Source organism: Conyzicola lurida, from assembly GCF_014204935.1.
In the GTDB taxonomy this organism is placed as follows: Bacteria; Actinomycetota; Actinomycetes; order Actinomycetales; family Microbacteriaceae; genus Conyzicola; species Conyzicola lurida.
The window spans coordinates 1942934-2053433 of record NZ_JACHMJ010000001.1; the positions used below are offsets into that span (position 1 = coordinate 1942934).

Sequence of the window (110500 nt, forward strand, 5' to 3'; positions counted from 1 at the left end):
GCGAGCGGCAGGCGCACGCGGCGGCTCTTGGCTTTGCGCAACGACAGGCCGGCGGAGGCGATGGCGCGCACGCGGTCCATCGCGGTGACGAGCGCGTTGTCGGCCGGGAAGGCCTCGGCGTCGGGCCAGTCTTCGAGGTGGACGCTACGGCCGGCGGTGAGGCCCTGCCAGATCTCGTCGCCGACGAGCGGGATGAGCGGGGCGGCGAGACGGGTGAGCGTCTCGAGCACCGTGAACAGGGTGTCGAAGCTCTCGGTGTCGTCGCCGGTCCAGAAGCGGTCGCGGCTGCGGCGCACGTACCAGTTGGTGAGCACGTCGCCGAAGTCGCGGAGCTTCGCGGCCGCCATCGGGCTGTCGAGCGCCTCGAGCTCGTCGGTCACGTCGAGCACGAGCTGCCGGGTCTTGGCCAGCAGGTAGCGGTCGAGCACGTTGGTGGAGTCGGTGCGCCACTTCGCCTCGTACCCGCTGCTCGACGCGGCATTGGCGTACAGCGTGAAGAAGTAGTAGGTGCTCCACAACGGCAGCAGGAACTGCCGGGTCGACTCGCGGATCGCCTCTTCGGTGACGACGAGGTTTCCGCCGCGGATCACCGACGACGACATGAGGAACCAGCGCATCGCGTCGGCGCCGTCGCGGTCGAACACCTCGGAGACGTCGGGGTAGTTGCGCAGGCTCTTCGACATCTTCTGGCCGTCGGAGCCGAGCACGATGCCGTGGCTGATGACGTTCTTGAACGCGGGACGGTCGAACAGCGCGGTCGACAGCGTGTGCAGCGTGTAGAACCAGCCGCGGGTCTGTCCGATGTACTCGACGATGAAGTCGGCGGGGTTGTGCGCCTCGAAGAACTCGCGGTTCTCGAAGGGGTAGTGCACCTGGGCGAACGGCATCGACCCGGAGTCGAACCACACGTCGAGCACGTCTTCGATGCGGCGCATCGTCGACTGGCCGGTGGGGTCGTCGGGGTTCGGGCGGGTCAGCTCGTCGATGAACGGGCGGTGCAGGTCGGTCGGGCGCACACCGAAGTCGGCCTCGAGCTCGTCGAGCGAGCCGTAGACGTCGATGCGCGGGTACTCGGGGTTGTCGCTCTTCCACACCGGGATCGGGCTGCCCCAGTACCGGTTGCGCGAGATCGACCAGTCGCGGGCGTTGCCGATCCACTTGCCGAACTGGCCGTCCTTGACGTTGTCGGGGACCCAGTTGATCTCCTGGTTGAGCTCGCCCATGCGGTCGCGGAACTCGGGCACGCGCACGAACCAGCTCGAGACGGCCTTGTAGATCAGCGGGTTGCGGCAGCGCCAGCAGTGCGGGTAGCTGTGCTCGTAGCTCGCGACGCGCAGCAGGCGGCCCTCGGCACGCAGCTGCTGGGTGAGCGGCTTGTTCGCGTCGAAGACCTGCAGGCCGGCGACACCCTCGATGTTGGAGAGGAACTTCCCGCCGTCGTCGACGGAGATGATGACCGGGATGCCGGCGGCGGCGCAGACCAATTGGTCGTCCTCACCGTAGGCGGGCGCCTGGTGCACGATACCGGTGCCCTCGCCCGTGGCGACGTAGTCGGCGACCAGCAGCTGCCAGGCGTTCTCGGTGCCGTACTCGTCGGCGTCCGCGTAGTAGTCCCAGAGGCGGTCGTACGTCACTCCCGCGAGCTCGGCTCCGAGCACGGTGCGCGAGACGGCCGCCTTTGCGGCATCCGCACTCTCGTACCCGAGGTCTTTGAAGTAGGCGCCGACGGTGTCGGTGGCCAGCAGGTAGTCGGCGACGCCCTCTGCGGCACCGTCGCCGGCTCCGAGGGGCCCGGATGCCACGACCGCGTACTCGATCGCCGGCCCGACCGCGAGGGCCAGGTTCGTCGGCAGGGTCCAGGGGGTGGTCGTCCAGGCGAGGGCGCGCACGCCGGTCAGCCCGAGTGCTTCGGCCTTCGCGCCGTCGAGCGGGAACGTCACGGTGACCGTCTGGTCCTGTCGCATCTTGTAGACGTCGTCGTCCATGCGCAGTTCGTGATTGGAGAGCGGGGTCTCGTCGTGCCAGCAGTAGGGCAGCACGCGGAAGCCCTCGTAGGCGAGGTTCTTCGTGTGAAGCTGCTTGAACGCCCAGATGACGCTCTCCATAAAGCTGATGTCGAGCGTCTTGTAGTCGTTCTCGAAGTCGACCCAGCGCGCCTGGCGGGTGACGTACTCCTGCCACTCGCCGGTGTACTTGAGCACGGACTCGCGGGCCTTCGCGTTGAAGGCGGCGATGCCCATGTCTTCGATTTCGTGCTTCTCGGTGATGCCGAGCTGCCGCATCGCCTCGAGCTCGGCGGGAAGGCCGTGGGTGTCCCAGCCGAAGCGGCGGTGCACCTGCTTGCCGCGCATCGTCTGGAAACGCGGGAACAGGTCCTTCGCGTAGCCGGTGAGCAGGTGGCCGTAGTGCGGAAGACCGTTGGCGAAGGGAGGTCCGTCGTAGAAGACCCACTCGTCGGCACCCTCGCGGTTCTCGATGGAGGCGAGGAAGGTCTGGTCACTCGCCCAGTAGGCGAGCACGCCCTCTTCGATCGAGGGGAAGTTCGGGGAGGCGGGAACGCCGGTGGCGGCGTCGCGGGGGCCAGTGGTCTTACGGGGGTACGGCATCTCACTCCAGATCGGTCGGTCTGAACGAGGACGCCTTCCTTCGCAGGAACGCGCGGTACCACCCCGCTTGCCGGTCGCTCACTTCGACAGGCTCAGTGACCGATCGACCGCTTGTTCTTTGGCTGTGACGGGCCAGTACCGGTCGGTTCTACTGGGGCCGAGGCCCGTTCTTCCGACGACTCCCCGGTGATGGCCGGATCGATGTCTGTGCGCCCATACTACCGGCCGGAGCGCATCGCCGCCGCGGGCCGCGTCGGGATAAATGAGAGAACTCTCATCACCCGCGCTCCCCCGGGCCGCCAGGAGGACACTGGATACATGCGCAGCGCCGTTATCACCGCCGCGACGGGGATTCTGCTGGCCGTCTCGCTTGCCGCCGGCGCGATCGGCGTCGCCCGGTCGATCACCCCAGTGGAGGACGGACGCGCGCTCGGCGGGGTCGAACCGATCGTCCTGGAGCCCACGCCCGTCGTGACCGCGGAGCCGTCGACGGCGGCCGCTGCCACCCCCTCGCCCCTGCCACCACCCGTGCCGGAGCCCGCTCCCGCGCCCGGTCCCGAGGCGGTTCCCGAGCCGGACCCCGCGCCCGCGCCCGTGCCCGTGCCCGCTGCTCCGGTGGATCCCGTGGTCGCCGTACCGTCGCCCGTCGTGCCGGCGCCCGTAGTTCCTGCTCCTGTATCGCCGGCCGCACAACCGCTGGCTCCCGACCCTGTGGTGGTCGAACCGCAGTCGCCGGAAGGGGTCGGCGATGAGTGGTCCGACGATTCGCGCGACGACCGGAAGTGGGACGACGACGGTGGCTGGAACGGGCACGACGGCGAGCGGGCGTGGCACGAGGACACTGGCGACGGCGACTGGCACGAGGGCGGTGGCGACGGCGGCTGGCACGACGAATCCGCCGCCGAGTGGGACGACGATTCGTCCGACGACGGGACGTGGGACGACGGCTCGTGGGACGAGGGAGAACACGGAGCGGCCTGGTCGGACGACGGCCATTAGATCTGTCTCATAACCCCGCGGAGTCCTTCCCCCGGCGATCGAGGCCGTTTCACAATGGCTGGAGTCACCCGAGAACCGGCTCCGGCCGAGTTGGGAGAGCCCCCGATGAACGTGGGCAAGAAGTGGGCGGCGGTCGTCACCGGAATCGTCGGTGTCGGGCTGATCGCCGGGGCGTCCATCGCCTCGATCAACTCGCACCAGCGAGAACCGCGCACCCAGAACGTCGGGGCGGCTGCGCACCCCGAGACCTGGCAGCGCATCAGCGGGCTCGCCACCGCTGCGGTCGCGGTGCCCCGGCAGATCGTCGAAGCCGAGCAGGCGGCTGCGGCGCAGGCGGCCGCGGCCGCACAGGCCCAGCGCGATGCCGAGGCCGCGGCGGCTGCGGCGGCCGCCGCCGCAGATCCCCCGCCGGTTCCGACGGCGCGATCGAACGCCGGCCGCGCTCCGGCCGCGGCGGCACCAGCGCCTGCCGCACCCGCACCAGCACCAGCACCAGCAGCACCCGCCCCGGCTCCCGCCCCGGCTCCCGCTCCGGCTGCCCCGGCTCCCGCTCCTGCACCAGTCGCACCTGCGGCGCCGAAGCCCGTGCCCGCACCCGCACCCGCACCGGCCCCCGCCCCCGCGCCTCCCGATGACGGCAACGACGACAACTGGGGCGACCACGACGGACACGGCGGCCACGACGGAGGATGGGACGGCGACGACGACGGGTCGCACGGTCGAGATGGCGACGGCGGTCGCCACCACTGACGGCGCGGCCCGTACCGGGCTGACGGTCCCCTCTATCGCAACCGGTAGCCCATCCCCCGCACGGTCTCGATTCGTTCCGCGCCGAACTTGGCGCGCAGGTAGCGCACGTAGACGTCCACGACGTTGGATCCGGGGTCGAAGTCGAGGCCCCAGACACGGCTGAGCAGCTGTTCGCGGCTCAAGACCTGGTCGGGATGCGAGAGGAATTCCTCGGCGAGCGAGAATTCGCGCGCCGACAGGTCGATGACCACGCCGTTCACCGTGGCCCGTCGGGTCAGCGCGTCGAGGGTGAGGTCGCCACGGCTGAGCGTCGTCGTGACCTGAGCCGTGGCATCCCGCAGTCTGAGGCGCACGCGTGCGAGCAGTTCGTCGAACCGGAACGGCTTCGGAATGTAGTCGTTCGCGCCACCCTCGAGCCCGGCCACGGTGTCCTCGACCGAGGTGCGCGCCGTCAGCATGATGACCGGCAGCGTGAGCTTCTCGCCGCGGATGCGCCGCAACACCTCGAAACCGTCGAGGCCGCGAAGACCCACGTCGAGCAGTACGAGGTCGTGGTTGCCCGAGCGCACCTGCTGGAGCGCGTCGTTTCCGTCGACGACGACGGTAGTCGTGAATCCGGCGGCGCGCAGGCCCTTGTCGACGAACAGCGAGATCCGCTCTTCATCCTCGGCGATCAAGATGTTGCTCACGGCTCCTCAGTATCCTCGGTTTCGACGGCGACGCCGAGGGGTACCACCGGCAGGACGATGCCGAATCGCGACCCCCGGGGCGACGTCGACAGGCTGACCCGGCCGCCGTGCGCCTCGGCGATCGCACGCACGATCGGCAGACCCAGTCCGGACCCCCGGATGCCGCGGCCGGCGTCGGCGCGCCCGAACCGCTCGAAGATGCGGTCCTGCGCCTCGACGGGGATGCCCGACCCGCGGTCGGCGACCCAGAACTCCACCGTCGCGTCTCCCCCGGTGCTGCCGACGTCGATGCGTGATCCGGCCGGCGAGTACTTGGCCGCGTTGTCGACGAGCTGCAGCCAGGCCTGGGTGACGCGGCCGGGGTCCAGAGCCATGCTCAGGTGCGCCGACCCCGTGAGCACCCACTCGTGGTCGGGCACGACGCTCGCCTTCGCGAAGACCTCGGCGGTCAGGTCGGCGACGTCGGTCGGGGTCCTGGCAAGGGTCATCCGCTGGGAGTCGGTGAGCGACTCGATGTCGTCGACCAGCCGGGCCATGCGGTCGAGTTCGTCGATCGCTAGCGCCTTGGTGGCTTCCACCTCGGCGGTGTCGCTCGGGTCGAGCAGCTCGAGGTGGCCGCGCACGATCGTGATCGGCGTCGCGAGCTCGTGCCGCACGTCGTCGAGCAGCTGGCGTTGGCCGGTCATCGACGCGTCGAGCCGGTCTAGCATGCCGTTGACCGTCGCGGTGAGAGAGGAGATGTCGTCGCGCCCGACCACCGGGATGCGCTCTTTGCGGTCGCTCGCGGTGATCCGCGAGGCCGCGTCGCCGAGCTGCCGCAACGGGCGCAGCAGCCGTCCGGCGACGAACCAGCCGACGAGCCCGATCGCGACGAGGGTGATGGCCGCGACGAGGGCGTAGGTACTGAAGGCGTCGCGCAGTTCCTCGAGTTCGGCGTCGACGTCGACCGCGGCCACGTAGATCGCGCGGGCCGGGTCGTCCTCGACGCCGATCGGCGCCGCGACGTACCGCACCGTGCCGCCGGGCCGTACGTCCGTGCCGATGAAGACCGCGCCATCCTCGGTCTCTGCCACGACCCTGTCGACGAATCCGTCGTCGTCTTCGAGGTGGAACGAGGTATCGACACCCGGCACGAGCGTGGCGACGCCGTCGATGATGCCGAGGGCGCTCTCGTTGCGCCCGGGGATGATGCGGGCGAGCACCGCCTCGAGTGCCTCGCCGGTCGACGCGAACCCGGGGGTGTCGTCGGCGTCGGCGGGGTCCGGCTGGGTCGTGACGGCGTCGGATTCGCCGGTGACGATGAAGCGGGCCGACTCGACGTGGGCGAGCAGCAGGTCGTCGATGTCGCTGTGGATGCGGTCGCGCTGCACGAGGAACGACGTCGCCCCCGCGACCGCCATGCCGATCGACGCCACGAGCAGGATCGAGGCCAGGATGCGCGAGCGCACCGACCACCGCGGCACGCGGATGCGACGCGATCTCGTCGATCTCATCGCCCCAGTATGGAGCGTGGCAGACTCGACAAATGGCTGCCAGCAAAACAAATGAGAGCACTCTCACCGTGCTGGTCGCCTTCGGGGCGAACCTGCTGATCGCGATCGCGAAATCGGTCGCGGCGCTGCTCACCGGGTCGGCGTCGATCGCCGCCGAGGTCGCGCACTCCTGGGCCGACACCGGCAACGAGATCTTCCTCTACGTGGCCGAGCGCAAGTCCGCCCGGGGCGCCGACGCCACGCACCCGCTCGGCTACGGACGCGAGGCGTACGTCTGGTCGATGTACGCGGCGTTCGGGCTGTTCGCCGCCGGCGCCGCCGTGTCGGTCTACCACGGGGTGCAGAGCCTGCTCGATCCGGAACCCGCCAGCGACTGGGCGATCGCCTACGTCGTGCTCGGCGTCGCGTTCGTACTCGAGGGGGTGTCGTTCTTGCGCGCGTACAAACAGGCGCGCGAGACCGCGCGCGAGCAGCACACCGGCACCCTCAACGTCGTGCTCGAGAGCTCGAACCCGACCCTGCGCGCGGTCTTCGCCGAGGACGCCGCCGCCCTGATCGGCCTCGTCATCGCCTTCCTCGGCGTTCTGCTGCACCAGCTCACCGGGTCGCCCGTCTACGACGCGGTCGGCTCGATCCTCGTCGGCGTGCTGCTCGCGATCGTCGCTCTCGTGCTGATCAACCGCAACCGCCGCTTCCTCGTCGGGCAGGAGACCGACCCCGCCGTGTCCGCGAGCATGGTCGACTTCCTGAACGCCCGCACCGAGATCGAGCGCGTCACCTACCTGCACCTCGAGTTCGTCGGACCGAGCCGGGTCTTCCTCGTCGCGGCCGTCGACCTCGTCGGCAACGACACCGAGACGCACGTGGCGGTCGCGATGCGCGCGGTCGAGGCGGCGCTCGAGACCAATCCGCACATCGTCAAGGCCGTGCTCACCCTGTCGGCACCGGCCGACGCGTCGCTGTAGCCCCGCCCTCCTGCAGAAGCGTCACACGTGGTCGCATAGTCGGGTCGGTTGGCGCCACTGGTGACACTTGTGGGCGCGAATACGGCGGGGCGGATGCCGCTGCCGTCCTAGCGCGCGGCCGCGGCCCTGCCGCGCAGGCCGTTGACGAGCGCGGCCGCGGTCGCGGCATCCGCCACCGTCACGACTAGCGACCGGCCGTTCGTCCGCTCGATCTCGAGCGCCTCGCCCGACCGCACGATGATGCCGAAGCGGCGTCGCGACCCGCGGAGTCCCCAGCCTCCGAAGTCGCCGAGAGGCGAGATCTGCACGGCCCGGGCCGCCTCGACCTGGTCGAGCGGCACCGAGAATTTCGGGAACCCCAGCGCCGAACGCACCGAGACCCCCGCGGCGGTCACCCTCACCCGCCACACCATCGTCGCGCCGACGACCGCGACCGCCACCGCGAGGATGCCGAACGCCGGCCACGGCCCGCCGTCACTGGCGGTGGAGGCGAGCGCGACGATCCCGGCGGCGAATGCGACGGCGGCGAGGACGAAGATCAGGATGCCGCGGCTCGGCGTCACCCCGCGCGACCACACGGCGCGCTCCCCGTCGGCGAGCTCGAGCGGGGGTTCCCCGTCGTCGACGGCCACCGGCAGCGGCGCCCGCGGAGTGAGGAGTCCGGCGGGGACAGCCAGCAGGAGCCCGGCGACGATTCCGACCGGCATCCACGGAAGCACGGATCCCGCGTCGGCCGCGTCGGCGAGACCGCGCTGCATCCACACGCTGCCGCCGATGGCCGTGGTCAGGAACACCGCCAACCACACGACGGTGCCGACCAGGAACCGGGTCTGGGTGCCCGCCCGCTGCACCAGCGCCGCGACCGTGAGCGAGACCGAGAAGAGCGCGACGAATCCGGCGACCGGCAGCACGAGCCCGAGGAGCGGACCGAACCCGTCCGCCTCGCCGGAGGCGCTCCAGTGGATCGCGATCGGGTCGGGCAGATCGGCCGACCAGAACAGCACGACGACGATGCCCACGATGGAGAACAGAATTGGCAGTACGGCTCCCAGCGCGACGATGCGTCGGCGTTCGTTCCGGGTGTATCCGGTCATCAGTAGGCCTCTCTGATCATGGCGGCGAGCGCCGCGGGGGAAAGATCGAGCCGCTTCGCCTCGACGACGAGCGCGGGCAGCAGCGCGGCGAGGTCGCCGTACTCGCGGGCCCGGTCGGTGACGACGGCACCGCGTCCGCGTCGCAGGTCGATGAGGCCCTCGTCGCGGAGCGCCTGGTAGGCGTGCAGCACGGTGTGCACGTTGAGATCGAGTGATTCGGCGAGCTCGCGGGCGGAGGGCAGGCGCTCCCCCGCGGCGAGCGCCCCGCGCACGACTTCGGAACGCACGGCGGCGGCGAGCTGGTCGAATAGCGGGATGGGCGACGCGGGGTCGACACGGATGAGCATGTCTTCAGTCTATTGTTCTAGTTGTATTAGAACAAGTGCAACTACTCGCTTTGGCGCTAGAAGGTGTTGCCCCGATCCACGCCGGCGAACGCGGCGACGATGCCCGGGAACACCACGTCCACGCTCTCCGCGACGTACCCGGTGAGCGGCGAGCGCCCGATGCCGGCGCGTGCCCAGGTGATCCACCCGGCAGCGACGGCCCCGGCGAGCGCGTTCGCCGCCGTGCGCACCAACAGGTCCGACCGGTGCCGGGCCCCGCGCGCGGCGAAGAAGTCCACGTACACGTCGGCCTGCGCGGCGACCCGGAGCAGGCCGGAGTTCGCGACATCCTCGCCCGCCCCCATCACGTCGGACTGGGTCAGTGCGAGCGGCACCCGGTTCTCGTCGAACTCCCCCGCGACGGCGAGCACCACCTCGCGGACCGATTCGAGAGAACCGCTGGCGGATGCCGCGGCGCAGGCCTCCCGCAGGGAGTCGATCGCGCGGTCGACCTCGAACCACAGCAGGTCGCTCTTGGCACCGAAGTAGTTGAAGAAGGTGGCCCGGCTCACTCCGGAGCGCCGGGTGATCTGGTCGATGGTCGTGCCCGCGTAGGTGTTCTCGACGAAGAGTTCCGCCGCGGCATCCTCGATCAACTGGCGCGAGGAGACCTTGGGTCGCCCCACGCCGGGGCTGTGATCTGCAGTCGTCGGCACAATGGTTCCCGTCGTGGTTAGATACTGTACTGCGTCCAAAAATAGCGCCCATCGCCCTCGAGCACACCGAGAAAGACAGCCGTGAACCGCACTTTACCCTCCCTCGTCGCCGCAGCATCCGTCATCCTGCTGATCGCGGGGTGCTCCCCTGCCGCCCCGGCGAACACCGAGCCGGTGACCGGCGGCACGCTCGTGTACGCGTCGGGCGACGCGGAACCCACCTGCCTCGACCCGCACGTGGGTGGCAACTACCCGCAGGCGCTCGTCGCCACCCAGTACCTCGAGTCGCTCGTGTCGATCGACGACGACGGCGAGATCATCCCGTGGCTCGCCACCGAGTGGTCGGTCGCCGACGACGGCCTCAGCTGGGACTTCACCCTGCGCGACGACGTCACCTTCACCGACGGCACCCCGTTCACCGCCGAGGCGGTCGCGGTCAACGTCGCGCACCTGCAGGACCCGGCGACGGGCTCGTCCACCGGCTACCTCGCTCTGCAGAAGGTCGAGTCGGTGGAGGTCGTCGACGACAGCACGGCGCGCTTCGTGCTCAGCGAGCCCGACAGCGCGCTGCTCGAGTCGCTGTCGCAGCCGTGGCTCGCCATCGAATCCCCCACCGCTCTCGCCCGCCCGCAGGCCGAGAACTGCGAGTCGCCCGTCGGCACCGGCCCGTTCGTCGTCACGGCGTGGGACCGTCAGGAATCGATCACCCTCGAGCGCAACGACGACTACACCTCGCCGCCCGCCGACGCGGCCCACGAGGGCCCCGCCTACCTCGACGGGATCGAATGGCGCTTCCTGCCCGACTCCGCCTCCCGCTACGCGGCACTGCAGGCCGGCACCGTCGACGTGATCGACAACGTGCAGCCCGACACCATCGTCGCGGCCGAGTCGGTCGACAGCGTCGAAGAACTCAACGCTCCGCGTCCCGGCGCGTCCAACCGCATCGAACTCAACTCGAGCAAGGCGCCGTTCGACGACGTGCTCGTGCGCGAGGCGTTCATCCGTTCGGCCAACGTCGACGACGCCATCACGAGCCTGTTCTTCGACACCGCCGAGCGCTCCTACTCCCCGCTCTCCAGCGTGGAGAAGCTCGGCTACTCCGCCGACCCCGAGCTGTTCGAGTACGACCAGGATGCCGCGGCCGACCTGCTCGACGAGGCGGGGTGGACCGAGACCGACGCCGACGGCTACCGGGCAAAGGACGGCGTCACCCTCGAGCTCGACTTCCCGGTGAGCACCAACCAGTCGATCCCCGCCGAGCAGTCGCTGTTCGAGCAGCTGCAGGCGACCGCCAAGGAGGCCGGTTTCAAGGTCAACCTCGAGCCGCTCGACCTGTCGAGCTGGTACGGCGCGCTCGGCGAGAACGACTACGACCTCGTCAGCGCCCCGTACACCAAGGTCGGGCCCGACGTGCTGCGTATCCTGTTCGACTCGGCGGGCACCATCCCCGCCCCGAGCGGGTACTTCGCCAACCACTCCCAGGTGAAGGATGACGCACTCGACGCCCTGCTCCAGTCGGCGGGCGCGACCTCCAACGAGGCAGAGCGCGCCGACGACTACGCCGCCGCCCAGCAGATCGTGCTCGAGGGGTACTACATCCTGCCGCTCTACGACCAGCAGAACCACTTCCTGCTCCGCGCCGACGTGGAGGGATTGCGCGCGATGCCGACGGTATCGACCCCGACGCTCTACGACACGTGGCTGGATCGCTGAGCGTCGACCTCGTCGCCGGTCTGCGGACCGGCACGCGCGGCCGCCTCGCCCGGTGGGCGCTGCTGCGCCTCGGCGGCGTGGTCTTCGTGCTCTGGGCGGTCGCGACCGTCACCTTCTTCGCCCTCCGTCTGATCCCCGGCGATCCCGCCGAGGCCGTGCTCGGCGGGCCGGGATCGCAGGCGAGTGCCGAAGCGCTGGCGCAGGCCCGCGCCGACTACGGGCTCGACCAGCCCCTGGTCACGCAGTACGCCGTGTACCTCGGCCGGCTGGCCACGGGCGACCTCGGCTCATCGTATGCGCTGCGCGAGGACGTGGCATCCGTGGTTCTCACCAATCTCGGGCCCACGCTGCTGCTGGCCGCACTCTCGCTGCTGGTGGCCGCCGCGCTCGCGCTCGGCCTCGCCGTCTGGTCGACGAGGGGCGGGCGGATCAGCGCGGCGATCGGGTCCCTGCTCGAGATCGTCGCGGCCGCCGTGCCGCACTTCTGGCTGGCGATCTCGATGATCCTGCTGTTCTCGACGCTGCTCGGCTGGCTGCCGCCGGTGAGCGTGCCCGGACCGCTCGGGCTCGTGCTGCCCGTTCTCACGCTCGCCATCCCGCTCGCCGGCTTCCTGGGGCAGGTGATGCGCGAGGCGCTGCTCGACGCCATGCAGTCGCCCTTCGTGCTCGCCGCCCGCACGCGCGGCGAGGGCGACGGCGGGGTGTTCTGGCGGCACGCGCTGCGCCACGCGGCCATCCCGGCGATCGGGCTCGTCGGCTGGGCGTTCGGCTCGCTGGTCAGCGGAGCCGTGGTGGTCGAGACGATCTTCGCCCGGCAGGGTCTCGGGCGCAGCCTGCTCTCGGCCGTGCAGTCCCGCGACGTGCCGATGGTGATCGGCGTCGTGCTCGTCGTCGCCCTCGCCTACATGCTCGTCACCACGCTCACCGACCTGGCCGACCGGCTGGTCGACCCTCGGCTGCGGCGGGTGTCCCGGTGAAGCGCCCGCGTCCCGTCGAGATCGCCTCGGTCGCCGTCATCCTCTTCCTCGCCGTCGCGGCCCTCGCCCCGGCCCTGCTCGCCCCCGGCGACCCGCTCGCGATCGCGCCGCTCGACAGTTTCCAGCCGCCGTCCCTCGCGCACATCTTCGGCACCGACGAATCCGGGCGGGACATCTACACGCGCGTCGTCCACGGCACCGGCGCCTCGCTGCTGATCGGCATCGCGGCCACCGCGATCGGCCTCGGGCTCGCGCTCGTGTTCGGCCTGCTCGCCGGGTTCGGCCCGCGCTGGGTCGACTTCGGCACGACGCGCTTCCTCGAGGTGCTGTTCGCGTTCCCGGGGCTGCTCTTCGCGCTGCTGTTCATCGTCGTCTACGGGCCGGGCGTCGTGACCTCCACGATCGCGGTCGGCCTCTCGACCGCTCCCGGCTACGCGCGCATCATCCGGAGCCGCGTCATCCAGGTGCGCACCTCGCCGTATCTCGAGGCAGCGACCGTGCTCGGCCGCGGGCGCACCCGGCGTATCGTGCGGCACGTCCTGCCCAACGTGGCCGGCGCGCTCTTCGTGCTCGCCACCCTCGGCGTCGGCCAGTCGATCGTCTGGGCCGCGTCGCTCAGCTACCTCGGGCTCGGCGCCGTGCCGCCGGCGGCCGAGTGGGGCGCGATGCTCAGCGCCGGCCGCACCTACATCGCGTCGTTCTGGTGGATGACGTTCTTCCCCGGGCTGTTCATCGTGTTGAGCGCCGCGGCGACGACACTGCTCGGTCGCGCCATCCAGCAGAGGGGTCGTGAGTCGTGAGCCTGCTCGGCGTGCGCAATCTGACGGTGTCGTTCGGCGCCCCGGTGGTCTCCGGCGTCTCGTTCGAGATGGAGCCCGGCGAGTGCATCGGCATCGTCGGCGAATCCGGATCGGGCAAGAGCGTCACCGCGCGCGCCCTGCTCGGCCTCGCCGGCCGCGGGTCGCGGGTGTCCGCCGACGAGCTCTCCTTCGACGGGATGCCGCTGCTGGACGCACCGGAGCGCCGTCTCCGGGCGCTCCGCGGCAAGGAGATCGGGTACGTGTCGCAGGGCGCCCTCGTCGCGCTCGACCCGCTGCGGCTCGTCGGGCGCGAGATCGCGGACGCGCTGCGCCTGCACACCGCGCTGTCGCCGGCGCAGCGGCAGGCGCGCGTGCTCGAGCTGCTGGCCGAGGTCGGCATCCCCGACCCCGCGCTGCGGGCCGGCCAGCGCTCCGACGAGCTCTCGGGCGGGCTGCGGCAGCGGGCGGTCATCGCGTCCGCGATCGCGCTGCGCCCCCGCCTGCTGATCGCGGACGAACCGACCACCGCGCTCGACTCCACCGTGCAGGCGGGCATTCTCGACCTGCTCGAGCGGCTGCGCGACCAGGGCACGGCGCTCGTCCTGATCAGCCACGACCTCGCCGTCGTCTCGCGGCTCGCGTCGCGCGTGCTCGTGATGCACCGCGGCGCCGTCGTGGAAAGCGGGCCGACCGCCGAGGTGCTCGGTGCGCCGCGGCATCCCTACACCCGGCAGCTGATCGCGGCCGTGCCCACCGACCGCCCGCGGGGCACGCGGCTGACCGCGGCTGCCGCCGCACCCACTGTCGGAAATTCAGGAAGTCTCCGCGCGAACCACGGCATATCGCCCGATATCGCCCCCGCACCCGCGACTCTTCCTGAATTTCCGAAACTTAGTGGCGGCGGGGACCCTGCCGCGGGGGCGCCCGTCGTGCTCGGGTCCCACCTCAGCCGGCGGTTCGGCGCCCGGGTCGCGGTCGACGACGTCAGCTTCGAGCTGGCCCGCGGCACGACGCTCGGGGTGGTCGGCGAGTCGGGGTCGGGAAAGACGACGCTCGCGCGGCTCGTCCTCGCACTCGACGCCCCCGACGCCGGCGAGGTGCGCGTCCTCGGCCGCGCCTGGAGCACCGCGCGCGAGCGCGACCGCCGCGACCTGCGTCCGCGCATCGGTGCCATCTACCAGGACGCGCTCAGCTCGTTCGACCCGCGTCTCACGGTCGGCCACATCATCGCCGACGCGCTCAGCCACGGCCGCACCCAACGCGCGGGCGCCGAGGTCACGGCGCTGCTCGAGCAGGTCGGGCTCGACGGGTCCGTGGCGTCCCGACGCCCGCGCCTCCTTTCGGGCGGGCAGCAGCAGCGGGTCGCGATCGCGCGGGCCATCGCGCCGCGTCCCGACGTGATCGTCTGCGACGAACCGGTCTCGAGCCTCGATGTCTCGGTGCAGGCACAGGTGCTCGACCTGCTCGACGACCTGCAGCGCGACCTCGGCCTGAGCTACCTGTTCATCACCCACGACCTCGGCGTCGTGCGCCACATCAGCGACGAGGTGCTCGTGATGCGCGACGGCCGCGTGGTCGAACGGGGTGCGACCGAGAGCGTCTTCCTCGCCCCGGAACACGAGTACACGCGGGCGTTGCTCGCCTCGGCACCGCGGATCGGCTCGCGTCCTGCGACATCCTGACCCTCTGGTGCCTGCCGAGCGGGCGGTTTTAGACTCGACGCGACCGGTCCATCGTGAGGGGCAATCATGAGCGACGACACTCCCACCGAGCGTTTCGATCCCAAGTCGAACGGTGTCACCCCGCCCGATCCGCTGGGCGCGACGCCGCAGGAGTACCCGCCGACACGCAAACTGCCGACGACACCCGCGCAGCCCACCGTGCAGCCGGTCGCCGGCGCGACGCCGCCGCCCGCCCCGCCCGCTCCGCCGGCCAAGAAAAGCCGCACGGCGCTGCGGTGGCTCATCGGCATCGGCGCCGCCCTGTTGGTCGCCGTGATCGTGCTGCTCGTCATCCTGTTCGGCGGCGACCCGGAACCCGAACCCACCGCCACGGCCACCCCGACCGCCACCGCCCAGCCGACGCCCACACCCTCGCCCAGCCCGACCGAGGAACCCGAACCCACCCCCACCGTCGAACCCGTCGCCAGCCCCACCTTCGACAGCTTCGAAGCGCCGACGACCGCCGACTGCGAGGAGGGCGACGACGACGCCCCGCTCACGTTCTCGTGGTCGAGCAGCAACGCCGAGCGCGCGTTCATCGGCGTGCAGACCACCGATGCGAAGCTCGCCCCCTACGCGAGCGACCTCCCACCGGTCTTCACCTATACCGATCTGGCCTACCAGTGCGACCAAGAGTCCCAGATCTACACCGTGACCCTCGAGGATGCCGCTGGCTCGACGAAGAGCGAAACCGTCACGATCACGCGGTAGCCGGTAGATTAGAGCGCAGAACCCCATCAGGCACCTCACCAACGACACGGTGCCGCCCATAGAACCGGAGCGCCGCCATGCCGAACCCCATGCCCGAAAAGCCCGCCCTCGAAGGACTCGAGGACAAGTGGGGAACCAGCTGGGAGGACCGCGGCACGTACCGGTTCGACCGCGACTCCGCGACCAAAGAGAACGTCTTCTCGATCGACACTCCCCCGCCCACGGCGTCGGGATCGCTGCACATCGGCCACGTTTTCAGCTACACCCACATGGACCTCATCGCGCGCTACCAGCGCATGCAGGGCAAGGACATCTTCTACCCGATGGGGTGGGACGACAACGGCCTTCCCACCGAGCGCCGCGTGCAGAACTACTACGGCGTGCGCTGCGACCCGTCGCTGCCGTACATCGAGGGCTACGTGCCGCCGCTCGAGGGCGGAGAGAACGCGTCGAGCAAGGCCGCCGACCAGGTGCCCGTCTCGCGTCGCAACTTCATCGAGCTGTGTGAGAAGCTCACCGCCGAAGACGAGAAGCAGTTCGAACTGCTCTGGCGCCAGCTCGGCTTGAGCGTCGACTGGAACCAGTCGTACCGCACCATCGGCGACGAGGCGCAGACCGCCGCGCAGCGCGCGTTCCTGCGTAACATCGAGCGCGGCGAGGCCTACCAGGCCGACGCTCCCACGCTCTGGGACGTGACCTTCCGCACCGCCGTCGCGCAGGCCGAGCTCGAAGACAAAGAGATGCCGGCCGCGTACCACCGTCTCGCCTTCCACCGGGACGGCGCCGACGACGTCTTCATCGAGACCACCCGCCCCGAACTGCTCGCGGCCTGCGTCGCCCTCGTCGCGCACCCCGACGACGACCGCTACAAGCACCTCTTCGGTACCAACGTCACCACCCCCGTCTTCGGCGTCGAGGTGCCCGTGGTCGCCCACCACCTCGCCCAGATCGACAAGGGTTCGGGTATCGCCATGATCTGTACCTTCGGCGACGTGACCGACGTCATCTGGTGGCGCGAACTCGACCTGCCGAACCGCACCATCATCGGCGCCGACGGCCGCATCGTCGCCGACGCCCCCGAAGCGATCGCGACCGACGAGGCGAAAGCCGCCTACGCCGAGATCGCCGGAAAGACCGTGTTCAGCGCCAAGGCCAAGATGGTCGAGCTGCTCAAGGCGTCGGGCGAGATGGTCGGCGACGCCCGGCCGATCACCCACTCGGTGAAGTTCTTCGAGAAGGGCGACAAGCCGCTCGAGATCATCTCCACCCACCAGTGGTACATCGCCAACGGCGCCCGCGACGCCGACCTGCGCGCACGCCTGCTGCAGCGCGGCAAGGACGTCAACTTCGTGCCCGACTTCATGCGCGTGCGCTACGAGAACTGGGTCGGCGGCCTCACCGGCGACTGGCTCATCTCGCGCCAGCGCTTCTTCGGCGTGCCGATCCCCGTCTGGTACGAGCTCGACGAGAACGGCGACAAGGGTGCGGTCATCGTGCCGACCGAGGACATGCTGCCCGTCGACCCCGCGTCGCACACCGCCCCCGGCTTCATCGAGAGCCAGCGCGGCGAGCCCGGCGGATTCGCCGGCGAGGTCGACATCATGGACACCTGGGCCACCTCCTCCCTCACCCCGCAGATCGCCGGCGGCTGGGAGACCGACCCCGAGCTCTTCGACCTCGTGTTCCCGTACTCGCTGCGCAGCCAGGGCCAGGACATCATCCGCACCTGGCTCTTCTCCACCGTGCTCCGCGCCGAGCAGGAGTCGGGCGTCGCCCCGTGGAAGAACGCGGGCATCTCCGGCTTCATCGTCGACCCCGACCGCAAGAAGATGTCGAAGTCGAAGGGCAACGTCGTCACGCCCAAGGGCATGCTCGACGACCACGGCTCCGACGCGGTGCGCTACTGGGCCGCCTCGTCGCGACTCGGCACCGACGCCGCCTTCGACCCGCAGAACCCGAAGCAGATCAAGATCGGGCGCCGACTCGCCATCAAGGTGCTCAATGCGGCGAAGTTCGTCTACTCGTTCCCCGAACCCGTCGAGGGCGCCGGGGTGACCGAGGCACTCGACCTCGACCTGCTCGCCGAACTGGACCGCGTCGTCGCTGTCGCCACCAAGGCGTTCGACGAGTTCGACCACGCCCGCGCGCTCGAGACGACGGAGCATTTCTTCTGGGTCTTCTGCGACGACTACCTCGAACTGGTCAAGGAGCGCGCCTACGGTTCGTCGACGCCCGAGGGCCAGGCGAGCGCCGCGCTCACGCTGCGCACCGCGGTCGACGTGCTGCTGCGCCTGTTCGCGCCGTTCATCCCGTTCGCCACCGAAGAGGTGTGGAGCTGGACCCACGACGACTCGGTGCACACCGCGCCGTGGCCCGTCGCCGGCGACTCGGAGGAGCCCACCGGGCTCCTGCCGCTCGTCTCCGAAGCGCTCATCAGCATCCGCCGCGCCAAGACCGACGCGAAGGCGTCGCAGAAGACCGAGGTCACCTCGGCCACGATCTCCGGGCCCGCGTTGCTCGAGCTGGGCCTCGAAGACCTCAAAGGCGTCGGCCGTATCGCGACCGTCACCTTCGTCGAGTCCGACACCGTCGCGGTGAGCGACATCGTGCTGGCGGAGCAGCCCGCGTGACCGTCGTCGTCCGGCCGATCGAGGCGGGTGACCGCGCGGACTGGGAGCGTCTCTTCGGCGAGTACGGCGTCTTCTACAAGACGGCGTTCACGCCCGAGATTTTGGAACGCGTCTGGTCCCACCTGCAGACGGAGGGGTCGGGGCTCGACGCCCTCGTCGCCGAACTCGACGGGTCCCTCGTCGGCATCGCCATGTACCGCTCGCACCCCGACAGCTTCACCGGGTACATCGACTGGTACCTCGACGACCTGTACACGGCCCCCGAGGCGCGTGGGCACGGCGTCGCGACGGCCCTGATCGAGGAGATCACCCGCCTTGCCCGCGCCACGGCGCCCCTGGGAACGCTCCGCTGGATCACCGCCGACGATAACGAGCGGGCCCAGCGGGTCTACGACCGTCTGGCCACCAAGACGAACTACCTGACCTACGAAGTGAGGCTCTGATGCAGCTCGGAACACGCTGGACCGTCGGCGGCGCGACCCCCGACCGGCTCTCGCCCGGATTTGTGCTCGCGATCCGCGACGTGGAGGCGCAACTCGCCGAGGTGGACACCAGCCAGTGGCGCTGGACCCTGACCTGGCTCGAGGGGCGGCCCGTCGCCGAGCTCGACGACGGCACCGTCATCCGGGTCGACCATGCCGGCCTGGTCTCGACGACTTTCGACGGGTCGAACCCGCTCGACGAAGACTGAGTCGGTCGAACCCGCTCGACGAAGACTGAGACCGTCTAGAAGATGCGGTACAGCGGGTAGTTCGCGCCCGCGTCACGCATGCTGAGCGCGGTCTCCGCCTCGCGCGCGGCGGCGACGCGCAGCGCGTGTTCCTCGCGGTCGGCGATGGTGACGACCCGTGCTCGCGACTTGCGTTCGCCCCAGGCGACGAGGGCGTTGCCGACGGAGAGTGCTACCCGGTCGAGAGCCGTCGGGTGCACCTCACGCCGCTGGATTGTGCTTGCGGCATTCATTCTCTTCCCTTCCCGTTAGTGCTGAATTTAGACCGTGCCACCGACATCGTCGGGGGTCTGTGGTACCTCGTCGGCGTCCATGACGGGGAACGCGTTGAGCTGGATCTGCACGGGCCTGGTGCCCGGCACACCCTCCTTTTTGTAGAGCGCCGCATAGCGCTCGGTGACTGTCTCGAGCTCGGCGACGAGCTCTAGCATCTGCTGCGACGTGAGCCGCAAGTTGACGGTGTTGACGGTGGACGCCGCCATCCAGTCGCGGCTCAGTTTGTCGGTGCCGTGGGCGATGAAGTCGTGCAGCAGCGCGTCACGATTGACCTGCCACTCCCTGGTCAGCAGATCGCTCGCCGAGCGCTCTGCCGCACCCGGCGGATACTCGATCGGGTTCACGGTGATGCCCTCGGGAGAGCGTTCCCACCAGCGCTCGCGGGCCGATCCGCGCGCGGTGTCCTCGCGCACGAAGCCGTGCTTTTCGAGTTGGCGCAGGTGGTAGCTGGTGGCGCCGCTCGACTCCCCCAGTCGCGCGGCGAGGCCGCTCGCGGTGTGGGAGCCGTAGGTGCTGAGCGTGTCGACGATCTTGACCCGCAGCGGGTGGGCGAGCGCTTTCAAGCTCGTCATATCCAGGGTGCGGATTCCCTCGGTGGGCCGTTGCGGATTCGTCATGGTGCAAAGATACCTTTGCAGACAATCCTTTGCAAGACTTTCTTTGCATTAATTTCTTTGGATGTCGCCACGCGACTCCCGCTCCCGGAGACCGAGCGGGCGCGACCGTAATGTTGCAGCATGACGAACCCGTTCTTCTCCCCCAGCGACCTGCCCTTCGGCCTGCCGCCCTTCGCCGAGATCACCGACGATCACTACCGTCCGGCGTTCGACCGGGGCTTCACCGAACAGCTCGCCGAGGTGGAACGCATCATCGCCGACCCCGAGGCGCCGACCTTCGAGAACACGCTCCTGCCGCTCGAACGCAGCGGACAGGTGCTCCACCGTGTCTCGGCCGTGTTCTACAACAAGAGTTCCTCCGACAGCACCGATTTCACCAACGACCTCGAAGAAGAGATCGCCCCGCTCTACGCCGCCCACAGCGACGCGATCCGGCTCGACGCGGCGCTCTACGCCCGCATCGCCGCCGTGCACGCCGACCGCGAGGCGCTCGACCCCGAGTCCCGCTATCTCGTCGAGCGCTACTTCGCCGAGTTCACGATCGCCGGCGCGGGCCTCAGCGACGACGACAAAGAGACGCTGCGCGAGTACAACAAGCAGCTCTCCACCCTCACCACGAAGTTCGAGAAAAATCTGCTCGCCGACACGAACGACCTCGCGGTCGTGCTCGACGACGTGGCCGAGCTCGACGGCCTCGACGCGGGGGCGATCTCCGCCGCCGCCGAAGCCGCCCGCGAGCGTGGCCTCGAGGGCAAATACGTCGTGACGCTCGTGCTGCCGACCGGACACCCGTATCTCTCGTCCCTCACCGACCGCTCCGTGCGCGAGCGCATCATGACCGCCTCCCGGGCGCGCGGCAGCCGGGACAACGAGTTCGACAACCGGCAGCTCGTGCTCGACATCACCCGCCTCCGGGCGGAGCGTGCGCAGCTGCTCGGCTTCGACAGCCACGCCGCCTACGTCACCGCCGACGAGACGGCGAAGACGCCCGAGGCGGTTCTCGGCATCCTCGGTGCCCTCGCCCCGATCGCCGCCCGCAACGCCCGCGACGAGCAGGCGGCGCTGCAGGAGCTCGCCGACGTCGAGATCGCGGCCTGGGACTGGGACTTCTACACCGAGAAGGTACGGCAGGCGACGTACGACGTCGATACCGCGTCGATGCGGCCGTACTTCGAGGCCGAGCGCGTGCTGCACGACGGCGTGTTCTTCGCCGCGGCCAGCCTGTACGGCGTGCGGTTCACCGAGCGCGACGATCTCGTCGCCTACCACCCCGACGCCCGCGTCTTCGAGGTGAGCGACGCCGACGGCACCCCGGTCGGCCTCTACATCTACGACCTGTACACGCGCGACTCGAAGCGCGGCGGAGCCTGGATGAACTCGCTCATCTCGCAGAACACGCTGCTCGACCAGCCCACCGTGGTCGTCAACAACCTGAACGTGCCGAAGCCCGCCGCGGGCTCCCCCACGCTGCTGACCTACGACGAGGTCACGACGCTGTTCCACGAGTTCGGGCACGCGCTGCACGGCCTGTTCGCCCGCGTCACCTACCCGAAGTTCTCCGGCACGAACGTCTTCCGCGACTTCGTCGAGTTCCCGAGCCAAGTGAACGAGATGTGGATCCTCTGGCCCGAGGTGCTCGCGAACTTCGCCGTGCACCACGAGACCGGGGCGCCGATGCCGCAGGACATCGTCGACAAACTACATGCCTCGTCGTCGTTCAACGAGGGCTTCGCGACGAGCACCTATCTGGCCGCGGCCCTGCTCGACCAGGCCTGGCACGCGATCTCCGCCGAGACCGAAGTGGTGGATGTCGCAGAGTTCGAAGCCTCGGCGCTGGCCGCGGTCGGGCTCGACAATACCGCGGTGCCCACCCGCTACTCGAGCACCTACTTCGCGCACACGTTCTCGGGCGGGTACGACGCCGGCTACTACTCCTACATCTGGAGCGAGGTACTCGACGCCGACACCGTCGACTGGTTCACCCAGAACGGCGGCCTCACGCGCGAGAACGGCGCCCGGTTCCGTGAGCTGCTGCTCGGCGTCGGCGGGTCGAAGGACCCCCTGCAGGCGTTCCGCGAATTCCGTGGCCGCGACGCCGACATCGGCCCGCTGCTGAAGCGTCGCGGGCTCGAGGAGTAAACCGCTAGCCGACCGCCGATCCGCTCTGCCACAGTGGGCGGATGACGACGGACCTCCCTCCCGTATCGCTGCGCCCCCGGCTGTCGCGGATGGTCGGGCGCGACCCGGCACAGCGCGGACGACTGGCGACCCCGCTCGAGCTGCTGTTCGACCTCACCTTCGTCGTCGCGTTCGGGGTGACCGCCGACCAGACCGCGCACGTCCTCGCCGAGGGGCACGTCGGCGCGGCACTGGGCGGCTTCGGTTTCGCCATGCTCTGCGTGGTCTGGGCGTGGGTGAACTTCACCTGGTTCGCGTCCGCCTTCGACACCGACGACTGGTTCTACCGCCTCACCACGATGGTGCAGATGATGGGCGTCGTCGTCCTCGCGCTGGGCATCCCGCAGATGTTCGCCTCGATCGACCACGGCACCCTGTTCGACAACTCGGTCATGGTTGCGGGCTATGTGGTGATGCGGCTCGCGATGATCGCGCAGTGGCTGCGCGCGGCGGCGCAGGATCCCGCCCACCGCGCCAGCGCGCTGCTATACGCCGGCATCGTGGGCGTCTCGCAGCTCGGCTGGGTGACGCTGCTGCTCGTCCGAGGAGCGTCGGCCGCCGTTTTCGTGCCGATCCTGCTCCTCACGGCGGCGGCCGACATCGGCGGTCCTGTGCTCGCCGAACGGTTGCGCGGCGGCACCCCGTGGCACGCCCACCACCTCGCCGAACGCTACTCGCTGCTCACGATCGTGGCGCTCGGCGAGGGCGTCTTCGGCACCGTCGCCTCGGTCGCCGCCCTCGTGGAGACCGCGGGCTGGAGCATCGAGGCCGCCCTGCTCGTCTTCGCGGGCACCGGGCTCACGTTCACGCTCTGGTGGATCTACTTCCTGCTTCCCTCCGGCGCGGTGTTGACGCGCCACCGGGAGCGCGGGCAGCTCTGGAGCTATCAGCACGTTCTCATCTTCCCCGCGATCACGGGCATGGGCGCGGGGCTGCACCTCGCCGCCTACGTCGTCGCGCACGAGTCCCACCTCGGTGTGACCGCGGCGGTAGCGAGCGTGGCGATCCCCGTGCTCGCCTATCTCCTCGTGGTGTTCGGCATGTACGCGTTCCTCATGCGGGTCGCCGACTGGACGCACGGGGCCATGGTGCTCGCCGCGGCGGGTCTGCTGGCGCTCGGCGTGGCGCTGGCGGCATCCGGGGTGCCCGTCGGGATCTGTCTCGTCGTGGTGCTCGCCGCCCCGGTCGTCACGGTGGTCAGCTACCTGGTGTTCGGCTGGCGCCACGAGGAGGAGGCGCTGCGGCGCGCACTCGCCTAGGCGCGCACCCGCCTATGCATGCACGGGCCGCGGCGTCAGGCGGCCTCGGCCAGCGATGTGAGCCGGTCGAGGGCGCGGGGCCACATCTCCTCGAACATCGGCACCCAGTCGTCGTCGACGTCGATGTCGACGGTCAGGGATGTCGCCGCGCCGGCGGGCGCGAAGGTGTAGTTCTCGTGCGTACCGATGATGGTGCGCGCCTCGTCGCTCGTCGTGTCGTCGACGGCGCCGTCGACCATCCCGGTGTACTTGATCGAGACGAACTCGTGCTCGCGGTTCTCGACGATGACCCCGATCATGCCGCCGAGCGAACCGTCGTCGTTCGGGCCGAGGAACCGGATCTCCTCGCCCTTCTGCCACCCGCCCGTGTAGTGCGATCCCTCGTGGAAGACTCCCGCCCAGTCGCGGTAGGTGGCGTCGTCGAGCATGGTGTTCCACACGGTCTCGACGGGCGCGTCGATGCTGGTTTCGAAGTGAAGTGTCTGCATGGGCACCACGGTAGACCAGGGGCGCAGCCCCGCGGAACCCCGGCCTACAGGGTGCTGAGCGCGAGCGAGTACAGCTGCGGGTCGCGCCGGGTGGCGGCAGACACGACGATCGTCTCGCGGCTCAGGCGCCGCACGTAGTAGCCGGCGAACGGCAGTTCGACGATCGTCGTCACCCCCGACCGCCACACCGGCACGAGCCACTCGACCGCGTCGTGTTCGGGGCTGCCGTGGTGTTCCGTGAGCCGGCTCTGCCACGCCCAGCACGCCTCGTCGTCGAGGCCCTCGCGCCAGAACGACTCGACCGACGCGACCCAGTCGAAGTAGCCCTCGGAATCGGCCTCGAGCATCAGCAGCGTGAGCGCGTCGGGTTCGCGGCTGATCCACTCGGGCCGCGGCACGATCGCGTCGAACGCGCGGGCCCAGTCGTCGATCCACCGCGCGTTCGCCGCCTCCATGTCGAGGCCAGCGGGCGCCCGGGTCGACCCCGGGTCGGGCTCGGCCTCGACGGGCGCGACCCCGTTGGCATCGAGGCCCCATGCGCTGCGCACGAACAGGAGGAGCGTGAGCGTGGACGGCTGGTCGATCGAGATCACCATGTCCCGGGGCCAGGCACCCTCGTGCGACGGATCCATGGTCTGCATGCGGGCACCTCCCTCGACGCGCCCACCGTACTCCGCCGTGCACCACCACCGCGAGCGTCATCGCCCGTTCCGTCCGCGCCGCAGTGCCCGGTCGAGATGGCTGTGCAGACTCTTCAGGGCGTCGGAGATGTCCTTCGTGGCCGGGAGCGGGGTCGCCTCGACGGCGGCGAGCAGGTGGTCGACGAAGCTCCACTGCGCGATCTGCACGAGCGGGTCGGAGCGCAGCCACGGCTGGTGGATGAAGTGCACGAGCACGATGACGAGGCACTCGAGCCGCATCACCCGCGCGCACGCGCCCGCCGGGTCGAACACCCGCTCGAGCTCGAGCAGGGTGCGGCAGTCGGAGCAGAGCAGGCTCGGCCCCGTCTCCTCGACGCAGCGACGCAACAGCGCGTCGAGGTAGGCGGTGCGGGCGAGTTCGGGCGCGGGTCTGCCACGGGCGTAGGCACTGACGAAGGCGGCGAGGAACGGGTCGATGGCGACGGGTCGGCTGGTCATGCGGAGAGTGTCGTGTCACCCTCCGACATCCCGACCTCGCCTGTGCAGACGACTGAATCGCCGCCGTCTGGGGAGGAGGAGGCCTACGCGGCGACGTCGCGCAGCGTGCGTAGCTTCGACTCGAGGTCGGGCCCCTGCGGCACCACGATGACCTCGTCGGCCTTGGTGATCTCGACGAGGTCGGCGATGCGCTGGTTGACGTACGCGAGATCTCCGACGGCCTGCTGCGCGTTACGCTCGGCGACGAAAGCCTTCTCGGCGAGTGTCCAGTCGTGCGCCAGAGCCTCGGCCATGGTCGGAATGCGCGAGGGACGGCCGCCCTGGCGCATGCGCGCGAACATCAGCCCGTTGGGCATCGCGAGACGCTCGGCGTCGGCCGCGTCATCCCCCACGATCGTCGACACCGCCACCATGGCGTGCGGGCGCTGCAGGATCGCCGACGGCTCGAAGTGCTTGCGGTAGATCTCGAAGGCGATCGGAGTGTTGTCGCCGCCCGCGAAGTGGTGGGCGAACGCGAACGGCAGGCCGAGCATGCCGGCGAGCTGGGCGCTGTAGCCGCTCGACCCGAGCAACCACATCTCGGGCGAGTCGCCGAGGCCCGGCACGGCCGTAATGGCCGAACCGATGCCGTTCTCGAGGGGCGCGATGGTGCCGAACCAGGCCAGCAGTTCGATCACCTGGTTGGGGAAGTCGTCGACGGTTTCGGCGCCGACATTGCGGCGAAGCACGGAGGCCGTGAGCTGGTCGGTGCCGGGAGCGCGGCCGAGTCCGAGGTCGATGCGGTCGCCGTGCAGCGCGACGAGCGTGCCGAACTGCTCGGCGATCACGAGCGACGAGTGGTTGGGCAGCATCACTCCGCCCGAGCCGACGCGGATCCTGGACGTCGCCGCGGCGATCGCACCGATGAGCACGGCCGGCGCCGAGCTGGCGATCGCGGGCATGCCGTGGTGCTCGGCGACCCAGAAGCGGCCGTAACCGAGCTTCTCCGCCTCCACCGCCGTCGCGATGGTCTGGGCGAGGGCCTCGCCGTGGCTCATCCCGTCGAAGACGGAGGCCAGGTCGAGCACGGACAGGGGAACAGGCGCTGAGGTAGACATCCCTCTAGACAACCCCGGCGCCCGCGACGCCATTCCCGCCGACGCTAGGTCAGCAGCACGATCTTGCCGCGGGCCTCGCCGGTCTCGACGCGGCGCTGTGCCTCGGCGGCCTCGGCGAGCGGGAAGGTTTCGGCGACCTCGATGTCGAACAGCCCGATCGAGGCGAGTTCGGCGGCCGCGCCGACGCCCTCGCGCCGGAGTCGCAGCTCCTCGTCGCTGAGCGGCACGGGGCTTCCGCCCGACCAGGCGCGGATTCCGAGCTCGGCCGCCCGCGCCCCGACGACGATCGTGCCGATGCTCTGCCGGTCGCTGACGAGTTCGAACGACGCCTCGAGCGCTTCGTCGGTGCCGGCACCGTCGAGCACGAGGTCGATGCCCTGCGGTGCCGCCTCGCGCACGCGGTCGACGAGCCCGTCGCCGTATTCGACGGGGATACCGCCGAGACCGCGCACGATCTCGGCACGCGCGGCGCTCGTGGTGGCGACGACCGTCGCTCCCCATGCGACGGCGAATTGGATGGCGGCCTGGCCGACGGCTCCGGAGCCGGCGTGCACGAGCAGGGTCTGGCCCGACGTCAGGCCGAGCGACCGCAGCGCCTGGTACGCGGTGCCGACGGGCACGCCCACCGCCGCCGCCTGCTCCCACGTCCACTCCTCGGGCTTGCGGTCGACCTTGGCCACGTCCACCGCGAGGAACGTGGCGTAGGCGCCGCTCGCGCTGACGATGACCTCGTCGCCGACCGCCCACTCGTCGACGCCGTCGCCGACCTCGACGACGAGTCCGGCGGCGTCGGAGCCGGTGCGGCGCGGCGTCGTGATCGGGGGCGTCGTGCGGATTCCGGCGCGGAGCTTGCCGTCGATCGGGTTGACCCCGACGGTCAGCACCTCCACCAGCACCTGTCCCGCGCCGGGCACGGGACGCTCGACCGTCGCGAGCTCCAGTACCTCCGGACCGCCGATGCGCGAGTACTGCACAACCGTCGCTTCTGCCATCGTTCTCTCCTCATAACGCTCTGCGGGGGCATCCGCCCCACACTCAATTGGTAACACGCGTCGGAGTTCCGACGCCCCGTGTGACGCCCGGTTGCCCGGTCAGGCCGCGCGCGCCGGCCGGCGGAAGCGCAGCCAGACGAGGACGATGCCGCCGACGATCAGTCCCCAGAACGCCGATCCGATGCCGACGACGGTGATTCCCGACGCCGTGACGAGGAACGTGCCGATCGCGGCGAGGCGGTCGTCGGGGTCTTCCATCGCGGCCGTGACCGCCCCGACGAGGGCGCCGAGCAGCGCGAGACCCGCCACCGCCTGGATCAGCAGCGGCGGTGAGGCGAGCACGAACGCGGTGGCGAACCCGGCGAACAACCCGAGCACGATGTCGGCGATGCCGCCCGCTACCGGAGCGATCCAGCGGCGGCTGCGGTCCGCGGCCGCCTCGGGTCCGGCGGTCAGCGCCTGTGTCAGCGCGGCGAGGTTCACGGTGATGCCGCCGGCGAGAGCCCCGACGGCCGAGAGCGCGCCCGAACCGACGAGTGCCGAGCGAACCGGGGGCTCATACCCGAAGCTCGTCAGGATCGCGGCGCCCGGGATGTTCTGCCCGGCCATCGTGACGATGAAGAGCGGCAGGGCGATGCTCACCACCACGACGGGGTCGAACTCCGGCGAGACGAACTCGAGGTGCGGCAGCAGGTTGGCGCCGTTCAGCCAGCTGGTGTCGACGGTGACGGCGAGCAGCACCCCCGCGAGCACGATGGAGGCGGGCACGGCCCAGCGCGGGGCGAGCCGGGCGAGCACCAGCCAGACCAGGATCACGGGGATGGCGAGCATTGGGATCTGCGCCGCGGCGGTCACCGGCGCGAGGCAGAGCGGGAAGAGGATGCCGGCGAGCATGGCGTTCGAGATCGGGCGGGGTATGCGCGAGATCAGCCGGCCCAGCGCGGGCCACAGCCCGACCAGCACGATGAGCGCGGCGGCGACCACGAAGGCCGCGACCGCCTCGTTGAACCGGTCGGTGATGCCCGCGGTGGCGACCAGCAGGGCCGCACCCGGAGTGCTCCAGGCGAACTTCACCGGCACTTTCGTGATGAGACTCAGCACGATGGCCAGCACGCCCTGGGTCACACAGACGATGAGAAGACCGGATGCCGCCTGCGATTCGTTCGCTCCGACCGCGGCCAGCCCGGCGAGCACGATGGCGAACGAGCTGGAGAACCCCGTGATAGCGGCGACGATCCCCGCGACGATCGGTTGGACGATGGGCTATCGGCACTCTCTACTGACGGCCGCCTCCCCGTGGGCAGCGGCCGGACGACACGGGCGGCTGTTAGGCCGACTTCTCCTGGCGCTGTGCCGGGCGCGGCACGATGGTGGGCGCGGCGTTATTGAGCACGGCGTCGCGGGTGACGATGACGCGGGCCACCTGGTCGTCGCTCGGCACCTCGAACATGATCGGTCCGAGCACCTCTTCCATGATGGCGCGCAGCCCGCGGGCGCCGGTCTGGCGGAGCACGGCGAGGTCGGCGATCGCCTCGAGGGCGTCCTCGTCGAAGTCGAGCTCGACGCCGTCGAGCTCGAACATGCGCTGGTACTGCCGGATCAGCGCGTTCTTCGGCTTGGTCAGGATGTCCATGAGCGCGATCTGGTCGAGCGGGGTGACCGTGGCGACCACGGGGAGGCGGCCGATGAACTCGGGGATAAGCCCGAACTTGTGCAGGTCTTCGGGGAGGACCTCGCTGAACAGGTTGCGTTCGTCGCCCTTGCTGTGGAGGGGGGCGCCGAAGCCGATGCCCTTTTTGCCCGCACGCTGCGAAATGATGTCTTCGAGTCCCGCGAAGGCGCCGGCGACGATGAACAGCACGTTCGTCGTGTCGACCTGGATGAACTCCTGGTGCGGGTGCTTGCGGCCGCCCTGCGGCGGCACGGAGGCGACGGTTCCCTCGAGGATCTTGAGCAGCGCCTGCTGCACGCCCTCGCCGGAGACGTCGCGGGTGATCGACGGGTTCTCGGCTTTGCGGGCGATCTTGTCGATCTCGTCGATGTAGATGATGCCGGTCTCGGCACGCTTGACGTCGTAGTCCGCGGCCTGGATCAGCTTGAGCAGGATGTTCTCGACGTCTTCTCCGACGTAGCCCGCCTCGGTGAGGGCGGTCGCGTCGGCGACGGCGAACGGCACGTTGAGACGCTTTGCGAGGGTCTGCGCGAGGTAGGTCTTGCCGCAGCCGGTGGGGCCGATGAGCAGGATGTTCGACTTCGAGATCTCGATGTCGTCGATCACCGTGTCGACCGAGGCGATGGGGGTGCGGGCGCGCACGCGCTTGTAGTGGTTGTAGACGGCGACGGAGAGGGCCTTCTTGGCGGCCTCCTGGCCGATGACGTACTCCTCGAGGAAGTCGTAGATCTCGCGCGGCTTCGGCAGTTCGAACTCGCTCGAGGTCTCTTCGCCGGCCTCGGCCAGACGCTCCTCGATGATCTCGTTGCACAGCTCGACGCATTCGTCGCAGATGTATACGCCGGGTCCGGCGATCAGCTGCTGTACCTGCTTCTGGCTCTTTCCGCAGAAGGAACACTTGAGCAGGTCGGCGCTCTCTCCGATGCGAGCCATGTGCAGCCTCCCTCAATCACCGTGTGCTACGTGCACCGAGCCTAACCTGTGCCGCCGACGCGCGCTGGCACTCTGCCGTTTTGAGCGCGTCGCGGCGACACATTCACCCGCTTCGGGCTGACCCGGGGGACGAACGCCCAGGCCGCGACGATTTAGTCTTGTAGTACCGGAGTACGACACAGGGCCGATGCACAACGCAGGGGGTGAGGCATGGCGACACGCTGGGGGCGCTTCGCGCGCGGCTGGCTGGCCGCTCTGTTCTCGACCCTCGTCGCCGCGGTCTCCCACACTCTCGCCGGCGGCGACGGTCCGAGCGGCCTCGCCCTCGTGCTGGCGCTCGCGTTCGCCGGCCTGACCTGCATCGCCCTCACCGGGAAGAGCGTTTCGCTCGTCCGCGTCGCCGCGTCCGTCGCCCTCAGCCAGGTGTCCTTCCACACGCTGTTCAGCACGATCGGCGGGTCGACGGCCGGCACGGGCATGGTCGGCGGAGCGGGGCATGAGCACGCGGCATCCGTCGTTCTGATCGCCGACGGCGGCACCGCCATGCATCACACCGACGGCTGGATGTGGCTGGGCCACGGCGTCGCAGCTGTTCTCACGGTCATTGCGCTGCGTTACGGAGAGGGCGCCTTCTGGCAGCTGCGCTCGATCGCACGCCTGTTCTCACGCACGGTGTTCGCCGTCGTGCCCGTCGTCTCGGCACTCCCCCGCACGGCCCCGCGGCTGCCGGCCGTCGGCCACTTCTTCGTTCCGCGCTTCTGCGCGTTCGTCCGTTCGTCCCTGGGACTCCGTGGTCCGCCGGTGGGAGCGGCCGCCTAGGCGGTCTCTCCACGACACCCGCATCACCCCACTCTCAAGGAAGAACCATGAAGAAATCCCTTATTGCCGTGCCCGCTGCGATCGGCGCGGGCCTCGTGCTCGCCGTCGCTGCCCCTCTCGCCGCCTCCGCACACGTCACTATCGACCCGGGCCAGGCCGAGGCCGGCTCGTACACGATCGTGACGGTCAAGGTGCCGAACGAGTCCGAGACGGCGACCACCAACCGCGTCGAGGTCTCGCTGCCGACCGACACCCCGTTCACGAGCGTGCGCTACGTGCCCGTCGCCGGCTGGACCGCCGAGCTCGTGCGCACGACCCTGCCCGAGCCGGTCACCGTCGGCGAGACGACCGTCACCGAGGCGGTCACGTCGGTGGTCTGGACCGCGGATGCCGGTTCCGAGATCGGTGCCGGACAGTTGCAGTTGTTCCCGCTGTCGATGGGGCCGGTTCCGGATGTCGGATCCCTGACGCTCCCGGCCGACCAGGGCTACAGCGACGGCACCGTCGTCAGCTGGAGCGAGACGGCCACGGACGCGGAACACCCCGCGCCCGTGCTGTACGTGAACGACGCCCCCGCGGAGGACCACCACTCGGGCGCGACCGCGTCGGCCGACGAGGACACCGAGGTCGCGGCATCCGAATCGTCTGACGACGTTCTCGCCCGAGTCCTCGGACTCGGCGGCCTCGTGGTCGGCGTCGTCGGTATCGTGCTCGCGGTGACCGCTCGCCGGAAGTCGGCCAACTGATGGCCGCCCGACGCCGCATCGCCGTCGCGGGGCTGAGCGTCGCCGTCGCCGGTGTCGCCGTCCTCGGCTTCGCCGCGCCCGCGCAGGCGCACGACGTGGTCGTCGCGTCGACACCGGCCCAGGGCGAGACGCTCACGGCGCTGCCCGAGGCGTTCTCGCTGACCATGAACGAGACGCTGGTCGTCTCGGAGGGGACCGAAGCGAACTTCGGCATTCGGATCACGGATGCTGCTGGCCTGTTCTACGGCGACGGATGTCTGTCGTTCGTCGACGCGACCATGAGCACCGGCGCCTACCTCGGTGCACCCGGGACCTACACCGTGGTGTGGCAGTTCGTCTCGTCGGACGGCCACATCGTCAGCAGCAGCGGGTCGGGATACAGCCCGATCTCCTTCACCTGGCAGCCCGCCGCCGACGCGGTCGCCACCGTGGGGTCGGCCACCGCGCCCGTGTGCGGGGTGACCGAGGTCGGTACCGCGACGCCGAGCCCCGATCCGACGATGTCGACGCAGGAGACCCCCGCCGAGACCCCCTCTCCGAGCGCGACCGCCGCGACCGAGCCGTCCGATGCCGACGCGTCGACGAGCAGCACGCTGCTCTGGATCGGCGGCGCGGGCCTCGCGGTCGTCGCCGCGGTCGTCGTCACGCTGCTCCTGGTGCGCCCGAAGAAGCTGGTCGACACGGAGCGGGACGACACGGAGCGGGACGACACCGAGGCGTAACCCCTCCCCGCGTCATCCACGCACAAGAAAGGCCGCACCCCGAGGGGTGCGGCCTTTCGCGGTAGTAGAAACTACGCCGTCAGGGACGGGAGGTTCTTGCGGCTTTCTAGTACCTGGTCGATGAGACCGTACTCGAGGGCCTCGGCCGCGCTGAGGATCTTGTCGCGGTCGATGTCCTTGTTCACCTGCTCGGGCGTGCGGTTCGAGTGGTGCGACAGGGTCGTCTCGAGCCAGCCGCGCATGCGGAGGATCTCGGCGGCCTGGATCTCGATGTCCGACGCCTGGCCGCGGCCGGCGTCACCGGTCGACGGCTGGTGGATGAGGATGCGCGCGTTCGGCAGGGCGAGACGCTTGCCCGGCGTTCCGGCGGCCATCAGCACGGCGGCGGCCGAAGCAGCCTGTCCGAGCACGACGGTCTGGATGTGCGGCTTGATGTACTGCATCGTGTCGTAGATGGCCGTCATCGCGGTGAACGAGCCACCGGGCGAGTTGATGTACATCACGATGTCGCGGTCGGGGTCCTGGCTCTCGAGGACGAGGAGCTGGGCCATGACGTCATCGGCCGAGGCGTCGTCGATCTGCACGCCGAGGAAGACGATGCGGTCTTCGAACAGCTTGGCGTACGGGTCCTGGCGCTTGTAGCCGTAGGCGGTGCGCTCCTCGAACGTGGGGAGGATGTAACGGGACTCGGCCGAGGGACGGGCGACGCCACCGAAGTTGTAGTTGTCCATAGTCGATTCCTAGTTCTTGGCCGCGATGTCGGGGTCGTCGGACACGGTCTCGTCGGTTCCACCACCGCCGACGACGGTGGAGGCGAATTCGCGGATGTGGTCGACGAAGCCGTACTCGAGGGCACCCTTCGCGTCGAACCAGTTGTCGCGGTCGTTGTCGATGAGGACCTGCTCGACCGACTTGCCGGTCTGCTCGGCCGTGAGCTCTGCCATGCGCTTCTTCATGTCGAGGATGACGAAGGCCTGCGTCTGGATGTCGGCGGAGGTTCCACCGAATCCGCCGGACGGCTGGTGGAGGAGCACGCGGGCGTTCGGCGTGATGTAGCGCTTGCCCTTCGTGCCCGAAGAGAGCAGGAACTGGCCCATGGAGGCGGCCATTCCGATGCCGACCGTGACGATGTCGTTCGGTACGAACTTCATCGTGTCGTAGATCGCCATTCCGGCGGTGATGGAGCCACCGGGCGAGTTGATGTAGAGGTAGATGTCGCGCTTGGAGTCTTCTGCTGCAAGCAGGAGGATCTTCGCGCAAATCTCGTTGGCGTTGTCATCGCGCACCTCTGAGCCAAGCCAGATGATGCGGTCCGAGAGGAGTTGGTCGAAAACACTGCTGACCAATGCCGGTTGGGCCATTGTTGCGCTCCGTTTCAGTTGTAACTTGGGTTCGAATCTACTGGAGGTAACGCGTACAAACCGACGTGTTCGCCTACGGCAGATTGGCGCGAGTCCTGCGGGGGCGAATTAAGCTGGCCGGATGACGCATTCCTGGGATTCCCGCGTCGCCGAGGTCTGGGCGAGCGCCGACGAGCTCAGCGACGACGCCGTGCTCGCGAGCATCGACTCCCTCGTCGCCGAGGTCGACGAGACAGAGGGGCCGGATGCCGCGGCCGCAGCCTTCGAGGCGGCGAGCGTGCGCGACTACCTCGGCCACGAGGCGCAGGCCGAACCGCTCTACCGCGACGCCATCGCGCTCGGCCTCGACGCCGCACGCCGCCCCCAGGCGCAGCTACAGCTCGCGAGCACGCTGCGCAACCTCGGCCGCCCCGTCGAGGCCGTCGAGCTGCTCGAGGAGCACCTCGCCGAACATCCCGCCGACGAGTGGACTGCGGCCGGCGCGGCCTTCCTCGCGCTCGCACTCGTCGATGCCGGTCGCGAGCGGGACGCGGCATCCGTCGCCCTCGCCGCTCTGTCGGAGAGCCTGCCGGCCTACGGCAACGCGGTACGCCGCTACGCGCTGGAGCTGCGCCGCTAGAGCCTGCGTTAACGACGACGGGCCCGGCACTCGCGTGCCGGGCCCGTCGTGTCGAGCGACTACTTGTGGTCGTGACCGTAGTGCTCGTGGTTGGCCTTGCGGCCGTGGCTGTCGCGCGCGGCGCCACCGGAGTTGGCCTGCGTGAGCATCGATGCCGCGTCGGAGGTGTCGAAGCCGTCCTCGTCGGTCGATTCCTCGCCCGAGTCGGCGAAGCCAGCGGTGAATTCGGAGACGTCGACGGTCGCACCCTTGGTGTCGACGACCTTCGCCTTGCCGAGGATGACCGCGAGGGCCTTCGAGCGGGCGACCTCGCCGATCATGCCGGGGATCTGGCCGTTCTTGTCGAGGACCTGGATGAACTCGCCGGGCTCCATGCCGTACTGGGCGGCACCCTGGATGAGGTACTGGGTGAGCTCGTCCTGGCTGACCTTGATCTCTTCCTTCTCCGCGATGGAGTCGAGCAGGATCTGGGTGCGGAAGGTCTTCTCGCTGGACTCGGCGACCTCGGCGCGGTGAACGTCGTCTTCGAGGCGGTTCTCGTTCTCGAGGTGGCGGTGCACCTCGTCCTCGACGAGCTTGGCGGGGACGGGGATCTCGACGGTCTTGAGCAGCTCGTCGACGATCTGGTCGCGCGCCTCGGCGCCCTGGCCGAAGACCTTGGACTTCGCGACCTGCGCCTTGATGTCTGCCTTGAGTTCCTTGATGGTGTCGAACTGGCTCGCGACCTGCGCGAAGTCGTCGTCGGCCTCGGGAAGCTCGCGCTCCTTGACGGCGAGCAGCGACACGACGATCTGGGCCTTCTCGCCGGCGTTGTCGCCACCGAGCAGTTCGGACTCGAACGTGGTGGTCTCGCCCGCGCTGAGCGAGTCGAGGGCCTCGTCGATGCCGTCGATCAGGTCGCCGGAACCGACCTCGTAGGAGATCGCGTTGGCGGTGTCCACCTCGTTGCCGCCGATGGTGGCGACGAGGTCGATCTGGGCGAAGTCGCCCTTCTTGGCGGGGCGGTCGACGGTGACGAGCGTGCCGAAGCGGCTGCGCAGGTTGTCGAGCTCGTCCTTGACGTCGTCGGCGGAGACCTTGGCCTCGGCGACGGTCAGGGTGATTCCCTCGTAGTCGGGGAGGTCGAACTCGGGGCGCACGTCGACCTCGATGGCGAGGACGAGGTCTCCGCTGAAGTCCTTCTCGCTGGGCCACTCGGAGATGTCCGCCTCGGGGCGGCCGAGGGTGCGGATCTTCTCGTCGCTCACGGCCTGCTTGTAGAACTTGTCGAGGCCGTCGTTGACCGCGTGGTTGAGGACCTCGCCCTTGCCGACGCGCTGGTCGATCAGCGCGGGCGGGACCTTGCCCTTGCGGAAGCCGGGAATGTTCACCTGCGTCGCGATGTGCTCGTACGCATGGTCAATGCTGGGGCGCAGCTCTTCGGGCGTGACGGAAATGCTGAGCTTCACGCGGGTGGGGCTGAGCTTTTCGACCGTGGTCTTCACGATGGGTATCTCCTGATGTTCGTTACTTGACAGTCTGTGTCAGTTCTGACTGTGTCGGGGCGACAGGATTCGAACCTGCGACCTCTCGGTCCCAAACCGAGCGCTCTACCAAGCTGAGCTACGCCCCGGGATTACCAATACTGAACTGCGGCCTGTTTTCGGGTGCGCGCACGCAGCCCGATTTGGCCTCGGCAAGTCTAGCGGAGTTCCGCTGGCAGGAATTTGTGGTTACGCCGCCAGCGGACCGCCCCTCTGCCGCCTAGTCCTCGGCGAGGACGATGATCTTGTCGCCCGGGGCGAACGCGCGCTTCTCCGCCTTCTTCGGGTTCACGACGACGCCGTAGTCGCTCGCGCTGATGCGCGAGAGCGCCGCGATCCGGAAGCCGATCGCGGTCTCGCCGCGACGACGGGCCGCCTCGAGCACCGTGTAGAAGTCGACGGTCGATCCCTCGCGGATGTACAGCTCGACGGGCCGCAGGTAGATCTCGCTGCCGGCGCTCGAGAACAGCGTGCCGAACACGTCGGTGAGCTGCTTGTTCTCGGAGACCTGCGAGAGCATCAGGCTGATCAGCTTGTCGCTGACGATGAAGTCGTCGGCCTTGGTGACCTCGGCGAGTTCACGGTTGCGGTCGTCGAGCATCTCGCTGACGATGTTGAACTCGACGCCCGTCTTGGCCTCGATGTCCCGCAGTTGGAGCAGCGTAATGAGCGTCTTCGTGTCGGCCTGCTGGATGTCGAGCTCCTCCTTATAGGCGAGCACGATGATGTGGTCGAAGGTCTCGACCTTGAGCGCGTCGAGCACGGCGCGGCTGGTGGTGTCGCCGTGGATGTACGTGATCGGCATGCCCGGGTAGTCGGCGAAGACGGGCTTCTCGACGTCGGCGAGCACGCTCACGGTGGAGCCGGGCGCGACGTATTCGCTGAGCTCGCGCAGCATCGAGTGGAGCCCGGCGTTGTAGCCGAGCACCAGGGTCTGCTCCGGCGCGTGCTTCACGGTTCCGTGGTCACTGATCGCCGCGGCATCCGGAGCACCCGGCGTCGCCAGCGTGATGGTGCTGTCGTCCTCGGCGATGACGATGAGCTCGTCGCCCGCCTCGACCAGGAGGGTCGGGTCGGGGTTGAGGTGCACCGCGCCGCCCTTGACGAGCCCGAAGACGGAGACGTCGGTGAAGGCGAGCTGTGCGTCGAAGTAGGTCTTGCCGATCAGGCTGGGCTGCGTGGTGAAGTACACCTCGTCGCCGGAGAAGTCGAGCAGCTCGGTATAGACGACGCTGAGGCCGCTCTGCCGGCAGCTCTGCACCGTGATACGGCTGATCAGGTCGCTCGCGAGCACCCAGTGGGCTTCGTCGCGGCCGACGAGACGCGCCGCCTCCATGTTCGTGGGCTCCTGCACCTCGCCGACGATGTGGTAGTCGTCGCTCTTGCGCTGCGGGTTGTTGGTGAGCGCCAGAGCAGTCTTGATGACGATCGAGTCGGGGTCGGATCCGCCCTCGGGCGCGAGGATGATGATGCTGCGCGCGGTGTGCGGGTTGCTGATCTCGAGGTCGCGCAGGTTCATCGGGTCGCCGCTGCGCACGATGATCTTGGTCTTGCCGGTGTCGGGCAGTTCGGCGTGGATCGCCTCTTCCATCTCCACCTTGTCGCCGTCGGCGAGGATGACGATGCTCGACTTCTTGCGGGACTCGTTGGCGATCACCAGTTCGCTGATGATCGGGAAGACCTTGGCGCTCCAGCCGAGGATCAGCGTGTGGTCGCTCTCGATGACGCGCGACCGGCCCTTGCGGAGGTCCTCGATCTTCGTGTTGAAGGCCGTGGAGACGATACCGATGAGGGTGGCGACGGTCAGGATGCCGAAGAGGGTGACGAGCAGCATGGGTACGCGGAACCAGAAGCCCGAGTCGCCGGCGACGGTGCCGGCGTCCATGGCGCGCATGAGGTTGCCCCAGAGCAGTTCGCCGAAGTCGTCGATCTGTCCGTCGTGCTTCTCGGGCGAGATGACCTGGAAGAGCTGGACGATGAGCGCCACCGCGACGATGAAGATCAGTGTCGCGATCGCGAGGAGGCCGACCAGCGCGCCCGGGCCCTTCGACATCACGCCGTCGAACCAGTAACGCAACTTCTCGCCGAAGCTGGTCTTGTTCATGTTTCCCCCACACGCTCAGAAGTGTCGCGTAAGCCTAACGGTGATAGCCGGTTCGGAGTTACGCCCCAGTTCGGGTACAGTGTTCTTCGGCAGTCACGCGAAATCTTCGGATTCGCGGCGTGGGTGTTCCCGAAAAACCGGCGGAAACCCGCCGGATTCGGGGCTGTAGCTTAGTGGTAAAGCCTCTGTCTTCCAAACAGATGATGCGAGTTCGATTCTCGTCAGCCCCTCCATCTCCCCCTCGGCCTACGGGCCGGTGAGCGTCGCCTGCAGGATCGCGCCGTACCTCTCGACGAGTTCGTCGTGCGGCAGGTCCAAGAGCACCGGGTCTTCCCGGATGCTCAGCGCCGAGAGCAGCCCCTCGACCTGGGCCGCGAACAGGTGCGCCCGCAGCTGCGCGTCGGGGCCTTCCAGCCTGGCGGCCACCCCCTCGGCGAAAACCGACGTCACCGACGCCTTGAACACGCGCCCGACGTCGGGGCGGTCGGATGCCCGCACCAGCGCGGACCACAGGCCGAATCCCGCCTCCCGATGGCTCGCGATCAGATCGACCACGCCGCGGCCGAGGTCTTCGACCGGGCCCTGCAGCGCTTCGCGCCACGACGCAGGCAGCGACATGGTCTGCACGAAAAGCGCCTCTTTCGACCCGAAGTGGCGGATGACGATGGAGGGGTCGGTGCCCGCGGCCTTCGCGATGTCGCGCACGCCCGTGGCGACGTAGCCGCGTTCGGAAAACAGAGCGACGGCCGCGTCGCGGATGGCGGCGCGCACGTGGGCCGAGCGGTCGCCCGGGGCGATCGGGACGCTCGCTTCGTCCCGGATGCTGTTCTCGTCCGTCATCCGTCGCCCCTCGTTCTTCTCGTCGCCGCCGTCTGCCAACGGTGTTGACAGTATGCGCGACCGGGCGTACTGTCAACGACGTTGACAGAGTCGCCGACACCCGAAATCACCCCACTACCGACTCCGAGACGAAGGGCTGCCCTCGTGACCGATACCTACTCCCCCACCACCAGCGCGATCGGGCAGGCGGCGTTCACGCCCCAGCGGCAGACCGCCGCGGCCCCGGGCGCGGCCGACCGGCCCGCCGTGCACGAGCTCATGTCGCCCGAGGTCAACGTGCAGCGCATCATGTGGACCGGCACGATCTGGTTCGCCGCCGCCGTCGGCGCCGTCGCCGTCACTCTCGGCTTTCTGCTCAGTTCGGGATGGCGCCCGGCGATGCTCTCGACCGGGGACGAGATCGTCTTCTGGATCGGCGCGACCGTCGTCGCGCTCAGCATCGGACTGATCGGCTGGTCGGGCTGCCCGATCCTCGAGGTCGACGTACCCACGGCCGACAAGAACAAGAGCCGCACGATGCAGTTCGGCACGGCCATGTTCATCGGCGGCGGGGCGATCACGCTCTTCGCGATCCTGCTCGGCCCGTAGGGCACTTACGCCGGAAGCTCGAACCTGCGGTCCCACACCGTGCGGCCGCCGACCTCGACGATGCCGTCCGTGCCGCGGCGCGTGAGGAGCAGCGAACCCGCGCCCTGGTGGATCTCGAGGTCGCGGTCCAGTCGGGTCGTCACCGCGACCGCCGCCGCACCCGTCGCCTCGTCCTCGGGGATGTTGTGCTCGGGTCCGAACATGCGCGAGCGCAATACCCCCGCGGGCTCGTCGATCCACGCGTGCGCGTAGTTCATGCCGGTCTCGTAGTGGGCGGCGTCGAGGGCGTCGACCTCGGCGGGTGCGTCGTACGCGACGAACGCGAACTCGGGCGCCCACTCCGCCCGGCCGGCGATCCACGTCGTGTCGCCGTCGCTGCGCACCGCCACGTCGCCCGCCTTCTCGACGAGCACCTCCACCACGCGCCCGGTCTGCGCGAACCACCACGCCGCGCCCACGCTCGGGTGACCGGCGAAGGGCAGCTCGTCGGCGGGGGTGAAGATCCGGATCGACGCGCGGCCGTCGGCAACGCCATCCACGAACACTGTCTCGCTGAAACCGAGGGCGATGGCGATGCTCTGCTCGCTCCCCCGCGTCTCGTCCGTCGACTCGACGATTCCGAGTTCGTTGCCGAAGTCGCCGTTCTCGTCGGTGAACACGCGCAGCACGTCGATGGTTGTCATGGGATGACTCTGGCAGGCGGGCGGTCCCCGTGTCGCCTGCCAATTCGTCGCGGGTGGCCTGTCGGGAGTTCGAAAAGCTCAACCCGCGGGCGGAATGGGCCCGTCGTGGTCGTGCATCTCGCGCAGGGTGCGGTACCTGCGCCGGTTCATGAACATCAGGTAGAGGTTGAGCGGGATCACGAGCACAAACCAGACCGAGACGATCCAGGTGGGGATCTGCTCGAGTCCGGAGAGGGCGATAAACCCGAAGGCGAGGGTGACGACCGTCAGCAGCGCCGAGTTCGTGGCGGCCCGGTGAGCGTCGCTGAGCGCCTCGGGGAGGTCCTCCGGCTCTTCGGTCACCCGTCCATGGTCGCAGCACCCGCTGGCGACGGAAACCCCTTCCGTTACCGGCAATCTCCTCCCCACCCGCGACAGTCGACATATTCTCCACAATTGTGCGTGGTGCGGATCGTTCGCGTTCGTCCGCCACTACCCTGAGTCTCAGCCGACACAGGGAGCACCGCGCCGATGCCCGATTCACCCCCGACAGACGACGCCGCGTTCGCGCGCTATCCCCGCACGAGAGCCGACCTCACCGACACGAGCAAGTGCCCCGCCTGTTTCTCGACGCTGGAGAGCCTCGTCTGCGGTGTCTGCGGCCTCGACGTCAGCCATCCGTCGTCCGCCGAGCTGGCGACACTGAGTATGGATGCCGCATCCCTGCTCGATCAGAGGATCGAACTCATCGCCCTGATGCGCTCCGAGAGCGCCCGCTGGGCCGCGACGGCGGCGGCGCTCGCGGCGGAGCCCGTGCCGGATCCGGAGCCGGTCCCCGACGCTGTTTCGCTCGCCCCTTCCCCGACCAGCGCGGTGACCGTGCCGCTGCCGCCGCCCGTCGTGGCTCCCACACCGACCGCGCGACCGGTGGCACCTCCCGCACCGCGTCGGTCGAGCGTGCAGGTCGCTCTCGTCATCGTCGGGGTCTCGCTGCTGTCCATCTTCGCGATCTCGTTCATCGTCTACGCCTTCGTCACCTACGGCATCGTCTGGCAGAGTGTCATCATCGGCGCGGTCACCGCCACCGCCTTCGCGGTCGCCTCGGTGCTGCGCTCCCGTGGACTGACCTCGACCGGCGAGGGGATCGGCGCGTTCGCGGTGGTCCTCGTCTACCTCGACGCCTATGCGGTGCGGGCGTACAACCTGTTCGGTGCCGCCGCGACCGACGCCACGCTCTACTGGGGGCTCACGCTCGTCGCCTCCGCGCTCGTCTTCGTGGTCTGGCACCGGGTCTTCCGTCTCCGGGTCGCCAGTATCGCCGCGTTCGTCACGCTCGCTCCCGGCGTCGGCCTCGTCGTCGCCGGACTCGCGCAGCCGCTCGAGACGGTCACGGGATCGTTCCTCGGCTACGTCGCCATCGCCCTCGCCGGGCTCGTCCATCCGTACGTCCGCTTCGCCGCGCCCAATGCGGATCCGGCGACACGAGAGATGCTGGTGCCGGAACGGACGATCGCGCTCGTGATCGCCGGCGGCGGCGCAGCACTCGCGTACGTCTCGGCGATCGCGGCCGGCCGGGATTCCGCACCCGAGATCCTCGCGACCCTCACGGCCGTGGCCGTCGTCTCGGCGCTGCACGCCGGGGTGGCGCGGGGCACGGGCGCGACCAGTGCGGTGGTGCGCGGATTCGGCCTCGGCTTCGCCGCGCTCGCCGGCCTCAGCGCGAGCACCGCGGCCGTGGCGTTCCCGTACCTCTCGCTCGAGTTCCATTCGACGGTCGCGGTGGCGCCGATCGCCGCGGCACTGGTGGCCGTCGCCGTGGCCGTCGCGACGACCCGGGTGCCCTCGACGTGGAGGGCGACCGTGCGGTCCGCCGCAATCGCACCAGTCGTCGTGGCCGGGCTCACGCTCGTGCCCGTCACCGCGATCGCGCTGTACTCGACCTCGACCGTGGTGTTCGGCGGGCAGTCGTGGCGGCTCGCCGCCGATGCCTCCGTCGCGACCGCCATGGGCCCCGTGCTGCGCACAGCCGCCGTGGTCGCCCTCCTCGGCGCCGTCGTGGCGGCGCTCGGCTGCGCTGCGGCCACCCGCACGCTGCGCCGGCACAGCACGCTCGCCGTATCGCTCGGCGCGGCGGTCCTCGTTCTCGCGGCACCCGCCCTCGACCGGTTGTGGGCGGTGGTCGCGGTGTGGACGCTGATCGCCGTCGCCGCCGTCGTCGCCCTCCTGCGCACGAGAACCGCCGACGCCCGCGGCATACGCCTCGCTCTCACCACCGTTGCGCTCGTCGGTGGCACGCTGGCGTATGCCGCGTCGTGGTCGAGCGAGGGTACCTGGCTCGCGGTATCCGTGGTCACGATCGCCCTCCTCCTCGTCTCACGGACGGTTGTCGCGCTCGGCGGCACCGACCCGTCGGATCCGGCGGCGCACCTCGTCGGCGCCGTCTCCCGGGCAAGCCTGCTCGGCGGGGCGACCGTGGTCGGTTTCGTGACGGTCTCCGCGTCCGCGCTGCTCCTGCGTTCCACCGAGGGGCTCGCGTCGGACTGGGTGTTCCAGCCGGACGCCCTGCGGCTCTCGTCCGTGCTCGCCGTCGTGCTGCTGGCCGGTACCGCGCTTCCGGCCGCGAGCCGGCTCTCGGTGCTCGACCGGCACACGCTCTTCGGCATCGCCGCGGTGGTGGCAGCCACCAGCATCGTGAACGCGCGCTTCGCGTCGGGCGAATTCTCGTTGCTCGCCGAACCGGCGACGGAGACCGCCCTCGGGGTGGCGCTCCTCGGCGCGCTGCTCGCCTGGATCGCGCCCCGGCCCGACCCGTCCTTCCTCGTCGAGCGCGCGATCGCCGTCGCCGCCGTGCCCGTCGCCCTCTTCTGGCTGCTCGACACCGTCGCGTCCGCGGCCGGTCTCGCCGGAGTCACGCGGGACCTCGTTCCCGTGGCCGCGGCACTGATCTGCGCCGCCGTCGCCCTCTGGGTGACTGTCGCGGCACCCGGCCACGTCCCGCGGCGCGCGAGCGACATCGGCATCGTGCTCGTCGCGGCACCGGGTCTGCTCGGCGCCTGGACCGGCACCCTGCCGGCGGTCGCCGACGACGTCTTCTGGCTCGCCCTGCTGCTGACGGCGGTCACCGTACTACTCCTCGCCGTCGGCCGCGACGGGCTCGTGGGCGCGGAATCGGCACGGCGGCACCTCGGCTGGGTCTCCCTCACGCTCGCGACCGCCGGGCTCTGGTGGCGTCTCGCCGCGTCATCCGTCTCGGCCGTCGAGGCCTACGTGCTCCCCCTCGCGGGCGTGCTGCTGGTGATCGCCGTGCTGGCCTGGCGCGTGGAACGGGCGTCCGAGTCCGCACCGGCTCTGCTCCTCGCCGCCCTGCTGGTGGCGGTCGTACCGGTCGCGCTGGTGGGCATCGACGGGCCCCTCGTCCGCGCGCTGGTCGTGGGTGTTGCCGGCGCGGCGTTGCTGCTCGGCGGCACATGGCTCCGCACCGAACCAGCCGCCCGCCCCTACCTCGATGCGGCGTCCGCGGCGGGGCTCGTCGGCGTGCTGATCGTCGCGGTGGGGCGGTCGTCCCGCTCGTGGTTCGACGAGACGACGGGCGTCGGGCTCGAGTTGGAGGCGTGGCTCGGAGCCGCCGTCGCCGTGCTCGTCGTCGCGGCGATCGGCCAGGCGCGCATCGACCGGCCGACGGGCGGGCGGATCTCGGCGGCGCTGCTCGGCACCGCGCTCGGCCTGGTGCTGGTGTTCGAGGGCACGGCGGTGAACTCGTCCGACAGCCCCCTCGCCAGCGTGCGCGCCGTCGTGGTCGTCGTGCTCCTCTCCGCGGCCTACCTTGCGGGCACGATCCTCGACCGCGCCCCGCTCAGCGTCGGGGTCGGCAGGCTCGCGGTGGTCTTCGCCGCCGCGATGGCCGTCGTCTCGGCGAGCGTGGTCGATCCGGTCGAGTGGGTCGTGCTGCCGATCGCGGCCGCCCTGCTCATCACCGGGTCACGCCGGCTCCGGCTCCAGCCCGCGCTGCGCAGCTGGCCCGCGCTCGGTCTCGGCATCGGCGTCCTCCTGCTGCCGTCCCTGCTCGTGACCACCGTCGACCGCCCCGTGTGGCGCCTCGTCGCGATCGGGGTCGTCGCCACCGCCGTCTTCGTGGTCGGGTTCCTGCGCAAGCTGCAGGCACCGTTCCTCGTCGGGGCCGTGGTCGCCCTGGTCCACGGCGTCGCGACGTTCTCTCCCGAACTCGCCGCGATCTCCGACGCGACCGAGTGGTGGGTGTGGGCGGGCGCCGTCGGCGTGCCGGTCATCATCCTGGCCGCGCGCTACGAGCGCAGTCTCGCGACGGCCAGGAGCGTCGTGCTCGGTATCGGCGCGCTGCGCTAGAGGTGCAGCGCGCGACCGGTCAGCGCTGCAGCCAGGCGAGCACCGCCAGCACCCGGCGGTGGTCGGTTCCCGAATCGTCGAGACCCAGCTTCTGGAAGATGGATGTCACGTTCTTCTCCACCGCGCCGGTGCCGATGAACAGCGCGCCGGCGATCGCCGCGTTGGTACGCCCCTCGCCCATCAGCGCGAGCACTTCCCGCTCGCGCGGCGTGAGGCTCGCGAGCGGGTCGGTGCGCCGCCCGATGAGCTGCGCCACGACCTCCGGGTCGAGTACGGTGCCGCCGCCCGCGATGCGGGTGATGGCGTCCTCCAGCTCGGCGAGAGAAGCCACGCGGTCTTTCAGAAGGTAACCGATTCCGCCCGCTCCGGAGGCGAGCAGCTCCTGCGCGTAGGCCACCTCGACGTACTGCGAGAGCAGCAGGATGCCGAGTCCGGGCTGCTGCTTGCGGGCCTCGATCGCGGCGCGCACGCCCTCGTCGCGGAAGGTCGGCGGCATCCGCACGTCGAGCACGGCGAGGTCGGGCGATGTCTCGGGCAGGGCGGCCAGCAGCTGGTCGGCGTCGCCGTACGACCCGACCACGTCGACGCCGGCCTCCACCAGCACGCGCACGAGCCCCTCGCGCAACAGCACCGAATCGTCGGCGACCACGACGCGAAGGGCGGGGAGGTGAGTCATGCTCCCAGCGTACGTGCCGCTACGGCGTGCGCACCGACCCCGCGACCGATGCGGCGAGCGGAAGATGGGCGACGACCGCGGTCGGTCCGCCGACCGGGCTCTGCACCTCGAGAGCGCCGCCGATGCCGCGCAGCCGTTCGTCGAGTCCGGCGAGGCCGTGGCCGTCGACGGCCACCGCTCCCCCACGCCCGTCGTCGGCGACCGTCACGGTCAACCAGGTGTCGTCCGTCTCCGGCACCCGACGCGTCTCGACGGTCACCGTGACCTCGGTGGCGCCGGAGTGCTTCGCCGCGTTGGCGAGCGCCTCACTCGCGGCGAAGTAGGCGTTGCGCTCGATCTCCTGCGGCAGCGCCAGTTCGGGGTCGAGGGTCGAGACGACCCGCACCGGCACCGTGCTGCGCACCGCGGACGACTCGAGCGCCGCGACCAGCCCGCGGTCGAGCAGAATCGGAGGTGCGAAGCCGCGCGAGAGCGAGCGCAGCTCCTCGAGCGCGTCTTTCGACTGCTGCATGGCCTCGGCGATGAGCGCGCGGGCCTTCTCGGGGTCAGTGGCGAGCTGGCGGTCGGCGGCGGCGAGGTCCATCTGCAGACGAACGAGTCGCTGCTGCGGCCCGTCGTGGATGTCACGTTCGAGGCGACGCAGTGAGTGGCCCTCCGCCGAGATCGCGGCGCCGCGCGACGCCTCGAGGTCGCCGACCTGCCGACGCAGCGCGTCCGACGCGAAGGCGCCGAGGATGCCGCGGGCGATCAGGTCGTGCAACAGCACGAGTCCGCGCGTGACGAACGGCAGGGTCGCCGCGGCGAGGAGGCCCACGACGGTCGCACCGACGAACTCGCCGACGGGGGTGTTGCCGAACCACTGGGCGCCGATGTTCCAGTCGACGCCGCTGCCCGGCACCACGTACTCCCAGAACCAGTAGGTGAGCCCGGAAAAGGCGAGGCTGACCCAGACGACCGTGATCGTCCACGTCACCAACGACACCACGACATTGATCACGGCGGTGTGCAGCAGGTAGAGCCAGTAGTGGCCCGAACCGAGCATCGCCTTGATCCATCCCCAGAAACCCGTCGCCGCGGCATCCGGCCACTGCGGTCTCTCGATCTGTCGACGGCCGGCCCAGCCCAGCCGCACGAGCTCGAGCGTGCCGAACCCGCGTCCCACGTAGAGGGCGACGATCACGAGGAAGACGCCGATGAAGAAGGTGATGATCGTGCCAGCGCCGGTGGTGACGAGGGTGATGGTCGTGATGAATCCGGCGAGGGCGACCGGGAAGGTGAGAGCGAGGAAGCCGAGCTCACGGGGCACGAACCGCCACATGTGCCCGTAGCGGGCGAGGGGGCCGGAGGTGTCGGATGTCGGAGTCATGGGCGTCGGTGTCAATTGTGTCGGTTCGGCGATTGTCATGGGTCCAGCCAAGCGAAACCGGCCCACGGCGAGTAGCCGGGCAGCACACCGGGCGAGAGGGGGTTATCCCCCGTGTGGACGGCCCCGATCGGCGGGTTAGCGCGGCCTAAGTAAGTGTCAGCTTCGTTAGCCGTGCCTCAGCTTGCTTGCGGAATATACAGGCCTGAGTACCGTTGTAACAGAAGCAGACGCCACTCGTGAGCGTCACACAGTGAGCGATTAAGGAGTCACACAATGACTGAAGTACAGGCCGTTCCCCAGAGTTCCATCGACGCCGACATCGTCTCGGGCGTCGCCCAGTTCCTCGGCCCGGTGGTCGTCGACCTCACCGCTCTCGCCGTCGACGGCAAGCAGGCGCACTGGCATGTTCGCGGAGCGAACTTCCAGGCCGTGCACGAGCTCCTCGACGAGGTCGTGGAGCACGCCCACGACTACGCCGACACCGCCGCAGAGCGCGTAGTCGCCCTCGGACTCCCCCTCGACGTCCGCATCCAGACGGTCGGCACCAAGGCCACGAACCCGCCGCTCGCCGCCGGCTTCCAGCAGTCCGACGCGACGATCGCCCAGGTCATCGCCTCGATCGACGCGACGCTCGTCACCGTGCGCACCGCCGTCGCCGAACTCGCCGAGCTCGACGCCGTGAGCCAGGATGTCGCGATCGAGATCGCCCGCGGCCTCGAGAAGGACCGCTGGTTCCTGTTCGCGCACCTCGCGACGAAGTAGTTCAGGCGGATTGAGCCTGTCGAAATCCCTCCCGGCTAACACCGGAGGGGATTTCGACAGGCTCAATCCTCTTTAACCCGCGCGTACATCGCCATGTCGACGCGGTGGTCGCCGAGCAGCTGCGAGCTGCGCAGCACACCCTCGAACTCGAATCCCAGCCGCTCGAGCAGCGCCCGGCTGCGCGTATTGTGCGCCGCGGTCCGCGCCTGGATACGCCCGATGTCGGCGCGCGCCGTCATCCGGTCGACGAGCGCGGCCACGCTCTCCGCGGCGATTCCCCTACCCTCGACCGCCGCGTCGACCCAGTAGCCGATCTCGGCGGTGCCCTCCGCTGTGTCGATGCGGGCCGAGCAGCTGCCGACGAGCGCGCCGTCGAGGCGGATCGCGTACGACTCGGCGGTTCCCGAGGTGCGGGCCTGCGACTGCCAGGCGAGGTAGAGGCGGATTCCGGAGAGGCTCTGCGGCAGCAACGCCCAGGGCTCCCACTGGGCCAGGCGTTCGATGTTGCGCTCGACGAGGGCGTAGTACTCGTCGGCGATCGCGGCGCGCTGCGGTTCGAGCACGAGGCCCTCGCGCACGTCGACCGACAGCGAACTCACCCCGCGAGCGGCGCGAGGCGCGCGAGGCGTCGCGCGCGCTGGTCGACCGGGTCGGGAACGGGCGCGGACTGGATCAGCCGGCGCGTGTAGGCGTGTTCGGGGGCGGTGAGCACTCGCTCGCGCTCGCCCTGCTCGATGATCACGCCGTTCTGCATCACCGCGACACGATCGCACAGCGAATCGACGACCGCAAGGTCGTGGCTGATGAACAGGCAGGCGAACCCGAGCCGCTGCTGCAGCTCACGGAACACGTCGAGCACCTTCGCCTGCACCGACACGTCGAGCGCGCTCGTCGGTTCGTCGGCGATGAGCAGCGCCGGGTCGAGCGCGACCGCGCGGGCGATGGCGACCCGCTGGCGCTGTCCGCCCGAGAGTTCGTGCGGGTAGCGTTCACGCCACGAGCCGCCGAGACCCACGTCGGCGAGCAGGGCGTCGGCGCGGTCGCGCAGGGCCGAGCCGCGCAGCCCGAGGTGCACGCGCAGCGGTTCTTCGACGGTCTCCCCGATCGAGTAGCGCGGGTTGAGCGAGGTCGCGGGATTCTGGAACACGACGCCGACGCGCTGGCGCATGGCGTGGCGTTCGGCGCGCGTCGCCGTGCTGAGGTCGAGCCCCTCGACGGCGACCGTGCCCCCGGTGACCGGCGAGAGCCCGATAGCCGCCCGGCCGAGAGTGGTCTTGCCGCTGCCCGACTCCCCCACCAGTGCGACGATCTCGCCGCGGCCCACGGTCAGCGACGCGTCGTCGACGGCGCGGAACTTCTTGCGCAGGGCGCTTCCGAATTCCACGGTGAGGTTCTCGATGGCGAGCACGGGAGCCGCGGCATCCCGACCCTGTTCTGCCGGCTCGCGGGCACCGAGCCGGGGCACGGCGTCGAGCAGCTCGCGGGTGTACACGGCGGTGGGCGACGCGAACAACGACTCGACCGGCGCGGTCTCGACGACCTCGCCGCGGCGCATCACGACGACGCGGTCGGCCATGTCGGCGACGACACCCATGTCGTGCGTGATGATCAGGATGCTCGCGGACAGCCGCTCGCGCATCGAGCGCAGCACCTCGAGCACCTCGGCCTGCACGGTCACGTCGAGCGCGGTCGTCGGCTCGTCCGCGATGAGCAGCTCGGGGTCGCAGGCGAGCGCCATCGCGATCATGACGCGCTGGCACTGGCCTCCCGACAGCTGGTGCGGGTAGTAGCCGAGGCGCTTCACGGCCTCCGGCACCTCGACCGACTCGAGCAACTCGACCGCGCGCTGGCGGGCCTGCGCCTTGGACAGGTGACGGTTGTGCTCGCGGATGGCCTCGACGAGCTGGAACCCGATGGTGAACACGGGGTTGAGGGCGGCGGCGGGGTCCTGGAAGATCATGGCGATGCGCGCGCCGCGGATGGCGCGCAGCTCGCTCTTCGGCAGACCGAGCAGTTCGCGTCCGTCGAAGCGGATGCTGCCGCTGACCGTCGCGTTGCGGGGCAGCAGCCCGAGGATCGACATCGCCGAGACGCTTTTGCCCGAGCCGGACTCGCCGACGATGGCGAGGACCTCGCCCCGGCGCACCTCGAAGCTCGCGCTCTTCACCGCGGTCTGCTCCTGGCCGTCGACGTCGAAGACGACGCGCAGGTCGGTGACGCTCAGCACGGGTTCGGTCATGTCGGTTCTCCTCGGGTTCAGGATTCGGTGTGCTCGCCCGCGTCACGGGCGGCTTTGAAGGCTTCCCAATCGACGAGCATCTTGCGGTGGTAGCTGGCGACCCAGACGAAGTAGTCCCGGCCGTTGGTCAGTCGTTCGCGCGCGTCGGCGTTTTTGTCGTCGTCGAGGTCGATAATCGAGAGCCCGTAGTCGATGAGCTCGCGCTCGCGGTCGAGGTAGCGGCGCTCGCCGGCGAGCCACGATCCCCAGATGTCGCGGTCGGCGCGGAAGTAGTGGCTGCGGTCGCCGGGCACGACGTGGCGCTTGATGTAGCCGATCTCGAGCAGGCGACGGGTGCTCGTCGAGACCGAGCCGGCGCTCGCGTTGAGCACGGCGCCGAGGTCGCTCGACGAGATGAAGGGCTGCTGCATGATCATGAGGTAGCCGAGTACGCGGCCGTCCATCGTCGGCGAACCCGCGCTGGAGAGCAGGGCCCCGAACTCGTCGGCGTAGGCGCGCCGACGCTGTTCTTCGGGATCGATTTCCGCGGCCGTGGGCGGCGATTCGTCGTTCGTCATGACTTCTCCTCAGTGATCTGTGCCAGCTTATGGGAGCGGGTGCGGCTCCCCGAGCCGTTCCAACGGCCGCATGCTCATGCCGCCACCGCCGCGCACGAGAGTCACGGCTCCCTCGGCGTCGAACTCGTACCGCATGAGCTCGCCGACCGAACCGAAACCGCTCCCCGAGCGGAAGCGCAGGGTGTTCTCGTCGACGATCTCGAGCTCCTCGAGCCCGTCGAGCGGGTTCGGCGACCCGGGCGACAGGGCCACGAGCCGCTCGCCGAGCTGCACCACGTCCTGCACGCCCCACATGTTGGCGAATCGGCCGGTGAAGCGAGACGAGTCGATGTCGCTCGGGGTCGTCACCGGGCCGAGCGTGAGCGCGGGCGCCTGCACCAGCGCGGCGTCGATGAGACGCAGGATGCCGCTGGAAAGCTCGCTCGCGGGACCGTCGACGGCGTTCGTCATCACCGAGATCGCGAGACCGGCCGCCGGATCGAAGAACGAGCGCGTGATGTGCCCCGGGTAGCCGCCGGAGTGGCCGACCACGCGGTGCCCGTCGATTCTCTCGATGATCATGCCGAGGCCGTAGTGCGCCGACGCGGGCTCGGACGCGTCGCTCTGCCAGTGTTCGCGCTGCTGCAGGCGCTTGCTCGCATCGCCGAGCAGGCGGGTGTCGCCCGGCAGGTGGGCCGCGAAGTAGTGCACGAGGTCGTCGGCCGTGCCGTAGAACCCGGTCGCCGCCGCCATCGCGCGGGTGTCGACGTGGTCGACGCGGCGTCGCACCAGCGAGGTGTGGAAGCCGGTGTACCCGGCCGCGTACTCGTCTGCCCTGGCGGCATCCAATTCTGGGCCCGTGTTCGCGAGCCCCAGCCGGCCGACGATCTCGGTCGTGACGTACTCGTTGTAGCTGACGCCGGAGACCGCGGCGACGATGAGGCCGAGCAGCGAGTACCCGATGTTGGTGTAGTTGAACCCCTCGCCGGGCAGGGCTTTGTCGCCGCCGTCGAGGATCATGGCGATGAGCTCGGCTTCGTCGGGGAACGGCCGGGAGTGCTGCCAGTAGTCGCCGTCGAGACCGTCGCGGATGACGCCCGCCGAGTGTTCGAGCAGGTCGCGGACCGTCACGTCGGCGACGGGCGACCCCGCCTCGACCAGCTCCGGGACGAACGTGCCCGCGCTGTCGTCCAGCCGCAGCTTGCCCGCCTCGAACAGCTGCAAAATCGCGGTGGCGGTGAACGTCTTCGAGTGCGACGCGATGCGGAACAGATGCCCGGTGGTCAGCGGTACGCCCGCCTCGACGTCGGCGAACCCGTAGGCCTTCGAAAACCTGGTCTCGCCGTCGAAGTAGACGGCGGCCTGCACGCCGGGCACGCGGAGTTTCCACGCGCGGTACTCGAGCCACGAGTCGATGTAGGGCAGCACGGCGGTGATGGTGGCGACGGCGGAGGTGGTCATGGTGCTTCCTGACGGCTAGTTCTGACGGCGGGGATCGAGCGCGGAGCGCAGCGTGTCGCCGAGGGTGATGATGCTGAGCACCGTGACGGCGAGGAACGCCGCCGGGAAGATCAGCAGGTGCGGGCTGTTCTGGAACTGCCCGGAGGCGCTGGCCAGCTGCAGCCCCCACGAGATCGCGGGAGCGCGCAGGCCGATGCCGAGGTAGGTGAGCGAGCTCTCGGCGACGATCGTGGCGCCGACCGCGATGGTCGCGACGACGAACAGCGGCGACAGCGCATTGGGCAGCACGTAACGGGTGACGATGCGCCAGGTGCTGAGCCCCATGGTGCGCGCGGCGTCGACGAAGTCCGCTCCCCTCACCGAGCGCACCGAGCCGCGCACGATGCGCGCCATGGTGCCCCAGCCGAGCAGGGCGAGCACGAGCGAGATCGTGATGACCGAGCGGTCGCCGATGCTGTTGAGCAGTACCACGGCGCCGAGCAGGAAGGGGAAGCCGAGGAACACGTCGGTGACCCGCGACAGCACCCAGTCGAGCGCACCGCCGTAGAGGCCGGCGAGGGTGCCGATCACGATGGCGACGAGCACCGCGATCGCGGTGGTGAGCACGCCGATGGAGAGCGACGCCTGGGCGCCGTAGACCACGTTGGCGAAGACGTCGCAGCCCTGCAGATCCTGGCCGAAGGGGTGGCCGTCGGATGGCGCGGCCCCACTGGCGCCGAGGTCGCAGACCCGCGGGTCGCCGTTGCCGAACAGCCCGGCGAACAGGCCGGGCGCGAGGGCGATCACGGCCAGCACCGCCAGCACGACGGCCGGGATCCAGAACGACGCGCGGCGCCGCAGCACGCGCCACGGATTGCGGCGCAGCGGCGCTCCGTCGAGGGAGGCGGCGGAGACCTGGGCGAGGGAGTCAGTCAAGGCGCACCCGCGGATCCACGAGGGCGTGCACGGCGTCGACGACCACGCTCGTGACGAGGAAGATCAGGATGAGCGACGTGGAGATGCCGACCACGGTCGGCCCCTCGTGTGCTCGGATGGCTTGGAACAACAGGTTGCCCACCCCCGGGAGGTTGAAAATGCCTTCGATGATGACGGTACCGCCGAGCAGGTAGCCCAGGTCGGTGGCGAGGAACGTGACGGTCGGGATCAGCGAGTTGCGCATCACGTGCACGCCCACGGTGCGCCGGTCGCTGAGCCCTTTGGCCCACGCGGTGCGAACGTAGTCGGCCTCGAGGTTCTCGATGACCGACGAGCGCACGAGACGCGAGATCGCCGCGAGTCCGAACGCCGTGATGACGAGGGCGGGCAGCAGGTAGGAGCCCGGCCAGCCAGCCGAGGTGCCGGCGACGGGGAACCAGGCCAGTTTCACGCCGAAGACGAGCTGCGCCGAGACGCCGAGCACGAACACCGGGAGCGAACTGAGCAGCACGGTCGCCGCGAGGATGCCCTTGTCGAGCGCCTTGCCCTCGCGCAACGCGGAGACGAGGCCGAGCACCACTCCGAGGAGGATCTGGATCACCCACGCGGTGAGCGCGAGGGCGATCGTGACCGGCCAGCGCGACGCCATCTGCTCGCCGACCGAGCGGCCGTCGAAGTTGACGCCGAAGTCGCCCCGGAACAGCCCGCCGATGTAGCGCAGGTACTGCTGGATGAGCGGCTCGTCGAGGTGGTAGCGCGCCCGCAGCGTGTTGACGGTGGCCTCGCTCAACGGGCGGTCGCCCGCGAGCGCCCGGATCGGGTCGCCGGGCAGCGCGAACACGCAGAAGTAGATCAGAAAGGTCACGCCGAAGAACACGATGGCGAGACCGCCGATGCGGCGGGCGACGCCCCAGGCCGTCTTCACCTAGGCCTGCTCGCCCGAGCCGGTCAGGTGCACGGCCGCCGCGAGGATCGCCCCGTACTGCACCCCCACCAGCTTGTTGATCGGGATCACGTCCGCGGTGTCGGCTGCCGCGGCATCCGTCTGCCACCGCGTGTAGAGAGTGTCGAGCTCTGCCGCCAGCCGGTGCACGGCGACCGGCGCGACGCCGGCCACGATCTCGGCCTGCAGGGCGCGCAGCAGCATGCCGCCGTAGCGCAGCTTGAACATCGTGACGACGTCTTCGCAGCCGAACCTCTCGGCGACCGTGGCGGGCCGCTGGGCCTCGGGAAGCTTCGAGCGCACCTCGTCGCGCTCCCCCATGCCGACGAGCATCGGCACGAACGCGCGCGACGCGTAGAGGTACGGGGTGTCCAGCGTCAGGTGGGGGTTGGCGCGCTCGAGGATGTCGACGAGGGCGAGGCCGGTCGCTCGCATGTCGTTGCCGGTGCGGCCGACCAGCTCTCCGTAGCTCTCGGCGAGCTCGGTCTGGTCGTCGGCGTCGACGTGCGACCAGTACGGGAGCTCGGCGACGACCGCGAGGGTGCCGTACTTGAGGATGTACTCGCTCGACGAGGATCCGCCGCCGATCTCGGTCGGGTCGAGCCCGAGCGATTCGAGGTAGTCGTAGGCCTCGGCCATGGTGCCCGTGCCGAAGATGGCGGGCGCGTACTCCTCGAGAACGGGCGATTCCGGTTCGCCGGTGTTGAGCGGCAGGCCGAGGCTCTCGGGGATCGCGTGCAGGATGCCGTAGAGCGCGGGTTCCGGACGGGAGAGGTAGTAGTACACGCCGCCCATCTCGCCGTTGTGCAGGCTCACGTAGAGGTCGGGCTTGAGCTCGTCGATGAGGCGCATCAGCCCCAGGGTCTCGGGCAGCACCTCGTCGAAGTAGAGGTTCTTGTAACTGACCGGGAACGACCACTCGATCTGGTGTTCCGGGGCCGGCCGGTAGAAACGGCGGGCGTAGAAGTTGCGGTCTCCGGAGTTCTCGAACCACCCCTCGTTGAGGCGGGCTCCGTCGGGGTCGATGCTCGGCACGATCGTCCACGTCGCGTCGAGCGACTCGCGCAGCTCGGCGTCGGCGCAGAGCGTCTCGGCGAGGTGGATGGCGCTCCATGAGCCGATCGGCTCGTTGGGGTGCACCCCCGCCACGATCAGGTGGTTCTTCCTCCCCGATCCCACCGTGTAGGCGAGGATCGGTTCGCCGCGGCGGCTCGTGGCGACCCGCCGGCTCGAGACCAGATCGGGGTGCTGCTCGGCGATGAGGGCGAACCGTGCCCAGAGGTCGTCGACGAGCGGGAAGGATTCGATGGCGGGCACGAGCCCGGCCCGACGGAGGATGTCCTCCGTCGAGCCGAACGTCGGGCCGGTGGTGCTGGATGTCACGTGGAACCGTATTTCTTGGGGAGGGTTTCTACTACTTGAGCGTGATCTGGTCGATCACGGGGCTGCCGGCGAGGGCCGGGAGTTCCGCGATCTTGTCGCTCGTGACGTAGGCGTACTTGTTCGAGAACGTCGGCACGACCGGGAAGTCCTCGAGCACGACCTCCTGCACCGCGACGTACTTCGCCTCGGCTTCTTCCTGCGTCGGGGCCGAGTCGGCCTCGGCGAGCAGGCTGTCGACCTCGGGGTTCGTGTAGTTGCCGGTGCACAGCGTGCAGCCGCCGTCGAGGGTGAACAGCGCCCGTAGCGTGTTCTGCTGGCTCTGGTAGAGCGCGCCCCAGTGGCCGAAATGCGGTCCGGCGACGCTCGAGTCGACGAGCGAGTCGTAGTACTCGGCCCAGTCGGTGGTCGGTGTGGCGACGACGTCGGCGATGCCGAGGTTCTGGCGCACCTGGTTGGCGTACGCCTCGAACAGGCTGTCGACGCCGATGCCGCCCGGGTAGACGAACTCGAGGGTGCCCTCGAATCCGCCGGCCTCGGCGAGCAGCGACTTGGCCGCGTCGGGGTCGAACTCGCAGAATTCGCCGCAGATGCCCTCGGGGGTGCCCGCCATGGCCGGCGGGGTGAACGCGGTCGCCGGCTCGTAGAGTCCGCCGAAGATCGCGGTGTTCACGGCGTCACGGTCGATGGACATCGAGATCGCCTGGCGCACGCGCTTGTCGGAGTAGCGTTCGTCCCACAGCGGGAAGCCGAGGTAGTCGATACCGGGGGCGTCGAACGCGTAGAGGCGGTCACCGAAGTCCTGCTCGGCGACGGTCATCTTGCTCGCGGGCAGGTAGAGCAGGTCGGCGTTGCCGGCGAGCACGTCGGTGTACGCGGTGTTGGTGTCCGCGTAGGCGCGGAAGGTCACGGCCTCGGTCTTCGGGGCCTCGCCCGCGTAGTCGTCGTACGCCGTGACGGTGTACTCCTCGTTGTCCTCCCACGCGGTGGTCATCTCGTACGGGCCGTTGCCGATGGGCTGGCGGTCGTACGCGTCGATGTCGTCGTAGGCGGCCTCGGGCATCGGGTAGAAGCCGGTCTGCGACTGGCTGATCTGCAGCGGGAACTGGCTGTCGGCGTGGTCGAGCTGCACGGTGAAGGTGAGGTCGTCGACCACGACGAGGCCGCTCATGGCGTCGGTCGTCGGTTTGCCCTCGACGGGGTTGAGGTCGTCGTAGCCGACGATGCCCGCGAGCTGGCCGGTGTTCTCCCACGCGTTGGGGCCGTAGGCGGTGTAGTTCCAGGCGTCGACGTAGCTGTGAGCCGTGACGGGCTCGCCGTTCTGGAACGTCCAGTCGGGCTTGAGTGTGATGGTCCACGTGGTCGCGTCGTCGGACTCGACCGACTCGGCCTGCACGTAGGTGATCTCGTTCGAGTCGTCGAGCATCACGAGGGGTGCGAAGAGCGCCATGACCTGGCCGAAGGCGACGGTCTGGCGGCCGGGGCTCAGGTGGTCAGGCTCTCCGACGGCGTAGACGAGCGTTCCGTCGCTCGGGCTGGAGGTGTCGGACGAACCGGCGGAGCAGGCTGTGAGCCCCAGAACCAGCACGGCCCCGGTGGCGATTGCCACCTTCGGACTGAACTTCATAATTCCTCCTCGTGGCGGCAACGGTGCATTGCGGCCGTCTGTGTGCGACCGGGCGGCGCGCCCCGTCGTGCTGCCACATTAGGGGCGTCAAAGAGGTTAGTCGTTATGAAGTTTCAGAATGTATTGAATCCTTTACATTCTTGAAACAAAGCGCCACGCGTCCTCGACCGGCCGACAGGACCGGACCGGCCCGACGCGCGCTCGACAGGACGAGACGCACGGCGGGCGGCTCCGCATCCTGTCGGGCGGGCGCGGGGCGGGGCGGTTTCTATATGGCCGCGGGCGGCCGGCGCTACAGCGCGTTGTACGTGAACCGCCCGCCGAGCAGCGTCGCAGCCACGGGGAAACCGCGCAGCTCGTGGGGCGATGCCGCGAGCGGGTCGGTCTCGGTGACGACGAGGTCGGCGATCTGGCCCACCTCGACCGTGGTGCGGGTGGACGCGGCGAGGGCCTCCGCGACGGTGATGCGCTGTTCGGGGTGCCACGCCTCGCGCGAGCCGCGGGTGCGGGTCACGGCGGCGGCGATGGTGTTCCACGGGTCGAGCGGCGACACCGGGGCGTCGGAGCCGAGCGCGAGCGTCGCGCCGGCGTCGAGCAGGCTGCGGAAGGCGAATGCCCGATCGGCGCTGCCCGCCCAGTGGTGGTCGGCGATGTCGCGGTCGTCGACGGCGTGGTCGGGCTGCACGCTCGCTTCGACCCCGAGTTCGGCGAAGCGCGCGATGTCCGACTCGGCGAGCAGCTGCGCGTGCTCGATGCGCCCGCCCACTCCGAGCTCGGCGAAGGCGTCGAGCGCGAGGCTGTTGGCGTGGTCGCCGATGGCGTGCACCGTCGGCACGATCCCCGCGTCGACAGCCTTGCGCATGAGCGGCAGCAGGCTCTCAGGCGGCATGGTCAGCATGCCGTGCGAGTGCTCCTCCCCCTCGCGGCCGGAGTACTCGTCGAAACAGTACGCGGTGCGGGTGTTGAGCGAGCCGTCGGTGAGCACCTTGTAGCGCCCGACCGTGAGGAGCTCCGTGACCCGGTCTCCGGTCTTCAGCCCCTCGGCGATGGCACGGTCGAGGTCTTCGCTGTAGATGCCGAATTCGACGCGCAACGAATCGGCGCCGGACGCCATGCGGCGGGTCCAGGTTTCGAGGTTCCAGCGCATTTCGAGGTCGATGATGCCGACGACGCCCCGGGATGCCGCGACCCGGGCGGCCGCGTCGGCCCAGGAGTCGAGCAGCTCGTCGGAGACGGCGCCGATCTGGCGGGTGACCTCGAAGGCGGGGTCTTCGCGCAGCAGTCCGGTCGGATGTCCCGCGTGCCCGTAGAGCGTCAGCGCGGCGGAGTTGAGCCAGACGGCGTGCAGGTCGCCGCTCACGAGTACGACCGGACGCGCGCCCGCTGCCTCGTCCAGCGCGACCACGGTCGGTTCGTCGGCCCAGAGGCCGTCGCGGAACCCGAAGCCGATGAACGGGGTCGGCTCCGGTGGCGCTGACTCGAGCGCCCGGGCGACCATGGCCGCGGCATCCGCCGCCGAGGCAGCCGTCGAAATGTCGAGCCTCTGCTGGATCAGCGCCCACTGGCTGAAGTGCACGTGGTTGTCCCAGAGCCCGGGCGATACCCAGCGGCCGCCGAGGTCGACGCCACGGTCCGACCCGGACGCCGGGGAGATCGAGGCGATGGTGCCGTTGATGGGGAGGATGTCGACGAGCTCGCCGTCGGATCCGGAAATGCGGGCGTTACGCAGGAGCATGGTTCTCTTCGTCGGTGAGGTCGGTCGTGGAGACGGCGTCGCGCACGCGGCGCATTTCGGCGGCGAGCGACGCGGAAGCGAAGGGGCCGTCGCCCTCGAGGGCGTCGATGATGCGGTCGACCACCTCGGGGGTCTTGTTCTGGCTGAGCTTGAGGCGGGCGTCGAACCGGGTCACGACGAACCGGATGCCGACCGTACCTTCGGCGATGCGGCGGGCCTGGTTTTCGTCAATGTCGAGGCTGATCGGCTGGGGCAGCTGCTTCTCGAAGTGGTCGACGAGGTCGTCGAGCACGTCGAAGTTCTCGGCGTCGCTGAGGATCTCGGGGGTGCCGTACAGGTGCGCGGTGACGTGGTTCCACGTCGGAACGAACTCGGAGTTCGCGTACCAGCCGGGCGAGATGTAGCCGTGCGGCCCCTGGATGATCATGAGCATCTCGTGCTGGCCGAGCTCGTGCAGCTTCTCGTCGGGACGCCCCACGTGGCTGACGATGCTGATGCCCTCGGGTGTCTCCTCGAGCACGACCGGGTAGTGCGAGGCGACGAGACCGTTCGCCGTGTTCGACACGAACGTCGCCCACGGGTTCTCGCGCACGAGGCGTTTGACCTCGTCGGGATCGGTCAGGATGTAGGTGGGGGTGTGACGCATGGCTAAATCCTGCCATGCACGAAGCGCGGCTACGTCTGGTCGACCGGGCAGAAGTAGAGCTTGCGCCCCGCCGCCACCTCCATCACGATCGGCGTACCGCAGACGCGGCAGGGCTTGCCCGCACGGTGGTACACCCAGTGGCGGTCGTCGCGGCGGGCGAGCGCATTGACGTAGTCCTCGTGGCTCAGCCCGTCCATCGTCATCATCTGGCCGGTGGAGACGCCGACGCCGAGCAGGTAGGTCCAGTCTGCCCAGAGTTCTTCGAGCGTCTCGCGCGGCACGAGCTTGCCCGGCTTGTGCGGGTCGAGCCGCGCCCGGAACAGCAGTTCGGCCCGGTAGACATTGCCGATGCCGCTCACCACGTTCTGGTCCATCAGGATGAGCCCGATGGGCGTCGCCTTCTTGATCGCCGCGTCGACGAACCGCGCGCGGCCCTCGTCGGGGTCGTCGACCAGAGGGTCGGGCCCGAGTTTCGCGATCACGGCCTGCACCTCTTCGGGCTGCAGCACCTCGCACGCGGTCGGTCCGCGGAGGTCGGCCACGGTGTCGCTGGCGAGCAGCCGCACGCGCACGGCGCCGATCGGCTCGGGCGGGAAGGTGTCGAGTGCTTCGCCGAGGCGTTCCTGCTCGGCCATGCGCAGCCGGCGCGGCGCGCCGATGCTGGAGAGCGAGGGCTCGTTGTCGTCGGGCACCACGGTGCCGCGCTGGTTGGTCTGGCCCATGCGTCCGCCGGCGGACGCGGTGGTCGCGTCGGCGGTGATGTTGCCCGCGAAGTCCCACGCGCCGTACATGCCGAGGTGCACGCGCAGCCACAGCCGGTGGTCGAACTCGAGGAACATCTGCTTGCCGACGGCCTTGGCGTCGGTCATCTCGAGTCCGTCGATCTCCGACGCTCCCCCGGCGAACCGGCCCTGGGGCGACGACGCGGCGATCGTCTTGCCGACGAAGTGCAGCGCGAACTGCCGGGTGATGCGGTGGACGGAATGTCCCTCGGGCACGGGTTCCCCTAGTCGATCTGGTGGCCGGCGATCGACCCGGTGGTCTCGTACTCGGCGAGCTGGGCGATGCGGCGCGCGTGGCGCTCCTCACCCGGGAACGGCGTGTTGATGAAGGTGTCGATGAACAGCTTCGCGTCGTCGACGGAGTGCTGGCGCGCCCCGATGGCGATGACGTTGGCGTTGTTGTGCTGGCGGGCGAGCTCGGCGGTCGAGACGTTCCAGACCAGGGCGGCACGGGCGCCGCGCACCTTGTTGGCGGCGATCTGCTCGCCGTTGCCGGAGCCGCCGAAGACGACGCCGAGTGCTTCGATGCCCTGCGCCTGGTCTTCGATCACGGCCTGCGCCGCGTTGATGCAGAAGCTCGGGTAGTCGTCGAGGGGGTCGTAGCTCGTGGGCCCGTGGTCGATCACTTCGTGGCCGTTGCCGGCGAGGTGCGTCTGGAGGTCTTCACTGAACTCGAGTCCGGCATGGTCGGTCGCGATGTGGATGCGCATGCTCCTATTCTGCCCTCCTTCTGCCCTCCCCCGGCGACGCTCACGCGCGCCAGAAGCCCGTCGCGCCGAGCAGCTGCGTTTCGCGGTCCGCGTCCTCGGGCACGGCGACCTCGGGACCGAAGATGCCCATCTGCCGGAACTCGTCGATGCGCGGCCCGACCGTCTCCCAGAGCGCCTCGACGAGGTCGTCGGGTAGCGAGTAGTCGAGCTCGACGAGCTTCGCGATCGACCAGGCCTGGAACGCGCGGTAGGTCGAGATGTGCACGAAGTACTCGGAGACCGGGAAGTCGCCGTAGCTCAGGTGCACGGTGTCGTCGGGGTCGAGCAGCTGGTTCGCGGCCACGGTCGCCGCGTCGTTGAGGGCGTCGTACGCTTCGAACGGGTCGTCGCCCAGCAGGTCGCCCGACCACGCGTCGCCGACCTCGTCGACGGTTTTGCCCGCCAGCACGTCGGGCACCCAGGCCTCGTCGTAGGCGTGGTCGGCCACGATGTCGCGCAGCGTCGGGTTCGGTTTCTGCGTCCAGTCGGCGGGCGCCGGCACGGTCAGCAGGTCGGGATCGACGCGGTCGAACACGTCTCGCAGGGCGGCGTCGGACTTGAGGAAAAGATCGCGCTCTTTCATGCCCGCAAGCTAGCAGCGACGCCTGACATCCACCAGCCCGTGCGGCTAGACGCCGACCCACACCTTGCGCAGCGACTGGGTCACGGTCCAGATCGTGCGCGCGCCCGCCTCGAGGGTCAGCACCGACCCCGGCACGAGCTGCACGGTGGTCTCGGTGTCGATGAATTCGACGGATGCCGCACCCGCCAGAACCACGAAGAACTCGGCGTTCTCGACGTCCGACATCGAGCCCGGACTCATCTCCCAAACGCCGTACTCGAGTCCCTCGAACTCGCCGAGCACCACCAGACCCGCGGTCGGCGCGCCGTCGAGTACCCGCTCGGTCGGAACGGGCTGTAGGTCGACGGGCACGGCGAGAGCCGCGACGGGGTCGAGCGGCGGCCACCCGCTCACGAGTCGAACCCCAGGCCGGCGGCATCCAGTGTCTTGAGCAAGAGGTTTCTCTTTCCCTCGTTGTGGTCGGCGCGGTCCATCGACCACCGGGTCGCCTGCACGCCGAGGTAGGCGGCGGGTTCGGGCGGGAAGGGCGGCGGCACCGATCTCACCATCTGCAGCGCGGTGCGCTCGGTGTCGAGGCCGCCGAGGTGGTCCAGCATCACGTTGGCGGCGAAGCGGGTGGCGGCGACGCCGAGGCCGGTGAACCCCGCGGCATAGGAGATGCGTCCGCGGCTGGCCCGGCCGAAGAAGGCGTTGAACCGGGTCGAGGTGTCGATGACCCCGCCCCAGCGGTGGCTGAAGCGCACGCCCTCGAGCTGCGGGAAGGTCGCGAAGAAGTGCGCGGCCAGGGTGGCGAAGCTCTGCGGGCGGTCGTCGTACTCGGGCCGGATGTGTCCGCCGTAGTGGTAGACCGCGTCGTAGCCGCCCCAAAGGATGCGGTTGTCGGCGGTGAGCCGGTAGTAGTGGAACTGGTTGGCGAGGTCGGAGAGGCCCTGGCGGTTCTGCCAGCCGATGCTGGCGATCTGCGCGTCGGTCAGCGGTTCGGTCATCAGCACGTAGTCGTAGACCGGCACGGTGTGCAGCCGGTAGCGGCCGAGGAGCGACGGGAAGGCGTTGGTGGCGAGGGCGACGCGCGCGGCCGCGGCGGTGCCCTGCTTCGTCTCGACCACGACAGCGCCCGCCGTCGACCGCGTGTCGAGGCCGCGCACGGCGGAGCGCTCGAAGATCTCGACTCCCGCCTCCGCGCAGGCCACGGCGAGCGCCGCGACCAGCTTGCCCGGGTCGAGGACCGCGGTGGTGCGGGTGCTCCAGAGTCCGGCGAGGTAGGTGGGCGAGTCCACCTCGGCGCGCACGGCCGCCTCGTCGAAGAACAACTCGGTGTCGCCGTCGGCAGCGTCGCGCAGCCCGGCGACCTGATACGGCTCGACGGCGACCGAGAGGGTCCCGGTGCGTTCGAAGTCGACGTCCCAGCCGCCCGCGGCGACGGTGGCCTCGATCTCGTCGAGGTTCTCCAGACCGAGCCGGTTCAGCTGGTCGAGCTCGCGCGGCCAGCGCTTCTCGCCGTTCGCCTCCCCGTGTGTGAGGCTCGCCTCGCAGAAACCGCCGTTGCGTCCGGATGCCGCCCAGCCGACGGTCCGCCCTTCGAGCACCGCCACCCGGGCCGACGGGTCGCGGTGCTTGGCGAGCAGAGCCGTCCACAACCCCGTGTACCCGCCGCCCACGACGACCAGGTCGAAGCGTTCCGATCCGGCGAACACCGGCCAGGTCGGCACATCGAGGCCGTCGAGCCAGTACGACCCGAGCGTGCTCCCGCCGAGCGATGCGGCGACGAGCGCGGGGTTGACGTGCGAGCGATCGAACACGGTCTCGGGCATGGCTCAACACTAGGGCCGGGCGGGCCCCAAATGACTCTGGTCATTCGGCGGATCAGGGAGGAAACTGGGCATCACGATCTCACTCTCTGTGGAGGCATCACATGCCCAAGTATTCGACCCAGATACCCGAGTTTCTGCCCGTGCTGTCCGTCGGCCGGCATCGCACGCCCAAGCGTGGCGCGTGTTTTATGGAGTACGCCTCCCACCTCGCCGGCGAGCGCTGGAGCGACCACCCCTCCTGCACGCATCCGGCCATCGCGGCGCTCGCCCGGGCGGTGAACGACTGCACGTCCGACGCGAAGCGCGGCGAGCTCGTGCCGTACATCCCGTCGGTGATCGGACTCACCGGGCCCGACGAGCGGGTGCGGCTCATCGTGGGCGTGCGCGCGTCGGCGGCGGCGCTGCCGGTGGCGAGCGAATCGCGGCAGCGGGCCATCTCGGTGGGACTCGCCCACTGCGAGGCGCTGCTCGAGAAGCGGACCGACGCGATGGCCCTGCAGCTGCTCGACGTCGTGCAGGGCGCGTTCCGGCAGGCTCCCGCCGCGGAGGCCTGGGCGCGGTCGTTCCTCGTCTCGGTCGGTACCTCCACCACCCGGCTCGACGCGTGGACGGTCGACAAGATCGTCGCGCTCTCGATCATCGGGCTTGCCGAGGCATGCATCCCCGACTCCGACGACCGGTTGCGCCGGCTGCTGGTGTCGGTGATCGACGACTGCACGACGGACGCGGCCGCCCGCGACCGGGTGGTCGTCCCGGCTACCCGGCGCGAGAGGGCGCGCGTCTGAGCGTCAGTCGAAGACCGGCGACCAGTCGATAATCGGCGATCAGCCGAAAATCGGGCCGCGGGTGCGCGACCGCTTGATCTCGAAGAACCCGTCGTACGCGGCGACGGCGACGACGCCGTCCCAGAGCGTGGCGGCCTGCTCGCCCGTGGGTGCCGGCGAGATCACCGGGCCGAAGAACGCGACACCGTTCACGGCGATCACCGGGGTCCCGACATCCTGACCCACCCGGGAGATGCCGTCGAAGTGGCTCGCCCGCATAGGCTCGTCGTACTCGTCGCTCTCGGAGTAGGCGGCGAGTCCGGCGGGCAGTCCGACCTCGGCGAGGGCCTCCGCGATCACGGTGTCGACGTCGGTGCGGGCACCCGGGTGAATGCGGGTGCCGAGGGCGTCGTAGATCGGCTTGACCTGCTCCGGCCCGTGCAGCTCGGAGACGGCGGCGACCAGCCGGGTGTAGCGCAGAGCGCGTGGGAAGAAGGCGCGGTAGTCCTCGCTGACGTCCTTGTCCTCGTTGAGCACGGCGAGGCTCATGATGTGCCAGGTCACGTCGAGGTCGCGCAGGGCCGACACCTCGTCGACCCACCTGCTCGTCATCCAGGCCCACGGGCAGCTCGGGTCGAACCAGAAATCAACGGGGGTGCGTGCGGCTGTATCGGTCATCCCGCCAGCCTAGGGTCAGTCGTGGGTGCCCGCCTCGCACGCGCCCTCGGCGGCGGAGCCCCGCGTACCGACCACACCGCCGCGCGGGAGGCCGCGGGTAAACTCGGTGGTCGGACACAAGCCGACAACCAACGAAGGAAGGCCCCACCCGTGCCAGGAGAGAACCTCACCAGAGTCGAGGCGCAGCAGCGCAAAGCGACCGTCGATGTGCAGAGCTACACCATCGCCCTCGACCTCACCACGGGAGCGGAAGTGTTCCGCTCGACGACCGAGGTCTCCTTCACCGCCACCGCGGGGGCGTCCACCTTCATCGACCACCTGTCGCGCGCCGTGCTCTCCGTCACGCTCAACGGCGTCGAGCTCGACCCCGCCGTGGTCAACGACGGCACGCGCATCCAGCTCGACGGGCTCGCCGAGCGGAACACGCTCGTCGTCGTCTCCGACGCGGAATACACCAACACCGGCGAGGGCCTGCACCGCTTCGTCGACCCCGTCGACGGCGAGGTCTACCTCTACTCGCAGTTCGAGGTCCCCGACAGCCGCCGCGTCTTCGCCGTGTTCGAGCAGCCCGACCTCAAGGCGACCTTCCAGTTCACCGTGACGGCCCCGAGCGCGTGGGCCGTGGTCAGCAACTCCCCCACGCCGACTCCCGAAGAGCTGCCCGCCGCGCCCGGCTCCTCCGTGTGGACCTTCGCGCCCACCCCCGTGCTGTCGAGCTACGTCACGGCGATCGTCGCCGGGCCCTACGAGGTGACGACGTCGGAGCTGACGAGCAGCGACGGCCGCGTCATCCCTCTCGGTATCTACGCCCGTAAATCGCTCTTCGAGTACCTCGACGCCGACTACATCTTCGAGAAGACCCGCCAGGGCTTCGCGTACTACGAGGAGAAGTTCGACTTCGCCTACCCGTTCGAGAAGTACGACCAGCTGTTCGTGCCCGAGTTCAACGCCGGGGCCATGGAGAACGCCGGGGCCGTGACCTTCACCGAGACGTATGTGTTCCGCTCGAAGGTGACCGACGCCGTCAAGGAGCGCCGCGTCGTCACGATCCTGCACGAGCTCGCGCACATGTGGTTCGGCGACCTCGTGACGATGAAGTGGTGGAACGACCTCTGGCTGAACGAGTCGTTCGCCGAGTGGGCGTCGACCATCGCGACCGCCGAGGCCACCGAGTGGACCGAGGCATGGACCACGTTCCAGGCCATGGAGAAGGGCTGGGCGTACCGTCAGGACCAGCTGCCCTCGACCCACCCGGTCGTCGCCACCATCAACGACCTCGAAGACGTGCTCGTCAACTTCGACGGCATCACCTACGCCAAGGGCGGATCGGTGCTCAAACAGCTCGTCGCCTGGGTGGGCATCGACGCGTTCTTCGCCGGCGTCGCCGCGTACTTCAAGAAGAACGCGTACGGCAACACCGAGCTCACCGACCTGCTCAGCGAGCTCGAGGTCACCAGCGGCCGCGACCTCAGTGGTTGGAGCGCGCTCTGGCTCGAGACCGCCGGGGTGAACACTCTGCGTCCCGCCGTCGAGACCACGGGAGACGGCACGATCTCGTCGTTCTCGATCCTGCAGACGGCCGCGGCCGACTACCCCACGATCCGCCCGCACCGTCTCGCGATCGGCTTCTACAATCTCGACGGCGGCAAGCTCGTACGTACCGACCGGTTCGAGATCGATGTCAATGGCGAGAAGACGGATGTCGCGTCCCTCGTGGGCCTCAAGAAGCCCGACCTCCTCCTCATCAACGACGACGACCTCGCCTATGCCAAGGTGCGGCTCGACGAGTCGTCGCTGGCGGTCGCCATCGAGCACCTCGCCGACATCGAGAACCCGCTCGCCCGCGCCATCGTCTGGGGCTCGGCCTGGGACTCGACCCGCGACGGCGAGACCGCGGCGAGCGACTACGTGCGTCTCGTGCTCGGCAACATCGCGACCGAGACCGAGTCGACGACGATCCGCACCACGCTCGGCCAGCTGACCACCGCCGCCCGTCTCTACGTGCAGCCGAGTGCGCGCGCCGAGACGATCACCGCCGTCGGCGACGAGCTGTGGAAGCTGGCGCAGGCCGCCGAAGCCGGGTCGGACGAGCAGTTCCAGTTCGTGAAGTTCTTCGCGAACATCGCCTCGACGCCCGAGCACGTGGCGACGCTGCAGGGGCTGCGTGACGGATCGGTCACGCTCTCCGAACTGGAGATCGACACCGACCTGGCCTGGGAGATCCTCGAGGGTCTCGCGGTCAACGGCGCGGTCGGGACCGCCGAGATCGATGCCGCGCTCGCCGCCGACAACACGTCGAACGGCCAGCAGGCGGCGGCACGCACCCGTGCCGCGCTGCCGACGGCGGAGGACAAGCGCGCGGCGTTCGACTCCCTCGTGGCGTCGGACGAGCTGCCGAACGCGATCGTGCGCCAGACCGCGGTCGGATTCCAGCACGTGAACGACCCGTCGGCGCTCGCGCCGCTCGTCGATGCGTACTTCGCCATGATCGCCACCGCGTGGAAGGACCGCACGCACTCCATCGCGGAAACTCTGGTCGTGGGCCTCTACCCCGCGCCGCTCGCATCGGCCGAGCTGGTCGCCGCGACGCAGGCCTGGCTCGACGCGAACCCCGACATTCCGGCGCTGCGCCGACTGGTCACGGAGAACCTCGCCGGCGTCGAACGCGCGCTGCTCGTGCAGGAGCGCGACGCACAGTAGTTCGCGTCACCGTCACGGCCCTCGCCTCCTTCGGGAGGCGGGGGCCGTTTCGCGTGCGGGCATCGGCCGCGGCATCCATGCCCCTCGCTCGGTCATCGGCGGCAAAGTGCTCTTCCGCACCTGCGGGAAGCGCAGTTTGCCGCCGACGAGCGCGACTACCGGTCGAAACGGGGCCGGTGAGACCTCAGCCGACCGGCTCGGCCCAGCGCACGGGCACGGGCATGCGCAACTGCTCCGTGGCGAGCGGGGTGCGGCTGCCGATGCGGGCGAGCAGGCGGTCCATCGCGACGTGGCCGAGTTCGTCGCCGTCCACGTCGATGGCCGGCACGCCGGTGAAGCCGAGGGCGTCGACGACCATGCGCTCGGAGCTCACCGTGATGGCCGGCGCCACGATGCCCGCGGTGCGCAGGGCAAACATCACGCCGAGGCCGATGGCCGTGGCGTAGGGCACGACGGCGGTCGCCGCGGAGTCGATGACGGCGGCCGCGGCGGTGACGCCCGCGGCGAAGGTCGCGGGATACGGGCCGAGCACATCGAGGTGCGCACGCCCCTCGGCGGCGGCCGACACGGCGAGCGAGCGCTGGCCGTTCTGCCACGAGCCATCGGGGCCGCCGATGTAGGCGAGGCGCGTGTGCCCCTCCTCGATGAAGCGGGTGACGAGCGAGCCGAACGCGGTCGCGGTGTCGGCGACGACGGAGGTGAGGCCGTCGATCTCGCGGTCGACCAGCACGGTGGGCTTGAACGAGGCCGCGGCACGCACGATGTCGTCGCCGCCGCGGGGCGCCGCGACGATGAACCCGTCGACCTGGGCGGAGAGCCGCTCGAAAGCGTGCAGTTCGTCGGGCGATGCGAGCGGGTGCACGGCGACGGTCAGCTGCATGCCCGCCTCCTCGGCCCGGGCCTGGGCGCCGGCGATGATCGGGGTGAAGAAGCTGTTCTCGAGCGTGGGGACGACGAGGGCGACGATGCCGCTGCGGCCGCTCGCGAGTTCGCGGGCCGCCCGGTTGGGGACGAAGCCGAGTTCGCGGGCCGCGGCGAGCACGCGCTCGGTGGTTTCGGGGGCGACGAGTTCGGGGCGGCTCAGCGCGCGAGAGGCGGTCGCCTTCGACACCGCGGCTCGGGCGGCAACATCGGCCAGCGTAGACACGAACTCCCCTTCGATACATCCTCACCCTAGGCGCGGGGCCGGTGAGGCCGGACGCACCCCGCCGAGTCTTGTTACACGTTGTTTACACGGCGACGGCTTTCGACGCCGGATCCGCGTCTAGGCTAAATGTAACCGGTTGCACAACCGATTGCATCCCCCATCCGTCACGATCACCGGAGGTACACGTGAAATCCCGTACAGCCGCGCTGCTGCTCCTCCCGGGGCTCGTGCTGCTCGTCGCCGGCTTCCTCGTCCCGTCGTTCGTCATGCTGTTCTCCCCTCCCGGGATCGCTCCGGCCGAGATCTTCGTGCGCTTCGGCGAGATGCTCACCGACCCGTACGACCTGCGCATCATCGGCCGCACCGTCGGCATCGCGCTCATCGTCACCGCGATCTGCATCTCCCTCGGCTTCCCCATCGCCTACCTGCTCGCCCGGTCGACGTCCCGCTGGTCCGGAGTGCTGCTTGCCCTCGCGATCTTCCCGCTGCTGCTCAGCAACGTCGTGCGCACCTTCGGCTGGCTCGTGGTGCTCGGCTCGAACGGCGCGATCGGCCAGGCACTCGTCGGGCTCGGCATCGTCGACAAGGCGCCGCAGCTGCTCTACACCGAACTCGCCATCGTGCTCGGCCTCACCCAGCTGTTCCTCCCCCTCGCGATCATCTCCTGCTACTCCGCCGTCGCCCAGGTCGACCCGGGTCTGGATGACGCGGCGCGAGGCCTCGGCGCCACGAGAACCCGCACCTTCTGGACCGTCGTCATCCCGCTCTCACTGCCGGGCATCGTCGTCGCTGCCACGCTCGTCTTCGCCGGGTCCGTCACCGCGTATACGACGCCGTACCTCCTCGGCGGCTCCGGCCAGCGGATGCTCTCGACCCAGCTCTTCTCCTACTCGAGCGTCACGATCGACTGGGCCTCGGCGTCCGCCACCGCTCTGATCATGACGATCCTCGTCTTCCTGGTCTCCGGACTCTCGTCCCTCGTCGCCCGTAGAGGAGCAACCTCGTGAAGGTCCGTCGCCCGGTAGCGAGCGCGCTCGCGGTCGCCGGCTACATCGTGATGATCGTGCCGATCATGTTCGTGGTCGCCACCGCGTTCACCGGCGGAGAAACCCTGCGCTTCCCGCCCGAGGGCGTCTCGCTCCGCTGGTTCGAAGCCGCGCTCTCCTACGAACCGTTCATCGGCGCGCTCGTCTCGAGCCTCCAGCTCGCGGTGCTCGCCACCGTGCTCGCGCTCCTCGTCGGCGTGCCCGTCACGCTCGCGATCTACCGCGGCAGAATCCCCGGCAAGGGCTTGGTCGAGGGCCTGTTCCTCTCGCCGCTCATCGTGCCCGAACTCGTCGTCGGCCTCGCGCTCTACCAGCAGCTCATGATCGGTCTGAAGCTCGACAACTTCGAGACACTGCTGATCGGCCACACCGTGCTGATGCTCCCCTACGCCGTGCGCGTCACCGGGGCATCGCTCGCCCTCGCCGACCCGGCGCTCGAGGAGGCAGCCCGCGGTCTCGGCGCCTCGCCGCTGCGCACCTTCTTCACCATCACGCTCCCGCTGCTGCGTCCCGGCATCTTCTCGGCCGGCCTGCTCAGCTTCGTGACCTCGTTCAACAACGTGCCGCTGTCGCTCCTGCTGCAGAGCAGGGACTTCCGCACCCTTCCCGTCACGATGCTCGACTACGTGCAGCAGAGCTACGACCCCATGGTCGCGGCCATGGCCACGCTCATCCTCGCCGCCACCATCGTCATCGCCGTCATCGCCGAACGCACCGTCGGCTTCGCCAAAATCTTCGGAGGAATCAACCGATGACCATCGCAGCAGAATTCATCGGAGTCAGCCAGGTATTCGGCGACTTCACCGCCGTCGACGCGATCGACCTGTCGATCACCGAGGGCAAGCTCACCACCCTGCTCGGCCCGTCGGGCTGCGGCAAGACGACGAGCCTGCGCATGCTGGCCGGGTACTCGACGCCGACCTCCGGCACGATCAAGATCGCCGGCGTCGACAGCACCCGCACCCCGCCCGAAAAACGCGGTCTGGGCATGGTCTTCCAGTCGTACGCGCTGTTCCCGCACCTCACCGTCGCCGAGAATGTCGCCTACGGCCTCAAGCTGCGCCGCGTGCCCGCCGCCGAGCGCCAGAAGACCGTGATGGAGACGCTCGACCTCGTCGGCCTCGCCCACCTCGCCGCGAGCAAGCCGAAGAAGCTCTCCGGCGGCCAGCAACAGCGCGTCGCGCTCGCCCGCGCCATCGCGATCAAGCCCACACTGCTGCTGCTCGACGAGCCGCTGTCGAACCTCGACGCCCGCCTGCGCGTGCAGATGCGCGCCGAAATCCGCCGCATCCAGGCCGAGACCGGCCTCACCGTCGTGCTCGTCACCCACGACCAGGACGAAGCCCTCGAGATGAGCGACGACATGGTGCTCATGCGCGCCGGCCGCATCATGCAGCAGGGATCGCCGCAGGACGTGTTCCGCAGCCCGGCCAACCGTTTCGTCGCCGACTTCCTCGGCTACGAGAACTTCGTGCACACCGCCGCCGGCGACCTGCTCGCCGTGCGCCCCGAGCACCTCGAGGTCACCGCCGCGAGCACCGGAGGCAGCGACGGCCTCCGCCTCGAAGGACGCATTGCGGATGTCGCGTTCCGCGGCGTCGACCTGCTCGTGACCGTCGACGCCATCGACGCCAGCGGTGCCCGCGTGCGACTGATCTCCGACGTGCGCAGCACCGGCTCCGACATCCTCGCCGTCGGCGACGACGTGACCGTCAGCGCCGCCGCCGGCCGACTCGTGCCGCTCGCCGGCTGACCCACCTACCCACCGCCCCACCACCCGGTCCCCCAGGCCCCCAGTAAAAAAGGAAACCGTCCCATGCACAGCACTGCACGCAAGCGTTCCATCGCCCTCGCGGCGTCCTTCGCCGCGACCGCCCTCGTGCTCGCCGGCTGCTCCAGCACCGACGAGAACACCGCGGGCTCCGACTCCGACGCCACGAGCATCGTCGTCAGCACCTTCCCCTTCGGCGTCGAGGAGTTCCAGGAGGCGATCTTCGATCCCTTCACCGAGGCCACCGGCATCGAGGTCGTCGTCGAGACCGGCTCCAACGCCGACCGCCTCTCCAAGCTGCAGCTCGCCGACGGCGACCCCGGCATCGACGTCATGCTGATCTCCGACTACTACGCCGCCCTCGGCCAGGAGGACGACCTCTTCCAGGAGTTCGACGCCACCGACGTCCCCAACCTCGAGAACATCGCCGACTTCGCTGTCGAGGACGCCTACTTCGGACCGGCCTACAGCTACCAGCTCAACGGCACGATCTACAACACCGACGAGGTCACCGCCGAGGAAGCCGCCGACTGGGACCTCTACGCCAACCCCGACTACGCCGGCCGCCTCGCACTGCCCGACATCGCGGTGACCGCCGGCCAGCTCGCGCTCTCCGGCGTCGGCGAGGCCTATGGCGACGGCCCCTACGACATCGACACCGCGCTCTCGACGATGGCCGACTGGGCTCCCGGAATCCTCCAGTTCTACAGCTCCTCCACCGAGGTCACGAACCTGCTGACCCAGGGCGAGATCGTCGCCGCCGACTCGCTCAGCGGATTCGCCACCACTCTCGTCGCCTCCGGCGAACCCGTCGCCTGGACCGCTCCCACCGAGGGCCGCTACATGGCCACCAACCGCGCGATGATCCCGACCGGAGCCGAGAACGTCGACGGCGCCTACGAGTTCATCGAGTACCTGCTCTCCGTCGAGGCGCAGACCGCGTCGGCCGAGCTCGTCGGGGACCTGCCCGTCAACCTCGAGGCGACCGTGCCCGAGAGCATCGTCGACGTCGTCGGCGACATCGCCACGGACCCGATCGCGGCCGGCTACTCGACCCTCGACCCGACCGAGCTCGTCTCGACCCGCAACGACTGGGTCGACCGTTTCGCCCGCGAGGTCACCTCCAACTAATCCGGCCGGCGCCCGTTCCCCGTTCGGGCGGGGAACGGGCGCTTTCACCTTCTCGACACATAGCACCACCAGACGGAACAGATCCACAATGACCCCCACCGCTCAGCTGCCCGCCGGATACCTCGACCGGATGCCCAAGACCGACCTGCACTGCCACCTCATCGGCGCGGTGCGGGCGTCGACCTTCGCCGAGCTCGCGCGGCGCGAGAACCTCGCCCTGCCCGCCGACCCCGAGCGCATCTTCGCCGACATCAACTCGCTGCCGCCGGACCCCGAGCTGTACAAGAACACCCGCATCCCCGTGCCGCAGGGCCGCAGCGCCGGCGAGCCCGATGTCTCCTACTCGCTCTTCCAGGCCTCGCGGTGGGTCACCGAGGTGCTGCGCGACGCCGACGACCTCACGCGTATCGTCTACGAGGCATTCGAGGATGCCGCGGCGAGCAGTTCCACGCGACACCTCGAGCTGTTCTTCGACGAGGTGCCCCCGCACCTCGCCGGTCTCGGCTACCGCGGTTCCGTCGAGGCCTACGCCGAGGGGATCCGCATGGCGGAGCGCGACTTCGGCATGACCGGCCGCATGATCCAGGGCATCGACCGCAGCAAGAGCGCCGAGCACGCCCTCGAGGTCGTGCGCCAGGTCGTCGACAACCCGCACGAGTACGTCGCCGGCATCGGCCTCGACAACCTCGAGACCGCCGGCCCGCCCGAGCGTTTCGCCGCCGCCTACGCCCTCGCCGGCGAGGCGGGACTTGGGCGTACCGCACACTCTTCCGAGCACTCCCCCACCGCCGTCAACACCATCACCTGCCTCGACCTCCTCGGCTGCGACCGCATCGACCACGGCTACTACGTGCTCGAAGACGACGCGGTCGTCGCCCGCATGCGCGACGAGCAGGTCGCGTTCACCGTCGCCTCGACGACCTCGCGCCGCTCCTGGCGCCCGTGGCGTCGCGCGTCCATCGCCGCGATGCTCGAGGCCGGCCTCAACGTCATCCCCTGCTCGGACGACCCCGGCATGTTCCCGACGACGCTCGGCCAGGAGTACCGCATCGTCTCCGAGCAGATCGGCGCGACGGCAGAGCAGGTACGCGGGATGGCGCTGGCCGGCGTCGCGGCGTCGTGGCTGCCCGCCGCCGAGAAGGCGTCGCTCGCGGCATCCTTCACCGCAGAGCTCGCCGCTCTCGACGTGGAGTTCGGCCTCACCGCGTAGTACCGGGGCACCATGCCCTCCGCGCAATATCCGTCTCGCGCCGGATGCTGACGAAAACACCGGTTACTAGGCTCGACGCATGATCAAGGCAGAAGGACTCAGCAAGCGTTACGGTGCCAAGACCGCCGTGAACGACATCAGCTTCACCGTCAACCCGGGTATCGTCACCGGGTTCCTCGGCCCGAACGGTGCGGGAAAATCCACCACGATGCGCATGATCGTCGGCCTCGACCGGCCCAGCGCCGGATCCGTGACAGTCAACAACAAGCACTACGCCGACCACGCTGCACCGCTCCGCGAGGTCGGCGCACTGCTCGACGCCAAGGCGATCCACACCGGGCGCAGCGCCTACAACCACCTGCTCGCCATGGGCGCGACCCATGGCATCGGCAAGGCGCGCGTCAACGAGGTCATCGGCCTCACCGGTCTCGAGTCGGTCGCCGGCAAGCGCGTCGGCGGGTTCTCGCTCGGCATGGGGCAGCGCCTCGGCATCGCCGCGGCACTGCTCGGCGACCCGGCGACGCTCATCCTCGACGAACCGGTCAACGGTCTCGATCCCGAGGGAGTGATGTGGGTGCGGCAACTCGCCCGCCACCTCGCCTCCGAGGGCCGCACGATCTTCCTGTCCAGCCACCTGATGAGCGAGATGGCGCTCACCGCCGATCACCTCATCGTGCTGGGCCGGGGCAGAATCATCGCCGACGCTCCCGTCGCCGAGATCCTCGCCACGTCCACCCGCACCGCCGTCAAGCTGCGCAGTCCCCGTGCCGAGCAGCTCGCCGCTCTGCTGCGCGGCAGCGACGTCACCACGACCGAGGCCGACGCCCTGCTGATCACCGGACTCACCGCGCCGGTCATCGGCGACGCGGCCGCCCGCGCCGGCATCCCGCTGCACGAACTCACCCCCGTGGGCGCCTCGCTCGAAGAGGCCTACATGGAACTCACCCAGGACGACGTCGAGTACCACGCGTCGACCACCGCTCCGATCACGGAAGAGGCAGCCCGATGACCGCCACCACCCTCGCTCCCCTGCCCGCCTCGCGCCTCTCCACCGTCGGCATCATCCGCTCGGAGTGGATCAAGCTGCGCACCGTGCGCTCGACCGTCTGGTCGTACGCGATCATCGTGGTCGTCTCGATCGGCATGGCCGTGCTGATGTCCAGCACGATCGGCGGGAGCGGCGAACAGCTGCCCGAGCTGCAGACCGGCATCGTGCTGCAGGCCGCGACCTTCGGCGTCTACTTCGGCCAGCTCATCGTCGGTGTGCTCGGCGTCCTCGTCATCAGCGGCGAGTACTCGACCGGCATGATCCGCTCGACGCTCACCGCGGTGCCGAAGCGCATCCCCGCCCTGGCTGCCAAGGCGCTCGTGCTGTTCGTCGCCACGTTCGTGGTCGGCCTGGTGAGCACCTTCGGCGCGTTCCTCGTCGCATCGCCGATTCTCGCGAACTCCGGGATCGAAGCGGACCTCTCCGACGGCAAGCTCTACGCCGACCTCGTGCTCGCGTCGCTCTACCTCGCGCTGACCGCCGTGTTCTCGCTCGGTCTCGGCACGGTGCTGCGCAGCAGCGCGGGCGGGATCGCCGCCGCACTCGGCACCATCCTGCTGTTGCCGACGATCCTGCAGCTCATCGCCAGTTTCACGCAGGCGCAGTGGGCGGTCGACCTGATGCCGTACCTGTTCTCGAACGCCGGAACCGGCATGTTCATGGAGAGCTTCGACGGCAGCGGGTTCGAGCAGTGGCAGAACACCCTCGTCGTGGTCGTCTGGACCGCGGTCAGCCTGGTCGCTGGCGCGGTACTGATCAAGCGTCGAGACGCGTAGTCCGGATGACGGCTGGACAGACTCCCCTCGACCGGCACGCGGTGCCGGTCGAGGGCGACCTGTCGCTGCCGAAGCCGCCCGGAGTGATCCGACGGTTCTGGTCCCGGCATCCGCGCCTCACCGACGTCCTCGTCGCGGCCGCGTTCACCGTTCCCGCCGTCGGCGCGAGCCTGCTGGTCGCCTGGGTGCCCGATTCGGTGCGGAACCCCGACCTCGCGCCGCTCGGTGCGGTCGTCTACGTCGTGGGCGGCGCCACCCTGCTCTGGCGCCGCCGCCACCCGTGGGCGGTACTCGTCGTCGCGTGGGTGATCTCGCTGGTCGGCGTGCCTGTCTGGGACTCGGTCGACGTGACGCTGATGGCGTTCGCGCTCTACGCGCTCGCCGTCTACGGCTCGGTCCGGGCGGCGTGGATAGGGCTGGCCGTCTCCGCCCTCGTCACGGCGGCCGGCAGCGGGGTCGTCGCCGCGATCGCCATCGAGAGCAACGTGCCGGTGACCGCCGCGAACTTCAGCCAGATCGGCGCCCTGCTCATCGTGGTGCTGGTCGGCATCAACATCGCCAACCGGCGGCGCTACGTCGTCGCGCTGCTCGACCGGGCGGCGCAGCTCGCCCGCGAGCGCGACCAGACGGCGCGGCTCGCCGCCGCCGACGAACGCGCGCGCATCGCCCGGGAGATGCACGACATCGTCTCGCACGGGCTCACCGTGATGGTGACGCTCGCCGAGGGGTCGGCCGCGACCACGACCACCGACCCCGAGCGCGCCGTCGTCGCGATGCGCCAGGTCGCCGAGACGGGACGCCGGGCCCTCACCGACATGCGGCGCATGCTCGGGCTGCTCGACGACGGGCTGCCCGGCGAACTCGGCCCGCAACCGGGGCTCGAGGATCTGGCGGCGCTCGTCGAGCGGTTCCGCGGCGCCGGCCTGCGGGTCACGGTCAGCGCGGAGGGCATCCCGCCCGCCGACCCGGCCGAGCAGCTCACCGTGTACCGCATCGTGCAGGAGTCGCTCACCAACGTGCTGCGGCACGCGGCGTCCGGCGCCAACGTGACCGTCGACGTTCGGTACGGGACGGCCGGGGTCGTGATCGGCGTCACGAACGACGGCCCCGTGGTCGCCCCGCCCCTGCCCGGCAGAGGCCGGGGCACCGTGGGCATGCGGGAGCGCGTGGCCCTGTACGGCGGCACCGTCGAATCCGGGCCGCGGCCCGGCGGCGGGTGGGCGGTGCGGGCGACGCTCGCGCACGAACCGGCCCCCGCCGCCGCCGCGTCCACCACCCCCGACGAGAGCGAGACGGCACGATGACCGACACCACCGATACGCCCGGCACCGACATCCGCCTGCTCATCGTCGACGACCAGGCACTCGTGCGTATGGGGTTCCGCATGATCCTGGACGCGGCGCCCGGAATGCGGGTCGTCGGCGAAGCGGCATCCGGCGACGAAGCCCTGCGTCTCGGCGCCGAGACGCGGCCCGACGTGGTGCTGATGGACGTGCGGATGCCGGGACGGGACGGCATCGCCACCACCCGGGCGCTGCTCGAGCTCTCGCCGGAATCGCGGGTCATCATCCTGACCACGTTCGACCTCGACGAGTACGCGTTCGGCGGGCTCCGTGCCGGGGCCAGCGGGTTCCTCGTGAAGGACACCCGCCCCGACGAACTGCTCGCCGCCGTGCGCGCGGTGGCGAGTGGCGACGCCGCGATCTCCGCGCGCGTCACCCGGCGCATGCTCGAGCTCTTCGGCGACCGGCTGCCGGCAGTGGAAGCCCCGGCGCGGGACTCGCTGGCCGAACTCACTCCCCGCGAGCGGGAGATCCTGACGGCGATCGGCGAGGGCCTCACCAACGGCGAGATCGCCCGGCGCTTCGTGCTCGCCGAGTCCACGGTGAAGACGCATGTGGGCCGGGTGCTGCAGAAACTGGGGCTGCGCGACCGCGTGCAGGCCGTCATCTTCGTCTACGAACACGGTCTCGCGGGCTGACCCGCTCCGGCCGCTGTCAGGGGCGCTCGAATAGAATGGGGCCATATGGCTGCCGTAGTTGACCCCGAAACCCCCTCGTTCGACTGGTCCGCGTTCTGGACCATGCTCGCCGACTTCTACAATGCGACCCCGCCCCTGCAGGTCGTGGTCATCATCGTCTTCGCGATCCTGCTGAGGCTCGCGCTGCAGTTGGTGATCAACCGCGTCGTCGACCGGATCGTGCTCGGCGTGAAGAAGAAGCAGAACGTCGACGACACCCAGGCGCTCTTCGCCTCGCCGCTCGCCGCCGTGCGCGTCGTCCAGCGCACCCGCACCCTCGGCAGCGTGCTCAACAACGTGGTGACCGCGGTGGTCGTCAGCGTCGCGGTACTGGCGAGCATCAACGCCCTCTTCCCCGGAGTGACCGGCGCGTTCTCGCTCATCACCGCGGCCCTCGGCGCCGGCCTCGGTTTCGGTGCCCAGAACATCGTCAAAGACGTACTGAGCGGCCTGTTCATGGTCGCCGAAGACCAGGTGGGTGTGGGCGACGTCGTCGACCTCGGGCCCGCGACCGGCGTCGTCGAAGACGTGGGTATCCGCATCACGAAGGTGCGCGACGTCAATGGAACGCTCTGGTTCGTGCGCAACGGCGAGATCCTGCGCGTCGGCAACATGTCGCAGGGCTGGTCGCGGGTCATCATCGACCTCGCCGTGCCCTACGACGCCGACGTCGAAGCGGTGCAGGCCAAGATGCTCGAGACCGGCACGGCGCTCGCGACCGAGCCCAAGTGGCGCTCGCGCGTGCTCGAGAAGCCCGAGATCTGGGGCATCGAGTCGATCTCGGGCGAGGCCATCGTGGTGCGGATCGTCGTGAAGACCCGGTCGGCCGCGAAGGACGACGTGGCGCGCGAGCTGCGCAGCCGCCTGAAGCGCGCGCTCGATGAGATGGACGTGAAGATGCCGGCCCTCAACTCGATCACCCTGAGCGGGTTCGAGGGGGCGACGAGCGTCAAGGGCGCCCGCCCGCCGCGCACGAAGCCGATCGAGGTGCAGGCGGCCGAGAAGACCACGCCTGCGCGCACCACGCCGCAGGACGACCCGCGCGGGTTCACGCCGGGCACCAAGCCGACCAAGCCGAGAAAGCCGACAGCATGAGCGAGCCGAACCCCGTGACACTGCGGATGAGCCAGAACGGCGAATCCGTGCAGGGCAACTTCTGGGAGCAGGTGGGCGGACGCCCGACCTTCGAGAAGCTCGTGCGCCGCTTCTATGCGGGCATCGAGAGCGACCCGGTTCTGCTGCCGATGTACCCCGAGGCCGACCTCGAGGGCGCCATCCAGCGCCTCACCGGGTTCCTCGAACAGTACTGGGGCGGGCCGGGCACGTACTCCGAGGAACGCGGGCACCCGCGGCTGCGCCAGCGGCACATGCCGTTCAAGGTCAATCCCGACGCCCGCGACCGCTGGCTGCTGCACATGCGCGCGGCGGTCGACTCGCTCGAGCTGTCGCCGCTGCACGACGCCACCCTGTGGGCCTACCTCGAGCGCGCGGCGCACGCGATGGTGAACACGTTCGAGGAGTAGACCCCGGTCCCTGAGCTTGTCGAAGGGGCGCTTCGACAAGCTCAGCGACCGCTGTACTACGCGGCGAGCCCCTCGGCCAGCGGCGTGGTCGGGCGGCCGATGAGGCGCGCGAGGTCGCCCGAGGTCTCCCCGAGCAGGCCGTCGCGGATGTTGCCGTCGAGCGCGACGACGAAGCCCGCGGTTCCATCGTCGAGACCGAACGAGAGCAGCAGCGCGGTGTGCTCCTCCGGGGTCAGGTTGGTGTAGACGACCTCGCGGCCGACGATTCCGCCGATCGTGGCGGCGAGTTCGTCGAAGGTCCAGGCGACGTCGCCCGAGAGCTCGTAGACGGCGCCCGCGTGGCTGTCCTCGACCAGGACGACGGCCGCGGCATCCGCGTAGTCCTTGCGGCTCGCACTGGAGACGCGGCCCTCGCCGGCGCTGCCGACGATCGCGCCGTTCTCGCGGCCCTTCTCGATCTCGCCCGCGTAGTTCTCGGTGTACCAGCCGTTGCGCAGGATCGTGAACGGGACGCCGGAGGCGACGAGGATCTCCTCGGTCTCCTTGTGGTCGGGGGCGAGCACGAGGGCCGAGGTCGTGGCCTTCGGGGCGCTGGTGTAGACGATGCGGGCGACGCCGGCATCCTTCGCGGCGGCGATGACGGTGCCGTGCAGGGCGGCACGTCCGCCGGGTTCGCTGCCGGAGACGAGGAGGAGGGTGTCGCCGGCCGTCACGACGGCCGCGACATCCTCGGGCTTCGAGTAGTCGAGCGCGGCGACGGTGACGCCCTTCGCGGCCAGGTCGGCGAGCTTCTCGGTGCTGCGGCCGGTCACGACGATGTCGGAGGCGGCGGTGCCGCGGGCGAGGAGGGAGTCGACGACGAGGCGTCCGAGCTGGCCGGTTGCACCGGTGATGACGAGAGACATGGTGTCCTTTCGGGGTTGGTACCGGGTAGAACCCGAGTGACCTCACGGTACTTCCCGCACGCAGGTACCCACTTTTAGGTAAGCTACCCACATGGACGTAAGCACGAGGCCCGCACTCACCGTCGCCGGCTTCACCGGTTCCGGTTTCACCGACGGCATCCTGCCCGCCAACTGCCCCACCCGCACGGTACTCGACCACGTCACCAGCAAGTGGGGCGTGCTCGTCATCATCGCGCTCTCCCGGCAGGGACTGCGCTGGGGCGAACTGCGGCGCACGATCGAGGGCATCAGCGAGAAGATGCTCGCCTCGACCCTTCGAACGCTCGAAGGCGACGGCCTCGTGCTGCGCGAAGCGCAGGCCACCATCCCGCCCCGCGTCGACTACAGCCTCACCCCGCTGGGCCGCGAACTCGCCGACCGTATGGTGCCGCTCATGGACTGGATCGCCGACAACGCCGGCGCCATCGTGACGGCAGAATAGGGGCATGACCGCCGCGCCCCTCCCCCACGTCGTCGTGCTCGCGATGGGCGGCACCATCGCGGGATCGGCCGGCTCCGCCACCGACGCGACCGGCTACACCGCGGGCACCGCGACGGTCGACGACCTGTTGGCCGCCGTTCCGCAGACCGCGGGGCTGGCGCGCCTGACCGGCGAGCAGTTCGCCAGCATGGACTCCTCCGACCTCACCGACGAGATCCTGGTCGCGGTGGCGAGACGGGTCGACGCCATTCTGCAGAGCCCGGATGTCGCGGCCGTCGTCATCACCCACGGCACCGACACCCTCGAAGAGTCGGCGTACTTCCTCCACCTCGTGCTCGGTTCGACGAAGCCGGTCGTGCTCACCGGGGCGATGCGTCCCGCGACGGCCCTGAGCGCCGACGGCCCGATGAACTTCTTCGGGGCCGTCGCCGTCGCCGCCTCCCCGTCGAGCGTCGGACAGGGCGTGCTCGTGGTGCTGAACGACGAGATCCACAGCGCGCGCGACGTCACGAAGACCGCCAGTATGCGCGTCGGCGCGTTCGAGTCGCCGTACGGTCCGCTCGGTGCGGTCGTCGGCGGCCGGGTGCTCTACTACCGCGCGGTCAGCCGGCCGCACACCGTCGCGACCGAGTTCCACCTCGGCGCGATCGACACGCTGCCGACCTCCGCCATCCTGTACGCGCACTCCGGGCTCGACGCTGAGACGCAGCGTCCCGCCGCGTACGACGTGATCGTGCACGCCGGTTTCGGCAACGGGACCGTCTCGGCACGCGTCATCCGCCCCCTCGACGACGCACGACGCGGCGGCGCCCTCGTCGTGCGCGCCACCCGCACGGGCAGCGGACACGTGACCGCGGCGGGCGCGAGCGGCGACGTCGTCAACGGCTGGGTGTCGGTCGACGACCAGAACCCGCAGCGCGCCCGGATCCTCGCCTGCCTCGCCCTCACCGTGACGCGCGACCACGACGAGATCCAGCGCATCTTCGACACCTACTGACGACAGGCACCGATGTCAGGCGCTACTATCTGAGCATCACCCAGCATGAGGACGAAGGAGTCTGCATTGCCCACCACCAGTGCGCCCACCGAAGCCGACGCCGTCGTGATCGGAGCCGGCCTCGCCGGACTCGTCGCCACCGCCGAACTGGTTGCCGCCGGCAAACGCGTGATCGTGCTCGAGCAGGAGTCCGAGGCCAATTTCGGGGGCCAGGCCTGGTGGTCGTTCGGCGGGCTGTTCCTCATCGACAGCCCCGAGCAGCGTCGCATGGGCATCAAGGACTCGGTCGACCTCGCCCGGCAGGACTGGCTCGGCGCCGCCGGCTTCGACCGGCCCGACGACGCGTGGGGTCGCCAGTGGGCCGAGGCATACCTCCAGTTCGCGGCCGGCGAGAAGCGCGACTGGTTGCGCGAACGCGGGGTCGGTTTCTTCCCGGTCGTCGGCTGGGCGGAACGCGGCGGGTACGGCGCCCACGGGCACGGCAACTCCGTGCCGCGGTTCCACATCACCTGGGGCACGGGGCCGGGTGTCGTCGCGCCGTTCGCGCGCGCCGTGCGTGAGGGAGTGGAGCGCGGTCTGGTGACCCTGCGGTTCCGCCACCGCGTCGACGGGCTCGTCGTCGAAAACGGCGCCGTCGTGGGGGCCCGTGGCGCGGTGCTCGCCGCCGACCCCGCCCCGCGCGGCTCGGCGACGAACCGCACCGTGATGAGCGACTTCGAGGTGCGGGCCGGCGCGACGATCGTGACGAGCGGAGGCATCGGCGGCAACCACGAGCAGGTACGCAGGCAGTGGCCCGCCCGGCTCGGCACCCCGCCCGCCGCGATGCTGAGCGGAGTGCCCGCGCACGTCGACGGCCGCATGCTCGACATCGCCGAGCGGGCGGGCGCGCGACTGGTCAACGGCGACCGCATGTGGCACTACGTCGAGGGCATCACCAACTACGACCCAGTCTGGGCCGACCACGGCATCCGCATCCTGCCGGGTCCGTCAAGCCTGTGGCTGGACGCGACCGGCAAGCGCCTGCCCGTGCCGCTCTTTCCGGGCTTCGACACCCTCGGCACCCTCGAGTACCTGCAGACCACGGGGTACGGGCACTCCTGGTTCGTGCTCACCCAGAAGATCATCGAGAAGGAGTTCGCGCTCTCGGGCAGCGAGCAGAACCCCGATCTCACCGGCAAAGACGTCAAGCTGCTCGCGCGTCGGGTGCTGCCCGGCGCACCGGGACCGGTCGAGGCGTTCAAGGAGAAGGGCGCCGACTTCGTCGTGGCCGACACCCTCGATGAGCTGATCGCGGGCATGCGCGTGCTCAGCCCCGAGGTCGAGCTCGACGCCGCCCGGGTGCGGCACGAGGTCGAGGGACGCGACCGCGGTATCGACAACGACTTCGGCAAGGACGCGCAGATCACCGCGATCCGGCAGGCGCGCCACTACCGGGGCGACAAGCTCATCCGTGTGGCGTCGCCGCACAAGCTGCTCGACCCGAAGGCCGGGCCGCTCATCGCCGTGAAGCTGCACGTGCTCACCCGCAAGAGCCTCGGCGGCATCCAGACCGACCTCAAGGGTCGGGCGTTGGGATCCGACGGGTCGCCGGTACCCGGCCTGTACGCGGCCGGAGAGGCGAGCGGATTCGGCGGAGGCGGCATCCACGGGTATCGCTCGCTCGAGGGCACGTTCCTCGGCGGCTGCATCTTCACCGGCCGCGAGGCGGGCCGGGCCGTCGCCCGCGGCTGACAACTCTCCTAGACTCGTAGGCGACCCGAGGGAGCCTCATGACCGACCAGAATTCCGCCACCCCCGTCGCCGGCTGGTATCCCGACCCGGCCGGCACCGACCGCACCCGTTGGTGGGACGGCACCCGGTGGACCGAGAACTACGCGGGCGGCACCACGCCCGCCGCGGCCCCGACCCCGTGGTCGACCCCGGGCACCGCCACCCCGTCGCCGTACCCGAACATGCAGGCCTACGCGCCCGCCGAACCGCTCAAGGCACCCGAGGGCACGTCGCCCTCGACCCCGTTCATCTGGATCATCGCCCTGCTGCCGGTGATCTCCCTCGCGCTGTCGCTCGCCCAGCTCGCGACCCTCGACGAGATGCTGTCAGCCGCCCTCGACCCCGACGCCGCGCTGTTCACGCCGACCGACCTGCTCAACTACGGCGTCTCGTTCCTGATCACCGCGGCGACCGTGCTGCTCGCCGTGGTCGACACGCGCGCCCTCGCCGCCCGCGGCGTGCCGCGCCCGTTCCACTGGGCGTGGTCGTTCTTCGCGTTCATCAGCGCGCCGGTCTACATCATCGGCCGCAGCATCGTCGCCCGCCGCCGCACCGGCTCCGGACTCGCCCCGATGATCGTCAACCTCGTGCTGCTCGTGGCAAACTTCGTGATCGGCATCGTGGCGGCCGTGATCGCCACCTCGAGCGTGCTCGACCAGCTCCCGATGTACTGAGGTAACCGGCGCGTTTCCTGCATTGGGTAGGCTGCCTCCCTCACGACCACTGGAGCGCACCATGCAGGCCACCGACGACCGCACCCCCGACAGCACCGTCATGGCGCGGCTGCGAGCCGCGTTACCGTCGCTCGGGCCGAGCGAACGACGGGTCGCCCAGGTGATCCTCGCGCGGCCGGGCGCGGTCACGGAGTGGTCGACCGCCGAGCTGGGGCTCGCCGCCGAGACCTCGCCCGCGACGGTGGTGCGCGCGTGCCAGACCCTGGGCTTCCGCGGATTCCAGCACCTGCGGCTCGAGATCGCCCGGGCCGCGCCGGTCGAGCGCGAGGCGACGCCCACGGCGCATCCGCTGACGAGAATTTTCTCGGATGCCGCCGACGCCATCGTCATCGGCCGTGACAGCGTCGACATCGCGAGCATCGATGCCGCGGTCGACGCCCTCGCCGGTGCCCGTCGCCTCGTCCTCGTCGGTACCGGGTTCTCCGCTCCGCCGCTGCAGGACGCCGCCATGCGCTTCGCCACGATCGGCCGGCCGGTGGAGGCGCCCAGCGACGTGCTCGGCCAGCAGTTCGCCGCCCACTCGCTCACCGCCGGCGACGTCTGCCTCACCGTGAGCTACTCGGGCGCGAACACCCACACGCTCCGTGCCTGCCGTGCCGCCAAGGAGGGCGGAGCCACGGTCATCGCCGTCACGAGCTTCGCGCGCTCGCCGCTCACCCAGCTCGCCGACATCTCCCTCGTCACCGGCCCGCTCACCCGGGCCCACGACATCGACCCGTTCCTCAGCCGGCTCAGCCACCTGCTCGTGCTGCACACGCTGCACTCCGCGCTCTCCGCCCGCACCGCCCATCCCGACGTCGCCCACATGCGCGAGGTCGTCGCGGAGGCCCTCGTCAGCGACGAGTAGGCGCGGGTTCGGGGTCCGTTGCGCGCCCCGTTCCCTCCCGGCTACCGCGCGTTCACCTCCCCCGCGCATCCTGAATCTCGTAACCACGTTTCATAACTCATGAAACGGTGAAACGAGATCGGGAACTCCATGTCGGGCATCACCATCGACGGCACGTACAACGCCCGATGGGCAATTCTCTCCCCCGGCGTCGCACCGTGGCTCGCCCGCACCGCCAGTCTGGACTCGGTGTCGACCGCGGGCGCGACGCAGATCGCGGACCTCGGATTCGCCCTCGTGCTCGACCTGCGCGAAGACGGCGAACGGGCCCTGCCCGTGCACGGCGTCCCGGTAACCCACGTGCCGCTCTTCCGCCTTCCCGACGGACCGCCCGCCTCCGGCTCCCTCGAGCGGCTCTACGAGTTCCTGCTTGTCGAGCGCGCCCCGCAGCTCACCGAGGCCGTCGCCGCGATCGCCGACTCCTCCGGGCCGGTCCTCGTGCACTGCACGGCCGGCAAGGACCGCACCGGCCTGGTCGTCGCCCTCGCCCTGCTCGCCGCCGGCCACGAAGAGACGGATGTCGTCGCCGACTACGCGCTGTCGGCCGGCGTCGTGCGTGCCGAACGCCAGGCCATCGCGGAAGCCACCCTGCTGCCCATGAACCTCGACGCGGCCGACCACGCCGCCTCGCTGCGCCTGCACCTGGACAGCCCCGCCGAGGCGATGCAGCACGCGCTGCGCACCCTCAGCGCGCTCGGCGGCGCGGAGGCGTTCCTGATCCGCAACGGCCTGCGCGCCGAGCAGCTGCAGGCGCTCCGCCGCTCCCTGGGCCGGCCGATCGATGACTGACCGCTTCACCGTCGTCCACCTCAGCGACGTCCACGCCACCCTCGGCGAACTGCTCTACGGGCAGGTCGACGGGGTCGCCCGGCTCGAACAGGTCGGCGACTACGTGCTGGCGGCCGGCGTCACGCCCGAGGCGGTCATCGTGACCGGCGACCTCGCCCAGCGCGGACACGCCGCCGCCTACCCCGCCGTCAATGCCGCCCTGCGCGCGCTCGGCGAGAAGGTGGGCGCGCCCGTCTTCACCACCCTGGGCAACCACGACGACCCCGACGCCTCCCGCGTGCTCGACGGGCACACCGGCTCCCACTACCGGGTCTCCACGGTCGGCGACACCCGCATCGTGCTGCTCGACACGCACAGCGGCGCGATCGACGACGAGCAGCTCGACTGGCTGCGCGCCACCGTGGCCGAGCCGTTCGGCAGCGGCACGATCGTCGCCCTGCACCACGCTCCCGTGCCCTCGCCGCTGCCGACGCTGTCGAAGATCGGGCTGCGCGACCCCGAGCGCTTCGCCGCCGCCATCGCCGGGTCGGACACCCGCGTCATCCTCGCCGGGCACTACCACCACCCCATGACCGCGCTCTTCCACGGACTCCCCGTCTCGGTCGGCCCGTCGCTGGCGTACCACCAGATCATGAACGCCGGGCCGTCGACCGTCAGCGGCCACGACCTCGCCATGTTCTCGCTCGTGCAGATCACCGCCGACCAGGTCATCACCGCTCCGGTCAGCCTGCAGTCGCCGAGCCCCCTCTTCTCCACTCCCGTTTCCCACACCACACCCGCACCACAACGAATAAGGACACCATGACCCGCAAGCACTACGTCGCCACCGCTGCCACCTTCGTGGTACTCGGCCTCGCCCTGACCGGCTGCACCGCCGCCGAGCCCGCGGCGACCGCCGACGCCGACAGCGCGACCACCAGCACGGAGCTCGACGCCGCGACCATCACGGTCTACACGTCGGAGCCGCAGGAGAAGATCGACGCCATCGTCGCCGCGTACAACGAGGAGCAGCCGAACGTCACGGTCGAGGTGTTCCGCGCCGGCACCGGCGACCTCACCGCCCGCATCGAGGCCGAGCGCACCACCGGCGACGTGCAGGCCGACATCCTCCTCGCCGCCGACGCTCCCACCTTCGAGGGCTACGCCGCCGACGACCTCCTGCTCGCCTACACGCCGGCCGACGTCGAGTCGCTCAACCAGGACGTCGTCGACCCCGAGGGCTTCTACACCGGCACGCGCATCATCCCCACCGTCATCGCCTACAACACCACCGCGATCGACACCCCGCCCACCTCGTGGCAGGACCTCACCGACTCGGAGTACGCCGGCAAGATCACCATGCCGAACCCCGACGTCTCGGGCGCGGCCGCGTTCAACGCCGCCGTCTGGATGAACACCGACGAGCTCGGCGAGGAGTGGCTCGAAGACCTCGCCGCCAACGAGCCGGTCATCGCCGACAGCAACGGCCCGGTCTCGCAGGCGGTCGCCGCCGGCACGCAGCCGGTCGGCATCGTCGTCGACTACCTGGTGCGCGAGCTCCAGGCCGCCGGTTCGCCGATCGACGTCTCCTACCCGTCCGAGGGCGTGCCCTACGTCTCGCAGCCGGTCGGAATCTTCGCCAGCACCGACGAGGAAGCCGCGTCGGAGTCGTTCGTCGACTTCCTCGTCAGCGAGGCCGGCCAGACGCTGGCCGTCGAGCAGTCCTACCTGCCCGTGCGCAACGACGTCGGCACCCCCGACGGCGCCCCCGCGATGGACGACATCACCATCCTCACGCCCGACCTCGACCTGATCGCCGAGACGAAGGCCGCGGCGGTCGCCCGCTTCAACGAGCTCTTCCAGTAATGAGCTCCACCCCCACCGCACGCAGCGCGGGCCCGGTCGTCATCGACCGGGCCCGCGCCCCGCGGCCTACCGCGCGTCGGCGGGCCGACGGAGTCGACGCAGTGCGCATCGCCCTGTGGGTCGTCGTCGCCGCGGTCGTGCTGCTGCCGCTCGGAGCGATCGTCTGGCTCGCGGCATCCGACAACCACCTGCCCCTGCTGCTCGGCGGAGACATCGCCGAAGCGGGGCTCAACAGTCTCGTCTCCGCCGTCTCGTCGGCCGTCGGTGCCGTCGTCGTCGGGACGGTACTCGCGCTGCTGCTCGACCGCAGCGACCTGCGCGGACGTCGTGTGCTCCGCCTGCTCGCACTCACGCCTCTGCTCGTGCCGCCCTTCGTCGGCGCCATCGCCTGGATCGGCATCGCCGGCCCCACCGGCTCGGTCAACGCACTCTGGGCCCAGTGGTTCGGCGCCCCGCTCTGGAACATCTACGGCGGCGACGGCGTGATCTTCCTGCTCACCGTGCACTCCTACCCGGTGGCCTACATCATCGTCTCGGCCGCGCTGCGCCGCATCCCCTCCGACCTCGAGCAGGCCGCGCGCATCAGCGGCGCCTCCGCCGTGCGCGCCGTCATGACGATCACGGTGCCGCTGCTGCGCCCCGCGATCCTCTCCGCGTTCACCCTCGTCGCCGTCGGCAACCTCGCCGACTTCGGCATCCCGTCGATCATCGGACTGCCGGAACGCTACGTGACGCTGTCGACGCTCATCTACCGGTACATCCAGTCGGGCACCGTCGAGTCGCCGCTCGAGGTGATCTCGACCATCGGCGTCGTGCTGCTGATCGTCGCCGCCGCCGCCATGGTGATCGACATGCTCGTCTCCCGATCGCGCTGGGAGCTGGACGGCTCGGCGTCGGCCGACCACATCCTCCCGCTCGGCGTCGCCCGCCTGCCGCTCACCGTGGTCGCCTGGGTCGGCGTGCTCGCGATCACCCTGCTGCCGCTCTTCGCCCTGCTCACCCAGTCGCTGCTGCCGGCACCCGGAGTGCCGTTGGCCTGGGAGAACCTCACGCTCGACAACATCGTGCGCGCGACGACCATGCCGGCCACCGTCACCGGGGCGGTCAACTCGGTCGTGCTGTCGGTGCTCGCGGGCGTCATCTGCGGCATCGTCGGCCTCGCGATCGGCACCCTCGTCACCCGCACCGACGCCCGCTCGAACACCGCCCTGCGCACGGTCGCCATGCTGCCGCAGGCGATCCCGGGACTCGTCATCGCGGTCGGCTGGCTCATCATCGCCCCCCGCATCGGGCTGTTCAACACCCCGTGGCTGATCCTCTGCGCCTACGTCATGGCGTTCGTCGCGATCGTCGTGCAGGCGGTGAGCGCTCCCCTGCGGTCGACGCCGATGACCGCGGAAGAGGCCGCGCGCATCTCCGGCGCGAGCCGCCTGCGGGCACTCTTCGATATTTCCTGGCGGATGGCGCTGCCGGCGGCCATCTCCGGTGCGACCCTCGTCGTACTGACCGCCGTGCGCGAGCTCACCATCTCCGTGCTGTTGCTCGCCCCGGGCGCACAGACACTCGGTGTGTCGATCTTCAGCCTGCAGCAGGCCGGTGCCTACAACGCGGCATCCGCCCTCTCTCTCATCATCACCCTGGTCGGCCTCGCCGGCCTCGGTCTCGCCGCCCGCCGGGCGCGCTGACCCCCACGAAAGGTCCCACCGTGTCCTCCGTCACCCTCACCAACGTCGGCCTCACCTACCCGGACGGCACCGTCGGCCTCGACGGCATCGACCTCGCGATCGCCGACGGCGAGTTCGTCGCGCTCGTCGGGCCGTCGGGCTCGGGAAAGACCACCCTGCTACGGGCCATCGCGGGCTTCCTGCGCCCGACCGCGGGGTCGATCCACCTCGGCGAGGCGCTCGTCGCCGACGGATCCACGCTCGTCGCGCCCGAGAAGCGCGAGCTGGGCATGGTATTCCAGCAGCACGCCGTCTGGCCGCACTGGAGCGTCGAACGCAACGTCGCCTACCCGCTGCGCCTCGCCGGGGTCGCGAAGGCCGAGCGCCAGGCGCGGGTCGCCGAGGTGATGGCGCTCGTCGGCCTCGAGGGGTTCGAGAAACGCAACCCCGCCACGCTCTCCGGAGGCCAGCGGCAGCGGGTGGCACTCGCGCGCGCCATCGTCGGCCGCCCGCGGGTGCTGCTGCTCGACGAGGCGCTCTCCGCGCTCGACGAACCGCTGCGCGACAGCCTGCGCTTGGAACTGCAGACGCTCACACGCTCGATCGGGCTCACCGTGGTGCACGTCACGCACGACCGCGACGAGGCACTCGCCCTGGCCGACCGCGTCGTCGTGCTCGACGGCGGGCGCATCCAGCAGGTCGGCACTCCCCCGGAACTGGTCTCGACTCCCGCCTCGCCCGCCGTGGCGACGTTCCTCTCCGACGCGACGGTCTTCACCGGCGTACTGCACGCCGGCGTCTTCAGCGCCAGCGGCCACGGATGCCGGGTCGGCGTCGACGACCTCGAGCTCGGCGGGGCCGGCGAGGGCGACGGGTCGATCGCGGTCCTGCCCGAAGACGTGACGCTCACCCCGGGCACCGGCGCCACCGTCACGTCGTCGCTGTACGGTCGCGGAAGCAACGACGTGGTCGTCGACTGGAACGGAATCGCCGTGCGCTGCCGCGTCCCGGGGCGGCGGCCGCTCGTCGGCGAGGCCGTCGACGTGCGCGTCGAGCGGGCGATGTTCTACCCGCGTGCCGCGGCCGCGCAGCCCGTCGGCACACCGGCGTAGAGACGGGCACCGCGACTAGAGCAAGATGGGCTCATGACCGACGGAATCGATACGACTGCCGCTCCGAGCGGCCCCGGGTGCGTGGAGTGCGACGCGACCGGCAGCTGGTGGGTCCACCTCCGACGCTGCGCGGAGTGCGGACACGTCGGCTGCTGCGACGACTCGCTGTCGAAGCACGCCACGGCCCACTACTCGACCACGCGGCATCCGGTGATGCAGAGTTTCGAGCCGGGCGAGGACTGGTTCTGGGACTACCGCACCTCGGAACTCGTCGACGGTCCGGCGCTGGCCGAACCGACCAGCCACCCGACCGACCAGTCGACGCCCGGTCCGGCCGACCGGGTGCCCGCCGACTGGCGCGACCTGCTGGGTTAGGCCGCCGGCTCCGTGCCGAGAAGCGTGAGCATGTAGTCGAAGAACCGCTCGCCGTCGACCTTTTCGATCGCGGTCACGTTGTTGTCGTCGGACTGCCAGTCGAAGACCGTGGCGCCACGCGTGCGGGTGCCCTCCGTCTCCACCTCGAGCCGATAGCGGCTCTCGGCGGTCGCGAGGCTGCGGTCGAGGGCGAGCAGCGCGGTGAGCGAGTCGCAGTGCGACGATCCGCCGATGCCGACGCGGGAGTCGAAATCGAACGTGGCCTGGTTGGCCCGCACGAAGAAGCGCGACAGCGTGGTGTCGAGGGCGGCGATGCGGTCGATGCGCTCCTGGTCGAAGACGGCGTCCGTGATGGTCAGCGGGTCCCAGCTGATCACGACGACGTCGGCGAATCCGGCGGAGAACACGATGTCCGCTGCTTCCGGGTCCACGTAGATGTTGTACTCGGCGGCGGGCGTGATGTTGCCGCGCGCGTTGATCGAGCCGCCCATCACGTAGAGGCTGCCGACGTTCGCGACGAACTCGGGGTCCTTCTGCACCGCGAGCGCGATGTTGGTGAGCGGGCCGATGGCCACGATGCTCAGCTCGCCCTTGTGCTCCTTGGCCAGGCGGATCATCGCGTCGACGGCGTCTTCGTCGGATGGCGCGTGGCCGTCGTCCGGACGCTTCAAGCCGCCCACGCCGTCGCCGTGCACGTCGCTCGCGCTCAACCACGGACGCACCAGCGGGTCGCGCGCGCCAAGGTGGACGGGAACCTCTCCGAGACGGCCGGCGAGTCCGACGGTCAGGAACGCGTTGTCGACCTGCTGGTCGAAGCCGACGTTTCCGGCGACCATCGTGATGGCGAGCAGGTCGGCGCGCGGGTCGAGCAGCCCGACGAGCAGCGCGAAGCAGTCGTCAGCCGCGGTATCGGTATCGATGAGGAGGGGAATCGGCACGGCTGGTCTTTCGTCGGAGGGCAATCCTGCTACCGTACCATTTGGTACGTATCCTGTTCTGCACCCCGCGGCGCCACCCGTACGCCTACGCTAAAGATCGTCACCGGGGGAAACGCACCGACGGAGGGGGCACTGTGAGCAGCGACCGGACTTTCGACGAGCGGCAACGCCTGCTCGGGCTGACCGCCGAGTACCTGTTGGAGAACGGCGTGATCGATCTCCGCCTGCGCACTCTGGGCGAATCGATCGGTTCGAGCCACCGCGTGCTGCTCTACTACTTCACGTCGCGCGAGCAGCTCGTCACCCTCGCGTTGAACGAGGCGGCCCGCATCTCGGCCGTGCGCGACGGCGAACTCCTGCGGCCGCACGGCACCACCCCGGCCGAACAGGAACTCGTTCGCGTCTGGCGCCGCATCTCCCGAGCCGAGCAGCTGCCGGTGATCCGCCTCTTCCTCGAGGTGCTCGCCCTGGCCGTGCACGACCCGGCGACCTACTCGCAGTTCGTCGACGCGTTCCAGACCGAATGGCTGCAGGGGTACTCGATCTATCTGCGCGGCCACGGACTGCCCGACGAGGACGCCGAGGGCCTCGCCGCCGAGATGATCGCCCTCCAGCGCGGCCTGCAGATGGACCTCGCCCTGGGCGGGTCGATCGAGATCGCCGACCGCGTGTTCGCCGCGGCAGCGCGCCGCTGGTCGGCGCAGATCGACGCGCTCGCGGCCTGACGTTACTCGTGCTCGCGCACGAACCCGATGGCGATCTCGGCGACTTCCTTCCAGCCGTGGTCGATCGTGAGCGAGTGCCCCCGGCCCGGGATGTCGACGAGTTGCGTCACGGCGGGGTTCTTCTCCTGCAGAGCGAAGATCGCGTGCTGGATCGCGGGACCCGCGGTGTTGTCCTCGTCGCCGGAGATGATGAGCAGCGGGCCGCGCTCGTGGTTGCCGGTGTCGACCTTCGCCTGCGTGAACGGGTTGAGGTTCGCCGTCGCCGCCTGGAACAGCGGGTTGCGCGCCGCGGGCACGTGGTACTCGTCGTAGAGTTGGCGCCCCTCCTCCTCGGTCAGGGCGTTCGACCACCCGAAACTGAACTGCTCGAAGGTCAGTGACACCGACTTGCCGACGCTGGCCGGGTGGGTGAGCACCGGTGCGGCCGACTTGAGAGAGGATGCCGGCAGCAGCAACACTCCGCGGAAGGGTGCCGAATCGATCGCTACGGTGACGGCCGCGACCCCCTCGCCCGCGATCCGCTGGGCGATGAGCCCGCCGAACGAATGCCCCACGACCGCCGGGTCGATGGTCAGCTGGGCGATCGCCGCCAGGTAGTGGTCGGTCACCTGCGTGATCATCTTGTTGGCGAAGACCTCCGGGTCGGCTTTCGCGGCCTCGACCGTCTCGGGGTCGTCGGGCCAGCCCGGGGCGAGCGTTATGTAGCCCTGGTCCTCGAAGAACGCGCGCCAGCGGTCCCAGCTGCTGGAGAGCAGCCACAGACCGTGGACGAAGACGACGGGTCTGAGACCCGACTCGTTCGCGCGGTCGATCTCTTCTTGCTCGCGGTCGGTGAATTCAGCCATGGTGTCTCCTCGCCAGAACGAACGGATGCACAGACCGGAGAGCCCGGTGATCTCAGAGAGTAGGGCCCCGCCGCACTCTTTGTCGAGGGCTAGTCAGCGGGAGAGTGTCCAGGCACGTCGTTTCGCCAGCACGTGGCCGCGGCGGCTCGTCAGTCGGGTCCACGGTCCGGTCTCGAAGATCTGCACCGTCTCCTCCGCGGAGCCGAGGAAACCGAGGCTGAGAGCGGCGAATCCGGCACCGGCCGGAACGTGTTCGAGCCCGGGGATGGGACGTCCCCAGACCTCTGAGCGCACCCGGTGCACGATCTGCTCGCCCGTTCCGGTGGGGATGGCGGTCGCGATCTCGTCGATGCCCGCGCGGGCGACGGTGTCGAGCAGGGATCCGCGCGTCGACTCCAGCGCGGTCCAGCCGCCACGGGGCGGGGAGATCGCGGCCCACGACACCGTGTGGACGGCCATCGGGAGAGTGACCGATACGGGCGCCCCGGCATCCGTCACCGTGTTTTTCTTGTTGGTGAGACGCTGCAGAAGCGAGCCGACGGGCACCACGGTGTCGAAGTTCTCGGTCTCGGTCAGTGCGAAGGTGCGCAGACCGAGCACGGTCGGGCTCTCATCGAGCAGGCCCGACGGGTAGAAGACGGCGACGTACACGGCGAGCACCCCCGCGCCCGAAATCAGGCGCACGGAACCGTCCTCCACCCGACCGGCCCGACTGAGATAGGTCGTGAGGTCGTCGAGGGCGAGGGAATCCTGGAGGGTGAATGCGGTGCTCATCTGCGTTCTAAACTACAGGGCATGAGCGACCCCGTGAGCGGACTCCTTTCCGCACTCGACCTGACCGACACCGGCGCGAGAACCAGCGAAGACATCTTCACCGGCATCAGCCAACCGCAACCCGGGGGCAGGATCTTCGGCGGACAGGTGCTCGCGCAGTCGCTGATCGCGGCGATGCGCACGATATCCGCCGAGCGCTTCGTTCATTCGATGCACGGCTACTTCCTGCGCCCCGGCGACGCGACGCAGCCCATCACATTCTCGGTCGACCGCATCCACGACGGCCGGTCGTTCTCGACCCGCCGCACGCAGGCGTACCAGGGCGGGTTGCCGATCCTGTCGATGATCGCGTCGTTCCAGGACGTCGACGAGGGGCTCGACCACCAGGTCGAGATGCCCGCGGGGCTGCCCGAGCCGGAGTCGCTGCCGAGCGCTGCGGAGGTGCTGTCCGGCATCGACCACCCCGTCGCCGCGGACTGGGCGAACGGGCGCGCGTTCGACATGCGGCACGTGCCCTCCCCCATCTACTTCTCCGTCGAGGGCGACCGCGTTCCGCACCAGGCCGTCTGGGTACGCGCCAAGTCGCGGCTGCCCGACGACGAGAACCTGCACCGCGCGGCGCTCGCCTACGCCAGCGACTATTCGATCCTCGAGCCGATCATGCGCGGTCACGGTGTGCCGTGGGCGATGCCCGGGCTCAAGGCCGCGAGCCTCGACCACGCGATGTGGTTCCACCGGTTCGGGCGGGTCGACGACTGGATGCTGTACGTGCAGGAATCGCCGACGGCGGGCGGCGGACGAGGCCTTTCGCTCGGCCGCATCTTTTCGCGCGACGGCGTTCTACTCGCGAGCGTTGCGCAGGAGGGCATGGTGCGCGTACCCTCGCCTGCACCCGGGAATAACTAGGCCGGGAAATTGTTGATAATCGTAGTCAACAAGAAAGCTGGTGGGCCATGCAGGTACGTAATTCGCTCAAGTCGCTCAAGAAGGCACCCGGATCGCAGGTTGTCCGCCGTCGTGGACGCACGTTCGTGATCAACAGCGCCAACCCGCGCATGAAGTCCCGCCAGGGCTAGACCGTCTCGGTCGCGCCCCGCGGGCAGTGCCCGCCATTTGAGCCAGGACGCCGTTACCGGCGCGGAGCCCGTCAGCCTCGCTTTGTGAAGCTGACGGGCTCTTCCACGTACGGGGCCCAGACCTCTCGCAGGTCGTCGGTGATGCGCTGCGGGCGTCCGGTGGCGGCCGTGACCATGACTAGGGTCGTCGCCGCGCGGGTGAACAGCACCCGCGGTGTCACGCCCTCGGGCGAGAAGATCTCGTAGCAGATCTCGATGCTCGCGCCGCCGATGCGGCCGATCCACATCTCGATGTCGATCGGTGCGCGCATGTACGGGATCGGCGCGAGATACTCGATCTCCTGACGCGCGATGAGCCCGATCATCTCGGCGCCGGGTCGGGCGTCGAGCACCGCCGTCGCCGCGCCGGGCTCTCCGCCCGCGTCGGGACGCCAGAACGCCTGGATGCGCGCCTCCTCGAGGAGGCGCAGCATCTCGGCGTTGTTGACGTGCGCGTAGGCGTCGAAGTCCGACCAGCGCAGCGGGATGGCGACGTGGATGCGCATCGGGGCTAGTCGCGGGTGAGCTTGCGGTACGTGGAACGTCCCGGCTTCGCTGCGTCCGCGCCGAGGCGCTCGATCTTGTTCTCCTCGTACGACTCGAAGTTGCCCTCGAACCAGTACCAGTTCGACGGGTCCTCGTCGGTTCCCTCATAGGCGAGGATGTGCGTGGCGATGCGGTCGAGGAACCACCGGTCGTGAGTGATGACCACGGCGCAGCCGGGGAACTCGAGGAGCGCGTTCTCGAGCGAGCCGAGCGTTTCGACGTCGAGGTCGTTGGTCGGTTCGTCGAGCAGGAGGAGGTTTCCGCCCTGCTTGAGCGTGAGCGCCAGGTTGAGACGGTTGCGCTCACCACCGGAGAGGACGCCGGCCTTCTTCTGCTGGTCCGGTCCCTTGAACCCGAACTGCGACACGTAGCCGCGCGACGGGATCTCGGTCTTGCCGACCTGGATGTAGTCCTGGCCGTCGGAGACGACCTCCCACAGGGTCTTGTTCGGGTCGATGCCGCCACGGTTCTGGTCGACGTAGGAGATGTCGACGGTGTCGCCGATCTTCAGGTCGCCGGAGTCGAGGGGCTCGAGGCCGACGATCGTCTTGAAGAGCGTGGTCTTGCCGACACCGTTCGGGCCGATGACGCCGACGATGCCGTTTCGGGGCAGCGTGAAGCTGAGGCCGTCGATGAGCACGCGGTCGTCGAAGCTCTTCTTGAGGTCCTTGGCGTCGATGACCTGCGCACCGAGGCGCGGTCCGACGGGGATCACGAGCTCTTCGAAGTCGAGCTTCCTCGTCTTCTCCGCCTCGTTCACCATCTCCTCGTAGCGAGCGAGACGCGCCTTCGACTTGACCTGGCGTCCCTTGGCGTTGCTGCGCACCCATTCGAGTTCGCTCGAGAGTCGCTTGGCGAGCTTCGCGTCCTTCTTGCCCTGGACGGTGAGGCGCTCCTGCTTCTTCTCGAGGTAGGTCGAGTAGTTGCCCTCGTACGGGTAGAGCTTGCCGCGGTCGACCTCGGCGATCCACTCGGCGACGTGGTCGAGGAAGTACCTATCGTGGGTCACGGCGAGCACGGCGCCGGGGTACTTGGCGAGGTGTTGCTCGAGCCAGAGGACACTCTCGGCGTCGAGGTGGTTAGTGGGCTCGTCGAGCAGCAGCAGGTCGGGCTTCTGCAGCAGGAGTTTGGTGAGCGCGACGCGGCGCTTCTCTCCACCGGAGAGGCTGTCGACGGGGTAGTCGCCCGGCGGCGTGCGCAGGGCGCTCATCGCCTGCTCGAGCTGGGAGTCGAGGTCCCAGGCGTCGGCGGCGTCGATCTCTTCCTGCAACGTGCCCATTTCGGCGAGCAGCGCGTCGAAGTCGGCGTCGGGCTCGGCCATCTCGAGGCCGATCGCCGCGTGGCGGTCGACCTTGGCCTTGATCTCGCCGACGCCTTCCTGCACGTTCTCGAGCACCGTCTTGGTCTCGTCGAGCTCCGGCTCCTGCATGAGGATGCCGACGCTGTAGCCGGGGCTCAGTCGAGCCTCGCCGTTGCTGGGCGTGTCGAGCCCCGCCATGATCTTGAGGATTGTGGACTTACCGGCGCCGTTCGGGCCGACAATGCCGATCTTCGCACCTGGGAAGAACGACATGGTGACATCGTCGAGGATCAGCTTGTCGCCGACCGCTTTGCGGGCGCGCACCATCGTGTAAATAAATTCGGCCATGCCGACCATTCTACGTAAGGGCCGCGGGGTGCCGGTGATCGCCCTCGCCTAGAAGTCGATAGTGCGGGTCTGCCCGATGAGGCACTTGCCCGTTCCGAGCAGTGGCTGCGCCAGCGCGTTGTAGCCGACCGTGCCGGTCTGCCCGATGAGGCAGCTGCCGTTGATCCGGACCGAGAACTGGATCGCCTCGGCCGTCTCCCCGCCTACCGTCTCGTCGGGCGTGATCTCCATGTCGGCTTTGGCGAACCCGGCGGCGACGAGGTTGTCGACGATCTGCTGCCCGTTCGGCGTCGGAACCGTCTCGATCAGAGCGCGGTTCACGAAGTCGAAGTAGTCGAGGTTCGCCGCGGCGTCGCCCGCGGGGTCGAGCACCGGTTCGGGTTCGGGGGTGGATGTCGCCTCGCCCGACGGTGCGGACGACACCGTCGTCGAGGGCACCGGTGCGGTCGGCGCGTCGGCGGTGCACGCCGCGAGTGCCAGCGCGGCGGCTGCCACGGCCGCCGCCGCAATAAGCCGCACGCGGGTGCCGCCGGTCGTTCTGGCGTGCATCCGCTACTCCCCCTCCGACAGAGCGCGAACGCGCTCCGTACGGGGAAATCCTACGCGGCGCCCTAGAACGGAATCTTCTCGTCGCCGTCCTCCGCCGCACCGGCTCCCGCACCGACGCTCACCCCGACGACCCCGGGAGCGCCCCACAGCGGGTCGGAGTGGATCGTGGCGTCGTCGTCGACGTCGTCGGGGAACACGTCCGCGGTGTCCTCGCCCGGCACCGCCGAGCCGTCGCCGTTCGCGGATCCCGTGCTCAGGCTCACCCGGGTGAACGCCGTGGTGCCCCAGGAAAGATCGTGACCGAGAGCATCCGCCTCGATCTCGACGTTCGTGCCCTTTTTGTTGTCCGCGGCCTCCCAGTCCCGCACACGGAGCCGGCCGTGGACGACGACCCGGTCGCCCTTCACGACGGACGCGCTCACGTTGGCTGCGAGGTGCCGGAAAGCGGTAATGGTGAACCAGTTGGTCTCACCGTCGATCCACCTGTCGCGCCCCTTGTCGAACCGCCGCTGATTGGAGGCGATGCGGAACGAGGTGATGAGGAGATCGCCCGTCACCTTCTTGACGACCGGTTGAGTGGCGACGAACCCGGTGACTGTGATCTTGTCGGTCATGCTGTCTTCTCCGTCCTAGTGGGTGGGGGCGGATCCCGCGGAGGCGTGTATGCCGGGACCTCCGCGGGACCCGCTCCGCACAGTGTGGCCCCGCCTGCGGACGCACCGAAGCCGGTCCCCTCCATCTGTGGAGAGAACCGGCTTCGGTGTTGTTGTGGAGAGAAGAGAAAGCCCCTAGTGCTCCCGGAATTCCGGCCATTCGGTGCCGGGTACGAGGGCCGAGTACAGAGCGCCCTTCGCCGCCTCGAGGCTCGGATAAACGGCGCGTTCTGTGTCGTCGCCCACGAGCTTGAAGGTGTAGCCGCCCGTGACGGTGGTGATCCATCCGAGCGTCCCGGCCGGCCCGATGGCCAGCCAGGTGTGTGTGGTTGCCGTGTCGGTCACTGATGTGTCGCTCATCGTCGAGCTCCTTTTCTACGCCGACGTTAGCCGTCGACGCACAACGACGATAAGACGACTCCTGAGCCGTGACAAGGGCGATCATCGAAGTCCGCCTGTGAGTTCGTCGGCCCTTTCCCGCTTTCGTTGCGTAACCTGAATGGGCGTCATAAAGTGGGGCGCAGGGGAACCACCGTGTTTTCCCCACAATGAGGCGCTCCCCACGGCTCCGCCGTCTGGGCAATCGCGCAAGCCGACGATCATCCGCCTTCCGCGCGTTCGGCCCGCCTCGAGAACTGGAATCCTCAGCTTCTTTCGATCCACGCACGATGCTCGATTGGATTCCGTATGCGCCGTCGCACCGCACTAGTCACGTCCACACTGCTCCTCTCTGTCACGGCAGTCACGGCAACCGCGCCCGCCCACGCCGCCGCGCTTCTCCCTCAACGCGGCGAAGTGCAAGACGACCTGTTTTTCGAGATAGCCATGCTGGTGTCACTTGCGACGCTCGCGCTCGTCGTGATCGTCTCGGCGTGCATCCTGCTTCCGCGCAGGTTCCGGGCGGACGCCGCCGCCGCTGCTGAGAAGGCCAAGAACGCCGACCACTCGTAGGAGCCGGGCCGCCCTCCACACCCTCGGAATCCGAGTGCATGATCGGTCGACGCCGTGAACGCGGCACGCGCACACGCCGTTCCCCCCGCTGACCCTAGGCTGAGCGTATGCCTTATAACGCCAATGACGACCGTTACACATCCGCCGAATACAAGAGAGTCGGACGCAGCGGGCTCAAGCTCCCCGCCGTCTCCCTCGGACTCTGGAACAACTTCGGCAACGACAAGCCGCTCGAGAACCAGCGTGCGATCCTGCGCCGCGCCTTCGACCTCGGCGTCACGCACTTCGACCTCGCGAACAACTACGGCCCGCCCGCGGGATCGGCCGAGTCGAACTTCGGGCGCATCCTCGCCGAAGACTTCCGTCCCTACCGCGACGAGCTCATCATCTCGTCGAAGGCCGGCTACGACATGTGGGAGGGCCCCTACGGCGACTTCGGGTCGCGCAAGTACCTGCTCTCCTCGCTCGACCAGAGCCTGACCCGCCTCGGCCTCGACTACGTCGACATCTTCTACTCCCACCGCCCCGACCCGGAGACGCCGATCGAGGAGACCATGGGCGCGCTCGCGACCGCGGTCACCTCGGGCCGTGCTCTCTACGTCGGCGTCTCGAACTACTCCCCCGAGCAGACGCTCGCGGCAGAGAAGGCGCTCGCCGCCCACGGCATCCCGCTCACGATCCACCAGCCGCGCTACAACATGTTCGACCGGCACATCGAAGACGGCCTGTTCCCCGTGCTCGACGAGATCGGCGCGGGCAGCATCGTCTTCTCGCCGCTCGCCCAGGGCCTGCTGACCGAGCGCTACATCGACGGCGTCGTGCCGGAGGGTTCGCGCGCGTCGGAGGGGCGCTGGCTCAAGCCCGGCGCCATCGGCGAGACCTACCTCGAGCGCGTGCGCGGCCTCAAGCAGATCGCCGACGGCCGCGGCCAGACCGTCGCCCAGCTCGCGCTCACCTGGGTGCTGCGCCACCCGCAGGTGACCTCGGCCCTGATCGGCGCCTCGAGCGTCGCCCAGCTCGAGGACAGCCTGAAGGCGCGCGAAGCGACCCCGCTCACCGCCGACGAGATCGCCGCGATCGAGCCGTTCGCCGTGGACGGCACGGCGCTGCGCTAACCGGCACTCCGGAGGGGTCGCACGCGAGTGCGGCCCCTCTCGCGATTGACCCGGCCGGGATGTCGGTGGTCGCCTCTACCGTGAATCTGTCGCTGACAACAGCGGCGATCCACCTCTGGGCCGGCCGACAACGGGAGCACACCGTGACCATTCTCGACTTCGCAACGACCACCTCCGCCGTGCGCGGCCTCGACGCCGTGCAACTGCACGACGCCCTCTGGCGGGTGACGCGGCCCGACGGCGAGGTCGCGGGCTACATCGAACGGTATAGCGAGAGCCGCGGCATCCGTTTTCGGGCAAAGCGCATGATCGTCCGGCAGCAGCGGTTCGTCTCCGTCGGCGAGTTCTGGTCGATGGATGACGCACTGCAGTGTTTCCGCATCGGATGATGCGCGCACGATCCCTCGCGTCCGCATAGACGATCGACCGGCGACGCACAGCGGGGTTTGCCCGACACGCGACAGCCTCGCCGATTCGCCCGATTCCGCGCGTATGGTTCGACCCATGCAGTGGTGGAATGATTTCTTGGACTGGTCCAACTCGACCGAAGGCACGCGTCTGATCACGACGATGATCCTTCCTTTCGTCGCGATCGTCGTCGCGGGTATTCTCGCGGCCCTGATCGCCCGCGGAGCCGTCTCGCGGCTGATCGCCAAGCAGGAGCGCGCCGAGCGCGCGTCCGCCATCGAAGCGCTGATCGCCGTGGGCGAGAAGGCGTCGCAGTGGAGCGGTCTCTCCAATCACACGCGTGAGCACTTCGAGACGCAGTCCAGCGTCGCCAGCATCCGCGTGCGCGTGCTCCCCGCCAAGGGTGCCGCCATGGCGAGCGCCTGGGCCGAGTACCAGCTCGCCGAGATCAAGCGCAATTCGGCGAACTTCAGCGTGACCGCCGACCAGGGCTACGCCGAATACAGCGAGCGTCTGATCGAGTGGCACCATCGTCCGTCGCGTGCCCGCAAGATCTTCCTGGCCGACCTCGACCGTTTCCGCGCGAACGGCGCCACCGAGGACATCGACCTGATCGAACGCCAGCGTCGCTGGAAGGCGGAGCAGGCCGCCACCGCGACCGTCGCCACGCCGACCGCGACCGCGACGCCGGCCCCCGCAGCGCCCGTCGCACCGAAGGTGCAGTCCACGCCGGTGCAGCAGGCCGCGCCCGTCGCTCCCCCGGTCACGCCGTCGGCGCCGATCGTGCCGCCCGCATCCACCCGCACGTTCACCCCGCGCCCGACCGAGACCGGCGAGGTCATCACGGCCACGATCGACGAGGACACTCCGACGGAGACCAGCAAGATCGGCTGATACCCGCTCGACACAGGAGGCCGCCCGGAGAAATCCGGGCGGCCTCCTGTCGTCCGCCGCGAACCCGCTCTGGCGCGTGTCGGTGCCTCCACCTAGGGTCGTCACATGGTTCACGGCATCGTTCCCCCGTATCTGCTCGCGCGCATCGCCGAACTCGACGACGCCCGATTCGCGCACGCCGCACGGTCGGCCCGGCGCACCCTCCTCGACGTCGACCCGTTGCGCGCGGCGCGGCTCAGCTTCAGCCTCGACGAGGACAACAACCTCGTCGTCGAGATCGGAGACGGGCCGAACCGCACGGTGTCCGACGCGGAGAACAGCGAGACGCTGCCCGGCACCACCGTGCGCTCCGAGGGGGACGACGCGACGGGCGACGAGGCCGTGGACGAGGCGTACGACGGTCTCGGTGCGACCTTCGCACTGTTCTCCGAGGTCTACGGCCGCAATTCGATCGACGGCGCGGGCCTCCCCCTCGACGCCACCGTGCACTACGGCGTCGACTACGACAACGCGTTCTGGAACGGCGACCGCATGGTCTTCGGCGACGGCGACGGCGAAATCTTCCGGCGCTTCACCGCCTCGCTCACGGTCATCGGACACGAACTCGCCCACGGCGTGACCCAGTACACCGCCGAACTCGTCTACGAAGGGCAGTCCGGGGCGCTCAACGAGTCGCTGTCCGACGTGTTCGGGGCCCTCGTCGAGCAGTACTCGCTCGAACAGACGGCTGCCGAAGCCAGTTGGCTCATCGGTGCGGGCCTGTTCACCGACGAGGTCGAGGGCACGGCGCTCCGGTCGATGAAAGCCCCGGGCACCGCGTACGACGACGACGTGCTCGGCGCCGACCCGCAGCCGGCGCACTTCGACGATTTCGTCGAGACCGACGACGACAACGGCGGCGTGCACATCAACTCCGGCATCCCCAACCGGGCGTTCTACCTCGTCGCCGAGAGCCTCGGCGGCAACGCCTGGGAGCGCGCCGGGCAGATCTGGTACGACACCCTCGAGCTCGGCCTGAAGCCGCGCAGCACCTTCGCCGAGTTCGCGGTAGCCACCGTGACGGCCGCGGCGGCACGGTACGGCGACGCCTCCGACGAGGTCGAGGCTGTGCGTGCCGGCTGGGCGGGTGTGGGCGTCGCCGTCGAAGCGGCCGTCTAGCCCGCTCCCTCCAGCATCACCTCGATGCTCCCGTCGGTGACGCGGGATTCGAAGCGCGGCTGCGGCGCGGTCGCGGGACCGTGCACGACCTCGCCCGTGCGGAGCGCGAAGACGCTGCCGTGCCACGGGCAGACGATGCAGCGCTCGCCGTCCGCCACGACGAGCTGTCCCTCGTTCAGCGGGGCGGACAGGTGGCTGCAGGTGTTGGCGAGAACGTCGAGTCCGACGGTGTTGCGCACGACCAGGAGCGGCACGCCGTCCACGGTGCGGAGCGCGGGCTCGTCGACCACGAATTCGTCGACGGCGCCGAGGTGGCGCCATCCGACGGGGAAACGGTGGGGAACGTCTTCCGCGTGGTTCACCGCCGCCGCCTGCCGGTAGGCGAGGTGCCCGCCGAGATACCCGGAGAGACCGACAGCGGCGAGGCCGACGAGGCCGAGAACACGTCCGCTGGTGTGGTGACCCCGGGTGCGCTGCACGAACGACGCAGCGTAGAGCGCCGTGGCGACGGTGTTGGATGCCGCGTGCACGAGCCCGACCCGCTGCTGCTGTTCGTGCAGCTCGCTCCAGTCGGTGAGACCCGTCACGACCGACGGCAGCACCCCCGCGACGCCGACCCCGACGAGCACCCGCGAGGCGGCGCGGGAGCCGGGGACGAAGTCGAGGATGGCGCTGCCGATCCAGGCGCCGATCGGCAGCAGCACGGCGACGGGGTGCACGGCGTGTCCGACGGGCACGCCGTGCAGCAGGTCGCGCACGTCCTGCGGTTGAACGACGGTGTCGACGATGCCCTTCACCCGTCGCACGGCCGGGTCGAGCGCCTCGGCGTTCTCGATGGCCGAAACCTTCTTCACAAATCCGAACTCTCGCATGGCGTTCCTACCTCAGGGTCTTGGCGTGGCTGGGCACGTAGCGGTACAGCTTCTTGGACGGGCGCACGTAGTCGTCGGCCGTAGGGCGGTCGGGAATCTCGACGTGCTCGGGCTCGATGGTCTCGTACGGGATCTGCGACAAGAGGTGGCTGATGGTGTTGAGCCGGGACGCGCGCTTGTCGTCGCTCTCGATGGTCCACCACGGTGCCTCGTCGATGTCGGTGCGGGTGAACATGTCGTCCTTCGCGCGGGAGTAGTCCTCCCACTTCGTGATCGACAGCACGTCGACGTCGGAGAGCTTCCAGCGGCGCACCGGATCGTTGAGGCGCTTGTGGAATCGCGCTTCCTGCTCCTTGTCGGAGACCGAGAACCAGTACTTGATCAGGATGATCCCGTCCTCGACGAGCATCCGCTCGAACACGGGCGCCTGCTTCAGGAACAGCTCGTACTGCTCGGGCGAGCTGTACTCCATGACGTGCTCGACCCCCGCACGGTTGTACCAGGAGCGGTCCATCAGCACGATCTCGCCGGCGGTCGGCAGCCGCTCGATGTACCGCTGGAAATACCACTGCCCGAGCTCCCGCTCGCTCGGCTTGGGCAGAGCGACCACCCGGGCCGTGCGCGGGTTCAGGTACTGCATGATCCTTTTGATGGCGCCGCCCTTGCCCGCGGCATCCCGCCCCTCGAACACGACGACGACACGTGCTCCCGTGGCGGTGATCCACTGCTGCATGTTCACCAGCTCGATCTGCAGACGCTTGAGTTCGGCTTCGTAGAGGTCCCGCGGCACACGCTTGTGATGTTTCTTTCCATTGCCCATGCGGCTCACGCTAAGCGGGCGCGTCCCGCGAAGATACGACGAGCGGGAATCGGGGAACGGTGCTAAGCGCGCGGCGGAGCGCAACCACCGGAGCGAGGCTCGGTGAACCGCGCTACGGTGAGTCCACTGCCTGACCCTTCGATACCGCAGACGGGAGCGACCTTTCGATGAGAACACCCGACCGCGTCGTCGTCTGGTCCCTGCACGTCGTGCGCTCGGGCGGTTTCGCCGGGCTGAAGCGCGAATGGCGGGTGAGCTCGTCCGACGCCCCCTCCGTCGACTGGCCGGCGATCGTCAGCGCGTGCCCGTGGCAGAAGACCTATCCGCCGACGGCCGACCGCGACCGGTTCGTCTGGCGCATCGAGGCGACCTCCTCCCGGCAGACCCGCACGGCGACACTCCCCGAGTCGGCCGTCACCGGCCCGTGGCGCACCCTTGTCGAGGAAGTCAAATCGGCGGCGTCCGACTAACTCGTCCTATTCTCAACTTCGGCGCTAAGCTCGGCGGCATGACCGACTCCCACACGCAGGCCGCCCAGTACGTCAGCCGCTTCTTCATCAAGCAGCGCATCACCATGATGGTGAACCGCTACGAGATCCGGGAGGCGAACCCCGACGGCAGCGAGGGCCGCGTCGTTGCCGTCGCCCAGCAGAAGCGTCTGGCCTTCAAGGAACAGGTCACCTTCTACGCCGACGAGGCTCGCACGGAGGCGGTCTTCTCGTTCAAGGCTCGGCAGGCCCTCGATCTCGCGGCCGTCTATGACGTGATGGATGGCGCGGGCCAACCGCTCGGAACGTTCCAGAAGGACTTCGCCGCCAGCCTGCTGCGCTCCAGCTTCCACCTCGCCGGTGCCGGCATCGACGCCTACGGGCAGGAGCGCAACCACGCGCTCGCGATCATCCGACGGTTCATCGAGCTGCCGTTCACGTTCCACTTCGACTTCACCGACAAGGCCACGGGTGCCGTCGTGATGTCGAGCGAGCGCCAGTTCTCGCTGCGTGACCGCTACACGATCGATGTGCCCGACCAGCGACTCGACTTCCGCCTCGCGGCGGCGATGGCGGTCGGACTGGACGCGCTGCTGCAGCGCTGATGCGAGAATCTCGGTGCCCCTGGCAGGAATCGAACCTGCGACCAAAAGATTAGAAGGCTTTTGCTCTATCCACTGAGCTACAGAGGCGCGGTTCTACGATAGCGCAGGCGCGATCAGACGGCTTTCGCCAAAGCGATGAGTACCTGGTTCAGGGTCGGCACGCCCTCGGCACGGAAGACCTCGGTGCCGTCGGCGTCGGCCACCACGATGGTCGGCGTGGAGCGGATGCCCGCCTTCGCTGCCTCGGCGTTGTCCCGTGCGACATCCAACTCGGCGATCTTGACGTCGGGCAGGAGCATCGCGACCTGCTTGAGGACGCCACGCGTCTGGATACACGGGTCGCAGAACGACGAGGAGAAGAAGAGAAGGTTCACGTCCATGCCAACCCCCGCGGGGTCGGGAGAATTCCTACTGCTCGCTGACGCGCTCGTCAGGGTCTTCGAGGGCCTCGCCGGCGGCGGGATCCCAGGTGTAGTGAACCTGGACCTGGTCGCCGACATTCTTGGCCGCGGCGTTGCCGTAGACGACCTGCGTCTCCTTGCCGTCGAGCGACACGAGAACGGTGATCTCCGTGTCGTACGAGCCGTCGGTGCTCACGCGGGTGTCGGTCTGTCCGTCGTAGGGTCCGCCCGTGTAGAAGACGATGTACTCGTCGCCGCGCGAAAGCGTTACCTCGTTGTTTGTCATGAGACAGGTTTACCAGAGTTGGCTGAGGACGAGCGACGCGGCCTAGGCGACGAGCAGCGCCACGCCCGCGACCGCCGACGCCACCGCGAGGGTCAGGCCGATGATCAGCAGCACGAGGTGGACCGTGAAGAACGGTGTCGCTTTTCCTGTCGCGGTACGCGCGCGCGGGTCCTTCGCCACGCGGCGGAAGAAGGTCGGCCAGGTGACCAGGTTGAAGACGGTGGTGAGGAAGAGGATGGCGGCGATTGCAACGTTCATGGTGTTTCGACCATATCGCCGGCCGCGGCATCCGTTCGCTATCAACTTAACCGAGTTATATAACTTGGTTATAGACTTGGAGCATGCACGCAGAACCCACGGACATCATCGAGTCCCTCCTCACTTCTAACCACCGCCTCACCCGCATGGCCGCGCAGTCGACCGGCAGCACCGTCTCGGCCGCCGTCTGGTCGACGCTCTCGGTGCTCATCGCCGAAGGCCCCCGTCGCAACGGCGAGCTCGCACGCTCGGCCCGCATCAGCCAGCCGGGCATGACCAAGCTGCTCGCGGGCCTGATCGAAGACGAGTGGGTGTACCGCATCGCCGACACCGACGACTCCCGCGCCTGGCTCATCGCCATCACCGACAAAGGCCGGGCCGCGCTCGACGACTGGCGCGCCCAGCTCGCGACCGCGACCCGCGCGATCTTCGGCGACGTCAGCGACACCGAGTGGGCGACTCTCGGCCGCGCGGCAGAGATCCTCGCCGCCCGCGTCGGCTCGAAGGCGGTGGCCGCATGAGCGCCGCCAAGACCAGCATCCTGCATCAGCCCAAGCAGGTGTGGGCGGTCGCATTCGCGAGCGTCATCGCGTTTATGGGCATCGGTCTCGTCGACCCGATCCTGCCCGCGATCGCCGAGCAGCTCGAGGCGAGCCCCACCGACACCGAGATGCTGTTCACCAGCTACCTGCTCGTCACCGGCTTCGCGATGTTCTTCACGAGCTGGATCTCCAGCCGCATCGGCGCCAAGCGCACCCTGATGATCGGGCTCGCGCTCATCGTGGTCTTCGCCACGGCCGCCGCGCTCAGCGGCAACGTGGAGAGCATCATCGGCTTCCGCGCCGGTTGGGGACTCGGCAACGCGCTCTTCATCTCGACCGCGCTCGCCACGATCGTCGGCGCCGCCAGTGGCGGAACCTCGTCGGCCATCATCCTGTACGAGGCGGCACTGGGGCTCGGCATCGCGATCGGACCGCTGCTCGGCGGCCTGCTCGGCAGCGTCACCTGGCGCGCGCCGTTCTTCGGCACCGCAGCTCTCATGGCCATCGGCTTCATCGCCATCACCGTGCTGCTGAAGGGAGACGACAAGGCCGCCCGGGTGCCCACGAAGCTCTCCGCGCCGTTCCGCGCGCTCGGCCAGCCCGCTCTCGCCCTGCTCGCGATTACGGCTCAGTTCTACAACATCGGCTTCTTCGTGCTGCTCGCCTATACGCCGTTCCCGCTCGGCTTCGATGCGATGGGCATCGGGTTCACGTTCTTCGGCTGGGGCGTCGGACTCGCCGTCACCTCGGTCTGGGTCGCTCCCCTGCTGACTGCACGGCTCAAGCGCACCACCGTGCTCACCGTCGTGCTGCCGCTGCTCGCGCTCGACCTCGTCGCCGCCGGGCTCTTCGTCACCTCGCAGGCCGGTCTCGTCGTGGCTGTCATCGTCGGAGGTCTGCTGCTCGGAATCCTCAACACCGTGCTCACCGAGTGCGTGATGGAGGCCACCGATCTGCCTCGCTCCGTCGCCTCGTCGTCGTACTCGGCCGTGCGGTTCCTTGGCGGCGCCATCGCTCCCCCGCTCGCGACGACACTCGCAGACAGCTTCACCGCCGCCACGCCGTACTACGTCGCCGGCGGATCGGTGCTCGTCGCGACCCTCGTGGTCGCCCTCGGCCACCGCGCACTGCGTCGCGTCAACGACGGGGCGGAAGCGCCCGCGGTCGAGGCGCAGTCGATCGTCGCGGGAGCTGTGGCCTAGTGCCGCGCGCCCGCGTCGGAGCCCGAAGGTAGACTGCAGTAATGGCTACTGCTACGGACCGGTTGGTCTGGATCGACTGTGAAATGACCGGGCTCGATCTTTCGATCGACGAACTCGTGGAGGTCGCGGTGGTCATCACCGACTACGACCTCGTACCGATCGACCCGGGGTTCACCATCGTGATCAACCCCGACAAGTCGGCGCTCGAGAATATGGGCGACTTCGTGCGCAACATGCACACCGAGAGCGGGCTCATCAACGAGATCCCCGACGGCGTCAGCCTCGCCGACGCCGAGTACGCGGTGCTCGAGTACATCCTGAAGTACGTGCCCGGCGTGCAGTCCGCTCCCCTCGCCGGCAACACGATCGGCACCGACCGCGCCTTCCTCGCGAAGTACATGCCCCGCGTCGACGGTCACCTGCACTACCGCAGTATCGACGTCTCGTCGATCAAGGAGCTCGCCCGTCACTGGTTCCCCCGCGTGTACTTCAACGCGCCGGCGAAAAACGGCGGACACCGAGCTCTCGCAGACATTTTGGAATCAATTCGCGAGCTCGATTACTACCGAAAAGCCGTATTTACCGCGGAACCCGGGCCCACCACCGACCAGGTGCAGGCCATTTCGGCCGACGTGGTGGAGAGATTCGCCTCTCACCTGTAATAGAATCGTCTGGTTGCCGAGTGAGAGATCACGAAGCAGCCGCCTGGTGGGCGTAGCTCAGTTGGCAGAGCGCTGGCTTGTGGAGCCGGATGTCGCGGGTTCGAGCCCCGTCGTTCACCCCAAACGTTGCACCACAGCAACACCCGAATGGCCCGACTGAGAAGTCGGGCCATTCGTGTTTTGTGGAAGGCTGAAGACATGTCGCAGACACTCGAGGAGACCGGACTGCAGGAGCAGACCGTGCTCGACAGCCCGTGGGTCACCCTCGTCTGGAACGACCCCGTGAACCTCATGAGCTACGTCTCCTACGTCTTCCGCAGCTACTTCGGATTCTCCCGCGACGAGGCCGACCGCCGCATGCTGCAGGTGCACCACGACGGCAAGGCGGTCGTCGCCACCGGCAGCCGCGAGGAGATGGAACGGCACGTCGAAGCCATGCACGACTTCGGCCTGTGGGCCACCCTGCAGAAAGCCGACGCGTGATCTCCTTCAGCAAGACCGACGACGGCACCCTCGTCGGCGCGTTCACCAGCGTCGAGGCCGACATCATCGCCGACCTCGCCGCGCAGATCGCCGGCATGCTCGACGAACTCGCCGGAGCGCGCGACGACGACCCGCTCTTCACCAGCGTCGGCATCGGCGGCTCGTCCACGCTGCACGACGACCCCGCGATCGCCCGGCTGCTGCCCGATGCCTACGGCGGCGACCCGGCGGCGGCGAGCGAGTTCCGGCAGCTCACCGAGCGCAGCCTCGCGGCCCGCAAGGTGGCGAACGCCCGCACCGTGATCGAGACGCTGGCGCGGGCCGAGGGTGCGCTCGAGCTCACCCCGGCCGAGTCACAGGCGTGGTTGCGTGCTCTGTCCGACATCCGGCTCACCATTGCCGCCCGATTGGGCATCGAGGATGACGGAGACCGGGGTGCCACCGAGGGCGACGCCGCGCTCGCCCTCCACGACCTCTACGACTGGCTCGCGTACGTCACCGAGAGCCTGCTCGACGCGCTCGACGACTGACTCTGCGAGAGTAGAGGCGTGGACACCCTGACGGCCGACGAGTTCGAACAGCTCGTGATCGACGAACTCGACGATCTCCCCGACGAGATGGTCGACGGTCTCGACAACGTCGTCTTCGTCACCGAGGACCTGCCCGAGGACGGCTCGCTCGACCTGCTCGGCCTGTACGACGGCGTCGCCCTGACCGACCGCGGACAGTACGGATTCGGGGAGCTTCCCGACAGGATCATTCTCTATCGGATGCCGCTGCTGGCGATCAGCGACGACCTCGACGAGTTGAAGGACCAGATCCACATCACGCTCGTGCACGAGATCGCGCACTACTACGGGATCGACGACGACGAGCTGCACCGCCTCGGCTGGGGCTAGGCGGGCTTAGCGGTTTCGACGGGCTCGACGCGTGTTTCCACGAGGGCGACTTCCGGCTCCACGAGCGCGGGCTCCGTCTTCTCCGACCGCACGAACGCGATGCCCGCCAGGATCAGCAGGCCACCGAGCAGCTGTGGCACCGACAGGTTCTCGCCGAGGAACAGCCACGCGTAGAGAGCCGCGGCGACCACTTCGAGCAGGCCGACGAACGAGGCCAGTCGCGAACCGAGCATCTCGCTCGCCGTGATGCTGGCGGCGTAGGCGACGGCGGTGGCGAGCACCCCGACGATGAGCAGCGGTACCCACCACGGCGCGGGCGAGCCCAGCATGTCGACGGTCGTGAAGGTCGCGGCGAACGGCACGACGCCGGTCAGGCCGACGAGCCCGAGCGCCGCGGCGCCCCCGAGCAGTCCGGCGGCGGCGAACGCGACCGGCGGCAGCCCCCTGCTCGGACGGGCGGCGATGACGTAGTACAGGGCGCAGCCCACCATGGCGAGCGCGGCGAACCCGAGGCCGAGCACGTCCAGGCTTCCGGTGCCGCCGGGCGAGACGACCAGGACGAGACCGGCGAGGGCGACGACGGAACCGACCAGGACAACCACTTTGGGACGGCGCCGGGTCACGACCCAGACGCCGGCGACGAGCAGCAGTGGCGCCATGTACTCGACGAGGATCGCGGTGCTCACGGGGATGCGCTGCACGGCAGCGAAGTACACGACCTGGGTGCCGGCGACGCCGATGAGCGCCATGCCGAGCACACGCCAGCGGGCAAGCCAGAGCGCGCCCCACTTGCCGCGCAGCGCGGTCGCCGCGATGGGGGCGAGCACGATGCCGCCGATGAGCGCGCGCACCGTGACGGCGGCCGCGGGGCTCCAGCCGGCCTCGAGCAGCGGCTTGACGAAGGCGCCCGACAGACCGAAGGTCGCGGCGGCGAGCAGTGCGACGAGCAGCCCGGCGGTGGTCGACGTGCGCTTCACGGCAATTCCTTTCGTCATGGTCTAGATTGCTCTATACCCCTGACATTAGGACCGCGATTCGTAAGGAGTCAAATTGCATTTTGCCCCTGACACAGCGGCCGTCCTGGACTTCGCCGTGGCGCTCGTCAACACGGCACCCGGCGCGTCGAAATCGGGCACCGACGAGATCGCCGAACCCGAGCAGCT

At 69.4% G+C, this 110500-nt stretch carries 117 protein-coding genes and 4 tRNA genes (2 of these 121 cut by a window edge); 63 read left to right on the forward strand and 58 right to left on the reverse strand.

Annotated features, from left to right (window positions below; genetic code table 11):
• On the reverse strand, positions 1 to 2606 hold the 5' portion of the coding sequence (ileS, locus tag HD599_RS09355; protein WP_184236435.1) for an isoleucine--tRNA ligase. Its footprint begins 700 nt before the window's first position; 2606 of the gene's 3306 nt are visible here — the first part of the coding sequence; it begins with the start codon at positions 2604 to 2606; its stop codon lies off the left edge, out of view.
• Between the two features lie 318 nt (positions 2607 to 2924).
• Here ileS and HD599_RS09360 point away from each other — a divergent pair, with 318 nt between their 5' ends.
• Both HD599_RS09360 and HD599_RS09365 read left to right on the forward strand, forming a co-directional pair.
• On the forward strand, positions 2925 to 3605 hold the full coding sequence (locus tag HD599_RS09360; protein WP_184236438.1) for a hypothetical protein: 681 nt from the start codon (positions 2925 to 2927) through the stop codon (positions 3603 to 3605).
• Positions 3606 to 3710: 105 nt separating this feature from the next.
• The gene (locus HD599_RS09365) at positions 3711 to 4355 is read left to right on the forward strand and encodes a hypothetical protein (RefSeq protein WP_184240701.1); all 645 of its coding nucleotides are present in this window, start codon (positions 3711 to 3713) and stop codon (positions 4353 to 4355) included.
• A 32-nt stretch (positions 4356 to 4387) separates the two neighbouring features.
• Here the strand turns inward: HD599_RS09365 and HD599_RS09370 are convergent, their stop codons facing one another.
• The gene (locus tag HD599_RS09370; protein ID WP_184236440.1) at positions 4388 to 5044 is read right to left on the reverse strand and encodes a response regulator; all 657 of its coding nucleotides are present in this window, start codon (positions 5042 to 5044) and stop codon (positions 4388 to 4390) included.
• The gene (locus tag HD599_RS09375) at positions 5041 to 6537 is read right to left on the reverse strand and encodes a sensor histidine kinase (RefSeq protein ID WP_184236444.1); all 1497 of its coding nucleotides are present in this window, start codon (positions 6535 to 6537) and stop codon (positions 5041 to 5043) included. The genes HD599_RS09370 and HD599_RS09375 overlap by 4 nt, the downstream gene beginning before the upstream one ends.
• 32 nt (positions 6538 to 6569) lie before the next feature.
• Here HD599_RS09375 and HD599_RS09380 point away from each other — a divergent pair, with 32 nt between their 5' ends.
• A complete protein-coding gene (locus HD599_RS09380; RefSeq protein ID WP_184236448.1) occupies positions 6570 to 7502 on the forward strand; it encodes a cation diffusion facilitator family transporter in 933 nt (310 codons plus the stop codon).
• 107 nt (positions 7503 to 7609) lie between these two features.
• Here the strand turns inward: HD599_RS09380 and HD599_RS09385 are convergent, their stop codons facing one another.
• The 3 genes from HD599_RS09385 to HD599_RS09395 are packed head-to-tail and all read right to left on the reverse strand — an operon-like array spanning position 7610 to position 9608.
• The gene (locus HD599_RS09385) at positions 7610 to 8596 is read right to left on the reverse strand and encodes a DUF1648 domain-containing protein (protein ID WP_184236451.1); all 987 of its coding nucleotides are present in this window, start codon (positions 8594 to 8596) and stop codon (positions 7610 to 7612) included.
• Complete coding sequence (locus HD599_RS09390) at positions 8596 to 8943, reverse strand: GntR family transcriptional regulator (protein ID WP_184236454.1); 348 nt, start codon at positions 8941 to 8943, stop codon at positions 8596 to 8598. Before HD599_RS09390 ends, HD599_RS09385 begins: the two co-directional genes overlap by 1 nt.
• A gap of 56 nt (positions 8944 to 8999) precedes the next feature.
• The gene (locus HD599_RS09395) at positions 9000 to 9608 is read right to left on the reverse strand and encodes a TetR family transcriptional regulator (RefSeq protein WP_184236457.1); all 609 of its coding nucleotides are present in this window, start codon (positions 9606 to 9608) and stop codon (positions 9000 to 9002) included.
• A gap of 111 nt (positions 9609 to 9719) precedes the next feature.
• On the opposite strand from HD599_RS09395, the gene HD599_RS09400 reads away from it, so the two are divergent.
• The 8 genes from HD599_RS09400 (at position 9720) to HD599_RS09435 (ending at position 18881) form a co-directional block, all read left to right on the forward strand.
• Positions 9720 to 11351, forward strand: coding sequence for an ABC transporter substrate-binding protein (locus HD599_RS09400; RefSeq protein WP_184236460.1), 1632 nt, complete (start codon positions 9720 to 9722; stop codon positions 11349 to 11351).
• 20 nt (positions 11352 to 11371) lie between these two features.
• Entirely contained in the window at positions 11372 to 12328 is a 957-nt protein-coding gene (locus HD599_RS09405; protein ID WP_246376610.1) for an ABC transporter permease, read from the forward strand.
• A complete protein-coding gene (locus tag HD599_RS09410; RefSeq protein ID WP_184236463.1) occupies positions 12325 to 13128 on the forward strand; it encodes an ABC transporter permease subunit in 804 nt (267 codons plus the stop codon). The genes HD599_RS09405 and HD599_RS09410 overlap by 4 nt, the downstream gene beginning before the upstream one ends.
• Entirely contained in the window at positions 13125 to 14810 is a 1686-nt protein-coding gene (locus HD599_RS09415) for a dipeptide ABC transporter ATP-binding protein (protein WP_343061993.1), read from the forward strand. Before HD599_RS09410 ends, HD599_RS09415 begins: the two co-directional genes overlap by 4 nt.
• Before the next feature lie 66 nt (positions 14811 to 14876).
• A complete protein-coding gene (locus tag HD599_RS09420; protein ID WP_184236465.1) occupies positions 14877 to 15560 on the forward strand; it encodes a hypothetical protein in 684 nt (227 codons plus the stop codon).
• An 89-nt stretch (positions 15561 to 15649) separates the two neighbouring features.
• Positions 15650 to 18190: a valine--tRNA ligase gene (gene valS, locus HD599_RS09425; protein WP_184236469.1), complete on the forward strand. Its 2541-nt coding sequence runs from the start codon at positions 15650 to 15652 to the stop codon at positions 18188 to 18190.
• Complete coding sequence (locus HD599_RS09430) at positions 18187 to 18633, forward strand: GNAT family N-acetyltransferase (protein WP_184236470.1); 447 nt, start codon at positions 18187 to 18189, stop codon at positions 18631 to 18633. The genes valS and HD599_RS09430 overlap by 4 nt, the downstream gene beginning before the upstream one ends.
• Positions 18633 to 18881, forward strand: a complete 249-nt coding sequence (locus HD599_RS09435; RefSeq protein ID WP_184236473.1) for a hypothetical protein — start codon at positions 18633 to 18635, stop codon at positions 18879 to 18881. Before HD599_RS09430 ends, HD599_RS09435 begins: the two co-directional genes overlap by 1 nt.
• A 35-nt stretch (positions 18882 to 18916) precedes the next feature.
• On the opposite strand, the gene HD599_RS09440 is transcribed toward HD599_RS09435, so the two are convergent.
• Both HD599_RS09440 and HD599_RS09445 read right to left on the reverse strand, forming a co-directional pair.
• Positions 18917 to 19153 (reverse strand): hypothetical protein, encoded by a 237-nt coding sequence (locus HD599_RS09440; RefSeq protein WP_184236476.1) that lies wholly within the window; start codon positions 19151 to 19153, stop codon positions 18917 to 18919.
• 27 nt (positions 19154 to 19180) lie between these two features.
• A complete protein-coding gene (locus tag HD599_RS09445) occupies positions 19181 to 19813 on the reverse strand; it encodes an ArsR/SmtB family transcription factor (protein WP_184236479.1) in 633 nt (210 codons plus the stop codon).
• 120 nt (positions 19814 to 19933) lie between these two features.
• Here HD599_RS09445 and HD599_RS09450 point away from each other — a divergent pair, with 120 nt between their 5' ends.
• Positions 19934 to 21952 carry a M3 family metallopeptidase gene (locus HD599_RS09450; RefSeq protein ID WP_184236482.1) on the forward strand — a complete coding sequence of 673 codons (2019 nt, stop codon included), beginning with the start codon at positions 19934 to 19936 and terminating at the stop codon, positions 21950 to 21952.
• 41 nt (positions 21953 to 21993) lie between these two features.
• The gene (locus HD599_RS09455) at positions 21994 to 23250 is read left to right on the forward strand and encodes a low temperature requirement protein A (RefSeq protein ID WP_221420474.1); all 1257 of its coding nucleotides are present in this window, start codon (positions 21994 to 21996) and stop codon (positions 23248 to 23250) included.
• Positions 23251 to 23285: 35 nt separating this feature from the next.
• On the opposite strand, the gene HD599_RS09460 is transcribed toward HD599_RS09455, so the two are convergent.
• From HD599_RS09460 to clpX, 7 genes are all read right to left on the reverse strand, one after another.
• Positions 23286 to 23738 (reverse strand): SRPBCC family protein, encoded by a 453-nt coding sequence (locus tag HD599_RS09460; protein WP_184236485.1) that lies wholly within the window; start codon positions 23736 to 23738, stop codon positions 23286 to 23288.
• A gap of 44 nt (positions 23739 to 23782) precedes the next feature.
• A complete protein-coding gene (locus HD599_RS09465; RefSeq protein WP_184236488.1) occupies positions 23783 to 24379 on the reverse strand; it encodes a hypothetical protein in 597 nt (198 codons plus the stop codon).
• Between the two features lie 57 nt (positions 24380 to 24436).
• On the reverse strand, positions 24437 to 24877 hold the full coding sequence (locus HD599_RS09470) for a hypothetical protein (protein WP_184236491.1): 441 nt from the start codon (positions 24875 to 24877) through the stop codon (positions 24437 to 24439).
• A gap of 83 nt (positions 24878 to 24960) precedes the next feature.
• Complete coding sequence (locus HD599_RS09475) at positions 24961 to 25974, reverse strand: LLM class flavin-dependent oxidoreductase (protein ID WP_184236494.1); 1014 nt, start codon at positions 25972 to 25974, stop codon at positions 24961 to 24963.
• Between the two features lie 44 nt (positions 25975 to 26018).
• Entirely contained in the window at positions 26019 to 26966 is a 948-nt protein-coding gene (locus HD599_RS09480) for an NADP-dependent oxidoreductase (protein ID WP_184236497.1), read from the reverse strand.
• A 99-nt stretch (positions 26967 to 27065) separates the two neighbouring features.
• Complete coding sequence (locus HD599_RS09485; protein WP_184240504.1) at positions 27066 to 28226, reverse strand: benzoate/H(+) symporter BenE family transporter; 1161 nt, start codon at positions 28224 to 28226, stop codon at positions 27066 to 27068.
• Positions 28227 to 28293: 67 nt separating this feature from the next.
• Entirely contained in the window at positions 28294 to 29571 is a 1278-nt protein-coding gene (gene clpX / locus HD599_RS09490) for an ATP-dependent Clp protease ATP-binding subunit ClpX (protein ID WP_184236500.1), read from the reverse strand.
• A 210-nt stretch (positions 29572 to 29781) separates the two neighbouring features.
• On the opposite strand from clpX, the gene HD599_RS09495 reads away from it, so the two are divergent.
• Genes HD599_RS09495 through HD599_RS09505 form a run of 3 tightly spaced genes read left to right on the forward strand, consistent with a single transcriptional unit; the run spans position 29782 to position 31858 of the window.
• A complete protein-coding gene (locus HD599_RS09495) occupies positions 29782 to 30390 on the forward strand; it encodes a hypothetical protein (protein ID WP_184236503.1) in 609 nt (202 codons plus the stop codon).
• Between the two features lie 47 nt (positions 30391 to 30437).
• Complete coding sequence (locus HD599_RS09500) at positions 30438 to 31136, forward strand: YcnI family copper-binding membrane protein (RefSeq protein WP_184236506.1); 699 nt, start codon at positions 30438 to 30440, stop codon at positions 31134 to 31136.
• Positions 31136 to 31858 carry a copper resistance CopC family protein gene (locus HD599_RS09505; protein WP_184236509.1) on the forward strand — a complete coding sequence of 241 codons (723 nt, stop codon included), beginning with the start codon at positions 31136 to 31138 and terminating at the stop codon, positions 31856 to 31858. Before HD599_RS09500 ends, HD599_RS09505 begins: the two co-directional genes overlap by 1 nt.
• 71 nt (positions 31859 to 31929) lie before the next feature.
• Here HD599_RS09505 and HD599_RS09510 read toward each other — a convergent pair whose 3' ends face one another.
• A complete protein-coding gene (locus HD599_RS09510) occupies positions 31930 to 32589 on the reverse strand; it encodes an ATP-dependent Clp protease proteolytic subunit (RefSeq protein ID WP_184236512.1) in 660 nt (219 codons plus the stop codon).
• 9 nt (positions 32590 to 32598) lie between these two features.
• The gene (locus HD599_RS09515) at positions 32599 to 33219 is read right to left on the reverse strand and encodes an ATP-dependent Clp protease proteolytic subunit (RefSeq protein WP_184236516.1); all 621 of its coding nucleotides are present in this window, start codon (positions 33217 to 33219) and stop codon (positions 32599 to 32601) included.
• Between the two features lie 121 nt (positions 33220 to 33340).
• Here HD599_RS09515 and HD599_RS09520 point away from each other — a divergent pair, with 121 nt between their 5' ends.
• Complete coding sequence (locus HD599_RS09520; protein ID WP_184236520.1) at positions 33341 to 33838, forward strand: tetratricopeptide repeat protein; 498 nt, start codon at positions 33341 to 33343, stop codon at positions 33836 to 33838.
• A 59-nt stretch (positions 33839 to 33897) separates the two neighbouring features.
• Here HD599_RS09520 and tig read toward each other — a convergent pair whose 3' ends face one another.
• The 3 genes from tig to HD599_RS09535 all read right to left on the reverse strand — a co-directional run bounded on the left by tig (position 33898) and on the right by HD599_RS09535 (position 37465).
• Positions 33898 to 35322 (reverse strand): trigger factor, encoded by a 1425-nt coding sequence (gene tig, locus HD599_RS09525; protein ID WP_184236523.1) that lies wholly within the window; start codon positions 35320 to 35322, stop codon positions 33898 to 33900.
• A 54-nt stretch (positions 35323 to 35376) separates the two neighbouring features.
• Positions 35377 to 35450, reverse strand: a tRNA-Pro gene (locus tag HD599_RS09530).
• A 131-nt stretch (positions 35451 to 35581) separates the two neighbouring features.
• Positions 35582 to 37465, reverse strand: a complete 1884-nt coding sequence (locus tag HD599_RS09535) for a CASTOR/POLLUX-related putative ion channel (protein ID WP_184236526.1) — start codon at positions 37463 to 37465, stop codon at positions 35582 to 35584.
• Positions 37466 to 37624: 159 nt separating this feature from the next.
• On the opposite strand from HD599_RS09535, the gene HD599_RS09540 reads away from it, so the two are divergent.
• Positions 37625 to 37698, forward strand: a tRNA-Gly gene (locus HD599_RS09540).
• 13 nt (positions 37699 to 37711) lie between these two features.
• On the opposite strand, the gene HD599_RS09545 is transcribed toward HD599_RS09540, so the two are convergent.
• Positions 37712 to 38305: a TetR/AcrR family transcriptional regulator gene (locus HD599_RS09545; RefSeq protein ID WP_184236529.1), complete on the reverse strand. Its 594-nt coding sequence runs from the start codon at positions 38303 to 38305 to the stop codon at positions 37712 to 37714.
• Between the two features lie 144 nt (positions 38306 to 38449).
• Between HD599_RS09545 and HD599_RS09550 the strand changes: the two genes are divergently transcribed.
• Positions 38450 to 38893, forward strand: a complete 444-nt coding sequence (locus tag HD599_RS09550; protein WP_184236532.1) for a hypothetical protein — start codon at positions 38450 to 38452, stop codon at positions 38891 to 38893.
• Between the two features lie 5 nt (positions 38894 to 38898).
• Here HD599_RS09550 and HD599_RS09555 read toward each other — a convergent pair whose 3' ends face one another.
• Both HD599_RS09555 and HD599_RS09560 read right to left on the reverse strand, forming a co-directional pair.
• Complete coding sequence (locus HD599_RS09555; RefSeq protein WP_184236535.1) at positions 38899 to 39576, reverse strand: PhzF family phenazine biosynthesis protein; 678 nt, start codon at positions 39574 to 39576, stop codon at positions 38899 to 38901.
• A 78-nt stretch (positions 39577 to 39654) separates the two neighbouring features.
• Positions 39655 to 39918, reverse strand: coding sequence for a hypothetical protein (locus tag HD599_RS09560; protein ID WP_184236538.1), 264 nt, complete (start codon positions 39916 to 39918; stop codon positions 39655 to 39657).
• A 168-nt stretch (positions 39919 to 40086) separates the two neighbouring features.
• Between HD599_RS09560 and HD599_RS09565 the strand changes: the two genes are divergently transcribed.
• Positions 40087 to 43917 (forward strand): SCO7613 C-terminal domain-containing membrane protein, encoded by a 3831-nt coding sequence (locus HD599_RS09565; RefSeq protein ID WP_184236541.1) that lies wholly within the window; start codon positions 40087 to 40089, stop codon positions 43915 to 43917.
• A gap of 19 nt (positions 43918 to 43936) precedes the next feature.
• Here the strand turns inward: HD599_RS09565 and HD599_RS09570 are convergent, their stop codons facing one another.
• Together HD599_RS09570 and HD599_RS09575 are read right to left on the reverse strand one after the other, a co-directional pair.
• Entirely contained in the window at positions 43937 to 44593 is a 657-nt protein-coding gene (locus HD599_RS09570; RefSeq protein ID WP_184236544.1) for a response regulator transcription factor, read from the reverse strand.
• Positions 44594 to 44612: 19 nt separating this feature from the next.
• Positions 44613 to 45998, reverse strand: a complete 1386-nt coding sequence (locus HD599_RS09575) for a sensor histidine kinase (RefSeq protein ID WP_246376144.1) — start codon at positions 45996 to 45998, stop codon at positions 44613 to 44615.
• A gap of 234 nt (positions 45999 to 46232) precedes the next feature.
• Between HD599_RS09575 and HD599_RS09580 the strand changes: the two genes are divergently transcribed.
• A complete protein-coding gene (locus HD599_RS09580) occupies positions 46233 to 46721 on the forward strand; it encodes a Dps family protein (RefSeq protein WP_184236548.1) in 489 nt (162 codons plus the stop codon).
• A 62-nt stretch (positions 46722 to 46783) separates the two neighbouring features.
• On the opposite strand, the gene HD599_RS09585 is transcribed toward HD599_RS09580, so the two are convergent.
• From HD599_RS09585 to HD599_RS09655, 15 genes are all read right to left on the reverse strand, one after another.
• Positions 46784 to 47320 carry a GNAT family N-acetyltransferase gene (locus HD599_RS09585; protein WP_184236551.1) on the reverse strand — a complete coding sequence of 179 codons (537 nt, stop codon included), beginning with the start codon at positions 47318 to 47320 and terminating at the stop codon, positions 46784 to 46786.
• The gene (locus HD599_RS09590; RefSeq protein ID WP_221420475.1) at positions 47317 to 48960 is read right to left on the reverse strand and encodes an ABC transporter ATP-binding protein; all 1644 of its coding nucleotides are present in this window, start codon (positions 48958 to 48960) and stop codon (positions 47317 to 47319) included. The genes HD599_RS09585 and HD599_RS09590 overlap by 4 nt, the downstream gene beginning before the upstream one ends.
• Positions 48961 to 48977: 17 nt before the next feature.
• Positions 48978 to 49517 carry a GbsR/MarR family transcriptional regulator gene (locus tag HD599_RS09595; RefSeq protein ID WP_184236554.1) on the reverse strand — a complete coding sequence of 180 codons (540 nt, stop codon included), beginning with the start codon at positions 49515 to 49517 and terminating at the stop codon, positions 48978 to 48980.
• Positions 49518 to 49544: 27 nt separating this feature from the next.
• Positions 49545 to 50957 carry a serine hydrolase domain-containing protein gene (locus HD599_RS09600; protein WP_184236558.1) on the reverse strand — a complete coding sequence of 471 codons (1413 nt, stop codon included), beginning with the start codon at positions 50955 to 50957 and terminating at the stop codon, positions 49545 to 49547.
• Positions 50958 to 50972: 15 nt separating this feature from the next.
• Complete coding sequence (locus HD599_RS09605) at positions 50973 to 51872, reverse strand: ABC transporter permease (RefSeq protein ID WP_246376146.1); 900 nt, start codon at positions 51870 to 51872, stop codon at positions 50973 to 50975.
• The gene (locus tag HD599_RS09610) at positions 51865 to 52797 is read right to left on the reverse strand and encodes an ABC transporter permease subunit (protein WP_184236561.1); all 933 of its coding nucleotides are present in this window, start codon (positions 52795 to 52797) and stop codon (positions 51865 to 51867) included. Before HD599_RS09610 ends, HD599_RS09605 begins: the two co-directional genes overlap by 8 nt.
• Positions 52798 to 54198, reverse strand: a complete 1401-nt coding sequence (locus HD599_RS09615) for a M14 family zinc carboxypeptidase (RefSeq protein ID WP_184236564.1) — start codon at positions 54196 to 54198, stop codon at positions 52798 to 52800.
• Positions 54199 to 54229: 31 nt separating this feature from the next.
• Positions 54230 to 55804 (reverse strand): peptide ABC transporter substrate-binding protein, encoded by a 1575-nt coding sequence (locus HD599_RS09620; RefSeq protein WP_343061995.1) that lies wholly within the window; start codon positions 55802 to 55804, stop codon positions 54230 to 54232.
• Between the two features lie 310 nt (positions 55805 to 56114).
• The gene (locus HD599_RS09625) at positions 56115 to 57557 is read right to left on the reverse strand and encodes an amidohydrolase (RefSeq protein ID WP_184236570.1); all 1443 of its coding nucleotides are present in this window, start codon (positions 57555 to 57557) and stop codon (positions 56115 to 56117) included.
• Positions 57544 to 58203 carry an FMN-binding negative transcriptional regulator gene (locus HD599_RS09630; RefSeq protein WP_184236573.1) on the reverse strand — a complete coding sequence of 220 codons (660 nt, stop codon included), beginning with the start codon at positions 58201 to 58203 and terminating at the stop codon, positions 57544 to 57546. The genes HD599_RS09625 and HD599_RS09630 overlap by 14 nt, the downstream gene beginning before the upstream one ends.
• A 29-nt stretch (positions 58204 to 58232) precedes the next feature.
• Positions 58233 to 59201: a DNA-formamidopyrimidine glycosylase family protein gene (locus HD599_RS09635; protein ID WP_184236575.1), complete on the reverse strand. Its 969-nt coding sequence runs from the start codon at positions 59199 to 59201 to the stop codon at positions 58233 to 58235.
• Positions 59202 to 59209: 8 nt separating this feature from the next.
• A complete protein-coding gene (locus HD599_RS09640; protein WP_184236578.1) occupies positions 59210 to 59695 on the reverse strand; it encodes a ribose-5-phosphate isomerase in 486 nt (161 codons plus the stop codon).
• Positions 59696 to 59735: 40 nt separating this feature from the next.
• On the reverse strand, positions 59736 to 60317 hold the full coding sequence (locus HD599_RS09645) for a DinB family protein (RefSeq protein ID WP_184236581.1): 582 nt from the start codon (positions 60315 to 60317) through the stop codon (positions 59736 to 59738).
• A gap of 45 nt (positions 60318 to 60362) precedes the next feature.
• Positions 60363 to 60710 (reverse strand): cupin domain-containing protein, encoded by a 348-nt coding sequence (locus HD599_RS09650; RefSeq protein WP_343061996.1) that lies wholly within the window; start codon positions 60708 to 60710, stop codon positions 60363 to 60365.
• Positions 60707 to 62128 (reverse strand): NAD(P)/FAD-dependent oxidoreductase, encoded by a 1422-nt coding sequence (locus tag HD599_RS09655; protein WP_184236584.1) that lies wholly within the window; start codon positions 62126 to 62128, stop codon positions 60707 to 60709. Before HD599_RS09655 ends, HD599_RS09650 begins: the two co-directional genes overlap by 4 nt.
• Before the next feature lie 101 nt (positions 62129 to 62229).
• Here HD599_RS09655 and HD599_RS09660 point away from each other — a divergent pair, with 101 nt between their 5' ends.
• Complete coding sequence (locus tag HD599_RS09660) at positions 62230 to 62913, forward strand: hypothetical protein (RefSeq protein WP_184236587.1); 684 nt, start codon at positions 62230 to 62232, stop codon at positions 62911 to 62913.
• A 39-nt stretch (positions 62914 to 62952) separates the two neighbouring features.
• Here the strand turns inward: HD599_RS09660 and HD599_RS09665 are convergent, their stop codons facing one another.
• Positions 62953 to 63570, reverse strand: coding sequence for a mycothiol-dependent nitroreductase Rv2466c family protein (locus HD599_RS09665; RefSeq protein ID WP_184236590.1), 618 nt, complete (start codon positions 63568 to 63570; stop codon positions 62953 to 62955).
• Between the two features lie 150 nt (positions 63571 to 63720).
• Here HD599_RS09665 and pepN point away from each other — a divergent pair, with 150 nt between their 5' ends.
• Complete coding sequence (gene pepN / locus HD599_RS09670) at positions 63721 to 66270, forward strand: aminopeptidase N (protein WP_184236593.1); 2550 nt, start codon at positions 63721 to 63723, stop codon at positions 66268 to 66270.
• A 184-nt stretch (positions 66271 to 66454) separates the two neighbouring features.
• On the opposite strand, the gene HD599_RS09675 is transcribed toward pepN, so the two are convergent.
• Positions 66455 to 67417 carry a LacI family DNA-binding transcriptional regulator gene (locus HD599_RS09675; RefSeq protein ID WP_184236596.1) on the reverse strand — a complete coding sequence of 321 codons (963 nt, stop codon included), beginning with the start codon at positions 67415 to 67417 and terminating at the stop codon, positions 66455 to 66457.
• A 185-nt stretch (positions 67418 to 67602) separates the two neighbouring features.
• Here HD599_RS09675 and HD599_RS09680 point away from each other — a divergent pair, with 185 nt between their 5' ends.
• The 11 genes from HD599_RS09680 to HD599_RS09730 all read left to right on the forward strand — a co-directional run bounded on the left by HD599_RS09680 (position 67603) and on the right by HD599_RS09730 (position 77942).
• Positions 67603 to 68424, forward strand: coding sequence for an ABC transporter permease subunit (locus tag HD599_RS09680; protein WP_184236599.1), 822 nt, complete (start codon positions 67603 to 67605; stop codon positions 68422 to 68424).
• A complete protein-coding gene (locus tag HD599_RS09685) occupies positions 68421 to 69218 on the forward strand; it encodes an ABC transporter permease subunit (protein WP_184236602.1) in 798 nt (265 codons plus the stop codon). Before HD599_RS09680 ends, HD599_RS09685 begins: the two co-directional genes overlap by 4 nt.
• A complete protein-coding gene (locus tag HD599_RS09690; protein WP_184236604.1) occupies positions 69215 to 70216 on the forward strand; it encodes an ABC transporter ATP-binding protein in 1002 nt (333 codons plus the stop codon). The genes HD599_RS09685 and HD599_RS09690 overlap by 4 nt, the downstream gene beginning before the upstream one ends.
• A gap of 63 nt (positions 70217 to 70279) precedes the next feature.
• Entirely contained in the window at positions 70280 to 71365 is a 1086-nt protein-coding gene (locus HD599_RS09695) for an extracellular solute-binding protein (RefSeq protein WP_184236607.1), read from the forward strand.
• 88 nt (positions 71366 to 71453) lie between these two features.
• Positions 71454 to 72575 (forward strand): adenosine deaminase family protein, encoded by a 1122-nt coding sequence (locus HD599_RS09700; RefSeq protein WP_246376147.1) that lies wholly within the window; start codon positions 71454 to 71456, stop codon positions 72573 to 72575.
• Positions 72576 to 72654: 79 nt separating this feature from the next.
• Positions 72655 to 73584: an ABC transporter ATP-binding protein gene (locus tag HD599_RS09705; protein WP_184236610.1), complete on the forward strand. Its 930-nt coding sequence runs from the start codon at positions 72655 to 72657 to the stop codon at positions 73582 to 73584.
• On the forward strand, positions 73581 to 74399 hold the full coding sequence (locus HD599_RS09710) for an ABC transporter permease subunit (RefSeq protein WP_184236613.1): 819 nt from the start codon (positions 73581 to 73583) through the stop codon (positions 74397 to 74399). The genes HD599_RS09705 and HD599_RS09710 overlap by 4 nt, the downstream gene beginning before the upstream one ends.
• Before the next feature lie 5 nt (positions 74400 to 74404).
• Positions 74405 to 75703 carry a sensor histidine kinase gene (locus HD599_RS09715; protein WP_184236616.1) on the forward strand — a complete coding sequence of 433 codons (1299 nt, stop codon included), beginning with the start codon at positions 74405 to 74407 and terminating at the stop codon, positions 75701 to 75703.
• Positions 75700 to 76380, forward strand: coding sequence for a response regulator (locus HD599_RS09720; RefSeq protein WP_184236619.1), 681 nt, complete (start codon positions 75700 to 75702; stop codon positions 76378 to 76380). The genes HD599_RS09715 and HD599_RS09720 overlap by 4 nt, the downstream gene beginning before the upstream one ends.
• A gap of 45 nt (positions 76381 to 76425) precedes the next feature.
• Entirely contained in the window at positions 76426 to 77514 is a 1089-nt protein-coding gene (locus tag HD599_RS09725; protein WP_425489157.1) for a mechanosensitive ion channel family protein, read from the forward strand.
• Positions 77515 to 77540: 26 nt separating this feature from the next.
• On the forward strand, positions 77541 to 77942 hold the full coding sequence (locus HD599_RS09730; RefSeq protein ID WP_221420782.1) for a globin: 402 nt from the start codon (positions 77541 to 77543) through the stop codon (positions 77940 to 77942).
• 56 nt (positions 77943 to 77998) lie between these two features.
• On the opposite strand, the gene HD599_RS09735 is transcribed toward HD599_RS09730, so the two are convergent.
• The gene (locus HD599_RS09735) at positions 77999 to 78847 is read right to left on the reverse strand and encodes an SDR family oxidoreductase (protein ID WP_184236622.1); all 849 of its coding nucleotides are present in this window, start codon (positions 78845 to 78847) and stop codon (positions 77999 to 78001) included.
• A gap of 91 nt (positions 78848 to 78938) precedes the next feature.
• Between HD599_RS09735 and HD599_RS09740 the strand changes: the two genes are divergently transcribed.
• The 11 genes from HD599_RS09740 to HD599_RS09790 all read left to right on the forward strand — a co-directional run bounded on the left by HD599_RS09740 (position 78939) and on the right by HD599_RS09790 (position 89500).
• On the forward strand, positions 78939 to 79328 hold the full coding sequence (locus HD599_RS09740; RefSeq protein WP_184236625.1) for a winged helix-turn-helix transcriptional regulator: 390 nt from the start codon (positions 78939 to 78941) through the stop codon (positions 79326 to 79328).
• Between the two features lie 4 nt (positions 79329 to 79332).
• Positions 79333 to 80325, forward strand: coding sequence for an asparaginase (locus HD599_RS09745; RefSeq protein WP_184236628.1), 993 nt, complete (start codon positions 79333 to 79335; stop codon positions 80323 to 80325).
• 66 nt (positions 80326 to 80391) lie between these two features.
• Complete coding sequence (locus tag HD599_RS09750; RefSeq protein WP_246376157.1) at positions 80392 to 82056, forward strand: FAD-binding dehydrogenase; 1665 nt, start codon at positions 80392 to 80394, stop codon at positions 82054 to 82056.
• 38 nt (positions 82057 to 82094) lie between these two features.
• Entirely contained in the window at positions 82095 to 82769 is a 675-nt protein-coding gene (locus HD599_RS09755; RefSeq protein WP_184236654.1) for a DUF2510 domain-containing protein, read from the forward strand.
• A gap of 61 nt (positions 82770 to 82830) precedes the next feature.
• A complete protein-coding gene (locus HD599_RS09760; RefSeq protein WP_184236657.1) occupies positions 82831 to 83676 on the forward strand; it encodes a MurR/RpiR family transcriptional regulator in 846 nt (281 codons plus the stop codon).
• Between the two features lie 129 nt (positions 83677 to 83805).
• Positions 83806 to 84504, forward strand: coding sequence for a tyrosine-protein phosphatase (locus HD599_RS09765; protein ID WP_184236660.1), 699 nt, complete (start codon positions 83806 to 83808; stop codon positions 84502 to 84504).
• Positions 84497 to 85309 carry a metallophosphoesterase gene (locus tag HD599_RS09770; RefSeq protein ID WP_184236663.1) on the forward strand — a complete coding sequence of 271 codons (813 nt, stop codon included), beginning with the start codon at positions 84497 to 84499 and terminating at the stop codon, positions 85307 to 85309. The genes HD599_RS09765 and HD599_RS09770 overlap by 8 nt, the downstream gene beginning before the upstream one ends.
• Positions 85306 to 86349, forward strand: coding sequence for an ABC transporter substrate-binding protein (locus HD599_RS09775; RefSeq protein WP_184236666.1), 1044 nt, complete (start codon positions 85306 to 85308; stop codon positions 86347 to 86349). The genes HD599_RS09770 and HD599_RS09775 overlap by 4 nt, the downstream gene beginning before the upstream one ends.
• Complete coding sequence (locus HD599_RS09780; RefSeq protein ID WP_184236669.1) at positions 86349 to 88034, forward strand: ABC transporter permease; 1686 nt, start codon at positions 86349 to 86351, stop codon at positions 88032 to 88034. Before HD599_RS09775 ends, HD599_RS09780 begins: the two co-directional genes overlap by 1 nt.
• 20 nt (positions 88035 to 88054) lie before the next feature.
• Positions 88055 to 89125: an ATP-binding cassette domain-containing protein gene (locus tag HD599_RS09785; protein WP_184236672.1), complete on the forward strand. Its 1071-nt coding sequence runs from the start codon at positions 88055 to 88057 to the stop codon at positions 89123 to 89125.
• A 33-nt stretch (positions 89126 to 89158) separates the two neighbouring features.
• Positions 89159 to 89500: a UBP-type zinc finger domain-containing protein gene (locus HD599_RS09790; protein WP_184236675.1), complete on the forward strand. Its 342-nt coding sequence runs from the start codon at positions 89159 to 89161 to the stop codon at positions 89498 to 89500.
• Here HD599_RS09790 and HD599_RS09795 read toward each other — a convergent pair.
• On the reverse strand, positions 89497 to 90438 hold the full coding sequence (locus HD599_RS09795) for a nucleoside hydrolase (RefSeq protein WP_184236678.1): 942 nt from the start codon (positions 90436 to 90438) through the stop codon (positions 89497 to 89499). The genes HD599_RS09790 and HD599_RS09795 overlap by 4 nt on opposite strands.
• Positions 90439 to 90572: 134 nt before the next feature.
• On the opposite strand from HD599_RS09795, the gene HD599_RS09800 reads away from it, so the two are divergent.
• Entirely contained in the window at positions 90573 to 91163 is a 591-nt protein-coding gene (locus HD599_RS09800; protein WP_184236681.1) for a TetR/AcrR family transcriptional regulator, read from the forward strand.
• Positions 91164 to 91165: 2 nt separating this feature from the next.
• Here the strand turns inward: HD599_RS09800 and HD599_RS09805 are convergent, their stop codons facing one another.
• Together HD599_RS09805 and HD599_RS09810 are read right to left on the reverse strand one after the other, a co-directional pair.
• Positions 91166 to 92008, reverse strand: a complete 843-nt coding sequence (locus HD599_RS09805; RefSeq protein WP_184236685.1) for an alpha/beta fold hydrolase — start codon at positions 92006 to 92008, stop codon at positions 91166 to 91168.
• A gap of 93 nt (positions 92009 to 92101) precedes the next feature.
• The gene (locus tag HD599_RS09810) at positions 92102 to 92782 is read right to left on the reverse strand and encodes a DUF8185 domain-containing protein (RefSeq protein ID WP_184236688.1); all 681 of its coding nucleotides are present in this window, start codon (positions 92780 to 92782) and stop codon (positions 92102 to 92104) included.
• A gap of 21 nt (positions 92783 to 92803) precedes the next feature.
• Here HD599_RS09810 and HD599_RS09815 point away from each other — a divergent pair, with 21 nt between their 5' ends.
• Together HD599_RS09815 and ykgO are read left to right on the forward strand one after the other, a co-directional pair.
• Positions 92804 to 93688, forward strand: a complete 885-nt coding sequence (locus HD599_RS09815; protein ID WP_184236691.1) for an acyl-CoA thioesterase — start codon at positions 92804 to 92806, stop codon at positions 93686 to 93688.
• 47 nt (positions 93689 to 93735) lie between these two features.
• The gene (gene ykgO, locus HD599_RS09820) at positions 93736 to 93858 is read left to right on the forward strand and encodes a type B 50S ribosomal protein L36 (RefSeq protein WP_184236694.1); all 123 of its coding nucleotides are present in this window, start codon (positions 93736 to 93738) and stop codon (positions 93856 to 93858) included.
• A gap of 71 nt (positions 93859 to 93929) precedes the next feature.
• Here ykgO and HD599_RS09825 read toward each other — a convergent pair whose 3' ends face one another.
• From HD599_RS09825 to HD599_RS09845, 5 genes are all read right to left on the reverse strand, one after another.
• Positions 93930 to 94403: an acyl-CoA thioesterase gene (locus HD599_RS09825; RefSeq protein ID WP_184236697.1), complete on the reverse strand. Its 474-nt coding sequence runs from the start codon at positions 94401 to 94403 to the stop codon at positions 93930 to 93932.
• Between the two features lie 5 nt (positions 94404 to 94408).
• On the reverse strand, positions 94409 to 96091 hold the full coding sequence (ettA, locus tag HD599_RS09830; protein ID WP_184236700.1) for an energy-dependent translational throttle protein EttA: 1683 nt from the start codon (positions 96089 to 96091) through the stop codon (positions 94409 to 94411).
• A 48-nt stretch (positions 96092 to 96139) separates the two neighbouring features.
• Complete coding sequence (locus tag HD599_RS09835) at positions 96140 to 96640, reverse strand: DUF6993 domain-containing protein (RefSeq protein WP_184236703.1); 501 nt, start codon at positions 96638 to 96640, stop codon at positions 96140 to 96142.
• 62 nt (positions 96641 to 96702) lie between these two features.
• Positions 96703 to 97254: a single-stranded DNA-binding protein gene (ssb, locus tag HD599_RS17805; protein ID WP_221420477.1), complete on the reverse strand. Its 552-nt coding sequence runs from the start codon at positions 97252 to 97254 to the stop codon at positions 96703 to 96705.
• A 174-nt stretch (positions 97255 to 97428) separates the two neighbouring features.
• The gene (locus tag HD599_RS09845) at positions 97429 to 97653 is read right to left on the reverse strand and encodes a methyltransferase (RefSeq protein WP_221420478.1); all 225 of its coding nucleotides are present in this window, start codon (positions 97651 to 97653) and stop codon (positions 97429 to 97431) included.
• A gap of 465 nt (positions 97654 to 98118) precedes the next feature.
• Between HD599_RS09845 and HD599_RS18200 the strand changes: the two genes are divergently transcribed.
• The 5 genes from HD599_RS18200 to HD599_RS09865 all read left to right on the forward strand — a co-directional run bounded on the left by HD599_RS18200 (position 98119) and on the right by HD599_RS09865 (position 101819).
• Entirely contained in the window at positions 98119 to 98244 is a 126-nt protein-coding gene (locus HD599_RS18200; protein WP_281381832.1) for a hypothetical protein, read from the forward strand.
• Between the two features lie 107 nt (positions 98245 to 98351).
• On the forward strand, positions 98352 to 99359 hold the full coding sequence (locus tag HD599_RS09850) for an aldo/keto reductase (RefSeq protein WP_184236706.1): 1008 nt from the start codon (positions 98352 to 98354) through the stop codon (positions 99357 to 99359).
• Between the two features lie 143 nt (positions 99360 to 99502).
• Positions 99503 to 99748 (forward strand): hypothetical protein, encoded by a 246-nt coding sequence (locus HD599_RS09855; RefSeq protein WP_184236709.1) that lies wholly within the window; start codon positions 99503 to 99505, stop codon positions 99746 to 99748.
• A gap of 136 nt (positions 99749 to 99884) precedes the next feature.
• Positions 99885 to 100661 carry a hypothetical protein gene (locus HD599_RS09860; protein ID WP_184236712.1) on the forward strand — a complete coding sequence of 259 codons (777 nt, stop codon included), beginning with the start codon at positions 99885 to 99887 and terminating at the stop codon, positions 100659 to 100661.
• Positions 100662 to 100766: 105 nt separating this feature from the next.
• Entirely contained in the window at positions 100767 to 101819 is a 1053-nt protein-coding gene (locus tag HD599_RS09865; RefSeq protein ID WP_184236714.1) for a M4 family metallopeptidase, read from the forward strand.
• Here the strand turns inward: HD599_RS09865 and HD599_RS09870 are convergent.
• Positions 101816 to 102691 carry a Rieske (2Fe-2S) protein gene (locus tag HD599_RS09870; protein ID WP_184236729.1) on the reverse strand — a complete coding sequence of 292 codons (876 nt, stop codon included), beginning with the start codon at positions 102689 to 102691 and terminating at the stop codon, positions 101816 to 101818. The two genes, HD599_RS09865 and HD599_RS09870, sit on opposite strands and share 4 nt — an antisense overlap.
• 7 nt (positions 102692 to 102698) lie before the next feature.
• On the reverse strand, positions 102699 to 103511 hold the full coding sequence (gene ppk2 / locus HD599_RS09875; protein WP_184236732.1) for a polyphosphate kinase 2: 813 nt from the start codon (positions 103509 to 103511) through the stop codon (positions 102699 to 102701).
• Between the two features lie 167 nt (positions 103512 to 103678).
• On the opposite strand from ppk2, the gene HD599_RS09880 reads away from it, so the two are divergent.
• Together HD599_RS09880 and HD599_RS09885 are read left to right on the forward strand one after the other, a co-directional pair.
• Positions 103679 to 103981, forward strand: coding sequence for a protealysin inhibitor emfourin (locus HD599_RS09880; protein WP_184236735.1), 303 nt, complete (start codon positions 103679 to 103681; stop codon positions 103979 to 103981).
• Positions 103982 to 104019: 38 nt separating this feature from the next.
• A complete protein-coding gene (locus tag HD599_RS09885; RefSeq protein WP_184236738.1) occupies positions 104020 to 104604 on the forward strand; it encodes an LURP-one-related family protein in 585 nt (194 codons plus the stop codon).
• Positions 104605 to 104618: 14 nt separating this feature from the next.
• On the opposite strand, the gene HD599_RS09890 is transcribed toward HD599_RS09885, so the two are convergent.
• From HD599_RS09890 to HD599_RS09905, 4 genes are all read right to left on the reverse strand, one after another.
• Positions 104619 to 104691, reverse strand: a tRNA-Arg gene (locus HD599_RS09890).
• A 26-nt stretch (positions 104692 to 104717) separates the two neighbouring features.
• Positions 104718 to 104984: a thioredoxin family protein gene (locus HD599_RS09895; protein WP_184236740.1), complete on the reverse strand. Its 267-nt coding sequence runs from the start codon at positions 104982 to 104984 to the stop codon at positions 104718 to 104720.
• A 28-nt stretch (positions 104985 to 105012) separates the two neighbouring features.
• The gene (locus HD599_RS09900) at positions 105013 to 105291 is read right to left on the reverse strand and encodes an oligoribonuclease (RefSeq protein ID WP_184236744.1); all 279 of its coding nucleotides are present in this window, start codon (positions 105289 to 105291) and stop codon (positions 105013 to 105015) included.
• Positions 105292 to 105333: 42 nt separating this feature from the next.
• Positions 105334 to 105549 (reverse strand): SCO4848 family membrane protein, encoded by a 216-nt coding sequence (locus HD599_RS09905; protein WP_184236747.1) that lies wholly within the window; start codon positions 105547 to 105549, stop codon positions 105334 to 105336.
• An 83-nt stretch (positions 105550 to 105632) separates the two neighbouring features.
• Between HD599_RS09905 and HD599_RS09910 the strand changes: the two genes are divergently transcribed.
• The 7 genes from HD599_RS09910 to HD599_RS09940 all read left to right on the forward strand — a co-directional run bounded on the left by HD599_RS09910 (position 105633) and on the right by HD599_RS09940 (position 109337).
• Complete coding sequence (locus HD599_RS09910; RefSeq protein ID WP_184236749.1) at positions 105633 to 106070, forward strand: MarR family winged helix-turn-helix transcriptional regulator; 438 nt, start codon at positions 105633 to 105635, stop codon at positions 106068 to 106070.
• Positions 106067 to 107293: an MFS transporter gene (locus HD599_RS09915; protein ID WP_184236752.1), complete on the forward strand. Its 1227-nt coding sequence runs from the start codon at positions 106067 to 106069 to the stop codon at positions 107291 to 107293. Before HD599_RS09910 ends, HD599_RS09915 begins: the two co-directional genes overlap by 4 nt.
• A 41-nt stretch (positions 107294 to 107334) precedes the next feature.
• A complete protein-coding gene (gene orn, locus HD599_RS09920; protein WP_184236755.1) occupies positions 107335 to 107955 on the forward strand; it encodes an oligoribonuclease in 621 nt (206 codons plus the stop codon).
• A gap of 46 nt (positions 107956 to 108001) precedes the next feature.
• Positions 108002 to 108077: transfer RNA gene (locus HD599_RS09925), tRNA-His, on the forward strand.
• 76 nt (positions 108078 to 108153) lie between these two features.
• Entirely contained in the window at positions 108154 to 108438 is a 285-nt protein-coding gene (gene clpS / locus HD599_RS09930; protein ID WP_184236758.1) for an ATP-dependent Clp protease adapter ClpS, read from the forward strand.
• The gene (locus HD599_RS09935) at positions 108435 to 108968 is read left to right on the forward strand and encodes a DUF2017 family protein (RefSeq protein WP_184236761.1); all 534 of its coding nucleotides are present in this window, start codon (positions 108435 to 108437) and stop codon (positions 108966 to 108968) included. Before clpS ends, HD599_RS09935 begins: the two co-directional genes overlap by 4 nt.
• A gap of 87 nt (positions 108969 to 109055) precedes the next feature.
• Positions 109056 to 109337 carry a metallopeptidase family protein gene (locus tag HD599_RS09940; protein WP_184240522.1) on the forward strand — a complete coding sequence of 94 codons (282 nt, stop codon included), beginning with the start codon at positions 109056 to 109058 and terminating at the stop codon, positions 109335 to 109337.
• On the opposite strand, the gene HD599_RS09945 is transcribed toward HD599_RS09940, so the two are convergent.
• Positions 109334 to 110332, reverse strand: a complete 999-nt coding sequence (locus tag HD599_RS09945) for a DMT family transporter (protein ID WP_184236764.1) — start codon at positions 110330 to 110332, stop codon at positions 109334 to 109336. The two genes, HD599_RS09940 and HD599_RS09945, sit on opposite strands and share 4 nt — an antisense overlap.
• Before the next feature lie 55 nt (positions 110333 to 110387).
• Between HD599_RS09945 and HD599_RS09950 the strand changes: the two genes are divergently transcribed.
• Positions 110388 to 110500, forward strand: the 5' portion of a protein-coding gene (locus HD599_RS09950; RefSeq protein WP_184236767.1) for a CGNR zinc finger domain-containing protein. Its footprint extends 433 nt past the window's final position; the window shows 113 of its 546 coding nt (coding positions 1-113); the start codon lies at positions 110388 to 110390; its stop codon lies beyond the right edge, outside the window.

What these genes read in the sequence shown, in the direction of transcription:
- HD599_RS09720 (WP_184236619.1), top strand. Translation starts at nt 75,700, where the DNA reads ATGACCGACACCACCGATACGCCCGGCACCGACATCCGCCTGCTCATC.
- HD599_RS09365 (WP_184240701.1), top strand. Translation starts at nt 3,711, where the DNA reads ATGAACGTGGGCAAGAAGTGGGCGGCGGTCGTCACCGGAATCGTCGGT.
- HD599_RS09465 (WP_184236488.1), bottom strand. Translation starts at nt 24,379, where the DNA reads ATGCAGACCATGGATCCGTCGCACGAGGGTGCCTGGCCCCGGGACATG.
- HD599_RS09870 (WP_184236729.1), bottom strand. Translation starts at nt 102,691, where the DNA reads ATGCGAGAGTTCGGATTTGTGAAGAAGGTTTCGGCCATCGAGAACGCC.
- HD599_RS09905 (WP_184236747.1), bottom strand. Translation starts at nt 105,549, where the DNA reads ATGAACGTTGCAATCGCCGCCATCCTCTTCCTCACCACCGTCTTCAAC.
- HD599_RS09515 (WP_184236516.1), bottom strand. Translation starts at nt 33,219, where the DNA reads ATGGCCCAACCGGCATTGGTCAGCAGTGTTTTCGACCAACTCCTCTCG.
- HD599_RS09600 (WP_184236558.1), bottom strand. Translation starts at nt 50,957, where the DNA reads ATGACCACCTCCGCCGTCGCCACCATCACCGCCGTGCTGCCCTACATC.
- HD599_RS09765 (WP_184236660.1), top strand. Translation starts at nt 83,806, where the DNA reads ATGTCGGGCATCACCATCGACGGCACGTACAACGCCCGATGGGCAATT.
- HD599_RS09660 (WP_184236587.1), top strand. Translation starts at nt 62,230, where the DNA reads ATGCCCAAGTATTCGACCCAGATACCCGAGTTTCTGCCCGTGCTGTCC.
- HD599_RS09695 (WP_184236607.1), top strand. Translation starts at nt 70,280, where the DNA reads ATGCACAGCACTGCACGCAAGCGTTCCATCGCCCTCGCGGCGTCCTTC.
- HD599_RS09570 (WP_184236544.1), bottom strand. Translation starts at nt 44,593, where the DNA reads ATGACTCACCTCCCCGCCCTTCGCGTCGTGGTCGCCGACGATTCGGTG.
- HD599_RS09945 (WP_184236764.1), bottom strand. Translation starts at nt 110,332, where the DNA reads ATGACGAAAGGAATTGCCGTGAAGCGCACGTCGACCACCGCCGGGCTG.
- HD599_RS09755 (WP_184236654.1), top strand. Translation starts at nt 82,095, where the DNA reads ATGACCGACCAGAATTCCGCCACCCCCGTCGCCGGCTGGTATCCCGAC.
- HD599_RS09445 (WP_184236479.1), bottom strand. Translation starts at nt 19,813, where the DNA reads ATGACGAATCCGCAACGGCCCACCGAGGGAATCCGCACCCTGGATATG.
- HD599_RS09505 (WP_184236509.1), top strand. Translation starts at nt 31,136, where the DNA reads ATGGCCGCCCGACGCCGCATCGCCGTCGCGGGGCTGAGCGTCGCCGTC.
- HD599_RS09495 (WP_184236503.1), top strand. Translation starts at nt 29,782, where the DNA reads ATGGCGACACGCTGGGGGCGCTTCGCGCGCGGCTGGCTGGCCGCTCTG.
- HD599_RS09630 (WP_184236573.1), bottom strand. Translation starts at nt 58,203, where the DNA reads ATGCGTCACACCCCCACCTACATCCTGACCGATCCCGACGAGGTCAAA.
- HD599_RS09455 (WP_221420474.1), top strand. Translation starts at nt 21,994, where the DNA reads ATGACGACGGACCTCCCTCCCGTATCGCTGCGCCCCCGGCTGTCGCGG.
- HD599_RS09730 (WP_221420782.1), top strand. Translation starts at nt 77,541, where the DNA reads ATGAGCCAGAACGGCGAATCCGTGCAGGGCAACTTCTGGGAGCAGGTG.
- HD599_RS09815 (WP_184236691.1), top strand. Translation starts at nt 92,804, where the DNA reads ATGAGCGACCCCGTGAGCGGACTCCTTTCCGCACTCGACCTGACCGAC.
- HD599_RS09625 (WP_184236570.1), bottom strand. Translation starts at nt 57,557, where the DNA reads ATGCTCCTGCGTAACGCCCGCATTTCCGGATCCGACGGCGAGCTCGTC.
- HD599_RS09520 (WP_184236520.1), top strand. Translation starts at nt 33,341, where the DNA reads ATGACGCATTCCTGGGATTCCCGCGTCGCCGAGGTCTGGGCGAGCGCC.
- HD599_RS09865 (WP_184236714.1), top strand. Translation starts at nt 100,767, where the DNA reads ATGGTTCACGGCATCGTTCCCCCGTATCTGCTCGCGCGCATCGCCGAA.
- HD599_RS09375 (WP_184236444.1), bottom strand. Translation starts at nt 6,537, where the DNA reads ATGAGATCGACGAGATCGCGTCGCATCCGCGTGCCGCGGTGGTCGGTG.
- HD599_RS09710 (WP_184236613.1), top strand. Translation starts at nt 73,581, where the DNA reads ATGACCGCCACCACCCTCGCTCCCCTGCCCGCCTCGCGCCTCTCCACC.
- HD599_RS09595 (WP_184236554.1), bottom strand. Translation starts at nt 49,517, where the DNA reads ATGACGAACGACGAATCGCCGCCCACGGCCGCGGAAATCGATCCCGAA.
- HD599_RS09715 (WP_184236616.1), top strand. Translation starts at nt 74,405, where the DNA reads ATGACGGCTGGACAGACTCCCCTCGACCGGCACGCGGTGCCGGTCGAG.
- HD599_RS18200 (WP_281381832.1), top strand. Translation starts at nt 98,119, where the DNA reads ATGCTGGTGTCACTTGCGACGCTCGCGCTCGTCGTGATCGTCTCGGCG.
- HD599_RS09645 (WP_184236581.1), bottom strand. Translation starts at nt 60,317, where the DNA reads ATGAAAGAGCGCGATCTTTTCCTCAAGTCCGACGCCGCCCTGCGAGAC.
- HD599_RS09655 (WP_184236584.1), bottom strand. Translation starts at nt 62,128, where the DNA reads ATGCCCGAGACCGTGTTCGATCGCTCGCACGTCAACCCCGCGCTCGTC.
- HD599_RS09380 (WP_184236448.1), top strand. Translation starts at nt 6,570, where the DNA reads ATGGCTGCCAGCAAAACAAATGAGAGCACTCTCACCGTGCTGGTCGCC.
- HD599_RS09885 (WP_184236738.1), top strand. Translation starts at nt 104,020, where the DNA reads ATGACCGACTCCCACACGCAGGCCGCCCAGTACGTCAGCCGCTTCTTC.
- HD599_RS09470 (WP_184236491.1), bottom strand. Translation starts at nt 24,877, where the DNA reads ATGACCAGCCGACCCGTCGCCATCGACCCGTTCCTCGCCGCCTTCGTC.
- HD599_RS09390 (WP_184236454.1), bottom strand. Translation starts at nt 8,943, where the DNA reads ATGCTCATCCGTGTCGACCCCGCGTCGCCCATCCCGCTATTCGACCAG.
- HD599_RS09665 (WP_184236590.1), bottom strand. Translation starts at nt 63,570, where the DNA reads ATGACCGATACAGCCGCACGCACCCCCGTTGATTTCTGGTTCGACCCG.
- HD599_RS09460 (WP_184236485.1), bottom strand. Translation starts at nt 23,738, where the DNA reads ATGCAGACACTTCACTTCGAAACCAGCATCGACGCGCCCGTCGAGACC.
- HD599_RS09690 (WP_184236604.1), top strand. Translation starts at nt 69,215, where the DNA reads ATGACCATCGCAGCAGAATTCATCGGAGTCAGCCAGGTATTCGGCGAC.
- HD599_RS09805 (WP_184236685.1), bottom strand. Translation starts at nt 92,008, where the DNA reads ATGGCTGAATTCACCGACCGCGAGCAAGAAGAGATCGACCGCGCGAAC.
- HD599_RS09880 (WP_184236735.1), top strand. Translation starts at nt 103,679, where the DNA reads ATGAGAACACCCGACCGCGTCGTCGTCTGGTCCCTGCACGTCGTGCGC.
- HD599_RS09565 (WP_184236541.1), top strand. Translation starts at nt 40,087, where the DNA reads ATGCCCGATTCACCCCCGACAGACGACGCCGCGTTCGCGCGCTATCCC.
- HD599_RS09775 (WP_184236666.1), top strand. Translation starts at nt 85,306, where the DNA reads ATGACCCGCAAGCACTACGTCGCCACCGCTGCCACCTTCGTGGTACTC.
- HD599_RS09545 (WP_184236529.1), bottom strand. Translation starts at nt 38,305, where the DNA reads ATGACGGACGAGAACAGCATCCGGGACGAAGCGAGCGTCCCGATCGCC.
- HD599_RS09385 (WP_184236451.1), bottom strand. Translation starts at nt 8,596, where the DNA reads ATGACCGGATACACCCGGAACGAACGCCGACGCATCGTCGCGCTGGGA.
- HD599_RS09500 (WP_184236506.1), top strand. Translation starts at nt 30,438, where the DNA reads ATGAAGAAATCCCTTATTGCCGTGCCCGCTGCGATCGGCGCGGGCCTC.
- HD599_RS09580 (WP_184236548.1), top strand. Translation starts at nt 46,233, where the DNA reads ATGACTGAAGTACAGGCCGTTCCCCAGAGTTCCATCGACGCCGACATC.
- HD599_RS09555 (WP_184236535.1), bottom strand. Translation starts at nt 39,576, where the DNA reads ATGACAACCATCGACGTGCTGCGCGTGTTCACCGACGAGAACGGCGAC.
- HD599_RS09705 (WP_184236610.1), top strand. Translation starts at nt 72,655, where the DNA reads ATGATCAAGGCAGAAGGACTCAGCAAGCGTTACGGTGCCAAGACCGCC.
- HD599_RS09740 (WP_184236625.1), top strand. Translation starts at nt 78,939, where the DNA reads ATGGACGTAAGCACGAGGCCCGCACTCACCGTCGCCGGCTTCACCGGT.
- HD599_RS09475 (WP_184236494.1), bottom strand. Translation starts at nt 25,974, where the DNA reads ATGTCTACCTCAGCGCCTGTTCCCCTGTCCGTGCTCGACCTGGCCTCC.
- ettA (WP_184236700.1), bottom strand. Translation starts at nt 96,091, where the DNA reads ATGGCCGAATTTATTTACACGATGGTGCGCGCCCGCAAAGCGGTCGGC.
- HD599_RS09725 (WP_425489157.1), top strand. Translation starts at nt 76,426, where the DNA reads ATGGCTGCCGTAGTTGACCCCGAAACCCCCTCGTTCGACTGGTCCGCG.
- orn (WP_184236755.1), top strand. Translation starts at nt 107,335, where the DNA reads ATGGCTACTGCTACGGACCGGTTGGTCTGGATCGACTGTGAAATGACC.
- HD599_RS09735 (WP_184236622.1), bottom strand. Translation starts at nt 78,847, where the DNA reads ATGTCTCTCGTCATCACCGGTGCAACCGGCCAGCTCGGACGCCTCGTC.
- HD599_RS09745 (WP_184236628.1), top strand. Translation starts at nt 79,333, where the DNA reads ATGACCGCCGCGCCCCTCCCCCACGTCGTCGTGCTCGCGATGGGCGGC.
- ssb (WP_221420477.1), bottom strand. Translation starts at nt 97,254, where the DNA reads ATGACCGACAAGATCACAGTCACCGGGTTCGTCGCCACTCAACCGGTC.
- HD599_RS09850 (WP_184236706.1), top strand. Translation starts at nt 98,352, where the DNA reads ATGCCTTATAACGCCAATGACGACCGTTACACATCCGCCGAATACAAG.
- HD599_RS09900 (WP_184236744.1), bottom strand. Translation starts at nt 105,291, where the DNA reads ATGACAAACAACGAGGTAACGCTTTCGCGCGGCGACGAGTACATCGTC.
- HD599_RS09480 (WP_184236497.1), bottom strand. Translation starts at nt 26,966, where the DNA reads ATGGCAGAAGCGACGGTTGTGCAGTACTCGCGCATCGGCGGTCCGGAG.
- HD599_RS09575 (WP_246376144.1), bottom strand. Translation starts at nt 45,998, where the DNA reads ATGACAATCGCCGAACCGACACAATTGACACCGACGCCCATGACTCCG.
- HD599_RS09940 (WP_184240522.1), top strand. Translation starts at nt 109,056, where the DNA reads ATGGTCGACGGTCTCGACAACGTCGTCTTCGTCACCGAGGACCTGCCC.
- HD599_RS09535 (WP_184236526.1), bottom strand. Translation starts at nt 37,465, where the DNA reads ATGAACAAGACCAGCTTCGGCGAGAAGTTGCGTTACTGGTTCGACGGC.
- HD599_RS09360 (WP_184236438.1), top strand. Translation starts at nt 2,925, where the DNA reads ATGCGCAGCGCCGTTATCACCGCCGCGACGGGGATTCTGCTGGCCGTC.
- HD599_RS09770 (WP_184236663.1), top strand. Translation starts at nt 84,497, where the DNA reads ATGACTGACCGCTTCACCGTCGTCCACCTCAGCGACGTCCACGCCACC.
- HD599_RS09450 (WP_184236482.1), top strand. Translation starts at nt 19,934, where the DNA reads ATGACGAACCCGTTCTTCTCCCCCAGCGACCTGCCCTTCGGCCTGCCG.
- HD599_RS09915 (WP_184236752.1), top strand. Translation starts at nt 106,067, where the DNA reads ATGAGCGCCGCCAAGACCAGCATCCTGCATCAGCCCAAGCAGGTGTGG.
- HD599_RS09700 (WP_246376147.1), top strand. Translation starts at nt 71,454, where the DNA reads ATGACCCCCACCGCTCAGCTGCCCGCCGGATACCTCGACCGGATGCCC.
- HD599_RS09510 (WP_184236512.1), bottom strand. Translation starts at nt 32,589, where the DNA reads ATGGACAACTACAACTTCGGTGGCGTCGCCCGTCCCTCGGCCGAGTCC.
- HD599_RS09435 (WP_184236473.1), top strand. Translation starts at nt 18,633, where the DNA reads ATGCAGCTCGGAACACGCTGGACCGTCGGCGGCGCGACCCCCGACCGG.
- HD599_RS09590 (WP_221420475.1), bottom strand. Translation starts at nt 48,960, where the DNA reads ATGACCGAACCCGTGCTGAGCGTCACCGACCTGCGCGTCGTCTTCGAC.
- ppk2 (WP_184236732.1), bottom strand. Translation starts at nt 103,511, where the DNA reads ATGGGCAATGGAAAGAAACATCACAAGCGTGTGCCGCGGGACCTCTAC.
- clpX (WP_184236500.1), bottom strand. Translation starts at nt 29,571, where the DNA reads ATGGCTCGCATCGGAGAGAGCGCCGACCTGCTCAAGTGTTCCTTCTGC.
- HD599_RS09895 (WP_184236740.1), bottom strand. Translation starts at nt 104,984, where the DNA reads ATGGACGTGAACCTTCTCTTCTTCTCCTCGTCGTTCTGCGACCCGTGT.
- HD599_RS09440 (WP_184236476.1), bottom strand. Translation starts at nt 19,153, where the DNA reads ATGAATGCCGCAAGCACAATCCAGCGGCGTGAGGTGCACCCGACGGCT.
- HD599_RS09640 (WP_184236578.1), bottom strand. Translation starts at nt 59,695, where the DNA reads ATGCGCATCCACATCGCGACCGACCATGCCGGACTCGAGTTCAGTGAA.
- HD599_RS09845 (WP_221420478.1), bottom strand. Translation starts at nt 97,653, where the DNA reads ATGAGCGACACATCAGTGACCGACACGGCAACCACACACACCTGGCTG.
- HD599_RS09810 (WP_184236688.1), bottom strand. Translation starts at nt 92,782, where the DNA reads ATGAGCACCGCATTCACCCTCCAGGATTCCCTCGCCCTCGACGACCTC.
- valS (WP_184236469.1), top strand. Translation starts at nt 15,650, where the DNA reads ATGCCCGAAAAGCCCGCCCTCGAAGGACTCGAGGACAAGTGGGGAACC.
- HD599_RS09760 (WP_184236657.1), top strand. Translation starts at nt 82,831, where the DNA reads ATGCAGGCCACCGACGACCGCACCCCCGACAGCACCGTCATGGCGCGG.
- ykgO (WP_184236694.1), top strand. Translation starts at nt 93,736, where the DNA reads ATGCAGGTACGTAATTCGCTCAAGTCGCTCAAGAAGGCACCCGGATCG.
- clpS (WP_184236758.1), top strand. Translation starts at nt 108,154, where the DNA reads ATGTCGCAGACACTCGAGGAGACCGGACTGCAGGAGCAGACCGTGCTC.
- HD599_RS09420 (WP_184236465.1), top strand. Translation starts at nt 14,877, where the DNA reads ATGAGCGACGACACTCCCACCGAGCGTTTCGATCCCAAGTCGAACGGT.
- HD599_RS09910 (WP_184236749.1), top strand. Translation starts at nt 105,633, where the DNA reads ATGCACGCAGAACCCACGGACATCATCGAGTCCCTCCTCACTTCTAAC.
- HD599_RS09825 (WP_184236697.1), bottom strand. Translation starts at nt 94,403, where the DNA reads ATGCGCATCCACGTCGCCATCCCGCTGCGCTGGTCGGACTTCGACGCC.
- HD599_RS09835 (WP_184236703.1), bottom strand. Translation starts at nt 96,640, where the DNA reads ATGCACGCCAGAACGACCGGCGGCACCCGCGTGCGGCTTATTGCGGCG.
- HD599_RS09780 (WP_184236669.1), top strand. Translation starts at nt 86,349, where the DNA reads ATGAGCTCCACCCCCACCGCACGCAGCGCGGGCCCGGTCGTCATCGAC.
- HD599_RS09790 (WP_184236675.1), top strand. Translation starts at nt 89,159, where the DNA reads ATGACCGACGGAATCGATACGACTGCCGCTCCGAGCGGCCCCGGGTGC.